General features: G+C 73.3%; 101 protein-coding genes, 1 tRNA gene and 3 pseudogenes (2 of these 105 cut by a window edge). 77 read left to right on the top strand and 28 right to left on the bottom strand.

All coding sequences use genetic code 11. From position 1 onward, the window contains the following. The 5 genes in view from pcaB to BLW47_RS08745 are tightly spaced (at most 39 nt apart) and all read right to left on the bottom strand, a layout consistent with a single transcriptional unit that may run on beyond the window. Positions 1-892, bottom strand: partial view of a 3-carboxy-cis,cis-muconate cycloisomerase gene (pcaB, locus tag BLW47_RS08765; RefSeq protein ID WP_091554111.1) — the 5' portion only. The gene continues 479 nt to the left of window position 1, outside the view; the window shows 892 of its 1,371 coding nt (coding positions 1-892); its start codon is at positions 890-892; the stop codon falls past the left edge of the window. Continuing rightward, positions 885-1,499: a protocatechuate 3,4-dioxygenase subunit alpha gene (pcaG, locus tag BLW47_RS25355; RefSeq protein ID WP_245736542.1), complete on the bottom strand. Its 615-nt coding sequence runs from the start codon at positions 1,497-1,499 to the stop codon at positions 885-887. Before pcaG ends, pcaB begins: the two co-directional genes overlap by 8 nt. Beyond that, positions 1,496-2,248, bottom strand: coding sequence for a protocatechuate 3,4-dioxygenase subunit beta (pcaH, locus tag BLW47_RS25350; protein ID WP_091554108.1), 753 nt, complete (start codon positions 2,246-2,248; stop codon positions 1,496-1,498). The genes pcaG and pcaH overlap by 4 nt, the downstream gene beginning before the upstream one ends. 39 nt (positions 2,249-2,287) lie before the next feature. Beyond that, complete coding sequence (locus tag BLW47_RS08750; protein ID WP_091554103.1) at positions 2,288-3,064, bottom strand: CoA-transferase subunit beta; 777 nt, start codon at positions 3,062-3,064, stop codon at positions 2,288-2,290. Continuing rightward, positions 3,061-3,885 carry a CoA transferase subunit A gene (locus tag BLW47_RS08745; protein WP_091554663.1) on the bottom strand — a complete coding sequence of 275 codons (825 nt, stop codon included), beginning with the start codon at positions 3,883-3,885 and terminating at the stop codon, positions 3,061-3,063. The genes BLW47_RS08750 and BLW47_RS08745 overlap by 4 nt, the downstream gene beginning before the upstream one ends. A gap of 639 nt (positions 3,886-4,524) precedes the next feature. Here BLW47_RS08745 and BLW47_RS08740 point away from each other — a divergent pair. From BLW47_RS08740 to BLW47_RS08705, 8 genes are all read left to right on the top strand, one after another. Then, on the top strand, positions 4,525-5,490 hold the full coding sequence (locus BLW47_RS08740; protein WP_091554099.1) for an ABC transporter substrate-binding protein: 966 nt from the start codon (positions 4,525-4,527) through the stop codon (positions 5,488-5,490). Between the two features lie 2 nt (positions 5,491-5,492). Continuing rightward, a complete protein-coding gene (locus BLW47_RS08735) occupies positions 5,493-6,344 on the top strand; it encodes an ABC transporter permease (RefSeq protein ID WP_091554095.1) in 852 nt (283 codons plus the stop codon). Continuing rightward, entirely contained in the window at positions 6,341-7,117 is a 777-nt protein-coding gene (locus BLW47_RS08730) for an ABC transporter permease (protein WP_091554091.1), read from the top strand. Before BLW47_RS08735 ends, BLW47_RS08730 begins: the two co-directional genes overlap by 4 nt. Positions 7,118-7,129: 12 nt before the next feature. After that, the gene (locus BLW47_RS08725; RefSeq protein WP_091554088.1) at positions 7,130-7,963 is read left to right on the top strand and encodes an ABC transporter ATP-binding protein; all 834 of its coding nucleotides are present in this window, start codon (positions 7,130-7,132) and stop codon (positions 7,961-7,963) included. A 1-nt stretch (position 7,964) separates the two neighbouring features. Then, on the top strand, positions 7,965-9,422 hold the full coding sequence (locus BLW47_RS08720; RefSeq protein WP_091554084.1) for a benzaldehyde dehydrogenase: 1,458 nt from the start codon (positions 7,965-7,967) through the stop codon (positions 9,420-9,422). A 25-nt stretch (positions 9,423-9,447) separates the two neighbouring features. Then, positions 9,448-10,653, top strand: coding sequence for a 3-oxoadipyl-CoA thiolase (gene pcaF, locus BLW47_RS08715; protein WP_091554080.1), 1,206 nt, complete (start codon positions 9,448-9,450; stop codon positions 10,651-10,653). Positions 10,654-10,927: 274 nt separating this feature from the next. Continuing rightward, positions 10,928-13,057 carry a putative bifunctional diguanylate cyclase/phosphodiesterase gene (locus tag BLW47_RS08710; RefSeq protein ID WP_245736541.1) on the top strand — a complete coding sequence of 710 codons (2,130 nt, stop codon included), beginning with the start codon at positions 10,928-10,930 and terminating at the stop codon, positions 13,055-13,057. Between the two features lie 70 nt (positions 13,058-13,127). Continuing rightward, the gene (locus tag BLW47_RS08705; protein WP_091554077.1) at positions 13,128-14,741 is read left to right on the top strand and encodes a methyl-accepting chemotaxis protein; all 1,614 of its coding nucleotides are present in this window, start codon (positions 13,128-13,130) and stop codon (positions 14,739-14,741) included. An 80-nt stretch (positions 14,742-14,821) separates the two neighbouring features. Here the strand turns inward: BLW47_RS08705 and BLW47_RS08700 are convergent. Next, positions 14,822-14,895 (bottom strand) — tRNA-Arg (locus BLW47_RS08700). Between the two features lie 501 nt (positions 14,896-15,396). On the opposite strand from BLW47_RS08700, the gene BLW47_RS08695 reads away from it, so the two are divergent. The 8 genes from BLW47_RS08695 (at position 15,397) to BLW47_RS08660 (ending at position 26,602) form a co-directional block, all read left to right on the top strand. Then, a complete protein-coding gene (locus BLW47_RS08695) occupies positions 15,397-16,968 on the top strand; it encodes an amino acid permease (protein ID WP_245736540.1) in 1,572 nt (523 codons plus the stop codon). A 61-nt stretch (positions 16,969-17,029) separates the two neighbouring features. After that, entirely contained in the window at positions 17,030-17,761 is a 732-nt protein-coding gene (locus tag BLW47_RS08690) for a FadR/GntR family transcriptional regulator (protein ID WP_217634805.1), read from the top strand. 182 nt (positions 17,762-17,943) lie between these two features. Beyond that, positions 17,944-19,311 (top strand): glutamine synthetase family protein, encoded by a 1,368-nt coding sequence (locus BLW47_RS08685; RefSeq protein ID WP_091554069.1) that lies wholly within the window; start codon positions 17,944-17,946, stop codon positions 19,309-19,311. A gap of 16 nt (positions 19,312-19,327) precedes the next feature. After that, a complete protein-coding gene (locus tag BLW47_RS08680) occupies positions 19,328-20,686 on the top strand; it encodes an aldehyde dehydrogenase family protein (RefSeq protein ID WP_091554066.1) in 1,359 nt (452 codons plus the stop codon). A gap of 72 nt (positions 20,687-20,758) precedes the next feature. Beyond that, positions 20,759-21,526, top strand: coding sequence for a 3-oxoacyl-ACP reductase (locus BLW47_RS08675; RefSeq protein ID WP_091554062.1), 768 nt, complete (start codon positions 20,759-20,761; stop codon positions 21,524-21,526). Next, positions 21,523-22,215 carry a gamma-glutamyl-gamma-aminobutyrate hydrolase family protein gene (locus BLW47_RS08670; RefSeq protein ID WP_091554058.1) on the top strand — a complete coding sequence of 231 codons (693 nt, stop codon included), beginning with the start codon at positions 21,523-21,525 and terminating at the stop codon, positions 22,213-22,215. The genes BLW47_RS08675 and BLW47_RS08670 overlap by 4 nt, the downstream gene beginning before the upstream one ends. Before the next feature lie 40 nt (positions 22,216-22,255). Next, positions 22,256-22,834, top strand: a complete 579-nt coding sequence (locus BLW47_RS08665; RefSeq protein ID WP_091554055.1) for a pyridoxamine 5'-phosphate oxidase family protein — start codon at positions 22,256-22,258, stop codon at positions 22,832-22,834. Between the two features lie 141 nt (positions 22,835-22,975). Beyond that, on the top strand, positions 22,976-26,602 hold the full coding sequence (locus BLW47_RS08660) for a SpoIIE family protein phosphatase (protein ID WP_245736539.1): 3,627 nt from the start codon (positions 22,976-22,978) through the stop codon (positions 26,600-26,602). 11 nt (positions 26,603-26,613) lie between these two features. On the opposite strand, the gene BLW47_RS08655 is transcribed toward BLW47_RS08660, so the two are convergent. Further along, on the bottom strand, positions 26,614-26,925 hold the full coding sequence (locus BLW47_RS08655) for an STAS domain-containing protein (RefSeq protein WP_245736538.1): 312 nt from the start codon (positions 26,923-26,925) through the stop codon (positions 26,614-26,616). A gap of 106 nt (positions 26,926-27,031) precedes the next feature. On the opposite strand from BLW47_RS08655, the gene map reads away from it, so the two are divergent. Both map and BLW47_RS08645 read left to right on the top strand, forming a co-directional pair. Continuing rightward, on the top strand, positions 27,032-27,889 hold the full coding sequence (gene map / locus BLW47_RS08650; RefSeq protein WP_091554048.1) for a type I methionyl aminopeptidase: 858 nt from the start codon (positions 27,032-27,034) through the stop codon (positions 27,887-27,889). Continuing rightward, positions 27,886-28,602, top strand: a complete 717-nt coding sequence (locus BLW47_RS08645) for a VIT1/CCC1 transporter family protein (protein WP_091554045.1) — start codon at positions 27,886-27,888, stop codon at positions 28,600-28,602. Before map ends, BLW47_RS08645 begins: the two co-directional genes overlap by 4 nt. A gap of 7 nt (positions 28,603-28,609) precedes the next feature. Here the strand turns inward: BLW47_RS08645 and BLW47_RS08640 are convergent, their stop codons facing one another. The 5 genes from BLW47_RS08640 to BLW47_RS08620 form a co-directional block, all read right to left on the bottom strand. Further along, on the bottom strand, positions 28,610-31,363 hold the full coding sequence (locus BLW47_RS08640) for an ABC transporter permease (protein WP_245736537.1): 2,754 nt from the start codon (positions 31,361-31,363) through the stop codon (positions 28,610-28,612). Beyond that, positions 31,360-32,073, bottom strand: coding sequence for an ABC transporter ATP-binding protein (locus tag BLW47_RS08635; RefSeq protein ID WP_091554041.1), 714 nt, complete (start codon positions 32,071-32,073; stop codon positions 31,360-31,362). Before BLW47_RS08635 ends, BLW47_RS08640 begins: the two co-directional genes overlap by 4 nt. Next, positions 32,070-32,660: a PadR family transcriptional regulator gene (locus BLW47_RS08630; protein ID WP_091554038.1), complete on the bottom strand. Its 591-nt coding sequence runs from the start codon at positions 32,658-32,660 to the stop codon at positions 32,070-32,072. The genes BLW47_RS08635 and BLW47_RS08630 overlap by 4 nt, the downstream gene beginning before the upstream one ends. A 69-nt stretch (positions 32,661-32,729) precedes the next feature. Further along, on the bottom strand, positions 32,730-33,152 hold the full coding sequence (locus BLW47_RS08625; RefSeq protein ID WP_091554035.1) for a ferritin-like domain-containing protein: 423 nt from the start codon (positions 33,150-33,152) through the stop codon (positions 32,730-32,732). Next, positions 33,149-33,691, bottom strand: coding sequence for a hypothetical protein (locus BLW47_RS08620; protein ID WP_245736536.1), 543 nt, complete (start codon positions 33,689-33,691; stop codon positions 33,149-33,151). Before BLW47_RS08620 ends, BLW47_RS08625 begins: the two co-directional genes overlap by 4 nt. 234 nt (positions 33,692-33,925) lie before the next feature. On the opposite strand from BLW47_RS08620, the gene rimP reads away from it, so the two are divergent. The 16 genes and pseudogenes from rimP (at position 33,926) to dapB (ending at position 50,867) form a co-directional block, all read left to right on the top strand. Then, entirely contained in the window at positions 33,926-34,552 is a 627-nt protein-coding gene (rimP, locus tag BLW47_RS08615; RefSeq protein ID WP_091554031.1) for a ribosome maturation factor RimP, read from the top strand. Then, positions 34,549-35,595 carry a transcription termination factor NusA gene (gene nusA / locus BLW47_RS08610; protein ID WP_091554027.1) on the top strand — a complete coding sequence of 349 codons (1,047 nt, stop codon included), beginning with the start codon at positions 34,549-34,551 and terminating at the stop codon, positions 35,593-35,595. Before rimP ends, nusA begins: the two co-directional genes overlap by 4 nt. 9 nt (positions 35,596-35,604) lie before the next feature. Then, positions 35,605-35,936, top strand: a pseudogene (locus BLW47_RS08605) (YlxR family protein). A 93-nt stretch (positions 35,937-36,029) separates the two neighbouring features. After that, positions 36,030-39,002, top strand: a complete 2,973-nt coding sequence (gene infB / locus BLW47_RS08600; protein WP_091554020.1) for a translation initiation factor IF-2 — start codon at positions 36,030-36,032, stop codon at positions 39,000-39,002. Positions 39,003-39,118: 116 nt separating this feature from the next. Then, positions 39,119-39,412, top strand: a complete 294-nt coding sequence (locus BLW47_RS08595; protein ID WP_091554016.1) for a DUF503 domain-containing protein — start codon at positions 39,119-39,121, stop codon at positions 39,410-39,412. A 156-nt stretch (positions 39,413-39,568) separates the two neighbouring features. After that, positions 39,569-40,054, top strand: a complete 486-nt coding sequence (gene rbfA / locus BLW47_RS08590) for a 30S ribosome-binding factor RbfA (RefSeq protein WP_091554013.1) — start codon at positions 39,569-39,571, stop codon at positions 40,052-40,054. Further along, complete coding sequence (locus tag BLW47_RS08585) at positions 40,051-41,163, top strand: DHH family phosphoesterase (RefSeq protein WP_091554010.1); 1,113 nt, start codon at positions 40,051-40,053, stop codon at positions 41,161-41,163. The genes rbfA and BLW47_RS08585 overlap by 4 nt, the downstream gene beginning before the upstream one ends. Positions 41,164-41,214: 51 nt before the next feature. Next, complete coding sequence (locus BLW47_RS08580) at positions 41,215-41,622, top strand: hypothetical protein (protein WP_091554007.1); 408 nt, start codon at positions 41,215-41,217, stop codon at positions 41,620-41,622. Further along, on the top strand, positions 41,619-41,837 hold the full coding sequence (locus BLW47_RS08575) for a DUF6186 family protein (RefSeq protein ID WP_091554003.1): 219 nt from the start codon (positions 41,619-41,621) through the stop codon (positions 41,835-41,837). Before BLW47_RS08580 ends, BLW47_RS08575 begins: the two co-directional genes overlap by 4 nt. 502 nt (positions 41,838-42,339) lie before the next feature. After that, complete coding sequence (locus tag BLW47_RS08570; protein ID WP_091554000.1) at positions 42,340-43,674, top strand: MATE family efflux transporter; 1,335 nt, start codon at positions 42,340-42,342, stop codon at positions 43,672-43,674. Between the two features lie 91 nt (positions 43,675-43,765). After that, entirely contained in the window at positions 43,766-44,650 is an 885-nt protein-coding gene (gene truB / locus BLW47_RS08565) for a tRNA pseudouridine(55) synthase TruB (protein WP_091553997.1), read from the top strand. Between the two features lie 45 nt (positions 44,651-44,695). Then, positions 44,696-45,628 carry a bifunctional riboflavin kinase/FAD synthetase gene (locus BLW47_RS08560; protein WP_091554650.1) on the top strand — a complete coding sequence of 311 codons (933 nt, stop codon included), beginning with the start codon at positions 44,696-44,698 and terminating at the stop codon, positions 45,626-45,628. Positions 45,629-45,787: 159 nt separating this feature from the next. Then, the gene (gene rpsO / locus BLW47_RS08555; RefSeq protein WP_091553995.1) at positions 45,788-46,057 is read left to right on the top strand and encodes a 30S ribosomal protein S15; all 270 of its coding nucleotides are present in this window, start codon (positions 45,788-45,790) and stop codon (positions 46,055-46,057) included. A gap of 234 nt (positions 46,058-46,291) precedes the next feature. After that, entirely contained in the window at positions 46,292-48,682 is a 2,391-nt protein-coding gene (locus BLW47_RS08550) for a polyribonucleotide nucleotidyltransferase (protein WP_091554649.1), read from the top strand. An 8-nt stretch (positions 48,683-48,690) separates the two neighbouring features. After that, positions 48,691-50,055, top strand: coding sequence for a M16 family metallopeptidase (locus BLW47_RS08545; RefSeq protein WP_091553991.1), 1,365 nt, complete (start codon positions 48,691-48,693; stop codon positions 50,053-50,055). A gap of 53 nt (positions 50,056-50,108) precedes the next feature. Further along, complete coding sequence (gene dapB / locus BLW47_RS08540; protein WP_091553988.1) at positions 50,109-50,867, top strand: 4-hydroxy-tetrahydrodipicolinate reductase; 759 nt, start codon at positions 50,109-50,111, stop codon at positions 50,865-50,867. A gap of 35 nt (positions 50,868-50,902) precedes the next feature. Here dapB and BLW47_RS08535 read toward each other — a convergent pair whose 3' ends face one another. Next, entirely contained in the window at positions 50,903-51,466 is a 564-nt protein-coding gene (locus tag BLW47_RS08535) for a GNAT family N-acetyltransferase (protein WP_091553984.1), read from the bottom strand. Positions 51,467-51,515: 49 nt separating this feature from the next. Between BLW47_RS08535 and BLW47_RS08530 the strand changes: the two genes are divergently transcribed. Continuing rightward, positions 51,516-52,835 (top strand): glycosyltransferase family 87 protein, encoded by a 1,320-nt coding sequence (locus tag BLW47_RS08530; RefSeq protein WP_245736556.1) that lies wholly within the window; start codon positions 51,516-51,518, stop codon positions 52,833-52,835. Here BLW47_RS08530 and BLW47_RS08525 read toward each other — a convergent pair. Then, positions 52,728-53,282: a GNAT family N-acetyltransferase gene (locus tag BLW47_RS08525; protein WP_091553977.1), complete on the bottom strand. Its 555-nt coding sequence runs from the start codon at positions 53,280-53,282 to the stop codon at positions 52,728-52,730. The genes BLW47_RS08530 and BLW47_RS08525 overlap by 108 nt on opposite strands. A 73-nt stretch (positions 53,283-53,355) precedes the next feature. Between BLW47_RS08525 and BLW47_RS08520 the strand changes: the two genes are divergently transcribed. From BLW47_RS08520 to BLW47_RS08485, 8 genes are all read left to right on the top strand, one after another. Continuing rightward, positions 53,356-54,633, top strand: a complete 1,278-nt coding sequence (locus BLW47_RS08520) for a winged helix-turn-helix domain-containing protein (protein WP_091553974.1) — start codon at positions 53,356-53,358, stop codon at positions 54,631-54,633. Between the two features lie 5 nt (positions 54,634-54,638). Further along, positions 54,639-55,205, top strand: coding sequence for a DUF2752 domain-containing protein (locus tag BLW47_RS08515; protein ID WP_091554647.1), 567 nt, complete (start codon positions 54,639-54,641; stop codon positions 55,203-55,205). Positions 55,206-55,315: 110 nt separating this feature from the next. After that, positions 55,316-56,059 (top strand): FAD-dependent thymidylate synthase, encoded by a 744-nt coding sequence (gene thyX / locus BLW47_RS08510; RefSeq protein WP_091554644.1) that lies wholly within the window; start codon positions 55,316-55,318, stop codon positions 56,057-56,059. 144 nt (positions 56,060-56,203) lie between these two features. Continuing rightward, positions 56,204-57,130: a 4-hydroxy-tetrahydrodipicolinate synthase gene (dapA, locus tag BLW47_RS08505; protein WP_091553970.1), complete on the top strand. Its 927-nt coding sequence runs from the start codon at positions 56,204-56,206 to the stop codon at positions 57,128-57,130. Then, complete coding sequence (locus BLW47_RS08500; RefSeq protein ID WP_091553967.1) at positions 57,127-58,815, top strand: ribonuclease J; 1,689 nt, start codon at positions 57,127-57,129, stop codon at positions 58,813-58,815. Before dapA ends, BLW47_RS08500 begins: the two co-directional genes overlap by 4 nt. 285 nt (positions 58,816-59,100) lie before the next feature. Further along, the gene (locus BLW47_RS08495; RefSeq protein ID WP_175543550.1) at positions 59,101-60,015 is read left to right on the top strand and encodes a helix-turn-helix domain-containing protein; all 915 of its coding nucleotides are present in this window, start codon (positions 59,101-59,103) and stop codon (positions 60,013-60,015) included. A 117-nt stretch (positions 60,016-60,132) separates the two neighbouring features. Beyond that, the gene (locus tag BLW47_RS08490) at positions 60,133-60,336 is read left to right on the top strand and encodes a DUF397 domain-containing protein (RefSeq protein WP_342709025.1); all 204 of its coding nucleotides are present in this window, start codon (positions 60,133-60,135) and stop codon (positions 60,334-60,336) included. A 139-nt stretch (positions 60,337-60,475) separates the two neighbouring features. Beyond that, positions 60,476-62,038 (top strand): S1 family peptidase, encoded by a 1,563-nt coding sequence (locus tag BLW47_RS08485; protein ID WP_091553961.1) that lies wholly within the window; start codon positions 60,476-60,478, stop codon positions 62,036-62,038. A 169-nt stretch (positions 62,039-62,207) separates the two neighbouring features. Here BLW47_RS08485 and BLW47_RS08480 read toward each other — a convergent pair whose 3' ends face one another. Beyond that, positions 62,208-63,779, bottom strand: a complete 1,572-nt coding sequence (locus BLW47_RS08480) for a type III secretion system chaperone family protein (protein ID WP_091553957.1) — start codon at positions 63,777-63,779, stop codon at positions 62,208-62,210. A gap of 113 nt (positions 63,780-63,892) precedes the next feature. After that, positions 63,893-64,360 carry a type III secretion system chaperone family protein gene (locus BLW47_RS08475; RefSeq protein WP_091553955.1) on the bottom strand — a complete coding sequence of 156 codons (468 nt, stop codon included), beginning with the start codon at positions 64,358-64,360 and terminating at the stop codon, positions 63,893-63,895. Between the two features lie 133 nt (positions 64,361-64,493). On the opposite strand from BLW47_RS08475, the gene BLW47_RS08470 reads away from it, so the two are divergent. From BLW47_RS08470 to pspM, 9 genes and pseudogenes are all read left to right on the top strand, one after another. Continuing rightward, positions 64,494-66,992 (top strand): FtsK/SpoIIIE family DNA translocase, encoded by a 2,499-nt coding sequence (locus tag BLW47_RS08470; protein ID WP_091553952.1) that lies wholly within the window; start codon positions 64,494-64,496, stop codon positions 66,990-66,992. A gap of 81 nt (positions 66,993-67,073) precedes the next feature. Next, entirely contained in the window at positions 67,074-67,997 is a 924-nt protein-coding gene (locus BLW47_RS08465) for an ornithine cyclodeaminase family protein (RefSeq protein WP_091553948.1), read from the top strand. Positions 67,998-68,064: 67 nt separating this feature from the next. Next, positions 68,065-69,543: a 30S ribosomal protein S12 methylthiotransferase RimO gene (rimO, locus tag BLW47_RS08460; RefSeq protein WP_091553945.1), complete on the top strand. Its 1,479-nt coding sequence runs from the start codon at positions 68,065-68,067 to the stop codon at positions 69,541-69,543. Between the two features lie 19 nt (positions 69,544-69,562). Continuing rightward, the gene (pgsA, locus tag BLW47_RS08455) at positions 69,563-70,162 is read left to right on the top strand and encodes a CDP-diacylglycerol--glycerol-3-phosphate 3-phosphatidyltransferase (RefSeq protein WP_091553941.1); all 600 of its coding nucleotides are present in this window, start codon (positions 69,563-69,565) and stop codon (positions 70,160-70,162) included. 9 nt (positions 70,163-70,171) lie between these two features. After that, positions 70,172-70,720, top strand: coding sequence for a CinA family protein (locus BLW47_RS08450; RefSeq protein WP_091553935.1), 549 nt, complete (start codon positions 70,172-70,174; stop codon positions 70,718-70,720). A gap of 94 nt (positions 70,721-70,814) precedes the next feature. Continuing rightward, a pseudogene (locus tag BLW47_RS26030) lies at positions 70,815-71,076 on the top strand (helix-turn-helix domain-containing protein); the annotation flags it as partial. 104 nt (positions 71,077-71,180) lie between these two features. Beyond that, positions 71,181-71,291, top strand: a pseudogene (locus BLW47_RS26025) (helix-turn-helix domain-containing protein); the annotation flags it as partial. A 167-nt stretch (positions 71,292-71,458) separates the two neighbouring features. After that, positions 71,459-72,322, top strand: coding sequence for a PspA/IM30 family protein (locus BLW47_RS08440; protein ID WP_091553930.1), 864 nt, complete (start codon positions 71,459-71,461; stop codon positions 72,320-72,322). Between the two features lie 33 nt (positions 72,323-72,355). Next, positions 72,356-73,129: a phage shock envelope stress response protein PspM gene (gene pspM / locus BLW47_RS08435; RefSeq protein WP_091553925.1), complete on the top strand. Its 774-nt coding sequence runs from the start codon at positions 72,356-72,358 to the stop codon at positions 73,127-73,129. A gap of 49 nt (positions 73,130-73,178) precedes the next feature. On the opposite strand, the gene BLW47_RS08430 is transcribed toward pspM, so the two are convergent. From BLW47_RS08430 to BLW47_RS08420, 3 genes are all read right to left on the bottom strand, one after another. Continuing rightward, a complete protein-coding gene (locus tag BLW47_RS08430) occupies positions 73,179-73,973 on the bottom strand; it encodes a DNA-formamidopyrimidine glycosylase family protein (RefSeq protein WP_091553922.1) in 795 nt (264 codons plus the stop codon). Positions 73,974-74,006: 33 nt separating this feature from the next. Further along, positions 74,007-74,795: an SAM hydrolase/SAM-dependent halogenase family protein gene (locus tag BLW47_RS08425; protein WP_091553918.1), complete on the bottom strand. Its 789-nt coding sequence runs from the start codon at positions 74,793-74,795 to the stop codon at positions 74,007-74,009. A 356-nt stretch (positions 74,796-75,151) separates the two neighbouring features. After that, complete coding sequence (locus BLW47_RS08420) at positions 75,152-79,738, bottom strand: ATP-dependent helicase (protein ID WP_425435372.1); 4,587 nt, start codon at positions 79,736-79,738, stop codon at positions 75,152-75,154. A gap of 193 nt (positions 79,739-79,931) precedes the next feature. On the opposite strand from BLW47_RS08420, the gene BLW47_RS08415 reads away from it, so the two are divergent. Continuing rightward, positions 79,932-80,300 (top strand): hypothetical protein, encoded by a 369-nt coding sequence (locus BLW47_RS08415; protein WP_091553912.1) that lies wholly within the window; start codon positions 79,932-79,934, stop codon positions 80,298-80,300. A 72-nt stretch (positions 80,301-80,372) separates the two neighbouring features. Here BLW47_RS08415 and BLW47_RS08410 read toward each other — a convergent pair whose 3' ends face one another. After that, a complete protein-coding gene (locus tag BLW47_RS08410) occupies positions 80,373-80,894 on the bottom strand; it encodes a GNAT family N-acetyltransferase (protein WP_091553910.1) in 522 nt (173 codons plus the stop codon). A 164-nt stretch (positions 80,895-81,058) separates the two neighbouring features. Here BLW47_RS08410 and BLW47_RS08405 point away from each other — a divergent pair, with 164 nt between their 5' ends. From BLW47_RS08405 to BLW47_RS08355, 11 genes are all read left to right on the top strand, one after another. Continuing rightward, positions 81,059-81,415 carry a hypothetical protein gene (locus tag BLW47_RS08405; RefSeq protein ID WP_091553907.1) on the top strand — a complete coding sequence of 119 codons (357 nt, stop codon included), beginning with the start codon at positions 81,059-81,061 and terminating at the stop codon, positions 81,413-81,415. Positions 81,416-81,660: 245 nt separating this feature from the next. Beyond that, positions 81,661-84,492 (top strand): Na+/H+ antiporter subunit A, encoded by a 2,832-nt coding sequence (locus BLW47_RS08400; RefSeq protein ID WP_091553902.1) that lies wholly within the window; start codon positions 81,661-81,663, stop codon positions 84,490-84,492. After that, positions 84,489-84,953 carry a Na(+)/H(+) antiporter subunit C gene (locus BLW47_RS08395; RefSeq protein WP_091553899.1) on the top strand — a complete coding sequence of 155 codons (465 nt, stop codon included), beginning with the start codon at positions 84,489-84,491 and terminating at the stop codon, positions 84,951-84,953. Before BLW47_RS08400 ends, BLW47_RS08395 begins: the two co-directional genes overlap by 4 nt. Continuing rightward, positions 84,950-86,728: a Na+/H+ antiporter subunit D gene (locus BLW47_RS08390; protein ID WP_091553895.1), complete on the top strand. Its 1,779-nt coding sequence runs from the start codon at positions 84,950-84,952 to the stop codon at positions 86,726-86,728. The genes BLW47_RS08395 and BLW47_RS08390 overlap by 4 nt, the downstream gene beginning before the upstream one ends. After that, entirely contained in the window at positions 86,725-87,282 is a 558-nt protein-coding gene (locus tag BLW47_RS08385) for a Na+/H+ antiporter subunit E (protein ID WP_091553891.1), read from the top strand. The genes BLW47_RS08390 and BLW47_RS08385 overlap by 4 nt, the downstream gene beginning before the upstream one ends. Next, the gene (locus BLW47_RS08380) at positions 87,279-87,590 is read left to right on the top strand and encodes an MrpF/PhaF family protein (RefSeq protein ID WP_091553888.1); all 312 of its coding nucleotides are present in this window, start codon (positions 87,279-87,281) and stop codon (positions 87,588-87,590) included. Before BLW47_RS08385 ends, BLW47_RS08380 begins: the two co-directional genes overlap by 4 nt. Beyond that, on the top strand, positions 87,587-87,952 hold the full coding sequence (gene mnhG, locus BLW47_RS08375; protein ID WP_091553883.1) for a monovalent cation/H(+) antiporter subunit G: 366 nt from the start codon (positions 87,587-87,589) through the stop codon (positions 87,950-87,952). Before BLW47_RS08380 ends, mnhG begins: the two co-directional genes overlap by 4 nt. A gap of 168 nt (positions 87,953-88,120) precedes the next feature. Continuing rightward, the gene (locus tag BLW47_RS08370) at positions 88,121-89,701 is read left to right on the top strand and encodes a M28 family metallopeptidase (protein WP_425435359.1); all 1,581 of its coding nucleotides are present in this window, start codon (positions 88,121-88,123) and stop codon (positions 89,699-89,701) included. A gap of 240 nt (positions 89,702-89,941) precedes the next feature. Continuing rightward, positions 89,942-91,273, top strand: a complete 1,332-nt coding sequence (locus tag BLW47_RS08365) for a hemolysin family protein (protein WP_091553874.1) — start codon at positions 89,942-89,944, stop codon at positions 91,271-91,273. After that, positions 91,270-92,334 (top strand): hemolysin family protein, encoded by a 1,065-nt coding sequence (locus tag BLW47_RS08360; protein WP_091553870.1) that lies wholly within the window; start codon positions 91,270-91,272, stop codon positions 92,332-92,334. The genes BLW47_RS08365 and BLW47_RS08360 overlap by 4 nt, the downstream gene beginning before the upstream one ends. Before the next feature lie 40 nt (positions 92,335-92,374). Continuing rightward, positions 92,375-93,358, top strand: a complete 984-nt coding sequence (locus tag BLW47_RS08355; RefSeq protein WP_175543549.1) for a sporulation protein — start codon at positions 92,375-92,377, stop codon at positions 93,356-93,358. 63 nt (positions 93,359-93,421) lie between these two features. On the opposite strand, the gene leuE is transcribed toward BLW47_RS08355, so the two are convergent. After that, positions 93,422-94,090: a leucine efflux protein LeuE gene (gene leuE / locus BLW47_RS08350; protein ID WP_091553866.1), complete on the bottom strand. Its 669-nt coding sequence runs from the start codon at positions 94,088-94,090 to the stop codon at positions 93,422-93,424. A 2-nt stretch (positions 94,091-94,092) separates the two neighbouring features. Continuing rightward, positions 94,093-95,331, bottom strand: a complete 1,239-nt coding sequence (locus tag BLW47_RS08345; protein WP_091553863.1) for a bifunctional pyridoxamine 5'-phosphate oxidase family protein/GNAT family N-acetyltransferase — start codon at positions 95,329-95,331, stop codon at positions 94,093-94,095. A 39-nt stretch (positions 95,332-95,370) separates the two neighbouring features. Between BLW47_RS08345 and BLW47_RS08340 the strand changes: the two genes are divergently transcribed. The 8 genes from BLW47_RS08340 (at position 95,371) to rny (ending at position 104,573) form a co-directional block, all read left to right on the top strand. Further along, positions 95,371-96,708, top strand: coding sequence for an aminotransferase class I/II-fold pyridoxal phosphate-dependent enzyme (locus BLW47_RS08340; protein ID WP_091553859.1), 1,338 nt, complete (start codon positions 95,371-95,373; stop codon positions 96,706-96,708). A 29-nt stretch (positions 96,709-96,737) separates the two neighbouring features. Next, complete coding sequence (locus BLW47_RS08335; protein WP_091553856.1) at positions 96,738-97,403, top strand: UdgX family uracil-DNA binding protein; 666 nt, start codon at positions 96,738-96,740, stop codon at positions 97,401-97,403. Positions 97,404-97,515: 112 nt separating this feature from the next. Next, positions 97,516-98,658, top strand: coding sequence for an acyl-CoA dehydrogenase family protein (locus BLW47_RS08330; RefSeq protein WP_091554638.1), 1,143 nt, complete (start codon positions 97,516-97,518; stop codon positions 98,656-98,658). A gap of 43 nt (positions 98,659-98,701) precedes the next feature. Further along, the gene (locus tag BLW47_RS08325) at positions 98,702-100,033 is read left to right on the top strand and encodes an MFS transporter (RefSeq protein WP_091553853.1); all 1,332 of its coding nucleotides are present in this window, start codon (positions 98,702-98,704) and stop codon (positions 100,031-100,033) included. Continuing rightward, entirely contained in the window at positions 100,024-100,224 is a 201-nt protein-coding gene (locus BLW47_RS08320; RefSeq protein ID WP_091553850.1) for a DUF3046 domain-containing protein, read from the top strand. The genes BLW47_RS08325 and BLW47_RS08320 overlap by 10 nt, the downstream gene beginning before the upstream one ends. A gap of 203 nt (positions 100,225-100,427) precedes the next feature. Next, positions 100,428-101,474 carry a recombinase RecA gene (gene recA / locus BLW47_RS08315; protein ID WP_091553848.1) on the top strand — a complete coding sequence of 349 codons (1,047 nt, stop codon included), beginning with the start codon at positions 100,428-100,430 and terminating at the stop codon, positions 101,472-101,474. Between the two features lie 19 nt (positions 101,475-101,493). Continuing rightward, on the top strand, positions 101,494-102,180 hold the full coding sequence (locus BLW47_RS08310; protein ID WP_091553844.1) for a regulatory protein RecX: 687 nt from the start codon (positions 101,494-101,496) through the stop codon (positions 102,178-102,180). Positions 102,181-102,791: 611 nt separating this feature from the next. After that, on the top strand, positions 102,792-104,573 hold the full coding sequence (gene rny / locus BLW47_RS08305; RefSeq protein WP_091553841.1) for a ribonuclease Y: 1,782 nt from the start codon (positions 102,792-102,794) through the stop codon (positions 104,571-104,573). A gap of 110 nt (positions 104,574-104,683) precedes the next feature. Here rny and BLW47_RS08300 read toward each other — a convergent pair whose 3' ends face one another. The 4 genes from BLW47_RS08300 to BLW47_RS08285 all read right to left on the bottom strand — a co-directional run bounded on the left by BLW47_RS08300 (position 104,684) and on the right by BLW47_RS08285 (position 108,090). Beyond that, positions 104,684-105,556 (bottom strand): amino acid ABC transporter permease, encoded by an 873-nt coding sequence (locus tag BLW47_RS08300; protein WP_091553838.1) that lies wholly within the window; start codon positions 105,554-105,556, stop codon positions 104,684-104,686. Positions 105,557-105,608: 52 nt separating this feature from the next. After that, positions 105,609-106,265 (bottom strand): amino acid ABC transporter permease, encoded by a 657-nt coding sequence (locus BLW47_RS08295; protein ID WP_091553835.1) that lies wholly within the window; start codon positions 106,263-106,265, stop codon positions 105,609-105,611. Positions 106,266-106,340: 75 nt separating this feature from the next. Then, positions 106,341-107,276, bottom strand: a complete 936-nt coding sequence (locus tag BLW47_RS08290; protein WP_091553833.1) for a glutamate ABC transporter substrate-binding protein — start codon at positions 107,274-107,276, stop codon at positions 106,341-106,343. Positions 107,277-107,337: 61 nt separating this feature from the next. Continuing rightward, positions 107,338-108,090, bottom strand: coding sequence for an amino acid ABC transporter ATP-binding protein (locus tag BLW47_RS08285; RefSeq protein ID WP_091553830.1), 753 nt, complete (start codon positions 108,088-108,090; stop codon positions 107,338-107,340). 147 nt (positions 108,091-108,237) lie between these two features. Here BLW47_RS08285 and BLW47_RS08280 point away from each other — a divergent pair, with 147 nt between their 5' ends. Both BLW47_RS08280 and miaB read left to right on the top strand, forming a co-directional pair. Continuing rightward, positions 108,238-108,738, top strand: coding sequence for a hypothetical protein (locus tag BLW47_RS08280; protein WP_091553827.1), 501 nt, complete (start codon positions 108,238-108,240; stop codon positions 108,736-108,738). A 63-nt stretch (positions 108,739-108,801) separates the two neighbouring features. Further along, positions 108,802-110,301: a tRNA (N6-isopentenyl adenosine(37)-C2)-methylthiotransferase MiaB gene (miaB, locus tag BLW47_RS08275; protein ID WP_091553825.1), complete on the top strand. Its 1,500-nt coding sequence runs from the start codon at positions 108,802-108,804 to the stop codon at positions 110,299-110,301. A 61-nt stretch (positions 110,302-110,362) separates the two neighbouring features. On the opposite strand, the gene BLW47_RS08270 is transcribed toward miaB, so the two are convergent. Beyond that, a complete protein-coding gene (locus tag BLW47_RS08270; RefSeq protein ID WP_091553822.1) occupies positions 110,363-111,571 on the bottom strand; it encodes a DUF349 domain-containing protein in 1,209 nt (402 codons plus the stop codon). 198 nt (positions 111,572-111,769) lie between these two features. Here BLW47_RS08270 and BLW47_RS08265 point away from each other — a divergent pair, with 198 nt between their 5' ends. The 3 genes from BLW47_RS08265 to dapF are packed head-to-tail and all read left to right on the top strand — an operon-like array spanning position 111,770 to position 114,241. After that, complete coding sequence (locus BLW47_RS08265) at positions 111,770-112,492, top strand: class III extradiol dioxygenase subunit B-like domain-containing protein (protein ID WP_175543548.1); 723 nt, start codon at positions 111,770-111,772, stop codon at positions 112,490-112,492. Then, complete coding sequence (gene miaA / locus BLW47_RS08260; RefSeq protein WP_245736555.1) at positions 112,477-113,397, top strand: tRNA (adenosine(37)-N6)-dimethylallyltransferase MiaA; 921 nt, start codon at positions 112,477-112,479, stop codon at positions 113,395-113,397. The genes BLW47_RS08265 and miaA overlap by 16 nt, the downstream gene beginning before the upstream one ends. A gap of 7 nt (positions 113,398-113,404) precedes the next feature. Then, positions 113,405-114,241 carry a diaminopimelate epimerase gene (dapF, locus tag BLW47_RS08255; protein WP_091553817.1) on the top strand — a complete coding sequence of 279 codons (837 nt, stop codon included), beginning with the start codon at positions 113,405-113,407 and terminating at the stop codon, positions 114,239-114,241. A gap of 67 nt (positions 114,242-114,308) precedes the next feature. Here the strand turns inward: dapF and BLW47_RS08250 are convergent, their stop codons facing one another. Further along, positions 114,309-115,343, bottom strand: partial view of an NAD-dependent malic enzyme gene (locus tag BLW47_RS08250; protein ID WP_245736533.1) — the 3' portion only. It continues 477 nt past the right edge of the window; only the last 1,035 of its 1,512 coding nucleotides appear in the window; its start codon lies off the right edge, out of view — the gene reads right to left on this strand; the stop codon is at positions 114,309-114,311.

Genomic DNA, 115,343 nt, shown 5'->3' with positions numbered 1-115,343 from the left:
CCGCCGCGACGGCGGCGACGGCGGCGACCGGGTTGCGCTTGTGCGGCAGCGTCGACGAACCGCCGGGGCGGCCCTCGACGAGCTCGCCGACCTCGGTCTGGGCGAGCAGGGTGACGTCCCGGGCGATCTTGCCGAGCGTCCCCGCGGCGGCGCCGAGCGCGCCGGCCAGCTCCGCGATCCGGCTCCGGTCGGTGTGCCAGGGCAGCGTCGGCTCGGCGAGGCCCAGCTCGGCGGCGAGCAGCCCGACGACGGTCGGGCCGTGCCCGTCGAGCGCGGCCAGCGTGCCGGCCGCGCCGCCGAGCTGCACGGCGAGCCGTTCGTCGCGGATCCGGTCGAGCCGGTCGACCGCATCGTCGAGCGCGGTCAGCCAGCCGGCGGCGACCAGCCCGAAGGTGGTCGGCAGCGCCTGTTGCAGCAGCGTACGGGCGGCCATCGGGGTGTCGCGGTGTGCCGCCGCGAGCCGCGCGGCGGCGTCGGCCGCCGCGACCAGGTCGGGTGTCAGGGCGGCGAGCGCCCTGCGGGCGACCAGCATGGCGGCGGAGTCCATGATGTCCTGGCTGGTGGCCCCGGCGTGCACGTGCCGGGCGGTATCGGGATCGACCGCGGCGCGCAGCGCGCGGACCAGCGGGATCACCGGGTTGCCGCCGGCGGCCGCGTCCGTGCCCAGTCGCGCGACGTCGAAGCGTTCCGCGCGGCACGCGTCGGCGATCGTCGCCGCGGACCCGGCCGGGATCATCCCGGCCGCCGCCTGCGCGCGCGCGAGCGCGGCCTCGACGTCCAGCAGCGCCTGCAGCCACGCCCGGTCGTCGACCGCGGCCCGGACCGGGCCGGCGGCGAGTACGCCGTCGAAGAGGCCGCCGGCTGTCGCAGTGGTCGGCGGCGGTTCAGACATCGAAGAAGACGGTTTCGCCGTCTCCCCGCAACCGGATGTCGAACCGGTAGCCGTCGCCGTCCGGCGTCGCGATCAGCGTCGCCCGCCGCTGCTCGGGTACGTCGTTCAGCACCGGGTCGGCGGCGTTCGCGGCCGCCTCGTCGGCGAAGTAGATCCGGGTGACCACGCGGTGCAGCAGGCCGCGGGCCAGCACCGAGACGTCGACGTGCGGCGCCTGCGGGGCGCCGTCGGGGCCGGGGACCGGGCCGGGCTTGCGGGTCAGGATCGCGTACTCGCCGGCGTCGTCGGTCGGGCAGCGGCCGAAACCGCGGAAGCCGGAGACCGCGCCGCGCGGGTCGTCCGGGTGGTCGAAGCGGCCGTCCGGGTCGGCCTGCCAGGTCTCGACGAGGCCGTCGATCACCGAATCGCCGTTGCCGTCGGTGACCCGGCCGCGCAGCCAGATCGCCCCCGGCGTGCCCTCGGCGACGACGAACGGGCCGTCGGGCCAGGGCAGGCCGACCGCGAGGTACGGCCCGACCGTCTGCGACGGCGTCACGCCGAGCTGCTGGGGCACGACGGCGCCGGCCAGGATTTCGTCACCGGCCAGGATGTCGATTTCCTCGGTCACGATTCCTCCATGGGCGTGGCCTCGCGACCGCGCAGCACGATGTCGAACTCGAAGCCCAGCGCCCACTCCTCGACCGTGTTCTCCAGGTCGAAGCGGGCGATCAGCCGCTGCCGGGCGGCGGCGTCCGGAATGGAGTTGAAGATCGGGTCGTACGGGAACAGCGGATCGTCCGGGAAGTACATCTGGGTGACCAGGCGTTGCGTGAACGCGCGGCCGAAGAGGGAGAAGTGGATGTGCGCGGGGCGCCACGCGTTGAAGTGGTTGCGCCACGGGTACGCGCCGGGCTTGATGGTGACGAACCGGTAGCGCCCGAGCGAATCCGTCATCGTCCGCCCCACGCCGGAGAAGTGCGGGTCGAGCGGGATGTCGTGCTGGTCCCATTTGTGCAGGTAGCGCCCGCCGGCGTTGGCCTGCCAGACCTCGACCAGCGTGTTCGGCACCGGCCGGCCGTCGCTGTCCAGCACCCGGCCGTGCACGACGATGCGCTGCCCCTGCGCCGTGCCGCCCGAGTACTGCGTCAGGTCGGCGTCCGCGGCGGTGACCCGCCCCTCGCCGAGGACCGGACCGGTGATCTCGGTGAGCGTCTGCGGCAGGAGAAGCGGCTGCTGCTGGGGGGCGCGCAGCGCGGTGGAGCCGTACCCCGGCGAGAGCAGCGGCGGGTGGGTGCCGGGCTCGTCGCGGCGGTACCGCGGCAGCACCAGGCCACCGCCGGTGACGTCGCCGGTGGGCGCGTCGGAAGTCTGGGTCATGCTCCGGTCCCTCCTGTCGGCTCAAGCTTGCCGGTTCGGCTATCGCAGGTCACGCAGCGCCGCGAGCTCTTCCGCGGTGGGCGGTGCGGTCGTGGCCAGATCGGGGGCGAACGCCAGGTGCCAGCCGGTCGCGGCGCGCACCTGTTCCGGCTCGACGCCGGGGTGCACCCGGGTGAGGATCAGCTCGTCGGTGTCGGGGTCCGGCTCCAGCACCCCGAGGTCGGTGATGACCCGGACCGGCCCCCGGCCGGTGAGGCCGAGCCGTTCGCGGTCGCCGGCGCCGGAGCCGTAACCGACCGAGGTCACGAAGTCCACCCGGTCCACGAAGGCCCGCCGGCTGTGCTGCACGATCACGATGACCTCGCGGCACGATGCGGCGATCTCCGGAGCGCCGCCGGCCCCGGGGAGCCGGACCTTCGGGTCGGCGTAGTCGTCGCCGATGACCGTCGTGTTGATGTTGCCGTACCGGTCGAGCTGGGCCGCGCCGAGGAAGCCGACGTCGATGCGGCCCGGCTGCAGCCAGTAGTTGAAGATCTCCGGCACCGAGACGACCGCGTCGGCGGTCTCGGCGAGGACGCCGTCGCCGATCGACAGCGGCAGCCGACCCGGCTTGGCGCCGATCGTGCCGGACTCGTAGATCAGCACGAGGTTCGGGGCGTGGGTGCGGCGGGCCAGGTTCGCCGCGGTGCTGGGCCGGCCGATGCCGACGAAGCAGCGGGTGCCGTCGCGCAGCGCGCGGGCCGCCTCGATCGTCATCATCTCGTCGGACGACCAGTCCGCGACGCCGGCCGGCGTCGGCGTGGCCTGTGCGGTCATGACGCCTCCTCGACGCTGCGGCCCAGCACGTGCTCGCCGAGCCAGGCGGTGAACGCCGCCCGGTCCCGGCTGATCGTGTCCCAGGCCTGGTAGTAGTCGTTGTCCCGCTCGCTGTAGCCCATCGCGTACGACGGATGTGCGCCGCCGGGAACCTCCGCGATCCGGGTGACTGTCCAGGAGGGCAGCACGACCGCGCCCGGCCGCGGTTCGAGCTCGTCGACGATCTCCTCGACCGTGACGAGCGAGCGCCGGGACGCGAGCACCGTCTCCTTCTGCACGCCGGTGATGCCCCACAGCTGCACGTTGCCGGCCCGGTCGGCGCGCTGGGCGTGGACGATGCCCACGTCGGGGGTGAGCGCCGGCACGGCGGTGAGCACCTCGCCGGTGAACGGGCAGGTGATCGGCGCGATCGTCGGGGTCTGCGCGACGAGGTCGGTGCCGCGGTAGCCGCGCAGTACGGCGAAGGGGAGCCCGGCCGCGCCGGCCACGTACCGGTTGGCCATTCCGGCGTGGCTGTGCTCCTCGATCTCCAGCGGCGTCGGCCATCCGTGCTGCACGGCGTCGCGGAAGCGGTGCAGGGAGCCGACGCCGGGGTTGCCCGCCCAGGAGAAGATCAGCTTGCGCGCGCAGCCGGCGCCGATGAGCTGGTCGTAGACGATGTCCGGGGTCATCCGGACGAGCGTCAGGTCGCGACGGCCCTGCCGGATGATCTCGTGCCCGGCGGCCACCGGAATCAGGTGCGTGAAGCCTTCCAGAGCGACGGTGTCCCCGTCGTGCACCAGCTCCGCGATCGCGTCCGCGAGTGAGGTGATCACACCCATCTGCCCCATCCCTGGTGCGTCTTGAGAACAAAAGTTCGCCAGCCGAACGTTACGGGCGGGTTGGGAGGCGTGTCAACGTCCGGTGCCGACGCCGGCGGTGGTTCGCGGACTGACCGCCGGGCGGGTCCCGACGACGGGTTCGCCGCCGACTGCCGGGTTGGATCCGTCGATTACGGGAAAGTCCGAGATTGCCGTTTCGTGGACGGCGGTCATCGATATCGGTCCGATAACGATACGAACCGTATTCGGGTTACCTGGCTCGCCGGTTAGGCGGGTTCGACCAGGGCGGATGGTGGCTCGCCCGAGTGTCGGGGGCGGCGCGCGGGGGGAGGGTGGCGCCCACTTCCACCGCCGGCAATGACCGCTTAACCGCGTTCCTTTATGGTGCCCCTCGTGCTGGAACCGGATCGCCGAAACCCCGCCGATCGCCGGGATGCGCGCCCGGAGTCCGCCCCGGGTCGCCACCGTCCTCGCCCGGTCGACGCGGTCGGCCGATCCGTTCGTCGCTGCCGCCCGTAGTTGTTTCAGACGTGTGACGTTGACGTGAGCCAGGCCACGTCGTACGTTCATCATGAGAACCACCGTTCGGTACGCGAACAATTCAGCACGACCACCACCACCACCCACTCAGGAGGTCCCATGCGACGGTCTCTCGTCGCCCTCACCGCGGCAACCGCGCTGCTGCTGACAGCGGCCTGCGGTGGCGGCTCGTCCGACGACGAGGCGAGCAGCGGAGGCGTCACCGCGGTCAAGGTCGGCGTCATCCCGATCGTTGACGTCGCGCCGATCTACCTCGGCAAGGAGAAGGGCTTCTTCGCCACCCGCGGCATCAACCTGACGATGGAGAGCGGCCAGGGCGGCGCGGCGATCGTGCCCGGCGTGGTCAGCGGCCAGTTCCAGTTCGGCTTCAGCAACGTGACCTCGCTGATGGTGGCCCAGAGCAAGGGCGTGCCGATCAAGGCCGTCGCCAACGGCGTCGCCTCCACCGGCAAGACCGGCGCGGACTTCGGCGGCGTCGTGGTCAAGGCGAACAGCCCGATCAAGAACGCGAAGGACCTCGCCGGCAAGAAGGTGGCGGTCAACACCCAGAAGAACATCGGCGACACCACCGTGCGGGAGTCGGTCCGCAAGGCCGGCGGCGACCCGAGCGGCATCACGTTCGTCGAGATGCCGTTCGCGCAGATGCCGGCCGCGGTGGACAAGGGCCAGGTCGACGCGGCCTGGGTCGTCGAGCCCTCGCTCTCGGTGGCCAAGGACGCCGGCGCGCGGGTCGTGGCGTGGAACTACGTCGACGCCGCCCCGGACCTGACCGTCGCGGTCTACTTCACCAGCACGAAGCTGGCCCAGGAGAACCCGGACATGGTCAAGAAGTTCTCCGAGGCGATGGCCGAGTCGCTGTCGTACGCCAACGCCCACCCCGACGAGGTGCGCGCGGTGCTGAAGACCTACACCGACATCGACCAGGTCATCCTCGACCAGATGACGCTGCCGATGTGGCCGACCGACATCAACCGGGCCTCGATCGAGCAGCTGGCCAAGCTGGGCCAGGCTGACGGTGTCTTCACCAAGGCCCCGGACCTCAACCAGCTGCTGCCGCAGTCGTGACCATGACGAACGTGACCCACGCCGGGACCGGTGCCACCGGTCCCGGCGCGGTTCCGCCGGCGGGCGGGACCGCCGCGCGGCGTGGACCGCGCACCGCGCTGCTGGGCCTCGCCGGTCTCGCCGGCCTGCTGCTGGTGATCGAGGTGCTGCCGCACACCGGCCTGGTTTCCGCGCGTTACCTGCCGCCGACCAGCCGCATCATGGTGGCGCTGGTCGAGCAGCTGGGCGAGGCGGAGTTCTGGAGCGCGCTCGGCGACACCCTCGTCGCGTGGGCGATCGGGCTGGCCGTCGCGGTCGTCGCCGGCATCGTGGTCGGCGTGCTCATCGGCGCCGTACCGGTGCTGCGGTCGGTCACGTCGTCCACCATCGAGTTCCTTCGACCGATCCCGTCGGTCGCGCTGATCCCGCTGGCGGTGCTGCTCTACGGCACCGAGATCCAGTCCACCCTGCTGCTGGTCGTGTACGCGTCCTTCTGGCAGGTGCTGGTGCAGGTGCTCTACGGCGTGCAGGACGTCGACCCGGTCGCCGACGAGACCGCGCGCAGCTACGGGCTCGGCACCTGGGCGCGGATCCGGCACGTCATGTGGCCGACCGCCCTGCCGTACGTGATGACCGGCGTGCGGCTCGCCGCCTCGGTCGCGCTCGTCCTGGCCATCACCGCCCAGCTCGTGATCGGCTCGCCCGGACTGGGTGCCCTGATCTCCCGGGCGCTGGCCTCCAACGCCGTGCCCGCGATGTACGCCCTGGTCGTGGTGACCGGGATGCTCGGGGTGGCGATCAACCTGATCGCCCGGGCCACCGAGCGCCGCGTCCTGTCCTGGCACTCCTCCGTGCGCGGTGAGGTGATCGCATGACCGGGGTCGTCAAGCGCGTCGGCTACGCCGTCGGGCTGCCCGCGGTGCTCTTCGCGGCCTGGTGGGTCAGCACCGCGAACAGCGACAACTTCTACGTCCCGCCCCTGCGCACGATCCTGGAGACGTTCGGGCAGCTCTGGACGCTCGAGAAGCTGCAGGCCGACGTCTGGCCGAGCCTGTGGCGGCTCGCGGTCGGCTACGCGATCGCGTGCCTGGTCGGCGTCGCGCTCGGCGTGCTGGTCGGCAGCTCCCGCACGGTGCGCGCGACGCTCGAACCGGTGCTGGAGTTCTTCCGGGCGGTCCCGCCGCCGGTGCTGGTTCCGGTGATCATGCTCTTCGCCGGAATCGACCACACGATGAAGATCGTGGTCATCGCGGTCGGCTCGCTCTGGCCGGTGCTGCTCAACACCGTCGAGGGCGTCCGGGCGGTCGACGAGGTGCTCTCCGACACCTGCCGCTCGTACGGCCTGACCGGCGTCGCCCGGCTGCGGCACCTGGTGCTGCGCGCGGCGAGCCCGCAGATCGTCGCCGGCATGCGCCAGGCGCTGTCCATCGCCATCATCCTCATGGTCATCAGCGAGATGACCGCCGCCAGCAACGGCCTGGGCTACACCATCGTGGAGGCCCAGCGCAGCTTCGCCATTCCGGAGATGTGGAGCGGCATCCTGCTGCTCGGCCTGCTCGGCTTCCTGCTCTCCATGGTCTTCCGCTTCGTGGAGAACCGGGCGCTCGCCTGGTACCACGGCCTTCGCCGCGCCCAGCGCGGCTCCTGAGAGGAAACGGTCATGCTCGACGTCCGGGGCCTGAAAAAGGTGTACGAGGGACGGCAACGCCAGGTGGAGGCGGTGCGCGACCTGACGTTCACCATCGAGTCCGGTGACCTGGTCTGCCTGGTCGGCCCGTCCGGCTGCGGAAAGACCACGCTGCTCAAATGCATGTCGGGGCTGCTCGCCCCGACCGCCGGCGAGGTCCGGCTCGACGGGGTGCCGGTGACCGGCCCGCCGCCGGGGATGGCCGTGGTCTTCCAGGAGTACGGCCGCAGCCTCTTCCCGTGGATGAACGTGCGCGACAACGTGGAGTTGCCGCTCAAGCAGAAGAAGGTCGCCAAGGCGGAGCGCCGGCGGCTGGTGGACGAGGCGCTGGCCGCGGTCGGGCTGGCGGACGCGCACACGGCGTACCCGTGGCAGCTCTCGGGCGGCATGCAGCAGCGGGTGGCGATCGCGCGCGCGGTCGCGTACCAGCCGAAGGTGCTGTTGATGGACGAGCCGTTCGCGGCCGTCGACGCCCAGACCCGCGCGGACCTGGAGGACCTGATCCGCGACCTGTGGCGCAAGCTCGGCGTGACGGTCCTGTTCGTCACGCACGACATCGACGAGGCCGTGTACCTCGGCCAGAAGGTGATCATCCTGTCGTCCTCGCCGACGGTGGTGCGCGAGCAGCTCACCATCGACCTGCCCGACGAGCGCGACCAGCTGCACACCCGGGCGCTGCCGCGCTTCACCGAGCTGCGCGGGCACGTCTACGAGCAGATCCAGGCCGCCAAGCGTGGGGCGGGGACCGTCGACGAGGCGGTGTGCGCCGCGGAGGGCGCCGACGACAAGGCCGTGGTGGGGAGCTGACATGTTGCTCGACGAGTCGACCTGGCAGGGCAGGATCTTCCGTACCGGGTGGGCGACCGGCGGTGGCGGCGAGCGCGCCGTCGTCGAGCCGGCGACCGGCAAGGAGCTCGGCCGGATCGGGATGGCGTCGCCGGCCGACGTGACCGCGGCGGCCGGCGAGGCCGCCCGTGCGCAGCGGGAGTGGGCGGCGCTGCCGCCGACCGAGCGCGCCGCGGTGCTGCGCCGGGCCGGAGACCTGTGGCAGGCGCACGCCGCCGAGGTGCGCGAGTGGATCGTCCGCGAGGCCGGCTCGCTGGCGCCGAAGGCGGACTTCGAGATCGGGGTCGCGGCGCAGGAGTGCTACGAGGCGGCCGCGCTGCCCACCCGCCCGTACGGCGAGCTGTTGCCCAGCCAGGAGCCGCGGCTGAGCTGGGCGCAGCGCGTGCCGGTCGGGGTCGTCGGGGTGATCTCGCCGTTCAACTTCCCGCTGATCCTGTCGATCCGGTCGGTGGCGCCGGCCCTCGCGCTCGGCAACTCCGTGATCCTCAAGCCCGACCCGCGCACCGCCGTCTGCGGCGGCCTCACGCTGGCGCGGATCTTCGAAGAGGCCGGGCTGCCGGCCGGCGTCCTGCAGGTGCTGCCCGGCGGCGCCGACGTCGGCGAGACGCTGATCGCCGACCCGCACGTGCGGGTGGTCTCGTTCACCGGCTCCACCGCCGCCGGCCGCCGGGTCGGCGAGCTCGCGGCGCGGCACCTGACCCGGGTGCACCTCGAGCTCGGCGGCAACTCCGCGCTGATCGTCCTCGACGACGTCGACGTGGAGCGGGCCACCTCGGTCGGCGCGTTCGGCTCCTTCAACCACCAGGGCCAGATCTGCATGACCACCGGCCGGCACCTGGTGCACGAGTCGGTCTACGACGCGTACGTGGCGGCGCTCGCCGAGCGGGCGGAGCGGCTGCCGGTCGGCGACCCGGCGACCGGCCGGGTGGCGCTCGGCCCGATCATCGACGAGCGACAGCGCGACAAGATCCACGAGCTGGTGACCGGGACCGTCGAGGCCGGCGCGCTGCTCGCGGCCGGCGGCACCTACGAGGGGCTGTTCTACCGCCCGACCGTGCTCGCCGACGTCCGGCCGGAGATGCCGGCGTACGCCCAGGAGGTCTTCGGCCCGGTCGCACCGGTGGCGCGCTTCAGCACGCTGGACGAGGCCGCGGCGCTCGCCGCCGACAGCGAGTACGGTCTGTCCCTCGGCATCCTCACCCGCGACGTGCTCAAGGGCCTGGCGCTGGCCGAGCGGATCCCGACCGGCATCGTGCACATCAACGACCAGACGGTCGGGGACGAGGCCAACGTGCCGTTCGGCGGGGTGGCCAGCTCCGGCACCGGGGCCCGGTTCGGCGGCGCGGCCGCCAACGTGGAGGCCTTCACCGAGACCCGGTGGGTGACGGTCCGCGGCGACCTGCCCAGCTACCCGTTCTGACCGCGTTTTCGCGAAAGGTGTGGCCATGACAGCGGCATTCCTCGTCGGCGGCGTCCGTACCCCCTTCGGCCGGTACGGCGGCGCGCTCGCCGGCGTGCGCCCCGACGACCTCGCGGCGCATGTCATCCGGGAGCTGGTGGCCCGGCACGCCTCGGTGGACTGGGCGGCGGTCGACGACGTGGTCTTCGGCTGCGCCAACCAGGCCGGCGAGGACAACCGCAACGTGGCCCGGATGGCGGCGCTGCTGGCCGGCCTGCCGCAGGAGGTCCCCGGCACCACGGTCAACCGGCTCTGCGGCTCCGGGCTGGACGCGCTCGCCATCGCCGCCCGCGCGATCACCGCCGGCGAGGCCGACCTGATGGTCGCCGGCGGGGTGGAGAGCATGAGCCGGGCACCGTTCGTGATGCCAAAGGCCACGTCGGCGTTCTCCCGCTCCGCGGAGATCTATGACACCACCATCGGCTGGCGCTTCGTGAACCCGAAGATGCAGGCCGGTTGGGGGATCGACGCGATGCCGGAGACCGCCGAGAACGTCGCGGCGGAGTACGGCGTCGACCGGGTGGCGCAGGACGAGTTCGCGTTCCGCTCCCAGCAGCGGGCGGCGAAGGCGCAGGCCAACGGTCGGCTGGCCGAGGAGATCGCGCCGATCGAGGTGCCCGACGGTCGGCGCGCGACGAAGCTGGTCGAGCTGGACGAGCACCCGCGGGAGACCTCGCTGGAGAAGCTCGCCAAGCTGCCCACCCCGTTCAAGGAGGGCGGCACGGTGACCGCCGGCAACTCCTCCGGCGTCAACGACGGCGCCGCCGCGCTGCTGGTCGCGAGCGAGGCCGCCGTCGCCCGGTACGGCCTCACGCCGCTGGCCCGGGTCGTCGGCGCGGCGTCGGCCGGCACCGCGCCGCGGGTCATGGGCATCGGGCCGGTGCCGTCGACGCAGAAGCTGCTGGCCCGGCTGAGCCTCACCGTCGGTGACCTCGACGTCGTCGAGCTCAACGAGGCGTTCGCCGCGCAGGCGGTCGCGGTGCTGCGTCAGCTCGGGCTGCCGGCGGACGCCGAGCACGTCAACCCGAACGGCGGCGCGATCGCGCTCGGGCACCCGCTCGGCGCCAGCGGCGCCCGGCTGGCGCTCACCGCGGCGCTCGAACTCGGCCACCGTGATGCCCGGCGGGCGCTGGCCACCATGTGCGTCGGGGTCGGGCAGGGCATCTCGCTGCTGCTGGAGGCGCCGGCCTGACCGGCGGCCCCCACCGCCGTCCTGCGTGCCCCGTCGCGACGGCGCCGGATGCGTATGCTCTCCCCAACATGGGGGCCCGAGTTGACCGGCACGTGGACTGAGGGCATCGGATGGAAGAGCCAGGGGCAGGGGGCGCGATCGGAGCCCGCGGCGGGTGGCCGGGGCGCGGCCACGGTCGGGTCGGGGGCCGGCAGTCCGATGAGCCGGGGCGGTACGCCGCCGGGCTGACGAGGGCGGGGGCGCGTGGGCGCGCCGCCGACGCCCGCCCCTAGCGGTGGCCAGCACGGACAGCCCGGGATTCAGCCGACCGGGCGCGGAGCGCTACGCCCGCGGCTGGGCCGCCGCGGTGCGCCGTGCCGGCCGCGCGCCGATGGCCGACGCCGCGTTGGAGCGGCTGCTGCTGGACCAGACGCTGCGGCTGGCCCGGGCGGTGATCGCGGAGCCGTTCACCGCCGATCCCGGCCGGGAGGTGGGGTCGACGCTCGCCGAGGCGGCGCTCGTCGAGCCCGCCGTGCCGACGTGGTCGGCCCGGGCGCTGCGGGAGCGGTTCCTGCCCGCCGTGCTCCCCGAGCGGCTTGATCCGGTGACCGCGCGGGAGCGGGTGGCCGAGCTGGGGCGCGCGCTGGTCACCGGGCACGCGCGGGCGCTGCGGCAGCGCGGCGGCGAGTCGGCGTCGGCGCCGTGTGAGCCGGGCGCGGGCGACGCGGAGCAGGCGCTGCGGGACAGCGAGGCGCGGTTCCGGGCGGTCTTCACCGGCGCCGCGACCGGGATCGGCATCGCGGATCTCACCGGGCGGTTGATCGAGGTCAACCAGGCCTTCGCCGACATGCTCGGCTACTCGGTGGCCGAGCTGCGGCAGATCAACGTGGCCGCGCTCTTCCACCCCGACGACGCCGCCGATCTGCGTCAGCTCTACCGGGACCTGCTCGTCGGGCGGCACAACCGGGCTCGGGTGGAGAAGCGCTACTACCGCAAGGACGGCAGCGCGCTGTGGACGGACCTGTCGGTCTCGCTGATCCGGCACGACGACGGCCGGCCGCGCTTCACGGTGGCGATGCTGGAGGACATCACCGCCCGGTACGAGCTGCAGGAGCGGCTCCGGTTCCAGGCGCTGCACGATCCGCTGACCGGGCTGCCCAACCGCACCCTGTTCTTCGAGGAGCTCGCGGCGGCGCTGGAGGGCGCGAGCGCGGGGGAGCGGATCGGTCTGTGCTTCCTCGACCTCGACGGGTTCAAGGCGGTCAACGACCGGCTCGGGCACGCGATGGGGGACCGGCTGCTCGGCGTCGTCGCCGCGCGGCTCGCCGACAGCGTCGCCGCCCGTGGGCATCTGGTCGCGCGGATGGGCGGCGACGAGTTCGTGATCCTCGTCCGGGACGCCGCCGGCACCGACGACGTGATCGCGGTCGCCGAGACCGCGCTCGACACCGTCGCCGCGCCGGCGCTGATCGACGAGCACCGGATCGAGGTCTCGGCGAGCATCGGCGTGGTCGAGGGGCCGGCCGACGGCACCAACCCGAGTGACCTGATGAAGGCGGCCGACACGACGCTCTACTGGGCCAAGGCCGAGGGGCGCGGCCGGTTCGCGCTCTTCGACCCGGTCCGCAGCGCCGACCACCTGGCCCGGTCGATGCTCGCCACGGAGCTGCCCGCGGCGGTCGAGCGGGGCGAGTTCGTCCTCGACTACCAGCCGATCGTGTCACTCGCCGACGGCACGCTGCACGCCGTCGAGGCGCTGGTCCGGTGGCGCCACCCCGACCTGGGCCTGCTCGGACCCGACCGCTTCATCGGATTGGCCGAGAAGAGCGGGCTGATCGTGCGGCTCGGCAGCTGGGTGCTGGAGAACGCCTGCCGGCAGGCGAGCCGCTGGTGGAGCGAGTTTCCCGACGCGCGCCTGGTGGTGAGCGTCAACCTCGCCGCCCAGCAGGTCAGTGATCCGGGGATCGTCGCCGAGGTCGCCGACGTGCTGGAGCGCACCGGCCTGCCGCCGGAGCTGCTGCAGCTGGAGCTGACCGAGAGCGCGGTGATGGCGACCGCCGGGGAGCCGCTGCGGTCGCTGCGCCGCCTCGCCGCGCTCGGCGTGCGGCTCGCGATCGACGACTTCGGCACCGGCTACTCCAACCTGGCGTATCTGCGCCGGATGCCGATCCACACGCTGAAGCTCGCGGCGCCGTTCGTGGAGGGGATCCGCGAGCCGGGGCCGGCGAGCGCCGTGGACGAGCAGATCGTCGACGCGCTCGTCCGGCTCGCGCACGCGCTGGGGCTGTCGGTCACGGCCGAGGCGGTCGAAACCCCGGAGCAGGTCGAGCGGTTGCGGGCGTTGGGTTGCGACACCGGGCAGGGGCGCTTCTACGGCGACCCCGGCGGGGCGGACGACATCAGCGCGCGGCTGTCGTTCGCTTAGCGGGCTCAACTCCGGGACAACAGTGCCGATAGAACCCCGTTGAGGTCTTTCGCCACTGTGAGGAGCGGACGTGGGGTTGAACCGTCTGAAACTGGGCGTACGCCTGGGCGTCGCGTTCGCGTTGGTCACCGCGTTGCTGATCGGCACCGCGCTGCTCGCCGCCAACGCGTTGGGACGGCAGGAAGCGGCCGTGCAGCGGGTGGAGAACCTGCGGGTGCTCACCAGCGACCTGGAACAGATCAAGTTCTATGACGGCAGCGTCAGCGCCTGGCAGATGGGCTACCTCGCCGAGGCATACCGCTTCACCCCGCGCGAGGCCATCGCCGACAAGGGCGTCAACCGGGCCGGCTACCTGGCCGAGACCGAGGCGCTGCGTAAGGCGCTGGAGACGGTGCACGCGCAGTACATGACGGCCGGCGAGCTGCAGCAGTTGACCAAGCTGCGGGAGGCGTGGGCGGAGTACTTCCGCATCGACGAGCACATGGTGGGGCTGCTCCAGGCGAACACCAGGGCGGCCGCCGACGCCGCCATCGACTATGTGAACACGGTCCAGTTGGACACGTACATGGCCATCATGGACAGCACGCTGGCGCTGATCAAGTCCACCACCCAGCGCAGCGCCGAGGCGGTCGCCGCGGCGGGAGAACTGGCCAAGACCTCACGGACCCTGATGTACGCCGCCGCCGCACTCGGGGTCCTGCTGGCCTCGCTGCTCGCGTGGCTGGTGACCCGGAGCGTCGTCGGGCCGCTGGGCCGCTGCCTGACCGCGCTGCGCCGGGTCGCCGACGGCGATCTCGACGTACGCGTCGGTGGCGACGGTCGTGACGAGGTCGCCGAGATGGGGCGTGCCCTGGATGAGGCGGTCGGCTCGATCCGCGGCACGGTGCTGGCGGTGGCCGACACGGCCCGTCAACTGTCGGACGCCTCGAAGAACGTGGAAACCAACTCGGTCGCCGCGGCCTCGTCCGCGGCGGAGGCCAGCGCGCAGGCCGGCATGGTGGCCGGCGCGGCGGAGCAGGTGTCGCATCACGTGCACACGGTGGCGACGGGCTCGGCCGAGATGGGCGCCTCGATCCAGGACATCACGCGGAGCGCCAACGAGGCGTCGAGGGTCGTCAGCCAGGCGGTTTCGGTGGCGGCCGACACGAACCACACGGTGGCCAAGCTGGGCGAGTCGTCGGCCGAGATCGGCAACGTGATCAAGGTGATCACGTCGATCGCCGAGCAGACCAACCTGCTCGCTCTCAACGCCACCATCGAGGCCGCCCGCGCGGGGGATGCCGGCAAGGGCTTCGCCGTGGTCGCGAACGAGGTCAAGGAACTCGCGCAGGAGACGGCCCGGGCGACCGAGGACATCGCCGGGCGGGTCGAGGCGATCCAGAGCGACACATCGAGCGCGGTCGCGGCGATCACCCAGATCGGCGAGATCATCTCGAAGATCAACGAGCATCAGTTGACGATTGCCTCCGCGGTGGAGGAGCAGACGGCGACGACCACCGAGATGAACCGCAGCATCGGCGACGCCGCCGGCGGCTCGGCGAACATCGCGACGACCGTCGCCGGCGTGGCGACGGCCACGGAACAGACCACGCAGCGCGTCGCGGAGTTCCAGCGGTCGGCCGCGGAGCTGGCCCGGATGTCCGAGGAGCTGCAGACCCTGGTCCACCGTTTCCGGACCACCTAGCCGCAGGATCCGCGTGATCAGGGATCGACGTCAGTCGACTGGTCGGCGCACCAACGATCGTCACTGTCGGTGCGGCACCGTCCGCTCGGCAGGATTCGAACCTGCAACCGCCGGCTTCGTAGGCCGGAGCCCTGTCCAGTTGGGCCACGAGCGGGTGATGTGCGGCGACGCGGAGCGGGCGTTGGCACGGTGAGGCCGTGCGGTGAGAGAGGTGACCGCGCCCCGCGCCGCCGCGGGTGCCGGGCCGTCCGAGGACCCGGCGCCGGGCCTGAGCCGCCCGGGTGACCGAGGGTCTGATGAGGACCCTGGAACCGGGCGAACCGCCCGGGAAGTCTGCGGGCCCGCCGGGGCCCGGTCGCGCTCAGCGGCGCGTACGAACTCCCGGCAGGACGGCGGACCCGTCGCGTCGGCATCGCTGCCGTCGCCCCCCGTCGTACTCCTGCCTTGTCATGCCCATGAGCATGCGCGCGCCGCCGTTCCGCCGCAACGCATTTCCCTGATCACGGTGACCAGGGAGTGGCGGCGGGGACGCGCGGGGACACGCGCGAGCGGATCCCTGATCGCGCGGATCATGCGGGTCCATTGACCGCACGTCGAGGCGGCGCGATCATCTCCTCACGCAGTGGCGTAGGTCACACGGCTCAAGGAGATACCGATGAGCGCAACCACGCAGGACGGGGCCACCGCGGCGGCCCCGATGACCGATGAGGAGCGCCTCGCGCAACTGGGCTACAAACAGGAGTTGCGCCGTAAGCTCTCCGGCTTTTCCAACTTCGCGGTCTCGTTTTCGATCATTTCGATCCTCGCCGGCGCGATCACCTCGTACGGCATCGCCATGACCGCCGGTGGCCCGGCGGCGATCACCCTCGGCTGGCTCTTCGTCGGCGGCATGGTGCTCTTCGTCGCGCTGGCGATGGCGGAGATCTGCTCGGTCTACCCGACCGCCGGCGCGCTCTACTGGTGGGCGGCGGCGCTCGCGAAACGCAACAAGGCGGCCTGGGCGTGGTTCGTCGGCTGGTTCAACTTCCTCGGCGAGGTCGCGGTCACCGCGGCGATCGACTTCGGCGCAGCGATCACCACGTCGGCCTTCCTCAGCCTCGCCTTCGACCTCGAGGTGACCCCGGGCCGGACGTTCCTGGTCTTTCTCGCGATCATCGTGGCGCACGGGCTGCTCAACACGTTCGGCGTCAACCTGGTGCGGGTGCTCTCGGACGTGAGCGCCTGGTGGCACATCGTCGGCGTGGTGGTGATCGTCGGGGTGCTCGTCGTCGTGCCGGACCAGCACAAACCGATCTCGGAGGTCTTCTTCGAGGTCCGCAACGCCACCGGCTTCACCTTCACCGGCGCCGGTTTCTACGCGGTGCTCATCGGTCTGCTGATGGCGCAGTACACCTACACGGGTTACGACGCGAGCGCGCATGTCGCCGAGGAGACGCACGACGCGGCCCGCTCGGCTCCGCGCGGCATCGTGATGTCCGTGCTCGTGTCGGTGATCGCCGGCTTCGTGCTGCTGGTCGCCATCACGTGGTCCATTCAGGACTACGAGGCGCAGCGGGGCACGGAGCTGGGGCTGCCGCCCGCGCAGATCTTCATCGACGCGGCCGGTCAGAGCCTCGGCACCGTTCTGCTCTTCATCTGCGTGGTCGCGCAGTTCTTCTGCGGGATGGCCTCGGTGACCGCCAACTCGCGGATGGCGTACGCGTTCAGCCGGGACGGCGCGCTGCCCGGTTCGCGGCTCTGGAAGCGGGTCAACCCGCGCACCGGCACCCCCACCAACTCGATCTGGCTCTGCGTCGCCTGCTCGACGTTGCTGGTCCTGCCGTCGCTGTGGAACACCACCGCCTATCTCGCGGCCACCTCGATCGCGGTGATCGGTCTCTATATCGCGTACGTGGCGCCGGTGTTCCTGCGTCGCCGCCGTGACGACTTCGTGCCGGGGCCGTGGAACCTGGGGCGGTGGAGCGCGCCGGTGGGCTGGCTGGCGGTCGTCTGGGTGGGGGTGATCTGCGTGCTCTTCGTGTTGCCGACCGGCAGCCCGATCACCGCGCAGACCTTCAATTACACGATCGTGGCGGTCGCGGTGGTCGTCGGTGGTGCGTGGCTGTGGTGGGTCGTCAGCGCGCGCCACTGGTTCACGGGCCCGCGACAGAACCTGGCCGGGGAAGATCCGGCCGGGGAGGAGTTGGCCGGGGAAGAGCCGGCGGGCAGGCAGCCGGTCGGCGATTAGCGTCGAGATTCCGCCGGGTGTGCCACGGCGCACCCGGCGGAGCCCAGGGAGGTACGAGCCGGTGAACGCGGACCGCCCGCGCACCGCGGTCCCGACGTGGCGTCCGGTCCGCGGTGGCAACGCGTTCGAGATCACGGTCGCGCGCCTCGTGCAGGCGATCAAGCTGGGCCTGGTCGAGGTCGGTGAGCGACTCCCGGCGGAACGGGAGTTGGCCGAGCGCCTCCAGGTGAGCCGGGTGACGCTGCGCGAGGCGATCGGGGCGTTGCGCGAGGCGGGCTACCTGCGGTCGCGGCGGGGGCGGGGCGGCGGGACGTTCGTGATCTCCGCCGTCGCGGCCGGACGGGTCGCGGCCGACGCGGGGGAGTTGGCCCGGCAGATGGGGGCGGAGTTGCACGACGCGTTGGACTTCCGGCGGGTACTGGAGCCGGGGGCGGCCGGACTCGCGGCGAGCCGGCCGCTCGCCGCCGGCGACCGGCAGCGCCTGGTCGCCTGCCTGGCGGCGTCGCGCGACCGCGACCCGGCCACCCGGCGGGTCGCCGACTCCCGGATGCACCTCGCCATCGCCGCGGCGAGCGGCAGCCCGTCGCTGGCGGCCGCCGTGGCCGATGTGCAACTCACGTTGGACCAGTTGCTCGGCGCGATCCCGGTCATCGCGCGCAACCTCGATCACTCCGACGCGCAGCACACCCGGGTCGTCGACGCGATCCTCGCCGGTGACGCCGCGTCCGCCCGGGCGGTGATGGAGGAGCACTGCGACGGTACGGCCGAACTGCTGCGTGGCCTGCTCGGGTGACGCCGGTGAGCGCGAAGAGCGCAGCGGAGCGGAGCCCCGCAGTCGCGAACGAAGAGATGGCCGGTGAGCGCGAGGAGTGCAGCGGAGCGGAGCCCCGCAGTCGCGAACGAAGAGATGGCCAGCGTCCGGCCCATTGACGATGAATTGGATTACTAGTAGACCTTTGACATGGAGGTCCACCGATGACCACCCCCGCCCCCGTCCTCACCCTCGAAGAGCTCCGCCTGGCGGTCGACGCCGGCGAGATAGACACCGTCGTGCTCGCCCTCGTCGACATGCAGGGGCGGCTGCAGGGCAAGCGGTTCCACGCCCCGTTCTTCCTCAACGAGGTGGTGGCGCACGGCAGCGAGGGCTGCAACTACCTGCTCGCCGTGGATGTCGACATGAACACCGTGGATGGTTACGCGATGTCGAGCTGGACGCGCGGCTACGGTGACTTCGCCATGGTGCCCGACCTGGCGACGCTGCGCCGCGTGCCGTGGCAGCCCGGCACCGCCATGCTCCTCGCCGATCTCGCCTGGCTCGACGGCGCGGGCGAGGTGCCCGCCTCGCCCCGGCAGATCCTGCGCCGGCAGCTCGACCGGCTCGCGGCGCACGGACTGACCGCGTACGCCGGCACCGAGCTGGAGTTCGTCGTCTACCGCGACTCGTACGAGGAGGCGTGGCGGCGCGGTTACCGCGAGCTCACCCCGGCGAACCTCTACAACGTCGACTACTCGCTGCTCGGCACCGCCCGGGTCGAGCCGCTGCTGCGCCGCATCCGCAACGAGATGGCCGGCGCCGGCCTGGTGCCGGAGAGCGCCAAGGGCGAGTGCAACCTCGGCCAGCACGAGATCGCGTTCCGCTACGCCGATGCGATCACCTGCGCCGACAACCACGTGATCTACAAGAACGGGGCCAAGGAGATCGCCGCGTTGGAGGGCATGGCGCTGACCTTCATGGCCAAGCCGAACGAGCGCGAGGGCAACTCCTGCCACATCCATTTCTCGCTCCGCTCCGCCGATGGATCGTCCGCCATGCCCGGCGGCGACGGGCGCCTCTCCGTCACCGGACAGCGGGTGGTTGCCGGGCTGCTCGCCACGATGCGGGAGTTCAGCCTCCTGTTCGCCCCCAACATCAACTCGTACAAGCGCTATCAGCCGGGATCCTTCGCCCCGACGGCGGTGCGCTGGGGCACGGACAACCGCACCTGCGCGCTGCGCGTCGTCGGGCACGGCGAGGGCATGCGGGTGGAGAACCGGGTGCCCGGCGCGGACGTCAACCCGTACCTCGCGATCGCCGCGCTCGTCGCCGGCGCGCTGCACGGGCTGGAGAACGAGCTCGAGCTGGAAGAGGAGGTCGCCGGCAACGCGTACGACGACGGGGACGCGCCGCGCGTCCCGCCGACGTTGCGCGACGCGCTCGGGTTGTGGGAGGAGTCGACGCTCGCCCGCGCGGCCTTCGGCGACGAGGTGCTGGCGCACTACGCCAACAACGCGCGGGTCGAGCTGGCCGCCTTCGACGCCGCGGTGACCGACTGGGAGCTGTTCCGTGGCTTCGAACGCTTGTGACGACAGGGGAGCGGCGTTGACTCAGGTGATCAACCCGGCCACCGGGGTGTCGGTGGCGACGGTGCACTCCGCGTCGGTGGAGGAGACGGATGCCGCGATCGACCGGGCGCGGCGGGCGTACGAGTCGTGGCGTCACGTGTCGCCCGGAGACCGGGCGAGGCTGTTGCGGCGTTTCGCCGCGGTCGTCGACGCGCACCGCGAGGAGTTGGCGCAGCTCGAGGTCCGCAACGCCGGACACACGATCGGCAACGCCCGCTGGGAGGCGGGCAACGTGCGCGACGTGCTCGACTACTACGCCGGCGCGCCGGAACGGCTGACCGGCCGGCAGATCCCGGTGGCCGGCGGGCTCGACGTGACGTTCCACGAGCCGCTCGGCGTGGTCGGCGTGATCGTGCCGTGGAATTTCCCGATGCCGATCGCCGGCTGGGGCTTCGCGCCCGCGATCGCGGCCGGCAACACGGTGGTGCTCAAGCCCGCCGAGCTCACCCCGCTGACCGCCATCCGCCTCGCCGAGTTGGCCCTCGAAGCCGGGCTTCCCGACGGTGTCCTCACCGTCGTGCCCGGTAAGGGCAGCGTGGTGGGGGAGCGCTTCGTCACCCACCCGGCGGTCCGCAAACTCTGCTTCACCGGCTCGACGGAGGTCGGGAAGCGGATCATGGCGGGCTGCGCCGACCAGGTGAAGCGGGTGACGCTGGAGCTGGGTGGCAAGAGCGCGAACATCGTGTTCGCCGACGCCGACCTGGAGAAGGCGGCGGCCACGGCGCCGTACTCCGTCTTCGACAACGCCGGGCAGGACTGCTGCGCCCGGTCGCGGATCCTGGTCCAGCGGTCGGTCCACGACCGCTTCCTCGAGCTGCTCGAACCGGCGGTGCGGGACTTCCGGGTGGAGGATCCGGCGCTGGAGACCGCGGAGATGGGCCCGCTCATCTCGGCGGGACAGCGCGCCGCCGTCGCTTCCTATGTGGACGGCGCACGGGTGGCGTTCACCGGGAGAGCACCCGAGGGGGCCGGCTACTGGTACGCGCCGACCGTGCTCCTCGCCGATTCCGCCGCCGACCGGCACTGGCGCGAGGAGATCTTCGGGCCCGTGGTGTCGGTGCTCCCGTTCGACGACGAGGCCGACGCGGTCGCGCTCGCCAACGACACCGACTACGGGCTCTCCGGCTCGATCTGGACCCGCGACGTGGGGCGGGCGATCCGCGTCGCCCGGGGCGTCGAGTCCGGCAACCTCAGCGTGAACTCGCACGCGTCGGTGCGCTACTGGACCCCGTTCGGCGGGATGAAGCAGTCCGGCCTCGGCCGCGAGCTGGGCCCCGAAGCCCTGCACTCCTTCACCGACGTCAAAAACGTCTTCATCGCCACCGAGCCCGGTTGATCAAGGGATCAGCAGCGGGAATCGACGCCGGCGGTGCTGCCGGCGCCTTGATCAACCAGTAGAGGAGGGGTCGTGCAGGGGCGGTTGCAGGATCGGGTCGCGGTGGTCACCGGGGCCGGGAGCGGGATCGGGCTGGCGACCGCCCGGCGGTTCGCGGACGAGGGGGCGCGGGTGGTCTGCGTCGACGTCGACGAGAAGGCCGGCAAGGCGGCAGCCGAGGAGGTCGGCGGCGACTTCGTCGCCTGCGACGTCGCCGACGAGGAGCAGGTGCGGGAGCTCTTCGACGGCGTGGCCGCGCGGCACGGCCGGGTCGACATCGCCTTCAACAACGCCGGCATCTCGCCGCCGGACGACGACTCGATCCTCACCACCGGTCTCGACGCGTGGGAGCGGGTGCTGCGGGTCAACACCACGAGCGTCTACCTCTGCTGCAAGTACGCCATCCCGCACATGCAGCGGCAGGGGAAGGGCTCGATCATCAACACCGCCTCGTTCGTGGCGTTGATGGGCGCGGCGACCTCGCAGATCGCCTACACCGCCAGCAAGGGTGGGGTGCTGGCGATGACCCGCGAGCTGGGGGTGCAGTTCGCCCGCGAGGGGATCCGGGTGAACGCGCTCTGCCCGGGGCCGATCGCCACCCCGCTGCTGCTGGAGCTCTTCGCCAAGGACCCGGAGCGGGCGGCGCGCCGGCTCGTGCACGTGCCGATGGGGCGCTTCGGCCGGCCCGAGGAGATCGCCGCCGCGGTGGCCTTCCTCGCCAGCGACGACGCGTCGTTCATGACCGCGTCGCAGTTCGTCGTCGACGGCGGCATCACCGGCGCGTACGTGACCCCGCTGTGAGCCGCCCGATCGTCGGGATCACGTCCTACGTCGAGCCGGCCTCCTGGGCGGTCTGGCGGGACGTCCCGGCCGCGCTCGTCCCGTACGACTACGTGCGCGCCGTGACCGCGGCCGGCGGCCGGGCCGTGGTGCTGCCCCCCGACGACGCCGACGCCGGGGTGCTGCGCGGGCTCGACGCGCTGGTGCTCGCCGGCGGCGCGGACGTGGAGCCGGCGCGGTACGGGGCGGCGTCCGCTCCGCACACCGAGCCGCGCCCCGACCGCGACGCCGGCGAGCTCACGCTGCTGCGCGGCGCGCTCGCCGCGGACCTGCCGGTGCTCGGCGTGTGCCGGGGCATGCAGCTGCTGGCGGTCGCCTACGGCGGCCGGCTGCACCAGCACCTGCCGGACGTGGTCGGGCACGAGCGGCACCGGCCGGCGCCCGGGCGGTACGGCACGCACCCGGTCCGGTTCGCCCCCGGCAGCCGCGTCGCCGCGGTGATGGGCGCCGACCGCGAGGTGAACACCTACCACCATCAGGGGGTGGCCGACCCGGGCGGGCTCACCGCGACCGGCTGGGCCGACGACGGCGTGATCGAGGCGGTCGAGGATCCCGCGCGGCGCTTCGTGCTCGGCGTGCAGTGGCATCCGGAGGCGGCCGGCGACGTCCGGCCGTTCGCCGCGCTGGTGCGCGCGATCACCGATCGATAACCCGTTCCGTTCCGGAACGTCCCGTGCCAGGATCACGATCATGGGAAAGGTGTACGACGGGATCGACGGCCGGCTCCGCGAGTTCATCGACGCTCAACCCGTCTTCTTCGTGGCGACCGCTCCGTCCGGCGCCGACGGGCACGTCAACGTCTCACCGAAGGGCATGACCGGCACGTTCGCCGTGCTCGACGAGCATCGGGTCGCCTACCTCGACTACCACGGCAGCGGCGCGGAGACGATCGCGCACCTGCGTGACAACGGGCGCGTCACGCTGATGTTCTGCGCGTTCGCCGGCCCTCCGAAGATCGTCCGGCTGCACGGGCACGGCGTCGCCGTGCCGGTCGACGACCCCCGCTTCGCCGAGCTGCTCGCCGCGTTCCCCGCCGCGCCGGACCGGCACGGCGTCCGGGCGGTGATCACCGTCGCGGTGAGCCGGGTCAGCGACTCCTGCGGCTTCGCGGTCCCGCTCATGACGTACGAGGGCGACCGGGAGCTGCTGATCACGTCCCACTCCCGGCGCAGCGCCGCGGAGCTCGCGGACTATCGTGCGACCCGGAACGCCGTCAGCATCGACGGGTTGCCCGCGCTGGCGGCCGGGGTTCAACCGGCACCTGAATGAGCGTCGCCGGGCTCACCGGCGTTACGGTCATGGATGGCCGGGGTAGAAGGCGTTGGCGGACACGTCGCAGAACGTTCGATACGCCGGCCGTCGCGGGAGGGTTTGATGGGGTCAACGCCGGAGAGTGACCGTGATCTCCCCATGGGGAAGGTCCTCTCGGCGAGCCTCGCGGCGGCCTTCGAGGCGGGCGGCGAGATGGGCGCCCGGCTGCGCGACCTGGACTGGTCGACCACCCCGCTCGGCCCGCCGCAGACCTGGCCCCCGAGCCTCGCCCACGCGGTCAGCACGATGCTCGCCTCCCAGTCCCAGATCGTCATGTTCTGGGGGCCGGAGCAGCTCGCCTTCTACAACGACGCGTACCTGCCGACGATCGGGCACAAGCATCCCGCCGCCCTCGCCCGCCCCGCGCGGGAACACTGGACCGAACTCTGGCCGGTGCTCGCGCCGCTCTTCGCCGGCGTGACCAGCACCGGTCGGGCGTACCAGAGCCGGGACCATCCGTTCCTGCTGGAGCGGCACGGCTATCTCGAGGAGACGTACTTCGACATCTCGTACGACCCGTTGCGGGTCGAGGACGGGTCGATCGGCGGCATCTTCTGCATCGTCAGCGAGACCACCGGGCGGGTGCTGGGGGAGCGGCGGCTGCGCGCCCTCGCCGAGCTGGGCGCCCGCCTCTCCGACCTGGAGACCCGCGGCCGGTTGGGGCAGGAGGCGGCGCGGGTGCTCGACCGGCACCGCGCGGACGTCCCGTTCGCGCTGCTCTACCTGGGCGCCGGCGGCGACGCCGAGCTGGCCGCCTGGAGCGGGGTGCCGGAGCAGGCCGTGGCCGCGCCGCGCAGCGGACGGGACCGGTCGACCCCGGCCGCGCTCGCCGCCGTGCTGGCCGGCGGGCCGGCGGGCCTGGCCGACGCGTCGGACTTCGTCACCCAGCTCCCGGAGACGGCCTCGCCCCGGGCGCTGGTGCTGCCCATCGCCGCCGCCGACGAGCGGGCCGGCGCGCTGGTGGTGGGGACGAGCCGGCACCTGGCGCTCTTCGGCGAGTACCGCACCTTCTTCGACCTGCTGGCGGCGCAGATCTCCAGCGCGGTGACCACCCAGCGCGCGTACGAGCAGGCGCGGGACCGGGCCGCGCAGCTCGCCGCCCTCGACCGTGCCAAGAGCACGTTCTTCGCCAACGTCAGCCACGAGTTCCGCACCCCGCTGACGCTGATTCTCGGCCCGACCGAGGATCTCCTGGCCGACCCGGAGCTGCCCGAGCGCTACCGGGAGCCGCTCGGCCTCGTGCGGCGCAACGCACGGCGGCTGCTCAAGCTCGTCAACACCGTGCTCGACTTCTCCCGGGTCGAGTCGGGGCGGCACACCGCCGTCTACGAGCCGACCGACCTCGCCGACTTCACGGCCCGACTCGCCAGCACGTTCCGGTCGGCCGCGCAGCGGGTCGGGCTGCGGCTGGAAGTGGACTGTCCACCGCTGCCCGCCCCCGTCTTCGTCGACCGGGAGATGTGGGAGAAGGTCGTCTTCAACCTCCTCGCCAACGCGCTCAAGTTCACCTTCGAGGGCAGCATCACCGTCCGGCTCTCCGCGGCCGGCTCGACCGCGCGGTTGCACGTCACCGACACCGGCGTGGGTATCCCGGCCGAGGAGCTGCCGCGGCTGTTCGACCGCTTCCACCGGGTCGCCGGCACACCGTCGCGCGGCGGCGACGGCACCGGCATCGGGCTCGCGCTGGTCCGGCGCCTCACCGAGCTGCACGGCGGCTCCGTGTCCGCCCGGAGCCGACCGGGCGAGGGCAGCACGTTCACGGTCTCGGTCCCGTTCGGGCACGCCCATCTCCCCGCCGAGCAGGTCCGCACGCCCGGCACGCCGCTGCCGGACACGACCGGCACCGAGCTGTACGTCGAGGACGGGCCGTGGCCGGCGGCGCCGACGCCCGCGCCGGCGGCCCCGGGAGCCGGGGACGGTCCGCGGGGCCGGATCCTGCTCGCCGACGACAACGCCGATCTCCGGGATCACGTCACCCGGCTGCTTTCGCCGTACTGGCAGGTTGTCGCCGTGCCCGACGGCGAGGCCGCGCTGCGGGTCGCGGGCAGCGCCGCGTTCGACCTCGTCCTCGCCGACGTGATGATGCCCCGGCTGGACGGGTTCGGGCTGGTCGCCGCGTTACGGCGCGACCCCCGCACCCGGCACCTGCCGATCGTCCTGCTCTCCGCGCGCGCGGGCGAGGAGGCCGCGGTGGAGGGGCTCGCCGCGGGGGCCGACGACTACCTGACCAAGCCGTTCTCCGGTCAGGAGCTCGTCGCCCGGGTGCGGTCCAGCCTGGAGCTGGCCCAGCTGCGCGGGCAGACCGTCCGCCGGCTGCGTGGCCTCGCCGACGCGGCCATCGCGGTGAACACCGCGCGCTCCACCGCCGAGGTCATCCGGGTGGCCGCCCAGCACGCCCGGCGGATGGTCGGCGCCGACCGCGCGGTGGCCGCCGCGGCCGGCGTCCGGTACGTCGACGGCGGCGCCGAGCCGGAGGCCCCGCCGTGCACGGTGGTGCCGCTGGTCGGGGTGACCGGCGAGCCGCTCGGCGAGCTGCGGGTCTGGTCGGGCGCGGAGACCGCGCCGGACGCGGAGGAGTTGCTGCTGGCCCAGCTCGGCCGGCTGGTGGGGGTGCGGCTGGAGAACGCCCGGCTCTACGAGGCGGAACAGCGGATCGCGACCACCCTGCAGCACAGCCTGCTGCCCGATTCGTTGCCCGAGGTCGCCGGCGCCATCCTCGCCACCCGCTACCTGCCCGGCCACATCGAGGCCGAGGTGGGCGGCGACTGGTACGACGTGATCGCCGCCGACGGCGGCGAGCTGGTGCTGGTCATCGGGGACGTGGTCGGCAAGGGGGTCCAGGCCGCCGCGACGATGGGGCAGCTGCGCAACGCGCTGCGCGCGTACGTCCTGGAGGGTTTCGACCCCGGCGCCGTGCTCACCCGGCTCAACCGGCTGGTCCGCACGACCGAGGGGCATTCCCTGGCGACCGTGGTCTGCCTGCGCTTCGACCCGCCCACCGGGCGGCTCCGGTACGCCAGCGCGGGCCATCCGTCGCCGGTCGTCATCCGCCCCGGCGAACCGGTCGGGTTCCTCCACGACCGGGCGCTCGGCCCGCCGGTCGGGGCGATCGCGGACACCGCGTACGTGACGCGGGAGGCGGAGCTGGAACCGGGTGCGCGGCTGCTGGTCTACACCGACGGGCTGATCGAGGACCGCGACGAGGGGATAGACGCGGGGCTGGCGCGGCTGATCGACGACGCGGCGGGCCGCTTCGACCACGTCGAGGAGCTGGTGGATCGGATGGTGTCAGGGATCGCCGACCAGCGGCGCCGGGACGACGTGGCGGTGTTGGCGCTGGAGGCGACCCACCTCGACCGGTTCACGCTGCGGTTGCCGGCCGATCCGACGAAGCTCGCGGTGCTGCGCCGGCGGCTGGAGGACTTCCTGGTCGCCCACAAGGCCGACGAGGCGGCGCTGTTCGATCTGACGGTCGCGGTCTCGGAGGCGGTCGCCAACGCCATCGAACACCCGGTGGACCCCACCGAGCCGATGATCTCCATCGAGGTCGGGATCTCCGACGGCGCCGTGGTCGTCCGGGTCCGCGACACCGGACAGTGGCGGGCCGCGTCGGAGGGGGGCTTCCGGGGCCGGGGGCTCGCGCTGATCGGGGCGCTCGCCGAACTGACCGTCGACCGGACCGCGCACGGCACGGAGGTGACGCTGCGGCGGCCGCTGAGCGGGTGAGGCCGGTCGGCTCAGGTGGTGGCCAGCCAGGGCTGCTCGCCCAGCCCCGAGATGTCGAGCACCCGGCGGACCTGCCGGGACGGGAGCACGGTCAGCTCCGGGCAGTGGTCGGCGAGGCGGATCAGCGCCTGGATCGCGGCGGAGTCGAAGAACATCACCTCGCGCAGGTCCAGCGTCACCCGGGGCGCGTCCGCCCGGGTCGCCGCCTGGAACATGGTGTCCGCCGTCGACAGGTCGACCTCGCCCCGGACACGGACGGTGGCGTGGTCGCCGTCGAGTTCGGTGGTCGCGGAGAAGACAGACTCCCGGCCTTCTTGATCCACCGGGCCACGATGCCACATTAGTTCCGCCTCGGCAACGATCGGCGGGTCCGCGGCAGCGGTGGGGCGAAGCGTGGGGGCCGCAGGGCGCCGGCGATAGGCTGCAACCATGACCGTCCGTGCACCGCTCACCCCAGGCACGCTCTCCCCGTGGCGGCAGGTGCCGTCCCACATCGCCCGCCCGGAGTACGTCGGGAAGAAGCGCCCGAAGGAATACCGCGGCTCGCACGTGCAGAGCGAAGAGACGATCGAGAAGATGCGGATCGCCGGGCGGATCGCGGCGCGGGCCACCCAGCTCGCGGGCGAGCACTGCAAGCCGGGCGTCACCACGGACGAGATCGACCGCGTGGTGCACGAGTTCCTCTGCGACCACGACGCCTACCCGTCGACGCTCGGCTACCGCGGCTTCCCCAAGTCGTGCTGCACCAGCCTCAACGAGGTGATCTGCCACGGCATCCCGGACTCCACGGTGCTGGAGGACGGCGACATCATCAACGTCGACGTCACGGCGTACATCGGCGGCGTGCACGGGGACACCGACGCGACGTTCTGCGTCGGCGAGGTCTCCGAGGAGGCGCGGCTGCTCGTCGAGCGCACCCACGAGGCGATGATGCGGGGGATCCGGGCCGTCGCCCCCGGCCGGCAGATCAACGTCGTCGGCCGGGTGATCGAGTCGTACGCCCGCCGCTTCGGCTACGGCGTCGTCCGCGACTTCACCGGCCACGGCATCGGCGAGGCCTTCCACAGCGGCCTCTACGTGCCGCACTACGACAGCCCGCGCCCCACCGACGTGATGGAGCCCGGGATGACCTTCACGATCGAGCCCATGATCACGCTCGGCACGCACGAGTACGAGCTGTGGAACGACGGCTGGACGGTGGTCACCAAGGACCGGCGCTGGACGGCGCAGTTCGAGCACACGATCGTCGTGACCGAGGACGGGTACGAGATCCTCACGCTCCCGTGACGGACGCCCCCGCCGCGTTCGACGAGCACCACCACGCCGACGTGTCCGGTGGTTGGCTGCGTCCGGCTGTCTTCGGGGCCATGGACGGGCTGGTCACCAACATCGCGCTGATCGCCGGCGTCGGCGGGGGCGGCGTCCCGCCGCGCGACATCGTGCTCACCGGGGTCGCCGGCCTGGTCGCCGGGGCCATCTCGATGGGGCTCGGCGAATACACCAGCGTGCAGACCCAGAACGAGCAGATCGCCGCGGAGATCGCCAAGGAGCGGCGCGAGCTGGAGCGGCACCCGGAGGCGGAGGCGCGGGAGCTCGCCGAGGCGTGGGTGCGGCGCGGCCTCCCGGCCGACCTGGCCCAGCAGGTCGCCGACGCGATCCGGGACAACCCCGAGGAGGCGCTGCGGCTGCACGCCCGCGAGGAGTTGGGAGTCGAACCGGGCGAGCAGCCCAGCCCCTGGACGGCGGCCTTCTCCTCGTTCCTCTGCTTCTCGGTGGGGGCGCTGATCCCGCTGTTGACGTACCTGCTCGGCTTCGACCAGCTCTGGCCGGCGCTGGCCGTCGGTGGCGTCGGCCTCTTCGCCGCGGGCGCGATCGTCGCCCGGTTCACGAGGCGGCGCTGGTGGAACAACGGGCTGCGCCAACTGCTGCTCGGCGCCGCGGCCGCCGCCGCGACGTACCTGATCGGGCGGTTGATCGGCGTTGCCGGCGGCCTCGGCTGAGCGGGCGTCAGTCGCGGCGGCGTTCGATCGGGAGCCGGGACCGGGTCAGCAGCCCGGCGCCCAGCATCGCCACCAACGGCACCGCCACCAGCACGGCGAGCGTGCTCCACGGCACCACCAACGGGTACGGCTGCGGCGCCGGCCACACGCCGCGGTGCCCCTGGTTGAGCGCGGCGATGATGGTGAGCCCGGCGACGAGGCCGGCCACGATCCCGAGCACCGTACCCAGGCCGGCGATCACTCCCGACTGACTGAGCGACAGCAGCCGCCGCACCCCCGGGCTGGCCCCGATCGCGGCCAGGGTCGACAGTTCCGTCCGGCTCTCGGCGGCGGCGAGCCCGGTGGCGATGGCGGCGGCGCCGAGCGTGACCAGGCCGGCGGCGATCGCCAGCACGATCAGCATCGGGGCGTTCGACGCGCCCCGCCCACGCTCCACGTGCAGCTGCAGCCCCGGCTTCAACTCCCGCAGCGTCGACCGGAGGCGCTCCTCCTGCGCGACCGTCGGCGTCGCGCCGGTCGCCAGTGTGAAGCCGGACTGCCGGGTCGCCAGGCCGGCCCTCGCCACGGCCGTGGCCGAGTAGACCACGATCGGCGCGTTGAGCCCGGTGCGCAGCGCGTACCCGGGAACCGTCACCGACCGGGCGGGCGGTTTCGGTTCGCCCCCCTCGCCGTCCACCGTCGTGACCACGTCGAGCGTGACGGTCCCGTCGACGACGTAGCGGTCGTCGCTGACCACGACGCCGCCGGCCCGCAGCGTCCGCACCGCCCGGTCGGCGTCCTCGCCGTGCGCCCCGGTCACGATCGGCAGCCCGGCGCCGTCGTCGATCGCGAACCCCATGTAGCCCGGGTACAGGGTGCGGGCCGTCTCCCGGCAGCGGGGGTCGGCGGCGGCCGCGCGGGCATCCGCGCCCGTCGGGAGCTGCATCTGCAGGTACCGGCAACCGGCCTCGGGCGGCACCCGCAGATGCAGCTCGCACCACTGCTCCGGTGCGGGGTCGTCCCGGCACATCGGCCGGCGCAGCTCGACGAGCCCGGTCAGCGCGATGTCGGCGGACGCGACCGCCCGCACCCGGTCCGGCGGTAGCGCCGGCCCGGTATCCGACTCGAGCACCTGCACGTAGCCCGGAGGGGTGGACGGCTGGTACATGGCGGCCCCGCGCAGGTCGTCGCTGGCCAGGAAGATGCCCAGCGAGACGCTGCCGGCGACGGCCGCCATGACCGCGGAGATCGCGGGCGCCGCGGCAGCCCGGTTGCGGGCGGTGTCGCGCAGCGCGATGCGGGGCGCCAGCGGCAGCGTGCGTCCGGCGCGGGCGACGAGTCCGACCAGCGCCGGGGTGCAGAGCACCAGACCGAGCTCGGCCAGCACCACCCCGCTGAGAATGACGTTGCTGTTGGTGTGCGACGCGCCGAACGCGGCGAGCGCGCCGCCGGCGACGGTGAGCGCCACCCCCAGCGCCAGCCAGCGGGGCCGCGACCGCACGATGCCGCGCCGGCCGGCGAGCGTGGCCACCACGTCCTGCCGCGCAGCCGTGTACGCCGGCACCAGCGCGGCGAGCAGCCCGGTGAGCACCGCCAGCGCGGCGATGCCGACGAGCGCGAGCGGGAAGAACCGGTAGCCGCCGACGCGCGCGTGGGCGAGGTGCTGCTCGATCAGCGGATGCGCGGCGACGGCGGTGGCCACCCCTCCGGCGATGCCCACGACCGCGCCGGCCACGCCGAGCACGACGCCGTCGGCGAGCACGATCCGGCGCAGATGTGCCGGCGCGCCGCCGCTGGCGGCCACCAGCGCGAGGTCATGCTGGCGGCGGCGCGCGCCGACCGCGAACGCCGGACCGGCCAGCAGCACCACCTCGAGCAGTCCGAGCCCGCCGACGAGCACGACGCCGCCGACCGTCTCCGCGTCCGCGCCGGGGGCGAGGTACTCCTCGGCGGTCGGCGGCGGGTCGAGCACCACGGCGCGGGACCTGATCAGCAGGCCGTGCCGGTTGAGCTGACCGACCTGCTCCCAGGTCACCGGCGCGGGCGTGTCCACCAGCCAGGCCGGTGACTCCGACGGCAGCGCCTCCGGCGCCACCACGAGCAGCTCCCGCAGCGCGTCGGTCCACTCCACGACGCCGACCACCGTGTACGTCCGGGCGCCGCCCCCGCTGGTCACCCGGTCCCCGACGCCCACCCCCAGCCGGCGGCCGGCCGACTCGCTCACCGCGATCTCGGCGTCGCCGACGGGGGCGCGTCCGGCACGCAGCCGGACCATTCCGCGGGTGAGCGGGTCGGCGACGTCGATCCCGCGTACCTCCAGCTCGGCGATGCCGGCGGCGGTGCGGACGTCCAGCAGCCCCACCGTGCTCGGGATGGCCCGGCTGCCCGCGGGCAGCACGTCGAGCAACCGGTCGATGGTCGCGGTGCCGGGCGTCGAGGTGCTCGACGAAGACCAGCCCCGGCCCTCCGGGTCCTGCTCCAGCCCGACCTCGCTGACCCACTGCACGCGCGCGTCGGCGGCGCCGAGCTCACGGTTGAGCTGCTCGGCCGGCCGCAGGTGGAACATGTCGTAGGTGACCGCGGCGAAGGTCAGCGCGAGCACCGGCAGGGCGATCATGGCCAGGATCAGCGCGTTGCGCCCCTTCGCCCGGCGCGCCTCGCGCACGGCGATCCGCAGCGCCGCCCGCCACGCCCCGAGCCCGCCGCGCCACCGCGCCCGCGCGCCGATCCCGACGCGGTCGCGGCCCCGGCCGGCGGATGCGTCCCGTCCGGCCGCGGTCACACCGTCCCCAGCAGCTGTTCCGGGCTCGGCAGCGGCCCACTCGTGTCGACCATCACGCCGTCGCGGAGGAAGACCACGCGGTCGGCCCAGGCCGCGTGCCGGGGGTCGTGGGTGACCAGCAGACCGGCGGCACCGGCGTCGATCCGGGCCCGCAGCAGCCGCAGCACCGCCTCCCCGGTCTGCGAGTCCAGCGCGCCGGTCGGCTCGTCGGCCAGGACCAACCGCCGTTCGCCCACCAGGGCCCGGGCGATCGCGACCCGTTGCTGCTGCCCGCCGGAGAGCTCGTCCGGGAACCGGGCCGCCAGCTCCGCGACCCCGACCGCGTCCAGCGCGACCGTGGCGAGCTTGCGCGCCGGGCGTACGCCCACCCCGTCGAGCTCCAGCGGCAGCGCGACGTTCTCGACGGCGGTGAGGCTGGCGATCAGGTTGAGGTCCTGGAAGACGTAGCCGACGCTGCGCCGGCGCAGCTGGGCGAGCTGCGCGCGGGTCAGCGCGCCGAGGTGCCGGCCCTCCACGTGCACCTCGCCCTCGGTCGGACTGTCCAGCCCGCCCGCCAGGTTGAGCAGGCTCGACTTGCCCGACCCGGAGGGCCCCATCACCGCGACGAGTTCGCCCGCCGCCACCGTAAGGTCCACCCCGCGCAGCGCGTGCACCGCGGCCGCGCCGGTGCCGTGCGTCCGGTGCACACCGCACAGTCGCAGCACCGTCACCGCCCGGCCTCCTCGCGTTCCGGCAGGTCGGCGGGGAGCGGAGCGGCGGCGGGGTGCGGCGGGGACGCGGTCGGCCGGTGGCGCGCCAGGCTCGCCTCGCAGTGGTCGAGCCAGCGCACCTCCGCCTCGGCCTGGAACACCATGGCGTCCAGCACCAGCCGCCAGGCGAGATCCCCGGGCCGGTCCTCGCGGGCCTTCAGCCGGGTCAGCTCCTGCAGGGTCCGCATCGTGGCGGTGCGCTGGTTCTGCACCACGGCCCGGACGTCGATGCCGGGCGTGGTCAGGGCGAGCGCCAACTTGATCGCGAGTTCGTCGCGCGGCCGGTCGGCGCGACTGACCGGCGTCGCGAACCACAGCGCCAGGTCCGCCCGCCCGGTGTCGGTGATCTCGTACGGCCGCTGCCCCCCGTCGTGCTCCGGCAGCGGTTGTACCAGCCCGTCGCGTTCGAGCCGCGACAACGTCGTGTAGACCTGCCCTATGTTCAACGGCCAGGTCGCCCCCGTGGTCTCCTCGAACGCCGCGCGCAGCTGGTAGCCGTACATGGGACCGCGTTCGAGCAGGGCGAGGAGACCGTGGCGGATGGACACCGACCGAGTATGCATACCCGGTATGGCGGGGGCAATCGTCGCGCTCGTGATCTCGCTGACAGCCGGCCGTTAGCCGGCGCGTCCGGGGAACGGCACGGTCGCCGGGGCGGTCCCGGCGAGCCGGCGCCAACGGGTGGCGCGGACGGCGCAGTCGGTGAGCGCGTCCAGCGACTGGGCGCGCTCGGCGCCGGTGGTCGCGGGCAGCGCCGCGCGCCAGACCGCCGCCGTCCGTTCCTCGATGGCCGTCGCCAGCCGCAACGCGGTCGCGCGGTCCGTCACCGGGAACGGCAGCGCGTAGCCGGGCTCGGCCGGGGCCGGCGTCGCACCCTCGCCGGCGAGGAGCACGACCAGCGTGTCCCGCCGGGCGCGGTGCGCCGCCTCGGCCGCCCGCGCCTGTTTCTGCGCGGCGTCGTCGAGCTGCACCCCGATCGGCCCGTACGCGAAGATCGCCGCGTGTTCGGCGGCCAGGGCCGCGGCGAGCGCCTCGGTCACGTCAGCACCTCCAGATGCGTGGCGCGCGCGGCGGCGATCGAGCCGAGCAGCGCGGCGCGGGCGGCCGGGGCGGCGCGGCACGCCTGGACGGCCGCCGCCTGCCCGGCCCGCTCGGCGGCGCGCAGATCGGCCAGCATCCCCCGGACGTCGTCGGCGCCGCCGGGACCCGCCGACGTCGGGCCGGCGGTCGCGGTCGGGGTCGCCGCCGCCGCGCCGATGACCCGGGCCAGTTCGGCGGCGTGCGCGCGGTGCGCCTGCGCGATCGGGGCGAGCCGGTCGGCGAGTTCCGGGCGCGCGGCCGCGGCGGCCTCGTGCCGGGCGGCGAGATCCAGCGCGCCGGCGAGCAGCGGCGCCAGCGGATCGGGCGCCGGGGGCGTGTCGGGGTCGCGGTCGAACAGGCCGCAGCCGGTCAGTGCCGCGGCCGGGACGGTCACCGTCGCGCCGGCGGTGATCCGCAGCAGCCCGCGCCGGGACAGCCGCCGGACGTCACCGTCGGGGGCGCTGTTCGTTGTCGGGGCCGGTTCGTTCCTGCTTGGCACCGGTTCGTTCCTGCTTGGCACCGGTTCGTTCCTGCTTGGCACCGGGCTAGTCAACACCATTCCGGGCCGCCGTGGGCGTCGCCCGTGTGGCCCCGCCGACGGCTATCGGTGCGCCGGCCGGTCCCCGTCTCGGCGCGCGGGTTAGGCTCTCCGCAGCCGCTGGGCATGTCGGCCCGGCGGCAGACCGGCATGGTTCCTCTCGCCAGGCCGCCGAGTACCGAAGGGGTGCGCCAGATGACGCAGCGTGGCCGCGCCGCCGGCAGGCCACCGGCCGGCACGCGCCCGACCTCCCGCCCGGCGGGCGAGCGAGCACGCGGGGACCTCGCCGCGCGGCGGGTCCAGTTGCGGGCGGTGATCGAGCCCGTGGTTACGGATCAGGGCTACCACCTGGAGGATGTCTCCGTCTCCCGGGCCGGCCGCCGGCACGTGGTGCGGGTCATCGTCGACGCCGAGCAGGGGATCAACCTCGACGCCGTGGCGGACGTCTCCCGCGCGGTCTCCGCCGCGCTCGACGCGGCCGAGGAGCGCGGCGGTGAGTTGCTGGCGGGCGAATACCAGCTGGAGGTCAGCTCGCCGGGGGTCGACCGGCCGTTGACGCTGCCGCGGCACTGGCGGCGCAACATCGGCCGGCTGGTGCGGGTGACGGCGGGGGACCGCCAGGTCACCGGCCGGGTGACCGCGGCCGACGATGAGCGTGTGACGCTGGACGTGGACGGCACGGTACGGGAGTTTGCGTACGACGGCCTCGGGCCGGGGCGGGTGCAGGTGGAGTTCACGCGCCTCGAGGAGTTGTCCGACGAGGACCTCCAGGAGATCGAGGGCGCAGCCGACGACGAGGAAGTGGAGGACGAGGAGAGGTGAACATCGACCTCGCGGCGCTGCGCGCCCTGGAGCGCGAGCGGGAGATCCCGTTCGACACGATCCTCGCAGCGATCGAGACCGCGTTGCTGACCGCCTACCGGCACACGGACGGGGCGGAGCAGTTCGCCCGCGTGGAGATCGACCGACGCTCCGGCGCGGCCCTCGTCTACGCGCAGGAGCTCGACGAGCAGGGCGGGGTCGTCCGGGAATGGGACGACACCCCGCATGATTTCGGCCGGATCGCCGCGATGACCGCGAAACAGGTCATCCTGCAGCGGCTGCGCGAGGCCACCGACGAGGTGCACTTCGGCGAGTATGTCGGGCGCGACGGCGACCTGGTCACCGGTGTGATCCAGGCGCACGAGGCGCGCGCCGAGAAGGGGATCGTCAGCGTCGACCTCGGCAAGCTGGAGGCGGTGCTGCCCCAGGCCGAGCAGGTGCCGGGCGAGCTCTACGAGCACGGGCAGCGGATCCGGTGCGTGGTGGTGCACGTCGCGAAGGGCTTCCGTGGCCCGCAGATCACCCTGTCGCGCTCCCACCCGAACCTGGTGAAGAAGCTCTTCGCGCTCGAGGTGCCCGAGATCGCCGACGGCACGGTCGAGATCTCGGCGATCGCGCGTGAGGCAGGTCACCGTACGAAGATCGCGGTGCGCTCGACCACGCCCGGGGTGAACGCCAAGGGCGCCTGCATCGGCCCGATGGGCCAGCGGGTGCGCGCGGTGATGAGTGAGCTGCACGGCGAGAAAATCGACATCATCGACTGGTCGGACGACCCGGCGGCCTTCGTTGGCAACGCCCTGTCGCCGGCCAAGGCGCTGCGGGTGGAGGTCGTCGACGCGGTGAGCCGGGCCGCCCGGGTGACGGTGCCGGACTTCCAGCTGTCGTTGGCGATCGGCCGGGAGGGGCAGAATGCCCGGCTCGCGGCACGGTTGACCGGTTGGCGCATCGACATCCGCTCCGATACGGAGCAGGCGGCGGCGATGCCGCGCGGCGCTGATCACGCGACGGAGGCGGGCGACGCGGTCTCGGGCGCGGCGGGGTAGACTTTCGTAGTGGTAGGACGTGCGTGGCCGGAGCGCACCTGTGTGGGTTGCCGGCGGCGTGCGCCGACCTCCGAGTTGCTGCGGGTCGTCGCGGTCGGGAACGGGGCTGGCTACAGTCTCCGCCCTGATCCGACCCGAAGGCTGCCGGGTCGGGGAGCGCATGTGCATCCCGATCCGGCTTGTCTCGCGCTGGCGCAGCGGCGTCGTGCCTTCGGGCGCGCGCTGCGACTGACCGGGGTCCCCGACACCGGTGAGCTGGCCGGACACATCAGTGCGTTAACCACTACGTCCGACCATCCGGGCGGACGAGGGTCGCAAGCAAGGTAGGACGACCGACATGAGCACACGATGAAGTCCCAGAAATGATCAGGCTTCAAGTGCACGAGTGAGGTTGTTGCGGGTGCTGCCCGCACGACCTCGGAGTGAGGAGTGCAGTGGCAGGAAAGGCCCGCGTACACGAGCTGGCAAAAGAGCTCGGGGTCGAGAGCAAGACCGTACTCGCCAAGCTGAAAGAGATGGGCGAGTTCGTCAAGTCGGCGTCGAGCACGGTGGAAGCGCCGGTCGCCCGGCGGCTTCGTGGTGCGTTCGCGGCTGCGGCGTCGGCCCCGGCGCCGGCGGCCGCCCCGGCTTCCGTCCCGCCGGCGAACACCGGCGAGTCCAAGGTTTCCGCGAAGCCGATGCCGCCGCGGCGGCCGGCGGCTCCGGCGGCCAAGCCCAGGGGCCCGGTCCCGGGTCCGCCGCAGCCGGCCGCGCCGGTGGCCAAGCCGGCGAGCGCGCACGACATCGAGGTGGCGGCCGCCGAGGCGCGCGCCGCGGCCCTCAAGGCCGAGCAGGAGGCGTCCGTCAAGGCCGCCCAGCAGGCCGCGAGGCAGCGTGAAACGGTCCGGCGCGAGCCGCCGGCCGATGGCACCCCCCGTCCGAAGCCGGGTCCGGGTGCGGTTCCGCCGCGCCCCGGCACGCCCGCGGCCGGTCGGCCCGCGGCCCCCGGCGCACCGGCACCGGCCCCGGGTCGTCCGGGCGCCCGTCCGCCGGCGCGTAGCGGCGGCAACAACCCGTTCGGCATCACGCCGGGCGGCGCCGCTCCGCGCCCCGGTCCGGCGGCCGGTGGCGGCCCCCGTCCGAACCCGGCCGGCATGCCTCCGCGGCCGAGCCCAGCGTCGATGCCCCCGCGGCCGAGCCCGGCGTCCATGCCGGCGCAGCGTCCGGGTCGCCCCGGCGGTCCCGGCGGTGCCGGTCGTCCCGGTGGCGGCGCGGGTCGTCCCGGTGGTGGCGGCGGCTTCCGCGGCGGTCCCGGTGGTGGCGGCGGTGGCGGCTTCCGCGGCGGTCCCGGTGGTGGCGGCGGCGGTGGATACCGCGGCGGCCCCGGTGGGGGTCCCGGTGGGGGTCCCGGCGGTGGCGGCGGCGGTTACCGTGGCGGCGGCGCTCCGGCGGCCGGCGGCGCGGGCCGTCCGGGTGGTGGCGGTCGTGGTCGCGGCGGCGGCGCCGCGGGTGCCTTCGGGCGTCCGGGCGGTAAGCCGGCCCGCGGTCGCAAGTCGAAGAAGCAGCGCAGACAAGAGTTCGACAACCTGTCCGCCCCGACCATGAGCTCGGGCGCGCCCCGGGGTCAGGGTCAGGTCGTCCGGCTGTCGCGCGGCGCCTCGCTCTCCGACTTCGCCGACAAGATCAACGCCAACCCCGGCTCGCTCGTCCAGGAGATGTTCAACCTGGGTGAGATGGTCACGGCGACGCAGTCGTGCTCGGACGAGACCCTGCTGCTGCTGGGTGAGCACCTCGGGTTCGACGTGCAGATCGTCAGCCCCGAGGACGAGGACCGCGAGCTGCTCGCGCAGTTCAACATCGACCTCGACGCCGAGGTGGACGCCGAGCGCCTGGTCAGCCGGCCGCCGGTCGTGACCGTCATGGGTCACGTCGACCACGGTAAGACCAAGCTGCTCGACGCGATCCGCAAGGCGAACGTGGTGGCCGGCGAGGCGGGTGGCATCACCCAGCACATCGGCGCCTACCAGGTGCGCGTGCCGCACGACGGCGAGGACCGGGCGATCACCTTCATCGACACCCCGGGTCACGAGGCGTTCACCGCCATGCGTGCCCGTGGTGCCCAGGTGACCGACATCGTGATCCTGGTCGTCGCGGCGGACGACGGCGTGATGCCGCAGACCATCGAGGCGCTCAACCACGCCAAGGCGGCCGACGTGCCGATCGTGGTCGCGGTCAACAAGGTCGACAAGCCGGAGGCGAACCCGGACAAGGTCCGCCAGCAGCTGACCGAGTACGGGCTGGTCGCCGAGGAGTACGGCGGCGACACGATGTTCGTCAACGTCGCGGCGAAGCCGGGCATCGGCATCGAGGACCTGCTCGAGGCCGTGCTGCTGACGGCGGACGCGTCGCTGGAGCTGACCGCTCCGATCGACGGGCCGGCGCAGGGTGTCGCGATCGAGGCGCACCTCGACAAGGGGCGCGGCGCGGTGGCGACGGTCCTGGTCCAGAAGGGCACGCTGCGGGCGGGCGACTCGATCGTCGCCGGTGGCGCGCACGGCCGGGTCCGGGCGATGCTCGACGAGAACGGCAAGCCGCTCAGCGAGGCGGGTCCGGCGCGTCCGGTCATGGTCCTCGGTCTGACCGCGGTTCCGGGCGCCGGCGACACGTTCCTGGCGGCCGAGGACGACCGCACGGTGCGGCAGATCGCCGAGCAGCGGCAGGCGCGGCGGCGGGCGGCGAGCTTCGCCAACTCCCGCGGCCGGGCGACCCTCGAGACGCTCATGGAGCAGCTCAAGGAGGGCGAGAAGACCTCGCTCAACCTGGTGCTCAAGGGCGACGTCTCCGGTTCGGTGGAGGCGCTCGAGGACGCGCTGTTCAAGCTGGACATCCCGGAGGAGGTCCAGCTGCGGATCATCCACCGGGGCGTCGGCGCGATCACCGAGAGCGACGTCATGCTGGCGAGCGCGTCCTCGGAGGCTGTGACGATCATCGGCTTCAACGTGCGGGCCTCGAACAAGGTTCGCGAGATGGCCGACCGCGAGGGTGTGGAGATCCGGTACTACACCGTGATCTACCAGGCGCTCGAGGAGATCGACGCGGCGCTCAAGGGCCTGCTCAAGCCGGAGTACGAGGAGGTCGAGCTGGGCACCGCGGAGATCCGCGACGTGTTCCGCTCGTCCAAGATCGGCAACATCGCGGGTTGTATCGTGCGGTCGGGTGTCATCCGACGCAACGCCAAGGCGCGGCTGCTGCGCGACGGCACGGTCGTGGCGGACAACCTCACGATCAGCTCGCTCAAGCGGTTCAAGGATGACGCCACCGAGGTCCGCGACGGCTTCGAGTGTGGTCTGACTGTGAGCAACTACAACAACATCCAGGTCGGCGACGTGATCGAGACCTTCGAGATGCGGGAGAAGCCGCGCGCCTGACGGTGACGGTTTCACGGCGGGCCCGGTGCGACGCACCGGGCCCGCCGCCGTTTCCGCCCCCGCCGTTGATCAAATTGGGGCGCGGGCCGGCGGCGGGATGGCTATCCTGACCGGCGATGTATACCGGAACAGCGATCTTCGACCTGTTGTTGCCGAGCGATTCCCGGTCGCTCAAGGCGAAACGATCATATGTACGGCCGATCCTCGCGGCGCTGCGTCGGTTCGAGGTCTCCGCCGCCGAGGTCGGCGCGCTCGACCTGCACGGCCGGGCCGAGCTGGGGGTAGCGGTGGTGGCCGCCGAGCCGGGGCACGTCGGCGAGGTGCTGGACGCCTGCGAGCGGCTCGTCGCGGCCCGTCCGGAGATCGAACTGCTGTCGGTGCGGCGGCGGTTGCACGGTGCCGATGACTGACAGCGACGGCATGGTGCGGCCGGGTGAGGGAGGCCCGCCCGCAGGCGTGCCAGGGCGGACCGCAGGTAGTGTCGACACGTTGGCCGGGTCGGCCACGGCGGTCCCGCACGGAGCGTCACGCCGGACCCGGGGGCGGCGAGTGGCGGAGGTGACGAGATGACGGACCCGGCCCGGGTGCGCCGGCACGCGGAACGTGTGCGGGAGCTGGTGGCTTCGGTGGTGCGCACGCAGATCAAGGACCCCCGCCTGGGCATGATCACGATCACCGACGCCCGGATCACCGCCGACCTGCGGGACGCGACGGTCTTCTACACCGTCCTCGGTGACGCGGCCGCGCAGTCCGGCACGGCCGCGGCGCTGGACAGCGCCAACGGCATGCTGCGCAGCACGGTCGGCAAGGCGCTCGGCCTGCGCCACTCGCCCACGCTGACCTTTGTCCTCGACGACGTGCAGGACCAGGTCAAGCACATCGATGACCTGCTCGCCGCCGCGCGGCACGCCGACGCGGAGGTGCAGCGACTCGCCGCGAACGCCCAGTACGCGGGGGAGGCGCAGCCGTACCGGGTCGAGGACGAGGACGAGGACGAGGAGACCGAGGGCGCCGAGCGGGAAACGGCGGACCGCGCCGAGGAACGCCGATGATCGACGCTCCGGGCGCCTCCGCGGTCGCGGAGGCGCCCGCGTCGCCGTCCCCGTCGGGCCCGACCGAGGCCGAGTGGGCGGCGGCGGTGGCGGCGCTGCGCGACCTGTCGGCCGACGCGCGGGTGCTGCTGATCTGCCACGTGAACCCGGACGGCGACGCGTTGGGCAGCATGCTCGGCTTCGCGCTGGGCCTGCACCGGCTCGGCGTACGCCGCCTGCAGGCCACCTTCCCCGGCCCGCCCGAGGTGCCGCTGCCGTTCCAGGGGCTGCCCGGGCTCGACCTGCTCGTCCCCGCTGACGCGGCGTGGACCGACCCGGACCTCGTTCTCTGCTTCGACGCCGCGAGCGCCTCCCGGCTCGGCCCGCTGGCCGACCGGCTGCTCACCGCGCGCTCCGTGGTGCTGGACCACCACGCCTCCAACACCCGGTTCGGCGCGATCCACCTGGTCGACCCGATGGCCGCGGCCACCTCGGTCGTCGCCGAGCAACTGCTGGACCGGCTCGGGGTTCCGCTCGACCGGCAGATCGCGGAGTGCTTCTACGTCGCGGTCGCGACGGACACCGGCTCGTTCCGGTTCGACGCGACCACCCCGGCGGTGCACGAGATGGCCGCGCGGCTGATCGCCACGGGTCTGCGTCCGGGTGACATCGCGCGGCGGGTCTTCGACAGCCGTCCGTTCGGCGCGGTCCGGCTCTACGGCGACGTGCTGCAACGCGCCGAGCTGGAGCCGGGCGCCGCGGGCGGGCGCGGCCTGGTGTGGACGTACGCGACCCTGGACGACCTGGCGCGCCACGACCAGCCGGCGTACGTGCTGGAGGCGCTGATCGACTCGGTCCGGTGCGCGATCGAGGCCGACGTCAGCTGCGTTCTCAAGCAGGTCGCCGCGGGGGAGTGGGCGGTGTCGTTGCGCAGCAAGGGCGCGGTGGACGTCAGTCGGGTGGCCGTGGCGCTCGGCGGCGGCGGTCACCGGCTGGCCGCCGGTTTCACCGGGTACGGCTCCGCGGCGCAGGTGGTCGAGGCGATCCGCGCCGAGCTCACGGGCGGCGACGTGCTGACCGGCGGCAGTACCCCGGCCGACGGCGGCGTCTTCCCGGAAGATCAGGGATAACCGGGGGAATTTGCGCTTTCCGCCGGGATCGACGGCGGTGACAATCGAAGGATGGAACAGCCGTCGGAGCTCACCGCGGCAGCGCCGCGGCCCTGGGACCGTCCGGCCGTCTCGGTGCCGGTGCTCGTCCTCATGTCGGTGGTCGGTGGACAGCTGCCGTCCTTCTCCGCCCAGGCGAACCTCTACGCCGTCGGCACCGGCGGTGCGCTGATCTGGCTGGGCCTGACCAACCGCGTGCCGCGCCGGCCGCCGCCCGGGCGGCTCGGCTCGGGTGCGGTCTGGTGGGTGGTGCCGGTGGTGGTCTTCGGCGTGTTTGAGGGCTCGACGTTCGTGCTCGGCTCCACCGACGACTTCCCGACTTTCTCCCGGCTCGCCGATCCGCTGCTGGAGGACGGTCTCGTCCGCTCGGTGGTCTATTTCGGCTGGTTGAGCGCGTTCTGGGGGCTGGTGCGCCGATGAGTGCGACGCGGCTGTTGGTGATCGTCGGCTTCCTGGCGGCGATCGGGCTCGTGGCGGTGCTGGAGTTCGCGAGCCGGCGCGAGCGTTCCCGGATCCCCTCCCTCGGCGACGTCTGCGCCTTCGTCATGCAGTACGAGGTCGGCCGGGTGCCGGTGGGCCGGATCGGGCTGTTCGGGTTCTGGTGGTGGGTCGGCTGGCACTTTTTCGCCCGCTGATTGATTTTCGCCGACCTTAACGTCTCGTAATGCGGGAACCGTGCGCAGGATGTGGACCTGAACGATAACTTGGTTTTCTGGATGCACGCCGCGCTGATCCGACAACGATCGGTGACAGCGCCCGACGGCAGCCGCACGCCTCCGGGGTCCACCGACCCGGGCTCGCGCCGCCCCGGCCATCCCTCCGGCGACCCCGGACGGCCGCGGCCCGCGCACCGACCCGTTCCCGCCGCCCCGCGCGCCGTGATGGCGCCGGGCGTGCCCTGGAAGGACGACTCCGATGCCGAGCAAGCCGAAGACCGAAACCGTCGACGAGGCACGCGAGCAGGCGCGACGCGCGCTGCAGACCTCGATGGACACCCGCCAGTGACCGGTGCCCGGTCCGGTCGCAGTCGGGGATGACCCGGTCGGCCGTGACCGGGTCGAGGCCGTGGCGGCTACGCAAGTGTAAGCAGCCAACCGGTTTGCATCACTTACTTCGCGCGTGACACGATGCGGGGCGATGAGCCCCGCCGCCGACACCGCGCCCACATCCGCCGCCTCGCCGCGCCGGATCGCCGGTCTGGCGCTGCCCGCCCTCGTCGTCCTCGCCGCCGAGCCGCTCTACGTGCTCGTCGACACCGCGGTCGTCGGCCACCTCGGGCGGGTCCCGTTGGCCGCCGTCGCGATCGGCGGCACCGTCATGTCGGTCGCCGCCTGGCTCGGCACCGTGATGGCGTACGGCACGACCGGCCGCGCCGCCCGGCGTTTCGGCGCCGGCCACCGGGCCGCCGCCGTCGCCGAGGGGGTCCAGGCCTCCTGGCTCGCCGTCGCCGTGGGACTCGCGCTCGCGGTCGGTCTCCAGTTTCTCGCCGCGCCGCTGGCCCGTACCCTCGCCGGGGGCGGATCCGACGTCGCCGACGCCGCCGCGCAGTGGCTGCGGATCGCGGCGCTGGGCGCGCCCGGCCTGCTGCTCGCCGCCGCGGGCAACGGCTGGCTGCGCGGGGTGCAGGACACGCGCCGGCCGCTGCGCTACGTGCTCGGCGCGAACGTCCTCTCCGCGGTGCTCTGCCCGCTCCTGGTCTACCCGCTCGGCCTCGGGCTGATCGGCTCGGCGGTCGCCAACGTCGTCGCGCAGACGGTCTCCGGCGTCCTCTTCGTCGGCGCGCTGGTCGCCGAGCGGGTGTCGCTGCGCCCGCATCCGGCCGTCATCGTCCGGCAGTTGGTGCTCGGCCGCGACCTGCTCGTGCGGGGCGCGGCGTTCCAGGCCAGCTTCCTGTCCGCGACGACCGTGGCGGCCCGGTTCGGCACGGCGGTGGTCGCCGCGCACCAGATCGCCGTCCAGCTGTTCTTCTTCACGGCGCTGGTCCTGGACGCCGTCGCGATCGCCGCCCAGTCCCTGGTCGGCGCGGCGCTCGGCCGCGGGGACGCCGCCGGGGCACGCCGGCTCGCCCGTCGGATCACACTGATCGGCGGGGTCTGCGGGGTCGCCTTCGCGCTGGTGATCGCGGCCGGCGCCGGCGTCGTGCCGAGCTGGTTCAGCGACGACCCGCAGGTGCACGGGCAGGCCATGATCGCGTGGCCGTGGTTCGTGGCGATGCAGCCGATCGCCGGCGTGGTCTTCGCCCTCGACGGCGTGCTGATCGGCGCGGGGGACGTCCGGTACCTGCGAAACCTGACGATCGTCGCGGCGCTCGGGGCGTTCCTGCCGGCGATCTGGGCGGCCTACGCGCTCGACCTCGGGCTCGGCGGGATCTGGGCCGGGCTCACCGTCTTCATCGTGGTCCGGCTCGTGGGGTTGCTGCTGCGGCTGCGTTCCGGCAGGTGGGCCGTGGTCGGCGCCGTCCGCCCCACCTGAGCAGGGGCGTATCGGACGGGGGCCTTCGACGACCGCCGACCGGGTGTCTGGCACGCTTGGACGCCATGAGCGGGCGACGTGGGGCGGGCGTGTGAGCGCGGACGGTCTGATCGTGGTGGACAAGCCGGGCGGGATGACCTCGCACGACGTGGTGTCCCGGATCCGGCGGCTGGCGCGCACCCGCCGCGTCGGGCACGGCGGCACGCTCGACCCGATGGCGACCGGCGTGCTCGTGATCGGAGTCAACCGGGCCACCCGGCTGCTCACGTACGTGATCGGCTCCGCGAAGTCCTACACCGCCACGATCCGGCTCGGCCAGTCCACCGTCACCGACGACGCCGAGGGCGAGGTCGTGGCCGCGACGCCGGCCGGGCACGTGACCGACGAGCAGATCCGCGCCGGCCTGACGCCGCTGACCGGTGAGATCGACCAGGTGCCGAGCGCGGTGAGCGCGATCAAGGTGGACGGGCAGCGGGCGTACAAGCGGGTGCGTGAGGGCGAGGAGGTGACCCTGGCCGCGCGCCGCGTCACCGTCTCCCGCCTCGACGTGCTCGCCATCCGGCGCCCCGGCCCGGACGTGGTCGACGTGGACGTCGACGTCGACTGCTCGTCCGGCACGTACATCCGGGCGCTCGCCCGGGATCTCGGCGCCGCGCTCGGGGTCGGCGGTCACCTCACCGCGCTGCGCCGCACCGCGGTCGGCGGGTTCACGCTGGCCGAGGCGGCGACCCTGCCGCAGTTGGAGGAGCGGGCGCCGGACGTGGTGAACCTGCCGCTGGCCGCGGCGGCGGACCGGTTCTTCCCGCGCCGGGACGCGACCGCGGACGAGGCTAAGGTGCTCTCGCACGGGGGGCCGATCGCACAGCTCGGCATCGCGGGCCCGTACGCCGTCTTCGCCCCCGACGGCAGCCTGCTGGCGGTGGTCAGCGAGCGGGACGGCCGGGCGCGGGCGGAGATCGTCCTCGCGCCCGCGTGACCGGTGCCGCGCCGAGCACGGGCGTACGGCCAGGAGGAGGAACGGATGCAGCGGTGGCGGGGCTTCGAGGCGGTGCCCGCGGGCTGGGGGCGCTCGGTGGTGACCATCGGCGTCTTCGACGGCGTCCACCGGGGCCACCAGGCGACGATCGGGCACGCGGTCGCGCGCGCGAAGGAGCTGGGGGTGCGTTCGGTCGTGGTCACCTTCGACCCGCACCCCGCCGAGGTGGTCCGGCCGGGCTCGCACCCGGCGGTGCTCACCGAGCCGGCCCGCAAGGCGGAGCTGATCGAGGCGCTCGGCGTCGACGTGCTCTGCGTGGTGCCGTTCACCCCGGAGTTCTCCCGGCTGCCGGCCGAGCAGTTCGTGCACGACATGCTCGTCGAGCACCTGCACGCGGCGCTCGTCGTGGTGGGGGAGAACTTCCGGTTCGGGCACAAAGCGGCCGGCACGGTGGCGCTGCTGGGACAGCTGGGGCGCACGTTCGGCTTCGGGGTGGAGGACGCTCCGCTGGTCGCCGTCGACGACACGGTCTTCTCGTCCACGTACATCCGGGCCTGCGTCGCCGCCGGCGACGTGACCGCGGCGGCCGCGGCGCTCGGCCGCCCACACCGCCTGGAGGGGGTGGTGGTCCGCGGCGACCAGCGCGGCCGCGAGCTGGGCTTTCCCACCGCCAACCTGCTCACGCACCGGCACGCCGCGGTGCCCGCCGACGGGGTGTACGCCGCCCGGCTGGTGCGGGGGGCGGGGCGCGGTCCGGCGCTGCCGGCGGCGGTGTCGATCGGCACCAACCCCACCTTCTCCGGGCGGGAGCGCCGGGTGGAGGCGTACGTGCTCGATTTCGAGGGCGACCTCTACGGCGAGCGGCTCTGCCTGGACTTCGTCGCGCAGCTGCGGGAGATGCGCCGGTACGAGGGGGTCGACGCGCTGGTGGCGCAGATCACCGAGGACGTCGCCCGTACGCGTGAGGTGCTGGGCTAGCCGCGCCGCCGCCGGGCCCCACGGGGGCGGCCTGACGGGTGGTCGCGCCGGTGGGCTGGTAGCCTGGGCGGGACGTCGGATTTGCCGACGATGGGCCTCGCGTGCCTGCACGACGCCGCGGGTGCGAGGTTTGTGACGAACCCACAGAACAGGGAGAAGATGGCGCTCGACCAGGAAGCCAAGGCCAAGATCCGCCAGGAGTACGCCACCGTCGAGGGTGACACGGGTTCCCCCGAGGTGCAGGTGGCGGTCCTCACCAAGCGCATCGCCGACCTCACCGAGCACCTGAAGGTGCACAAGCACGACCACCACAGCCGTCGTGGTCTGCTGCTGCTGGTCGGTCGCCGCCGGCGACTGCTGAACTACATGCAGAAGAAGGACATCAACCGCTACCGTTCGCTCATCGAGCGACTCGGCCTGCGGCGGTGACGTGAGCGGGGAGCGATCGCGCGGCGGTCGCTCCCCGCTGGCGTCTCACCACCCGAATACCGGGGCGAGCTCGACCACCCCGTGGGGAGCCGGTCAGCGCACCGGTCCTCGGTAGTGGCCCCCGGGCCGGCCGGCGCGAAGCCGGCTCCCCCGGGCGCTTCAATCGATGACCGGCCGTCTGAGCAGCTCCCCGAGGTCGTGGGCCCCAACGACACAAAGGAGTGCAACGCACTGATGGCAGACCAGAACTCGCTGGGCAACCAGCACAGCAAGGCCGTGATCGACAACGGGTCCTTCGGGACGCGTGAGATCACCTTCTCCACCGGCCGCCTCGCCCGCCAGGCCGCCGGCTCCGTCATCGCCCAGCTCGGCGAGACGGTGGTCCTCTCCGCGACGACCGCGAGCAAGCAGCCGAAGGAGCACTTCGACTTCTTCCCGCTGACCGTCGACGTCGAGGAGCGGATGTACGCCGCGGGTCGCATCCCCGGCTCGTTCTTCCGCCGCGAGGGACGGCCGAGCGAGGACGCGATCCTCACCTGCCGGCTGATCGACCGGCCGCTGCGCCCCAGCTTCGTCAAGGGGCTGCGCAACGAGGTCCAGGTCGTCGAGACCGTTCTCGCGCTCGACCCGCAGCACCCGTACGACGTCGTGGCGATCAACGCGGCCTCCATGTCGACCAAGCTCTCCGGCCTGCCGTTCTCCGGCCCGATCGGGGCGACCCGGATGGCGTGCGTGGACGGGCAGTGGGTCGCGTTCCCGACCTACGAGGAGCTGGAGCGGGCCACCTTCGACATGGTGGTCGCCGGCCGCACGCTGCCCGACGGTGACGTCGCGATCATGATGGTCGAGGCCGAGGCCACCGAGCACACCGCCAAGCTGATCGCCGGTGGCGCCACGGCGCCCACCGAGGAGGTCGTGGCCAGCGGCCTGGAGGCCGCCAAGCCGGCCATCCGGGAGCTGTGCCGGGCGCAGAGCGAGCTGGCCGACGTCGCGGCCAAGCCGGTCGTCGAGTTCCCGATCTTCCTCGACTACAGCGACGACGTCTACGAGGCGGTCGCCGGCGCGGTCCGCTCCGAGGTCGCCGAGGCGCTGCGGATCGCCGGCAAGGCGGACCGCGAGGAGGCCCTGGACCGCGTCAAGGAAAAGGCGTACGAGCAGCTCTCCGCCCAGTTCGAGGGGCGTGAGAAGGAGATCGGCGCGGCCTTCCGGTCGCTGACCAAGTCGGAGATGCGCAGCCGCGTGCTGCGCGACCAGGTCCGGATCGACGGCCGCGGCCCGCGCGACATCCGCGACCTGACCGCCCAGGTCGGCGTGCTGCCGCGGGTGCACGGCAGCGCCCTGTTCGAGCGCGGCGAGACGCAGATCCTCGGCGTCACCACGCTGAACATGCTCCGCATGGAGCAGGCGCTGGACACGCTCTCGCCGGAGAAGTCCAAGCGCTACATGCACAACTACAACTTCCCGCCGTACTCCGTCGGTGAGACCGGCCGGGTCGGCGCGCCGAAGCGGCGCGAGATCGGGCACGGCGCGCTCGCCGAGCGGGCCCTGATCCCGGTGCTGCCGGCGCGCGAGGAGTTCCCGTACGCCATCCGCCAGGTCTCCGAGGCGCTCGGGTCCAACGGCTCCACCAGCATGGGTTCGGTCTGCGCGTCGACCCTGGCGCTGCTGTCGGCCGGTGTGCCGCTGAAGGCGCCGGTCGCCGGCATCGCGATGGGCCTGATCTCCGACGAGGTCGACGGCAAGACCGAGTACGTGACGCTGACCGACATCCTCGGCGCCGAGGACGCGTTCGGCGACATGGACTTCAAGGTCGCCGGCACCCCGGAGTACGTCACCGCGCTGCAGCTCGACACCAAGCTCAACGGCATCCCGTCGGACGTGCTGGCGGCCGCGCTCCAGCAGGCCCGCGAGGCCCGGCAGACCATCCTCGGGGTGATGGCGGCCGCGATCGACGCGCCGGCGACGATGTCCGACTACGCGCCGCGGGTGACCACGGTGAAGATCCCGGTCGACAAGATCGGCATGGTGATCGGCCCGAAGGGTCAGACCATCAACGCGATCCAGGACGAGACCGGCGCCGAGATCTCCATCGAGGACGACGGCACCATCTACGTCGGCGCGACCAACGGCCCCTCCGCCGAGGCGGCGGTCGAGCGGATCAACGCGATCGCGAACCCCACGCTGCCCAAGGTCGGCGACCGGTTCCTCGGCACCGTGGTGAAGACCGCCGCGTTCGGCGCCTTCATCTCGCTGCTGCCCGGCCGCGACGGCCTGCTGCACATCTCGAAGGTGGGCGACGGCAAGCGGGTCGAGAAGGTCGAGGACTTCCTCAACGTCGGCGACAAGGTCGAGGTGCAGATCGCGGACATCGACGCCCGCGGCAAGATCTACCTGGACAAGGTGCGCCCGGAGGGCGAGGAGGCGCCGGCCGCGGCCGGCGGCGAGCGTCCCGCCGGTGGCGAGCGCCCGGCCGGGCGCGAGCGCGGCGACCGGGCTCCGCGGGACCGCGGCGACCGTGAGCGTGGCGAGCGCGGCCCGGGCCGTGGCCGTGACGAGAGCGGCGAGGGCGGCGAAGGCGGTGGCGAGGGCGGCGGCGAGCGTCGCCGTCGCACCCGGCACAGCTGACGCGTGCGATGAATCGCGCGTCGCGCACAACACGATCGACCAGTTCCCGGGCCGGCGCGCAAGCGCCGGCCCGGGCGGTCACCCGCACCGTGTCGGCCGACCCCCTGGGCGGCACCGTCCGGCGGACGGTGCTCCCCAGCGGGCTGCGGATCCTCACCGAGGCGATCCCGACGACGCGCAGCGTGTCGTTCGGGGTCTGGGTGGCGGTCGGGTCCCGCGACGAGACGCCGGCCCAGTCCGGCGTCTCGCACTTCCTGGAGCACCTGCTCTTCAAGGGCACCCGCAAGCGCAGCGCACTGCAGATCTCCTCGGAGATCGAGGCGGTCGGGGGCGAGACCAACGCCTTCACCACCAAGGAGTACACCTGCTACTACGCGCGGGTGCTCGACGAGGACCTGCCGCTCGCGGTCGACGTGGTCTGTGACCTGGTCGCGGACTCGGTGCTCGCCGCCGCGGACGTGGAGACCGAGCGGGCCGTCATCCTCGAAGAGATCGCCATGCACGACGACGAGCCCGGCGACGAGGTGCACGACCTGTTCACCGAGGCGATCTACGGCACGCACCCGCTGGGCCGGCTGATCTCCGGCACCGAGCAGACCGTCTCCGCGATGACCCGCCGACAGATCCAGGGCTTCTACCGGCGCCGCTACGCCGCCCCCGCCATCGTCATCGCCGCGGCCGGCAACCTCGACCACGCCGAGGTGGTGCGGCAGGTGCGGCAGGCGCTGCGCGGCACGCCGTTGGAGGTCGCGCCGGCCGAGCCCGCCGGTCACCGCCCGGCCGCGCCGGCCGTGCGGACCGGCACCCGCACCGTGGTGCGCGCCAAGGAGACCGAGCAGGCGCACGTGGTGCTGGGCTGCGAGGGCATCGGGCGGCTCGACGAGCGGCGGTTCGCGCTCGGCGTGCTCAACAACGTGCTCGGCGGCGGCATGTCCAGCCGGCTCTTCCAGGAGATCCGCGAACGCCGCGGGCTCGCGTACTCCGTCTACTCCTACTCCAGCCAGTACGCCGACAGCGGCGTCTTCGCGGTCTACGCCGGCTGCGCGCCGGGCAAGGTCGACGAGGTGCTGGAGCTGACCCGTACCGAGTTGGCGAAGGTGGCCGCGGACGGGATCACCGACGCCGAGCTGGCCCGAGGAAAGGGCATGGCGAAGGGCTCGTACGTGCTCGGCCTGGAGGACACCGGATCACGGATGAGCCGGCTGGCCAAGGGTGAGCTGCTCTTCGGCGACCTGCTCTCCGTCGACGAGCTGCTGGCCCGGGTCGACGCGGTGACCGCCGACGAGGTCAACCGCCTCGCGGCCGAGCTGCTGAGCCGGCCGATGGCGCTGGCCGTGGTCGGTCCGTTCGACGAGGGCGACTTCGCGCGGTAGTCGCCCGGACGTGCGCTGTTTCGTGACGTCCGCCGTGGGATAGGTTGTGCCCCGTGACTGACGAGCGTGACGCGATCCGGGTCGGCGTGCTGGGCGCGCGCGGCCGGATGGGGACCGAGGTGTGCCGGGCCGTCGATGCCGCCGAGGATCTCGAGCTGGTGGCGATGATCGACCAGGGCGACTGGTTGTTCAACGCCTCCGACGCGGGTGCCGAGGTCGTCGTGGACTTCACCAACCCCGACGTGGTGATGGACAACCTGCACTGGTGCATCGACCAGGGGATCAGCGTCGTGGTCGGCACGAGCGGCTTCAGCGAGCAGCGCCTGGAGCGGGTGCGTAGCTGGCTGGCGCGCAAGCCGGGCGTCGGCGTGGTGATCGCGCCCAACTTCGGGATCGGCGCCGTGCTGATGATGCAGTTCGCCGCCCGCGCGGCCCGGTACTTCGAGTCGGTGGAGATCATCGAGCAGCACCACCCGAAGAAGCTGGACGCGCCGAGCGGGACCGCCGCGCACACCGCCCGGGTGATCGCCGAGGCGCGCGCCGCGGCGAACCTGGGCGCGATGCCGGACGCCACCAAGGACGAGCGTCCGGGCGCGCGCGGCGCGGAGGTCGACGGCGTACGCGTGCACTCGGTGCGCGCCGCGGGTCTGGTCGCGCACCAGGAGGTGCTCTTCGGCACGACCGGCGAGACGCTGACGATCCGCCACGACTCGTACGACCGGGCCTCCTTCATGCCCGGCGTCCTCCTGGCGGTCCGCGCCGTACGCCACCGCCCCGGCCTCACGGTCGGCCTCGACGCCCTGATCGACTGACGCTCCGCCTGCAGGATCGCGACGCGGGGGAGCCGTTACTCGGCCAGGGAGACGTGCAGGCGGAGCTGGGGGACCAGCATGTCGTCGACGTCGAGGGCGCGTGCCGCGCCGTCGGGCTCCCATCCGGTGGAGGTGAGGAACTTCCGGGTCGCCTCGTCGCCCTCGTAGGCCCAGGCCACCGCGGTCGCGAAGCCGTCCTCCCGCCACAGGTCGACGCTGGCCGACAGCAGCCGGCTGCCGTGCCCGCGCCGCCCCCAGCGCGGCTCCACGAGCAGATCGGTGACCGCCACCGCGCCGGGCCCGAGCGCCTCGGCCGGCTCCTCCGGGGCGAGCGCCTGCTCGTCCACGGGCCCGGAGGCCGCGAAACCCACCAAGTACGATTGGTCGGCCTGCTCGACGGCGACCAGCACACGGTGCCGTTCCGACGGCGGGGCCTCGATCGCGGCGCGCCACTGGCGGGTCAGCCACGCCTCGTCCAGCCGGTCGAGCACGTGCTTCGGCAGCAACCGCCGATACGCGACCCGCCAGGTCGCCAACTGGACCCGCGCGACCTCGCCGGCGTCCTCGGGGCGGGCTGGGCGGACATATCCGAGCGACATGAGTGGTCAGCGTACGGACTTCAGGGAGGACGCAGTGTCGCAGGGGGCGATCGGAGCCGCGCGCGCCCGCACCGGGCGTCAGGTCGCCACGGTGGCCGTGCTCGCGCTCGTGGCCGCCGGCCTGCTGGTGGTGCTCGCCCGGCGTAACCACTTCTTCGATCTGCGCGTCTACTACGGCGCGCTGAGCCACTGGGTCCGCGACGGCGGCGAGATCTACGACTACCTCAAGGCGTACACCCCGTACGGCTTCACCTATCCGCCGTTCGCGGCGCTGCTGATGCTGCCGATGGCGCTGATCCCGCTCGGGGGAGCGCAGGTGATCAGCGTGACGCTGACCGTGGTCACCACCGGGCTGGTGCTGTGGTGGCTGGTCGCCCCGATCGCGCGGCGGCAGGGCTGGACCCCCTGGTTCGCCGTCGCGGTCGCCGCCTGTCTGGCCGCGGTCTTCGAGCCGCTGCGCGAGACCGTCAGCTTCGGTCAGGTCAACACGCTGCTGCTCTTCCTGGTCGCCGCCGACCTGCTCCGGCTCGTCGCCCGGGGGAGCCGCTGGGCCGGGGTCGGCGTCGGGCTGGCCACCGCGATCAAACTGACCCCCGGCATCTTCCTCATCTACCTGCTGGTGACCCGCCGCTGGCGCGCCGCCGTCACCGCGACCGCGACCGCGGCCGCCGCCACGCTGCTCGCCGCGGCGGTCGCCCCGGACGCGACCCGCGAATTCTGGTTCTCGGCGCTGCCGAACACCGACCGGGTCGGGGTGCTGGCGTTCATCTCCAACCAGTCGCTGCAGGGCATGCTGGAGCGGCTCGGCGCGCCCGCGCTCACGGAGCCGCTCTGGCCGTTGCTGGTGTGCGTCGTGCTCGCGATCTGGTTGTGGCGGCTCCGGGCGGTGCCCCCGGCGCTGGTCGCCGCCGTCACCCGGCGCCGCCGCGCGCCGCGCCGACCGGTGGACGCCGCGACCGGCCTGGCCCTCACCGGCATCGTCGGCGGCCTGGTCAGCCCGGTCACCTGGGTGCACCACCTGGTGTGGTTGCTGCCGGCGCTGCTGCTGACCGCCGACCGGGCGTTCGCCGCCCCCGCCGGCAGCCCGGAGCGCCGTCGCCGGCTGGCGTCGCTGGCCGTCGCGTACGCGGTGTTGTCCAGCGGGATCGTCTGGATCTGGGAGCACAACTCCAAGGGCCCGGTCGGCTTCGTGGGCAGCAGTGCCTACGTCTGGGTGTCGCTGGCGCTGCTGGTGGCGATGCCGGTGCGGGAGCGGGACCCGTCAGGTGGGGCCGAGGGGGCGGGCGTAGCGGAGCTCGGTGAGCGGCAGCGGCGGCTGTCGGGGGCCGAGGGGCAGGTCGTAGACGCAACTCTCCCCGTCGGGCGCTAGCCCGGCCCGCTCGAAGAAGCGCCGCCCCCGGGTGTTCCCGGCCAGTACCCACAGCCGCAGCTGGCGCCAGGCGCGGTCGGAGGTCTCCGCGAGCACCGCCGCCATCAGCGCCCGCCCGACGCCCTCCCCCCAGCGGAGCGGGTCCACGTACATGCTCAGGAGCTCCCCGTGCGCGCCGTCGAGGTCGTCCGGGTCCTGGTTGTTGCGGTACGGGCCGACGGTCGCGAACCCGAGCACCGCGTCGGCCTCGGCGGCGACGAGCGTGACGAACGGGTGGTCGGGGTCGGCGGTGCCGACGTCGCGGCGGCGTTGCGCCCAGGCGGCCGGGTTGAGCCGGCCCAGCACCTCCGGCGGCATGAGACCGGCGTACGCGGTCTGCCAGGTGCGCACGTGGACGTCCGCGACGGCCGCGGCGTCCTCGGGCCGTTCGCGGCGGATGATGAGCATCTGACCGTTCTAGCCGGGCGGGGCCGGCCGGTCCAGCGCGACGCGTCGTACCCCTGGGTTAACGTGCTCGGCCATGACGGTTGCCGAGTCGTTGTCGCTGGCGCAGGCCCGCCGCGTCGCGCTGGCCGCGCAGGGCTTCACCGATCCGCGGCCCGGCGGCGTGCCCGACCTGCGGCACCTGCGCCGGGTGCTGGGCCGGGTCGGCCTGCTCCAGATGGACTCGGTCAACGTCCTGCGGCGCGCGCACTACCTGCCGCTCTACAGCCGGCTCGGGCCGTACCCGACCGGGCTGCTGGACCGCGCGGCCTACCGCCGGCCGCGCGAGCTGTTCGAGTACTGGGGGCACGAGGCGTCGCTGGTGCCGGTCGCGCTGCAGCCGGCGCTGCGGTGGCGTATGGCGGCGGCGCGCACCCAGGCGTGGGGTGGGATGCGACGCATCGCGGCGGAGCAGCCGGAGCTGGTGGCGTGGGTCCTCGACGAGGTGCGCGCCAAGGGGCCACTGACGGCGGCGGAGATCGAGCACGACGCGCCGCGCGAGACGGGCAACTGGGGCTGGAACTGGTCGGCGGTGAAGCGGGCGCTGGAGTTCCTGTTCTGGGCCGGCGAGGTGACCGCCGCCGCCCGCACCACGGCGTTCGCGCGCGTCTACGACCTGCCGGAGCGGGTGCTGCCGGCCGCGGTGCTGGACGCGCCGACGCCCGCCCCGGCGGACGCGTACCGGGAGCTCGTCGGGGTGGCCGCGCGGGCGCTCGGGGTCGCCGCCGAGCCGGAGCTGCGCGACTACTTCCGGCTGCCGGTGTCGGCGGCGCGCGCCGCGATCGGCGAGCTGGTCGAGGCGGGCGTGCTGACGCCGGTGACGGTGCAGGGCTGGCGGCATCAGGCGTACCTGCACGCCGAGGCGAGGCTGCCGCGGTGGGTGCGGGCCAACACTCTGGTCAGTCCGTTCGACCCGTTGATCTGGGAACGGGGGCGCACCGAGCGGCTCTTCGGGTTCAGCTACCGGATCGAGATCTACGTGCCGGCGCCGCAGCGCGTGCACGGCTACTACGTGCTGCCGTTCCTGGAGGGGGACCGGTTCACGGCGCGGGTGGATCTCAAGGCCGACCGGAAGGCGGGCGTGCTGCGGGTGCCGGCGGCCTGGGGCGAGCCGTCGGCGGACGCGGGTGAGACCGCCGCCGCGCTCGCGGCGGAGCTGCGCCGGCTCGCCGGCTGGCTCGGCCTGGCCGAGGTCGCGTCCCCGGACGCCGGCGACCTCGCCGTCCCGCTGGCCGCCGCGCTGCGCGCGCCGGGTGGCGGTGCCGCGCCGGTGTACGGTGAGACGAGTGCCACGGACGAGGTGGAGTCGCGATGACGAGCGTGGTTGATCCGACCGGTGTTGACCGGCCCGGCGGCGCCGCGTCGGTGGCCGCCGACGCGGAGGTCGGCGCGCCGGCGCCCGCGTGGGCCGCGGCGGGCCACCCGCCCTCGGTCCACCAGCCGGACCGGCTGACCCGCTTCGTGTACCGATGGTCCGCCCGCGCGCCCCGCTGGCTCGCCCCGGTCACGGCGCTGGGCTGCATCGCCGGCGCGGTCGGCTACACGGTGATCTCGGATCCGACGGACAGCGCGGCGGACGCGATCCCGAGCTGCCTGCTGAAGCTGACCACGGGGCTGGACTGCCCGGGCTGCGGCGGCACCCGCGCGGCGTGGTACCTGCTGCACGGCGATCTGCCGGCGGCCGCCCGCCATCACCTGCTCTTCGTGTTCGCGGTGCCGTTTCTGATCTACCTGTACGTGGCGTGGGCCGGGCGCACCTGGTTCGGGTGGCGGCTGCCGCAGCTGCGGATGACGCCCGCCGCGGTCGGGCTGTTCCTCGGGGCCTGGTTGGCCTTCTCGGTGCTGCGCAATCTGCCGTGGGCGCCGTTCAGCTGGCTCTACGTCTGACCCGTCCGCCGTGCGGTGAGCGGCGTCACGGGGGGTGACGGTCTCGACACGCCCCCACGCCCGCGTTCACTGCGCGGGTCGCGCCGACTACAGTCCGGGGAATGCCGGACATGGTGGCCCCCCAGGTAAAGATCATCGCGTGGACGCACTTCGAGCCCCCCGCCGACGTGCCGTGGTCGACGGACGCCGATGGCGGGCAGGGGCTGGCGGAGTTCGCCGGCCGCGCCTGCTACCAGTCGTGGAGCAAGCCGAACCCGGCGACCGCGACCAACGCCGGCTACCTCGCGCACATTCTCGAGGTGGGGCACCTGTCGGTGCTGGAGCACGGCAGCGTGACGTTCTACTTCACCGGCGTCTCGCGCTCGTTCACGCACGAGCTGATCCGGCACCGGCACTTCTCGTACTCCCAGCTGTCCCAGCGCTACGTCCCGGAGCGGGACGCGGCGATGGTGGAGCCGTCGGTGATCGCCGAGGACGCGGAGCTGCACAAGAAGTTCGTCGAGGCGACCGAGGCGAGCGTGCGCGCCTACAACGAGCTGCTCGAGGGGCTGGAGCAGAAGTTCGCGGACGTGGCGAACCCGACGCTGCGCCGCAAGCAGGCCCGGCAGGCCGCGCGCGCGGTGCTCCCGAACGCCACCGAGACCCGGATCGTGGTCACCGGCAACTACCGCGCCTGGCGCCACTTCCTCGCGATGCGCGCGACGGAGCACGCGGACGTCGAGATCCGCGAGCTGGCCATCGAATGCCTCCGCCAGCTCCAGCGGGTCGCCCCCAACGTCTTCGCCGATTTCCAGATCTCCACCCTCCCCGACGGCACCGAGGTCGCCGCCTCCCCCCACACCGAGCACGCCTAACAAGATCCGCGTGATCAGGGAGTACGTCCGGCGTGTTGTCGGCGCGCCGTGTGGTGGGCCCCCTGATCACGCGGATCTGCCCCGGTGGAGGGGCGGGGTGAGGAGCGTGGGAAACCCGATGGGGGCGTCGGATAGGTTGTCTGCATGACGCACGACCACCTTGCCCCTGCCGGCCCCGGAGCCGGCGGACGGCCCTTCGGGCGCCTCATCACCGCCATGATCACTCCGTTCGCCGCCGACGGCTCGCTCGACGTCGACGGGGCCGCCCGGCTCGCCACCTACCTGGTCGACGAGCAGCGCCACGACGGCCTGGTGGTCAACGGCACCACCGGGGAGTCGCCCACGACCAGCGACGCGGAGAAGGACACCGTGCTGCGAGCGGTCCTGGAGGCGGTCGGTGACCGGGCCTCGGTGATCGCGGGCGTCGGCAGCTACGACACCCACCACACCATCGAGCTGGCGCAGGCCGCGGCGAAGGCCGGGGCGCACGGGCTGCTGGTCGTCACGCCGTACTACAACAAGCCCCCGCAGGCCGGGCTGCTGCGGCACTTCACCATGGTCGCCGACGCCGCCGACGTGCCCGTGATGCTCTACGACATCCCCGGCCGCACCGGCACGGCGCTCGCCAGCGACACCATCTGCCGGCTCGCGGAGCACGAGCGGATCGTCGCGGTCAAGGACGCCAAGGGCGACCTGGCCGCGACCGCGCAGGTGATCGCCCGCACCGATCTCGCCTACTACTCCGGGGACGACCTGCTCACGCTGCCGCTGCTCGCGGTCGGGGCCGTCGGGGTGGTCGGGGTGCCGACCCACCTGTTCGGCGCCCCCACCAAGGAGATGATCGAGGCGTACGAGCGCGGCGATGTCGCCGGCGCGCTCGCGCTGCACCAGCAGCTGCTCCCGGCGTACGAGGGCTTCTTCCGGACCCAGGGCGTCATCATGACCAAGGCCGCGCTGCGGCTGGCCGGGCTGCCGGCCGGCCCGGTGCGCCCGCCGCTCGTCGACGCGACCGACGAGCAGATCGCGCAGCTGCGGACGGACTGCGCCGCCTCGGGACGGGAGCTCGCATGAGTCAGGCCCACGTCGAACTCGACGTCCCACCGCCGCTGCCCGAGGGCGGCCTGCGGATCATCCCGCTCGGCGGCCTCGGCGCCATCGGGCGCAACATGACCGTCTTCGAGTACGACGGCAAGCTGCTGATCGTCGACTGCGGGGTGCTCTTCCCGGACGTGGAGCAGCCCGGCGTCGACCTGATCCTGCCGGACTTCACGGCGATCGTGGACCGGCTCGCGGACGTGCAGGCGATCGTGCTGACCCACGGGCACGAGGACCACATCGGCGCGGTGCCGTACCTGCTGGCGCACAAGCCCGACATCCCGCTGGTCGGGTCGCAGTTCACCCTCGCGCTCGTCGAGGCGAAGCTCGCGGAGCGGCGGATCGAGCCCTACACGCTGACCGTGCGGGAGGGACAGCGCGAGCGGCTCGGGCCGTTCGAGTGCGAGTTCTTCGCGGTGAACCACTCCATCCCGGACGCGATGGCGGTCGCCATCCGCACCCCCGCCGGACTGGTCCTGCACACCGGCGACTTCAAGATGGACCAGGTGCCGCTCGACGGCCGGATCACCGACCTGGCCGGCTTCGCCCGGCTCGGCGCCGAGGGCGTCGACCTCCTCCTCTCCGACTCGACCAACGCCGAGATCCCCGGCTTCGTGACGCCCGAACGGGAAATCGGCCCGGTCCTCGACTCGATCTTCGCCAAGGCGCGTGGCCGGATCATCGTGGCCTCGTTCGCCTCGCACGTGCACCGCGTGCAGCAGGTGCTCGACTCGGCGTACGAGCACGGCCGCAAGGTCGCGCTGATCGGTCGCTCGATGGTCCGCAACATGGGCATCGCCCGCGACCTGGGGCTGCTGCGCATCCGGCCCGGCCTGGTGGTCGGGCTCGAGGAGGCGACCACGCTGCCGCCGGACCAGATCGTGCTGATGTCCACCGGTTCGCAGGGCGAGCCGATGAGCGCGCTCGGCCGGATGGCGACCGGCGACCACCGGCACATCACGATCGAGCCCGGCGACACGGTCGTGCTGGCGAGCTCGCTGGTGCCGGGGAACGAGACCTCCGTCTACCGCGTGATCAACCAGCTCTCCCGCGCCGGCGCGACGGTGATCCACAAGGACGTCGCCCGGGTGCACGTCTCCGGGCACGCGCCCGCCGGTGAGCTGCTCTACCTGCTCAACGTCGTGCGGCCGAGCAACCTGATGCCGGTGCACGGCGAGTGGCGGCACCTGCGCGCCCACGCGCGGCTCGGCATCGATTCCGGCGTCGAGCCGGACCGGGTGGTGATCTGCGAGGACGGCGACGTCGTCGATCTGGTCGAGGGGCGCGCCCGGCTCGTCGGCCACGTGAAGAGCCGGTACGTCTACGTCGACGGTCTGGCCGTCGGCGACGTGGGGGAGTCGCTGCTGACCGAGCGGCGGATGCTGGGCGACGGCGGCTTCATCGCCGCCACCGTGGTGATCGACTCGGTGACCGGCAAGGTCGTCGGCGGGCCCACCGTCTCGGCGAAGGGCTTCTCGGAGGACCCGGAGGCGTTCAACGCGGTCATCCCGCTGATCACGGAGGCGCTGGGCCGGGCGGCCGGGGACGGCATCACCGACCCGCACCAGCTGCAGCAGGTGGTCCGCCGCGTCGTGGGCCGCTGGGTCAACGACGCCTACCGCCGCCGCCCCATGATCGTCCCCACCGTCGTCGAGGTGTAGCCCGCCGTCGATCAAGGACTTGTCCGATCGTCGATGGCGCGGACGAGTCCTTGATCGACGTACGGGCGCGGGCCGCGGACGGACGCTGTGTGCGACCTACGGTCACGAGGTGTGGCCCCGCGATCCGGCCGCGCGCATACTGGAACGACGTGACCGCACGTGCTCGTGGCGCACCTGCCGCCTTCCGGCCGACCCGGCGAGCACAGAGCCGCATCGATTCCATCGTGGCTCACCAACCGCTCCGCCGACGCAGACGGCGGCATAGTTTCCCGCGGTGAGGCGCCAGTGGGATTCGAGCATGGTTTCGGTGAACTGCCGGCGGTGGCCCGCCGCCGCGTCCGGCTCGCGCTCCGCGACGCCCGGGAGGCCCGCGGTCTCACCCGCGGGCAGGTGGCCGAGGCGCTCGACTGGTCCGTCTCGAAGATCACCCGGATCGAGAAGGGTGACGTCACCGTCTCGACCACCGACCTCCGGGCGCTGCTGGAGCTCTGCGGCGTCACCGACGGCGACCGGGTCCGCCGACTGCTCGCCGATGCCCGCGCCTCGCGGCGCCGGGGCTGGTGGGACGAGCCCGGCTACCGGGAGCACCTGACGCCGGCGTTGCGGCAGATGCTGCAGTTCGAGAGCGAGGCGTCGCTCATCCGCCACTTCCACCCGACGTTGATCGCCGGGCCGCTGCAGACCCGGGCGTACGCGGAGTTCATCATGAACTTCTGGAGCAGCGAGATGCCGGCGGCGGACCGCGCCGCGCGGCTGGAGGCCCGGCTGCGCCGCGGGGTGGAGGTCTTCGACCAGACCGATCCGCCGCGCTACCTGTACGTCTTCGACGAGTCGGTGCTGTGGCGCGTGGTGGGCGGCCCGCGGGTGATGGCCGAGCAACTGCGTCACCTGCTCGACCTCACGGCGCGGCCTGACATCGTGGTCCGGGTGGTGCCGCTCGCCGACGCGGCGATCACCGGGATGCTCGGCCCGTTCACGATCTTCGACCTCGGCGACGAGGAGAACGCGGTGCTCTACCGTGAGTCGCTGTTTCTCGACGAGATCCTGCACAGTGGAGCGGCGATCGAGCGGCATCGCGGCTACTTCGACCAGATGTGGCAGGCGGCGCTCGGCGAGGAGGCGTCGGCGCGGCTGATCGGGGCCAGGCTCGCCGCGCTGATGGCTGATTCGGGCATGGTGTCCGGGGCCGACGCGCCGTAGCGGCGGGAGTGTCGTGACCGACGTGCCGCGCCGTGGCCAATCTGGCACGCGGCCTGCGCGTCGCCGATCGTCGGTCCCCGTTATGGCAGTCGGAACACCGAAGGGAAACCGAAAGGAATGACTGCCATGTCCCGGTTGTCGATTGAATGGCGCAGAAGTCGCCGGTGCGACTCGAACACGTGCGTGGAGGTGGCCTCCGTCGGCGGGGCGATCGCGATGCGGGACGGGAAGGAACCCGAGGGCAACATCCTCATCTTCTCCCGCGCCGACTGGACCGCCTTCGTGACCGGGGTGCGCGCGGGTGAATTCGACGCCCGTTGAGCATCCACGCACGGAATTCGTGATCGGTTCACGATCGGGCCTGTGAAATTGACCATTGCCGCTGCCTCATCCATCGACGCCGTTCATCCGTACCCCGCGACGGCGTCAACCGGCGTCGGACCGGCGGAGGGAGATACGCATGCAGCGACGACGAGCCATCGCGGGCGCGGTGATGCTGGCGACGGTGGGAGCCGCCGCGGCGGTCACGATCCCGGCGGTCGCCGACGACGGCCCCGGCCGTGACCGGCGGCCGGCCGCGGCGCCCGCCGGGGGCGCCGCGCCGGAAATGGTGGACGCGCTCCGTCGCGACCTGCGCCTCACCGCCGACCAGGCGCGGTCGCGGCTGGCCAAGGAGGAGTGGGCGCGGCGGACCGCGGGGCAGCTCCGCGCCGACCTGGGCGGCGGCTTCGGCGGCAGCTGGCTGACCGCCGACGGCCGCCAGCTGATGGTCGCGGTGACCGATCCGGCGGCGGCCGAGCGGGTACGCGCCACCGGCGCGGAGCCGAAGCTCGTCGCCCGCAGCGAACGCCAGCTCGACACCGTGAAGCGGTCACTGGACCGCAACGCCGGCAACGCGACCCCCGACATGTCCGGCTGGTACGTGGACGTCGCCGACAACTCCGTCGTGGTGCTCGCCCAGCCGGGCGCCGAGCCGGCGGCCCGGCGCTTCGCCACCGCGAGCGGGGTGCCGGCCGGCTCCGTCCGGGTCGAGACCTCGACCGCGGTGCCGGTGCCGCTCTTCGACGTCATCGGCGGTGACCCCTACTTCATCGACGGCCGGGCCCGCTGCTCCATCGGCTTCTCGGTGGTCGGCGGTTTCGTCACCGCCGGCCACTGTGGAGCGGTCGGCGCCACCACCACCGGCTTCAACCAGGCCCCGCAGGGCACCGTCCGGGCCTCCTCGTTCCCGGGCGACGACTGGGGCGTGGTGGAGGTGAACGGCGACTGGACGCCGCGTCCGGTGGTCAAGAACTTCAACGGCGGCGAGGTCGCGGTCGCCGGGGCGCAGGAGGCGCCGATCGGCGCGTCGATCTGCCGCTCCGGATCCACCACCGGCACCCGGTGCGGCGTCATCCAGGCCAAGAACGTGACCGTGAACTACCCGGAGGGCGCGGTCGGCGGCCTGACCCAGACCAACGTCTGCGCCGAGGGCGGCGACTCGGGCGGCTCGTGGATCTCCGGCGACCAGGCGCAGGGCGTCACCTCCGGCGGCTCCGGCAACTGCACCGTCGGTGGGACGACGTTCTTCCAGCCGCTCGCCGAGATCCTGCAGCGCAACAACCTGACCCTGGTGACGACCGGCTCCGCCGGCGAGCAGCCGCCGGCCGCCGCGCCGACGCCGTCGGTCCCGAGCGAGCCCGCCCCGACCGACCCGCCGTCGGAGGCGCCGGAGACCCCGGCCGGCTGCGACAACCCGGACGCGGTCCGCAGCGGCAACCTCGCCCGCGCCGGCAGCGCCCAGATCCAGCCGAACGGCCGCTACTTCCGGGCCCGCGCCGGCGACCACACCGCCTGCCTCGACGCCCCGCAGGGCGCGGACTTCGACCTGGTGCTGCAACGCTGGAACGGCAGCGCCTGGCGTACGGTCGCCGCGTCGAGCGGCGAGCGGCTCACGCACTCCGGTGACGCCGGTTTCTACCGCTACCGCGTCCAGTCCCAGAGCGGCGCGGGGCGCTACACACTCGCGTTCTCGGTCGACTGAGAACGCACACGGGCCGGCCCACCGCTCTCGACTCCTCCGTCGGGCGGTGGGCCGCGCCATTCCCCCGAGTAGTCAACGCCGATCTTGCAGTTGTGGCCGTGGACAAAGCGGTCTCAACGAGCGGCAATCGGGCGCCGCAACTGCAAGATCGACGCAGGAGAAGCGCACGTCAGGGGAGGGCGGCGACGGCCGCCGCGTACGCGGTGGCGGTGGCTACGGTGGCGTGGATCAGAACGGCGAGTTGCGCGCCGGTCACTCCGTGCTCCAGGTCGGTGGTGACGTCGCCGGCCAGGATCAGCTGCCCCTCGCCGGTGTCGTGCACGTACGCCTTCGGGAAGACCTTGTCGTGGTTCCAGGCGTTGCAGAACTCCAGCGCGTCGGCGAGCCGGTCGGCGGGCAGTTGCCGCGCCGCCAGGATCCGCGTGTGCAGGATCTCCTGCCGCTCGCCGAGGCGATCGAAGTGGAGGTACGCGTCCGCCCATCGCCCCCGGATCACGTCGTCGGCGTCCACCGCGTACCGGTCGCCACGCGCGTCGAGCACCGCGGCGATGGATTCGACGGTGAGCGGGGCGAGCACGTCGCGCCATTGTTCGGGCGGCGACCCCACCGTCAGCTCCGCGCCGTCCGGCTCGTCCGGCGGCAGTTCGAGCTCGGTGGTCAGCGGCGCCGCCGCCAGCCACGACTCCATCCGCTGCGACTGATGGTCGGTGCCGTTGCGGTCGTCGAAGCGGCGCGCCAGGTTGCGGGCGGTGGCCGCGAGGTCGGCGCCGAGCCGTGCCAGCGGGACCTCTGCGGCGCGCCGCTCCCCGTGTTCCGGGCGGTGCAGCAGCCGTGCGCCCAGGCCGTTGGCGTGCGCGACCCGGCAGACCAGCGCCCCGGCGGCGGCGAACTCCATCGCCGACGCCTCGTCGTAGGGCCGGTCCAGCCAGCCGAGATGCTCCTCCAGGATGTCCAGGCCGCGTGCGTGGTGCCCGGTCAGCGCGCAGAACCGCAGGTGCTCGGCGAGGTAGCCGACCGAGTCGCGCTCGAAGCGGTGCCGGCGGTACGCGCGGACGTGCGCCGCCGCCGCCTCGGCGTACCGGCCGAGGTGCAGGTGCGGCAGCATGATCGCGACCAGCGCCTTCTCCGGCTGTTCCGTGCAGCCGACCATCCCGGAGAGCACCGGCTCGACGGTCGCCACCGCCTCGGCCCACTCGCCCCAGCCGGCGAGCAGCTCGGCCTGACGGGACGGGTCGCAGCCGGCGCAGTCGCTGTTCTCGTCGGGCGGGGTGGCGCGCCACTTCGCGAGCCACTCCCGGGCCGCGGCCTCGTCGCCCAGATGGTCGGCGATCCCGCACCGGAGGTTGTAGATAATCTGCGGGCTCTGTCCGCTCTCCCGGAACCGCCGCTCCATGTCGTCGAGCGCCGCGAGGGTCTCGTCGAGGTCGACCCGCGGCGTGCTGCGCAGCGTGGCGACCGCCCACTTGTGGTACCAGCGCAGCATCTCCGCGTGCCGGTCGGTGAAGAGCGACGGGTCGCGGTCGTGGGCGGCGAGGCACCAGTCGAAGGCGGGCAGCAGCCGCCAGCGTTCGGTGTGGTCGTGGTACGCCTCGATCAACTCGAACCGGATGTCCATGCCCAACCGGAGGTCGCCGGCGGCGTCGGCGTGCGCCAGCAGCCGCTCCAGCGCGGCGATCTTTTCGTCCCCGTCGGGCAGGTCCCGCGCGTCCTCCAGCGCCTCGCGCATCTCGTCCCTGGTCATGGCGCCTCCCCGGCGGTGGCGTCGACCGTCCGGAGGGGATGGCGGGCGGACAGCAGCGCCTGGCCGTCGCGCGCCTCGACCGCGTGCCGGTGCTCCATCTCGGACTCCGCCCGCTACGGCCGCAGCTCGGCGGCGGCCGCGGCGAGTTGGCAGCCGGTGACGATGCCGCAACCGATCAACTGGTCGAGCTGCCCCAACGTGACCCCGCGTTCCAGATCGGCGGCCACTTCGCCGCAGACCCGCGCCGTGCCGTCGTCCTCGACGTGCACGAACGCCTTCGGCCACAGCCGGTCGTGGTTCCAGGCGTTGCAGAACGCGTAGAGCCGGGGCACGTCGTCGATCTCGAAGCGGGTGGCGGCCATCGTGCGGACCTGGAAGAGATCGCGGTTCTCGCCGAGCCGGAAGAAGTAGATCAGGTTTCCCTCCCACTGCCCGTAGAGGTCGCCGTCGTCGTCGGTGGCGAAGTGGTGGTCGCGGCGCCGCAGCGCCGCCGCGATCAGCTCGTTGCTCAGCGGCTGGAGGACCGCCGGGGCGTCGCCCGGGGCCGGACCGGACGTGTCCCCGATACCCGACGGTGGCATGCGTCGTCCCCTCCCGCGTGGGCCGTCCGAGCGCCCGTCATGGTAGGCCGATCGACAGTCGACGGATACCCGTGACCGGACACGAGCCGCAAAAGCGAGGATTCGTCGGGCCGCACGGTTACCGTGTGACTCTATGGCGGGCCGTACCTCTCAGACGAGCCGGCGCCGGAGCACCTCCTCGGCGCGCGGTGCCGCCGCCACGCGCGCCCGCACGGCCGCCAAGTCGCGTACCACCGCCAAGTCCCGGGCCGCGGCGGCCCGGCGCCGTCCCGCGGGCCCCGGCCCCGCCGTCTACCTTCTGCGCGGCCTCGCCGCGGTCTGGATGGGGCTGGCCCACGCCCTGGGATGGGCGGTGCGGGCGGTCGGACGACAGGCGGCCACCGCCAAGGAGCTCGACCCCGGTCACCGCCGCGACGGCGGCGGGCTGTTGATGTTCGGCCTGGCCATCCTGACCGCGATGGCGGTCTGGTTCTCCGCCGCCGGTCCGGTCGGCGAGCGGCTCGCCGACACCATCCGGTTGTTCTTCGGCGCCGTCGCGGTCGCGCTGCCGCTGCTGCTGCTCTTCGGCGCGATCCGGCTCATGCGCGAGCCGGCCGAGCCGGAGCACCGCGGCCGCGGCGTGGTCGGCTGGAGCGCCCTGATCGTCTCGACCGACGGCCTGCTGCACCTCGCCCAGGACCCGATCGACCCCACCCAGCGCGACTACGCCGGCGGCCTGATCGGGACGGGCATCGGCTCGCTGCTGGAGGCCGCGGTCAGCGCGTGGGTGGCGGTCCCGCTGCTCGCTTTGCTGCTGCTGTTCGGCCTGCTGGTGGTCACCGCGACGCCGATCAACAAGGTCCCGGAGCGGCTCGGGCTCTTCGTCGGCGCGGTCCTCGGGCGTGAGCCGGAGCCCTCCACCGAGGACGGTGAGGAGGCGGAGGACGAGGCGAAGACGCCGGGGCGCCGCCGCCCGTCGCGCCGCCGGCAGGCCAGCATGCTCACCGGGGACGAGTCCGCCGGCGAGGACGACGCCGAGGCGGTCGGGCACGAGACGGTCGCGCTGCCGCGCACGCCGCCGTCGAAGGTGCCGGCCACCCGCAAGACGCCCGAGCCGCCCGAGCACACCGAGCCGCCCGCCCACGCCGAGCAGCTGTCGATCAACGGGATCTCCGGCGACTACACGCTGCCGCCGACGAACCTGCTGCGTCCGGGAAGCCCGGCCAAGACCCGCAGCAAGGCCAACGACGAGGTGATCGCGGCGCTGCAGGGCGTCTTCGAGCAGTTCGACGTGGACGCGGCGGTCACCGGGTTCACCCGCGGCCCGACGGTCACCCGCTACGAGGTCGAGCTCGGCCTCGGCGTGAAGGTCGAGCGGATCACCCAGCTCTCCCGCAACATCGCGTACGCGGTGAAGTCGCCCGACGTCCGCATCCTCAGCCCGATCCCGGGCAAGAGCGCGGTCGGCGTGGAGATCCCCAACGTCGACCGCGAGGACGTGGCGCTCGGCGACGTGCTCCGCTCCCGCGCGGCGACCGCCGACCACCACCCGATGGTGGTCGCGCTCGGCAAGGACATCGAGGGCGGCTACGTGGTGGCCAACCTCGCGAAGATGCCGCACATCCTGATCGCCGGTGCCACCGGCGCGGGCAAGTCCTCCTGCCTGAACTCCCTGCTGGTGTCGATCCTGGCCCGCGCCACCCCCGATCAGGTACGGCTGCTGCTGATCGACCCCAAGCGCGTCGAGATGACCAGCTACGAGGGCATTCCGCACCTGGTCACGCCGATCGTCACGAACGCGAAGAAGGCGGCGGACTCGCTGGAATGGGTCGTGCGCGAGATGGACATGCGCTACGACGACCTCGCGGCCAACGGGGTGCGGCACATCGACGACTTCAATCGCAAGGTGCGGTCCGGGGAGATCAAGGCGCCGCCCGGCAGCGAGCGGGAGATGCGCCCGTACCCGTACCTGCTGGTGATCGTCGACGAGTTGGCCGACCTCATGATGGTCGCGCCGCGGGACGTCGAAGACTCGGTGGTGCGTATCACGCAGCTGGCCCGCGCCGCCGGCATCCACCTCGTGCTGGCCACCCAGCGCCCGTCGGTCGACGTGGTGACCGGTCTGATCAAGGCCAACGTCCCGTCCCGGCTGGCGTTCGCCACCTCCTCGCTCGCCGACTCGCGGGTCATCCTCGACCAGCCGGGCGCGGAGAAGCTGATCGGCCGCGGTGACGGGCTCTTCCTGCCGATGGGGGCGTCGAAGCCCGTGCGCATCCAGGGCGCCTGGGTGAGCGAGTCCGAGATCAACGACATCGTCAAGTTCTGCAAGCAGCAGCGGGAGCCGGAGTTCCGGCCCGACGTACTCGCCCCGGCCAAGGACAACAAGAAGAAGGTCGACGAGGAGATCGGCGACGACCTGGATCTCCTCGTGCAGGCGATCGAGCTCGTCGTGACCTCGCAGTTCGGCTCGACCTCGATGTTGCAGCGCAAGCTGCGGGTCGGGTTCGCCAAGGCCGGCCGGCTGATGGACCTGATGGAGACGCGCGGGATCGTCGGCCCCTCGGAGGGGTCGAAGGCGCGCGAGGTGCTGGTGAAGCCGGAGGAGCTGGAGGCGGCCTTCGCCGCGCTGCGCGGCGACGACCCGGAGGAGTGACGCGGGCCGCCGCGCGGGTACAGGTGGGATGGGTCACCGCACGTTGACCTCAACCTGACTTCACCTTGAAGGATGCATCCCATGCCGATGCTCTTCACCGATGACGAGGTCGCCGCACGCCTCGACGCGACGACCTCGGTCGCCGCGATGCGGGCCGCGATCGTCGACGCGTACGAGGGCCGGCTCGTCGCGCCGCCCCGCACCGCCGCCCCGCTGACCGGCGGACGGTTGGTGATGACCGCCGGGCAGCTGACCGACCGGTGGTACGGCTACCGGTCGTACGACACGTTCGGGCACCGGCAGGGCGAGCAGCTCGTGGTGCTGCACGACGCGGCCACCGGGCGGGTGCGCGCGATGGCCGTCGGCGAGGAGATCGGATCCCGCCGTACCGGAGCGATCGGCGGCGTCGCCACCGCCGCGCTGGCGCGCGAGGAGTCCCGGACGATCGGGGTGATCGGCGCGGGCGGGCAGGCATGGACGCAGCTCTGGGCGGCCGCGGCGGTGCGCCCGCTGCGCGAGGTGACCGTGTTCAGCCGCACGCCGGCGTCGCGGGAGGCTTTCGCGGCGCGGGTGCGGGCCGAGCTGGGGCTGCGGGCGCGCGCGGTGGATACCGCGGCCGCCGCGGTCGCGGGACGCGACATCGTGGTGCTCGCCACCACGAGCCGGACCCCGGTGATCAGCGCGACGGACCTCGCTCCCGGCACCCACGTCAACGCGGTCGGGTTCAAGCAGCACGGGCGCTCGGAGTTCGGGCTCGACCTGGTCGACCGGGCCCACGTGCTCGCCACCGACTCACCGGTGCAGGCCGTCGCGTACGACCCGCCGATGATCGTCGTCGGGACCACGGCCGAGCCGCGGCTGCGCCACCTGGGGGCGATCCTGGCCGGCGCGCTGCCCGGCCGCACGACGGCAGACGAGATCACCCTGTTCTGCTCGGTGGGGCTCGCCGGCACCGAGGCGTACCTGCTCGACCGGCTGGCGAGCAGCGTCGCCGTCCCGGTGTGAGCCGCGCCGCCGCGCCACGCCCGGTGGCACGGCCGATCGGCGCGTCGGGTCCGCCCGGTACCCTCGGGTGGTGTCTGCTGCTTCCCCCTCATCGCCGGACGGCCGCCGCGTCGCGCTGCTGACCCTGGGCTGCGCCCGTAACGAGGTCGACTCGGAGGAGCTGGCCGCGCGCCTGCACGCCGACGGCTGGCAGGTGACGACCGACGGCGAGGGCGCCGACGTGGTGCTCGTGAACACCTGCGGCTTCGTGGAGAAGGCCAAGCAGGACTCGATCCAGACGCTGCTCGCCGCGGCCGACACCGGCGCCAAGGTGGTCGCGGCCGGCTGCATGGCCGAGCGGTACGGTCGGGAGCTCGCCGACAGCCTCCCCGAGGCGCAGGCGGTGCTCGGTTTCGACGACTATCCGGAGATCTCCGACCGCCTGCGGGCGGTGGTCGCCGGCGAACAGGTCGCCGCGCACACCCCGCGCGACCGCCGCGAGCTGCTGCCGCTGACCCCGGTGTCGCGCCGGTCCAGCCCCGTGGTCGTGCCCGGACACGGAGGCGTCGACGAGCACACCCCGGCGCATCTGCGCACCGTGCTGCGGCGCCGGCTCGATTCCGGCCCGGTCGCGTCGCTCAAGCTCGCCAGCGGGTGCGACCGCCGGTGCGCGTTCTGCGCGATCCCGGCGTTCCGCGGCGCGTTCGTCTCGCGTACCCCGGACGAGCTGCTCGCCGAGGCCGAGTGGCTGGCCAAGACCGGCGTACGGGAGCTCGTGCTGGTCAGCGAGAACTCGACCTCGTACGGCAAGGATCTCGGCGACCCGCGGCTGCTGGAGAAGCTGCTGCCGCAGCTCGCCGCGATCGACGGCATCGTCCGGGTACGGGCGAGCTACCTGCAGCCGGCCGAGACCCGTCCCGGCCTGGTCGAGGCGATCGCCACCACGCCGGGCGTGGCGCCCTACTTCGACCTGTCGTTCCAGCACTCCAGCGAGCCCGTGTTGCGCCGGATGCGCCGTTTCGGGTCCACCCCCCGCTTCCTGGAGCTGCTCGGCGCGGCGCGGGCGCTGGCTCCGGAGGCCGGCGCGCGCAGCAACTTCATCGTCGGGTTCCCGGGCGAGACGCGGGCCGACGTCGACGAGCTGGTGCGGTTCCTGACCGACGCCCGGCTCGACGCGATCGGCGTCTTCGACTACAGCGACGAGGACGGCACCGAGGCGGCGTCGCTGCCGGGGAAGGTCCCGGCGGCGACCATCAAGCGCCGTTATGACAAGATCAGCGCGCTCGCGGACGAGCTGTGCTCGCAGCGCGCCGAGGAACGGCTCGGCACGACGGTTGAAGTGCTGGTCGACTCGGTCGACGATGGAATCGTCGAGGGGCGTGCCGCGCACCAGGCGCCCGAGGTCGACGGGTCGACGACGTTGGTCGCGCCCCCGACCGGCGGCGTGGACCTGGCGGCGCTGCGCCCCGGGGACCTGGTCCGCGCCACGGTGACCGGCACCGAGGGGGTCGACCTGCTGGCGGTGCCGGAGGAGATGCTGTCGGCCGCACCGACCGTGCGGCGATGACCAGGGCGGGGTGAGGGCTGTGACCGAGACTACGAAGCCGGTCTCCGCTCCCGCCGCCGTCGTCGGTCCCGTGCCGGTGGTCAACGCCGCGAACGGGCTCACCGCGCTGCGGCTGCTGCTGATCCCGGTGTTCGTGGTCTTCGGTGTCCAGTCGGCGATGACCCACGACGGGTGGCGGGTCGCCGCCTGTGCGGCGTTCGCGGTGGCGTCGCTGACCGACTTCGTCGACGGCTGGATAGCCCGGCGCTACGCCCTGGTCACGGCGTTCGGCAAGGTCGCCGATCCGATCGCGGACAAGGCCCTGACCGGCACGGCGCTGCTGCTGCTCTCCTGGTACGCCCAGTTGCCGTGGTGGGTGACCGCGGTGATCCTGGCCCGCGAGTTCGGCGTGACCGCGATCCGCTTCTGGGTGATCCGGCACGGCGTGATCGCCGCCAGCCGCGGCGGGAAGGCGAAGACGGCGCTGCAGATCCTCGCCATCGTCTGGTACCTGTGGCCCTTCCCGGCGGCGCTCGCCGCGGTCGGACCGTGGATCATGTCGGCGGCGGTGGTGGTCACCGTGCTCACCGGCCTCGACTACGTGCTGCGTGCACTGCGGCTGCGCCGCGGGGCGCGATAAGGTCGGGCGATGAGCACCAATTCGGGCGAAGTGTCGGTGCCGTTCGGCACCGAGGCCGCCGCGGTCGTGCACGCGCTCGTGGAGCGCGATCAGACCCTCGCGGTCGTGGAGTCCCTGACCGGCGGCCTGCTCGCCGCCGCGATCGTCGAGATCGCGGGGGTGAGCGCGGTCTTCCGGGGCGGGCTGGTGGTCTACGCCACCGAGCTCAAGGAGTCGCTCGCCGGCGTGCCGGGCGATCTGCTCGCCGAGCGGGGGCCGGTCGACCCGGACGTGGCGGTGGCGCTCGCCGAGGGCGGCCGGCGACGCTGCGGCGCCGACTGGGGGCTGGCGACGACCGGCGTGGCCGGCCCGGAGCCGCAGGGCGGCAAGCCGGTGGGCCTGGTCTACGTCGCGGTGGCCGGCCCGGAGGGCACGGACGTGCGGGAGCTGGTGTTCGGCCCCGGGCGCCACGCGGTGCGCTCGGGAGCGGTCCGCGGCGCCCTGCACCTGATCGCCGACCAGCTCCGCGGTGATCCGGCCGGCGCGGTGCGCGGCGGGGACGGAGCCCATGCCCGATGACCGGTGAGGCGGGGTGTCGATCCGCGCCACAGCGGATATGGTTGCGGGAAGCCTCCGGCAGCCGCCGGCTGGTCCCGTGTCAGGGGGAGGTGCGATGGTCCTGCTACGCCGTGTGATCGGCGACGCACTGCGTGCGCGCCGGCAGGGTCAGCGCCGCACCCTGCGCGAGGTTTCCACCGCGGCCAACGTCAGCCTCGGCTACCTCTCCGAGATCGAGCGGGGTCAGAAGGAGGCCTCCAGCGAGCTGCTGGCCTCGATCTGTGACGCCCTCGGCGCGCGCCTGTCCGAGTTGCTCCGCGAGGTGAGCGACACCGTCGCCCTTGGCGAGCAGGTGCAGGGTGTGCTGGTCGCCGTCCCCGAGGGGTCCGCGCCGACCGCGACCGAGCCCCGTCCGACGCCGGTCGACGCCGGCATGCGATCGGTGGCGATGGACGTCCCCGTGCACCACGTCACCACCGAGGGCAACGTGACGGTGTCGGTCCGGCAGGACTCCCCACTCAAGGCGACGCTGCGCACCACCCGCCGGGTGCGCGGGGCCGGGCGCGACCGCGACGTCGTCTGCGCCGCCTGAACGCTCCGCGCGCCGCCGACGCGGCATATTCTTGATCAACCCCGGCGGAGTCGGGCGTGACGACGTGGCGCCGGCCTGGGACGATGGAGGGCGTGCACCGCTGCTCGGGGCCGGGCCGCGGCGACGTCGACCACGAGCGCTGACATGTGTGAGGGGATACCGCGGAGATGGCGAACCCGTTCGTCAAGGGCTGGCGCTACCTGATGGCGCTCTTCGGCGCGCAGATCGAGGAGCACGCCGACCCCAAGGTGCAGATCCAGCAGGCCATCGAGGAGGCGCAGCGCCAGCACCAGGCGCTGGTCCAGCAGGCCGCGGCGGTGATCGGCAACCAGCGCCAGCTGGAGATGAAGCTGTCGCGCCAGATGTCCGAGGTCGAGAAGCTGCAGTCCATGGCGCGGCAGGCGCTGGTGCTCGCGGACCGGTCGCGCGCCGCCGGCGATGAGGCCGAGGCCACCAAGTACGAGCAGACCGCGCAGACGCTCGCCACCCAGCTGGTCGCCGCCGAGCAGTCGATGGAGGACCTCAAGACCCTGCACGACCAGGCGCTGTCGGCGGCGGGGCAGGCGCGTCGCGCCGTCGAGAACAACGCGACGATCCTGCAGCAGAAGCTCGCGGAGCGCACCAAGCTGCTCACCCAGCTCGAGCAGGCCAAGATGCAGGAGTCGGTCGCGCGCTCGCTGGAGTCGATGTCGTCGCTCGCCGCTCCCGGCAACGTCCCGTCGCTGGACGAGGTGCGCGACAAGATCGAGCGGCGCTACGCGACCGCGATGGGCCGCGCCGAGCTGGCGAGCAACTCCGTCGAGGGGCGGATGTTGGAGCTGCAGAAGTCGTCGCTGGACATGGCCGGCTCGTCCCGGCTGGAGCAGATCCGGGCCAGCATGGCGGGGGAGAAGCTCAGCGGGGCGGCGCAACAGCCCGCGGTGGAGCAGGCCCCGTCGGCGGATCCGGCGAGCGTGGCGCGCCTCGACGAGCTGCGGGCGAGCATGGCCAAGGAGCAGAAGAACACCGGAGACGCCCAGACCGCCAGCTGACGGCAGTCGGGCGGCGCGGGGAGGGAGCACGACGTGGCAGACCCACGGGCCCGCTACTTCCGTCAGCTGCGTCGACTGCGGCGCGGCGCTCGTCGGTGGAGCGTGCTCGCCGGCGGCTTCGCCGGCGCGACCGCGATCCTGACCCCGTACGCCGGGCTCGGGCTGCCGGACGCCGGCTGGGCGGCGGCCGCGGGCGGGTCGCTCGCGCTGGCGCTGTGGCGCTGGTCGGATCTGCGCGCGCTCTCGGCGCAGGCGCCGCCACCGGCGCTCGCCGCCGGCCAGGGGAACCCCCTGCTGGTCGCCGCGGTGCAGCGGGTGCCCGCCGCGCGGGCCGCCGTTAACGAGCTACGCCGGCAGCGGGCGCGGTTCAGCCTGCGCGGCTCGGCCGCCGCCGGCCCGTGGACGCGGCTCGACCGCGCGTCGCTGACGCTGGCCGGGCTCGCCGGCCGGCTCTCCGGGCCCGGCGAGCCGGCCGTGCTGGAGGCTGCGGTGGCCGAGCGGTCGCTGCGGGACCTGGCGGGCCGGGTGGCGAGCGTGGAGAAGGCGCTGCGGGTGACGCCCGCGGACGCCCGTCCGGAGTTGGAGCGGGCGCACCGGACGCTCGCCGATCAGCTCGACGCCGGCGTGGACGCCTACGAGCGGCTGGTCGCCGCGGCGGCGAGCTACGTCGCCGAGGACGGGCGCTCGGCGACCGAACATCCGGCCGTTGGCCGGCTGACCGAGGCCAGCGATCTGCTCCGCGGCGTCGCGGCCGGTCTCGCCGAGCTGCGCGGCGCCCGCACCGAGCCGCTGCACACCCCGAACTGACCCCACACCACTCCACGTCGTCCACGACTGACGCGCCGCCGGCGGCCGATCATCGGCGGCGGGGCTGGCAGGTCGGGCACCAGAACGTGATCCGTTCGCCCTGATCGGCCTTCTCGATCGCGGTGCCGCACCGCCGGCAGGGGTGGGCGCGACGGCCGTACACGTAGGTCGTCTCGCCCTTGCGCAGCGAGCCGGTGGTGGTCTGGGTCCAGCGGCCGCGGTTCGACGCGACCAGGCGCTGCGCCAACGCGACCATCGCCGGCAGGTCGGTGACCTCCGCGACCGGCGTCCACGGCCACACCCCGCGCAGGAACAGCGTCTCCGCCTTGTACAGGTTGCCCACCCCGGCCAGGTTGCGCTGGTCGAGCAGCGCCTCCGCGATCGTCTCCCGCGGACGCGCCGCCAGCCGCCGCGTCGCCTCCGCCGGGTCCCAGTCCGGTCCCAGCAGGTCCGGGCCGAGATGCCCGACCAGCGTCTTCTCCTCCGGGGTCGGCACCAGCGCCAGCTCGTGCAGGTGGTAGCCGACCGCCACCGCCTCGGCGGTCCGCAGCACCGCCCGGATGTGGTGCGCCGGGCGCGCCGCCCACCGCTCACCCGGCGCGTACGTCCGCCAGGCGCCCTCCATCCGCAGGTGTGAATGGAGTGTCCAGCCCCGCTCGCCCTCCGGCTCGCGCAGCCGCAGCAGCAGGTGCTTGCCCCGGCTCGCGGCCTCCCGCACGGTCCAGCCGGTGAGATCGGTCGCGGCCAGCTGCGGCACCCGGAAATCCGACGCGGTGAGCCGGCCGCCGGCGAGCGCGCGGTGCAGCACGCGGGCGGTGTTCCAGACGGTGTCCCCCTCAGGCACGCGTCCATCCTGCCTCGACGCCCGGCCGTCGGCTCATTCCGCGGTCGCCACCCGGACGAGGTCGCCGGGGCGCACGCCGAGCACGACCGCGGCGCGCCCGCTGTTGACCGCGACCGCGACCCGCCCGGCCGAGTCGACGAAGACCACGAGTCCGCCGACCGGGGTGGCGCCGAAGGTCGCGCCGCGCACCGCGCGTACGCCGCCGACGTCGAGAAGCGGACCGAGCGCGTCGAGCAGCTCCCCGGGCGCGGCGAGCTGCACGTTGCCGAAACGGTCCACGGTCAGCACCTCGGCCTCCAGCCAGCCGTCGCCGACGGTGACCACCGGGTCGGGGAGGCGCACCAGGGTCGAGGGGGCGACGGCGGGGCCCGCGTCGGCGAGTTCCGCGCCGGCCGCGAGCCGGGCCGCGACGGGCGCGAAGATGTCGCGGCCGTGGAAGGTGCGGGACACCTCGGGCGCGAACCACCGCGGGTTCGTCAGCTCGACCGCGGCCGCGACGCCGCCGAGCGACTCCGCCGCCCAGATCAGGAGCCCGTTGTCCGGGCCGACCAGCAGGCCGTTCGGGGTACGGAGCGCGATGCCGCGCCGCGCGGTGCCGACCCCGGGGTCGACGACCGCGAGGTGCACGGCGGGCGGCAGGTGCGGCGCGGTCTGCGCCAGCACGGCCGCCCCGCGGGCCACGTCGCCGGGCCGCACCGCGTGGGTGACGTCGATGACCCGCACGGTGGGGGCGGTCCGGGCGATCGCCCCGTGACAGGCGGCCACGAAGCCGTCGGAGAGCCCGTAGTCGGTCGTGAAGCTGATCCATTCGTAGCGGGCCATGCCCGGAACGCTAGCGTGATCGCTCCACCCGTGCCCCGCCGACGCCGTGGCGTTGTCCTCCTTGCCGCGTCCCGGCCCGGGCCGTGGCGCACCCCGTCGACGCCGGCCGCCCGCCCGCGCCCGGACCGACCATGGGGGCCCCACGCTTTGCTCTGCTTACCCGTGGGAAGCGGCGGGTGTCCGGTTATCGGACGCCGGGTGTATCGCATGGGTAAGCAGAGCAAAGGTGGGCGGAGCGACACCTTCGCCGGGAGGGACGCAGCGCAGCGCCACGATTTTCGCCCGCTGCTCGAGCCGGCCCGACGGTGGACCGACGCCGACCGTTCGCGACGCCGACGCGTGTCCGGGGGGCGTGCTCAGCCGCGCAGGCGGAGCCCGCGCGGCGTGGCGCGGAAGCCGGCGGCGGTCAGCGCGTCGCGCAGCGGCGAGGTGTGGACGCCCTCGCCGTCGGCGCGCTCCACCGAGATCGCCCCCAGGGCGCCCGAATGCACCGCGTCGGCCAGGGCCTTCGCCGCCAGCGCCAGCGCGTCGTCGTCATCCACGAAGGACAACAGCGTGCGCCCGCCGCGCTCCACGTAGAGCGTCAGCTCGCCGGAGACGAGCACGACCAGGGCGCCGGCCTTGCGGCCCGCCCGGTGCCCCGTCGCCGCGCTCGTTCGGCCGTCGCCCGAGTCGACCACCCGCTCCGGCCACGGCAGCGCCGCGCCGTACGGATTGGCCGGGTCGGTGGCGGCGAGCACCAGCGCCGATCCGCCGGCGTGCCGGCCCGCGTCTACGGGCTCGCTCAGGGCGCGCAGCCGGTCGACCGCGCCGGGCACCGCGAACTGCGCCGCCCCCAGCCCCTCGACGAAGTAGCCGCGTCGCGCCGCGCCCCGTTCCTCCAACGCGGCGAGCACCGGGTAGACCGCGGCGAAGCCGCCGCCGACGCCCTCGGCGACGACGGCGCCCCGGGTGACCACGCCGTGCCGTTCGAGCAGGGCGTCGGCGAGCGCGGCGGCCCGCCGGGTGGGGTCGGCGTCCCGGCCGGGCAGCCGCGACCAGCGCCCGGCGACGGTCGGTGGGCCGGTCCGGGACGGCAGCGCGACCCGGCCCGGGCGACGGAACCGCGTCCGCGGCGCCGCGCCCGTCTTCGCGCGGTGGGCGCCGCCACCGCCGAGCACCGCGCGCAGCGGGGCGAGCGTGTCGTTGGTCAGCCAGCCCGCCCAGACCAGATCCCAGATCGCGGCGGCCAGCGCGGCGTCGTCGGTGGCGCCGACCCGGTCGGACAGCGACCGGAAGAACATCGCCTGGCCGCCGTCGAGCGCGTCGAGGACCGCCTCGTGCAACGGCGTCAGCGCGAGGGCATCGTCGGGGACGGGCAGCAGCAGCGGCGCGGCGTCGGCCCACGCCAGCGTGACCCAGCCGTCGCCGCCGGAGATCGAACCGGAGCCGGCCCAGACCAGCTCTCCGCTCGCGCAGAGCTCGTCGAGGTAGGCGGGAGAGTAGTCGGCGACCCGGTTCGGCAACACCAGCCGCTCCAGCGCCGACGCCGGGACCGCCGCGCCCTGCAACTGATCAACAACCGCCGCGACGGCCTCGACGCCCCGGCTCGACGAACCGAGCTGCTGCCAGCGGGCGAGAAACCGGGCCAGCACCCGGGGCGGCACCGGCTCGATCTCGCGGCGCAGCGCCGCCAGCGACCGGCGGCGCAGCATCCGGAGCACCTCGGCGTCGCACCACTCGGTGCCGGCGCCGCCGGGCGAGAACTCCCCGGAGACCACGCGGCCGGTCGCGGAGAGCCGGCGCAGCGCCTGCTCGACGACGAAGACCCCGAGCCCCAGCCGGGCGGCGCAGGTGGCCGCCGCGAACGGGCCGTGCGTGCGGGCATAGCGGGCGACCAGGTCGCCGAGCGGATCGGCGACCGGTTCGACGTACGCCCGGGCGAGTCCGACCGGGAGCGCGACGCCGAGCGCGTCGCGGACCCGGCCCGCGTCCTCGACGCCGATCCACCGCTCCTCGCCGGCGATGCGCACCCGTACCGCGCGTCGCGCCGTCTCCAGCTCGGTCAGCCAGGCGGCGTCCGCGCCGCGTTCGGCCAGCTCCGCGGTCGACAGGTCGCCGAGCAGGCGCAGCAGCTCGACCACGTCCTCGGCGTCACGCGGTCGACGTTGCTCGGTCAGCCACTGCAACTGTCGCTCGGTCTCGGTGACCACGGCGGGGTCGAGCAGCTCGCGCAGGTCGACGCGGCCGAGCAGCTCGCCGAGGAGCGCGGAGTCCAGGGCGAGGGCGGCGGCGCGGCGCTCGGCGAGCGGCGCGTCGCCCTCGTAGAGGAAGGCGCCGACGTAGCCGAAGAGCAGCGACCGGGCGAACGGCGACGGCCGCGGGGTCTCGACCTCGACCAGGCGCACCTTGCGGGCGGCCAGGTCACGCATCAGCGCGGCGAGACCGGGCAGGTCGAAGACGTCCTGCAGACACTCCCGGGCGGCCTCGAGGGTGACCGGGAAGTCGGCGTACTCGCGGGCGACGTCGAGTAGCTGCGCGGCGCGCTGTCGCTGCTGCCAGAGCGGCTGCCGGCGGCGCGGGTCGCGGCGCGGCAACAGCAGCGCCCGGGCCGCGCACTCGCGGAAACGCGACGCGAACAGCGCGGAGGTCCCGACCGACTCCTCGACGATCTGGGCGATCTCGTCCGGGTCGAACGCCACCACGTCGGCGCCGGGCGGCTCCTCGGCCGTGTCGGGCAGCCGCACCACGATGCCGTCGTCGGCCGGCATCACCTGGGCGTCCACGCCGTAGCGCTCGGCCAGCCGGCGCCCGATCGCGAGCGCCCACGGGCCGTTGATCCGGGCCCCGAGAACACAGTGGACGGCCAGCCGCCAGTCGCCGAGCTCGTCGCGGAAGCGTTCCACCACGACGGTGCGGTCGTCGGGCAGGGACCGGGTCGCCTCCCGCTGCTCCCGGACGTACGCCACCAGGTTGCCGGCGGCCCAGTCGTCCAGACCGCCCGCGCGCAGCGTGGCCGTCGCCGCCTCGTCGTCCTGGCGGGCGATGGCCCGCAGCCGCGCCCCGATCGCGCGACCGAGCTCGACCGGGCGGCCCAGCTGGTCGCCCTTCCAGAACGGCATCCGGGCCGCCTGCCCCGGCGCCGGGGAGACCAGCACGCGGTCGGGGGTGATGTCCTCGATCCGCCACGACGTGGAGCCGAGCAGGAAGACGTCGCCGACCCGGGACTCGTAGACCATCTCCTCATCGAGCTCGCCGACCCGGGCCGCGCGCTCCGCCCCGGCCAGGAAGACCCCGAACATGCCGCGGTCGGGGATGGTCCCGCCGCTGGTGACGGCGAGGCGTTGCGCGCCGGGCCGGCCGGTCAGCAGGTCGGCGGCGCGGTCCCAGACCAGTCGGGGACGCAGCTCGGCGAAGGCGGTGGACGGGTAGCGCCCGGAGAGCATGTCGAGGACCGCGTGCAGCGCCGAGTCGGGCAGCTCGGCGAAGGGCGCCGCCCGGCGGACCAGCACGGCCAGTTCGGCGACGCGCCACTCGTCGAGCGAGACCATCGCGACGATCTGCTGGGCGAGGACGTCCAGCGGGTTGCGCGGGTAACGCAGCTCCTCGATCGCGCCGTCGGTCATCCGCCCCGCGACGACCGCGCAGGAGAGCAGGTCGCCCCGGTGCTTCGGGAAGACCACGCCCCGGGAGACCGCGCCGACCTGGTGGCCGGCGCGGCCGACGCGCTGCAGCCCGGCGGCGACGCTCGGCGGCGCCTCGACCTGCACGACCAGGTCGACGGCGCCCATGTCGATGCCGAGCTCCAGGCTGGAGGTGGCGACCACGGCCGGCAGCTGACCGGACTTGAGCGCCTCCTCGATGTGCTTGCGCTCCTCCCGCGACACGCTGCCGTGATGCGCCCGGGCGATCACCGGCGCGGCGCCGGCGGCCGCGTCGGCCTGCGCCATGATCTCGGCGGGCATCCCGCCGGGCGCCGTGGAGCGCGAACCGGTCGGTGGCGCGCCGCGGGGGCCCGGGCCGGGCGGCGCCGGGGCGTCGGGCGCGGCGCGCTCGACGGCCAGTTCGTTGAGGCGGGCGCAGAGCCGCTCCGCGCTGCGGCGGGAGTTGGTGAACACGATCGTGGACCGGTGGGCGTGGATCAGGTCGTAGACCCGCTCCTCGACCGCGGGCCAGATCGACGGGCGGCGCGGCCCGCCGAGGTCGTCGTCGCTCGGACCGTCCCGCTCGTCGAGGCGCGTCATGTCCTCGACCGGGACCTCGACGGTGACCTCGATCGTCTTGGCGGCGGGGGGCTGCACGATCTCCACCGGGTGCGCGCCGCCCAGGAAGCGGGCCGTCTCGTCGATCGGCCGGACCGTGGCGGAGAGCCCGATGCGCTGCGCCGGCCGGGGCAGCAACGCGTCGAGGCGCTCCAGGGAGAGCGCCAGGTGGGCGCCGCGCTTGGTGGCGGCGACCGCGTGGACCTCGTCGACGATCACCGTCTCGACCCCGCGCAGCGACTCCCGGGCCGCCGAGGTGAGCAGCAGGAACAGCGACTCCGGCGTGGTGATCAGGATGTCGGGCGGGGTCCGGGTGAACGCTCGCCGCTCGTCGGCGGGGGTGTCGCCGGTCCGCATGCCGACGGTGATCTCCGGCTCGGGGATGCCCAGCCGGGTGGCGGCGTGCCGGATGCCGGCGAGGGGCGCGCGCAGGTTGCGCTCGACGTCGACGGCGAGCGCCTTGAGCGGGCTGACGTAGAGCACCCGGCAGCGCTGCCGCGGCTGGGCCGGCGCGGGTTCGCGGGCGAGCCGGTCCAGCGACCAGAGGAAGGCCGCGAGGGTCTTGCCGGAGCCGGTCGGCGCGACGACCAGCGCGTTACGCCCGGCGCCGATCGCCCGCCACGCGCCGGCCTGGGCGTCGGTGGGCGCGGCGAAGGCGGCGCGGAACCACTCCCGCGTCGCCACCCCGAACTGCTCCAGCACGTCGGCCACGCCTTCAATCCTGCCCGCTGGGTACGACAGCGCGCGAAACGCGTGTCGGACATAACGCCGCAGGTTAATTCTTCAGTACGGCGACGCGACGTCGATACGGATCATGACATCTAAGTACTTGCCGGTATTGCGAAGCATGGGCTAGCTTCGCCCTTAACGCCGGGTCTTTACGAAAGGGACCGGAATGGCCGGGGTTGAGCGGGGGTTTCAGCACGACACCGACGTGCTGGTGCGGCTGATCGACAGCCAGCTGGCCATTTTGCGTACCCGCTGTCGCGGGGCGGAGCTCGTGCTCGCCGAGCAGCTGGCCGCCGCGCTGCGCGACCTGGTCGTCGCGACCACCCGGGCCAGCGCCGTCGATCGGGCGCGGGTGCGCGCGGGTGTGCACCGCTTCGTGCTGCGCGAGGGCCGCAACGGCCGGCGCGGCGGTCGGCCGCTCAGCGCGGACCAGCGCATGGTCAACGAGATCGCGCTGCACCTGCACCGCCCTGATCTGGTGGTCACCGACGCGCCCGCCGCCCCCGTCGATCAAGGGCTTCTGCACACGGTGTGACCCGTGAGTTCCGCGACCGGGCCGGGTGTCGGTGTGGACGGGGTCGTGGTGCAGTGGCTCGGCCGCAGGCGATCATGGGGTGGCGTCGGGCAGCCGATAGACCGGTGAGAGCGCGCCCTCGTACTCGATGATCTCCGCGGCGACCAGGCCGGCCCGTTCCGCGACCCGCCGCGACGGCTCGTTGGTCAGGTTGATCAGCGCGACCACCGGTGGGCCGCCGAGCGCGCGTCCGAACGCGACCGCCGCGCGTGCCAGCTCGACTGCGTAGCCCTGACCCCATGCGCGCGGGCTGAACCGGTAGTAGAGGTTCAGCACCGGCTCGCCGTCGAGGTCCTTGTGCCGGACGCCGCCGAAGCCCAGCACCGCGCCATCCTCGGCGCGCCGCACCGTCCAGTAGCCGAAGCCGTGTCGCTCCCAGTGCGCGATCCACTCCGCGAGCAGCCGCCGGCTGCCCTCCAGTGTGGTCGGCCCCGACGGGTTGTGGCGGTTCGTCGCCGGGTCGCCGTGCACCTCGTGCACCGCGTCGAGGTCCGACGGGACGGGGCGGCGCAGGACCAGTCGCGCGGTGCGCGGCTCGGCGATATCGGCGTTCATGACGGGGAAGCGTAACCCGTACGTAACGACTGGAGATGGTTAAGGCGCTTACAATTTCGGGAGTCGATGGCTTCTGACCACCCCAAACCGATAGGGTTACGGCGGAAGCGAGCGGAGGAGGCGGATTGCGCAGCGGGCAGAGTGGTCACCGGCCGAAAGGTCGTTTGCTGGCCGCCGTCCTGCTCGCCATCCTCACGGTCACGTCGATTCACGGCGCCACCTCGGTCGCCGTGCCGGCCGGCGCCATCGCGACCGCCCACGCGTCGATCGGCGCCGCCCTGGTGCCCCCGACCCCCTCGGTCGGGCGCGGCATCGCCGACGAGTCCGACGCCGACGGCGCGGCCAGGCAGCGCGGCGACGAGGAGTTGCCGCGACCGGAGATCCCGCCCGCCGCGACGGCGTCCCGTCCGTCCGTGGTGGAGGTCGACGACGCCGCCGCGACCGCGATCGAGGGCTACGACGAGTCGCGGCGCTCGGCGCCGGCCCGCCGGCACGGCAGCCGCGCCCCGCCGGCCGCCTGAGCGCCCCGCCGAGCGCCCGGAATGAGTGATGCGTGCGACGCCCGCCGTGGCGACTGACTGCCGCCCTCGCCGGGTAACGGTTACCCGCGTCGCGCCGCACCACTGACCCGCGCCACGCCGCACCGCAGATCCGCTCCGGCGGCGCGTGCGCGGCCGTCGCGGCACCGCGCGCGCCGTCCCGATCCCTGTCGATCCCGCAGACCCGCCAACCGGCCGGCCTGCGATGACGCCTATCTGGAGTCCAGGTGCTGGTACTGCTGACCCTCTACATGGTCACGGCGCTCGCCGCGCCGGCGCTGGTCCGGTGGTGGGGTCCGCGCGCCTTCTACCTGTTGGCGGCCGCCCCGGCCGCGGCGGTCGCCTGGGCGGTCGCGCACACGCCGGCGGTACGCGGCGGCGGCGCGGTCGTGGAGACGTACCCGTGGGTGCCGCAGCTGCGCCTGGAACTCGCCCTGCGGATGTCCACGCTCTCCTGGCTGATGCTGCTGCTGGTCGGCGGCGTCGGGGCGCTGGTGCTGGCGTACTGCGCCCGGTACTTCCGGGCCGACGAGCCCGGGCTCGGCCGCTTCGCCGCGGTCTTCGTCGCCTTCGCCGGCGCGATGCACGGGCTCGTGGTCGCCGACGACCTCATCCTGCTCTACATCTTCTGGGAGCTGACCACCGTCTTCTCGTACCTGCTGATCGGGCAGAACACGGAGAAGCGGGCGAGCCGGCGGGCCGCCGCTCAGGCGCTCATCGTGACCACCCTGGGCGGCCTCGCGATGCTGGTCGGCTTCATCATGCTCGGCGAGCACGCCGGCACCTACCGCTGGTCCGAGATCATCGCCGGGGAGCTGCCCGGCGGCGCGTACCTCGGCGTCGCGCTCGTGCTGATCCTGCTCGGCGCGCTCGCCAAGTCGGCGATCTTCCCGTTCAGCTTCTGGCTCCCCGCCGCGATGGCCGCGCCCACCCCGGTCAGCGCCTACCTGCACGCCGCCGCGATGGTCAAGGCCGGGGTCTACCTGGTCGCGCTGCTGGCGCCGGCGTTCGGCGGCCAGCCGACGTGGTCGCTGCTGGCGATGGTCGCCGGCGCCGTCACCATGCTGTTCGGCGGGTGGGCCGCGCTGCGGCAGAGCGACCTCAAGCTGCTGCTGGCGTACGGCACGGTGAGCCAGCTCGGGCTGCTGGTGCTGGTGACCGGCGCCGGCACCCGCGACGCCGCGCTCGCCGGGGCCGCGATGCTGCTGGCACACGCCCTGTTCAAGGCGGCGCTCTTCCTGATCGTCGGGATCATCGACCGCCGCGCCGGCACCCGCGACCTGCACGAACTGAGCGGCCTGCGGCGCCGCATGCCCGGCGTGGCGGTCACCGCGGCGCTCGCCGCCGCCTCGATGGCCGGCGTGCCGCCGCTGTTCGGGTTCGTCGGCAAGGAGGCGATCCTGCAGGCGTTCGCCGACGACCCCGCGGTGCTGGCCGCGATCGTGCTGGGGGCCGTGCTCACCACCGCCTACAGCCTGCGCTTCCTGTGGGGCGCGTTCGCCGACAAGCCGGGCGTCGAGCCGACCGCGACCCGGCCGGTCGGCGTCGCGTTCCTCGCCCCGCCCGCGCTGCTGGCCGGACTCGGACTGCTGCTCGGGCCGCTGGCCGGCGTCGTCGACCGGCTGCTTGCGCCGTACCCGGCGCTGTTCGGCGCGACCGGCGCGCACCTGGCGCTCTGGCACGGCCCCACCCCGGCGCTCGGCCTGTCGCTGCTCGCGCTCGCCGGCGGCGCGTTGCTGTTCGCGCTGCGCGAGCGGCTGCGCCCCGCGCAGGAGCGGCTGCGCGCGCCGGTCAACGGCGCCACCGTGTACGGCCGCCTCACCCACGCGCTCGACCGGCTCTCCGTGGAGGTCACCGGCGCCACCCAGCGCGGCTCGCTGCCGCAGTACCTCGGCATCATCCTGCTCGTCCTGGTGGTGCTCCCCGGTGGCGCGCTGCTGATCGGAGCGCCGTGGCCCGAGCGGGTGCAGTGGTGGGACACCCCGGCGCAGCTGCTGGTCGGGGTCGTGCTGGCCGCCGCGGCGGTGGCCGCGGTGCGGACCCAGCGCCGGCTCGCCGCCACCGTGCTCGCCGGGGTGACCGGGTACGGCACCGCGCTGATGTTCGTGCTGCACGGCGCGCCGGACCTGGCGCTGACGCAGTTCCTCGTCGAGACGCTCACCATCGCCGTTTTCGTCCTGGTGCTGCGCCGGCTGCCGGCGAAGTTCTCCGCCCGGCCGCTGCGCTCCAGCCGGTGGCTGCGGGTCTCGATCGGAATCGCGGTGGGGCTGGTCATGTCGGGGCTCGCGCTCGCCGCCGCCGGCGGCCGGCAGGCGGTGCCGATCTCGGTCGACTTCCCCGAGCAGGCCGTGTCGTACGGCGGCGGGCGCAACGTGGTCAACGTGACCCTGGTGGACATCCGGGCCTGGGACACCATGGGGGAGATCGCGGTGCTGGTGGTCGCCGCCACCGGGGTCGCCAGCCTGATCTTCCTGCGACCCCGGACCGGGCCGGGACCGCGTCGCGGGGAGCCGCCGGTCCGGCCACCCCGCCCGCAACCGGAGTGGCTGCGCGGCGGCCCCGCGCTCGACACGCGCCGTCGCTCGATCATCTTCGAGGTGGTGACGCGGCTGCTGTTCCACACGATGCTGGTCTTCTCGATCTACCTGATGTTCTCCGGGCACAACGCCCCCGGCGGCGGCTTCGCCGGCGGCCTCGTCGCCGGCCTGGCGCTCGCGGTGCGCTACCTCGCCGGCGGGCGGCACGAACTCGACGAGGCCGCCCCGGTCGACGCCGGGCTGGTGCTCGGCGCCGGGCTGTTCCTCTCGGTCGGCACCGGCGTGACCGCGATGCTCTTCGGCGGCGAGGTGCTGCAGAGCGCGATCGTCGACCTCTATCTCCCGTTGATCGGCAAGGTGCACGTGGTCACCTCGCTCTTCTTCGACGTCGGGGTCTACCTGGTCGTCGTCGGTCTCGCGCTGGACGTCCTGCGCAGCCTGGGCGCCGAGGTGGACCGGCACATCGAGGCCGACGAGCAACGACCAACCGCCGACGATGTCCGGCAGGAGGAACTGGTGTGAGTCCGAACCTGGTGTTGGTGGTCGTTATCGGGGTGCTCTCGGCGGCCGGCGTGACGCTGCTGCTCGAACGGAGCCTGACCCGCGTGGTGCTCGGCGTGATCCTGCTGGGCAACGCGGCCAACCTGCTCATCCTCGTCGCCGGGCGGGCCGGCGGGGCGCCGATCGTGGGCGTCACGCCGGAAGGGGAGATGAGCGACCCGCTGCCGCAGGCGATGGTCCTCACCGCGATCGTGATCACGCTGGGCATGACCGCCTTCCTGCTCGCCATGGCGTACCGGAGCTGGCTGCTGCTGGGGCACGACGAGGTGCAGGACGACCTTGAGGACCGGCGGATCGTCGAGCGGGCGCTCGCCGACGAGGCGCAGAACGCGGCGGACCGTGGCGACGACGCGGGCGACGGCGACCCGGACGACGCGGTCGCGTCGGCGGCGGCCTTCGGAACAGTCGGGAGGAACGCGTGACGTATCTGGTGCCGCTCCCCGTCGTGCTGCCCCTGCTCGGCGCGGCGCTGACCCTGATGCTGGCCCGCCGGCCCCGTGCGCAGCGCGCGATCAGCGTCGCGGTGCTCGCGGTGACCTTCGCGGTGGCGTTGGCGCTGCTGGTCGCCGCGCACCGGCACGGCCCGCAGGTCGTCGCCGTCGGCGGCTGGCCGGCGCCGCTGGGCATCGTGCTCGTCGCCGACCAGCTCGCCGCGCTGATGCTGGTCGTCTCCACCGCCGTCACGCTCTGCGTGCTGCTCTACTCCATCGGGGAGGGCCGGGCGGACGGCGACGAGGGGACACCGATCGCGATCTACCACCCGAGCTACCTGATCCTCACGGCGGGCGTGACGAACGCGTTCCTCTCCGGCGACCTGTTCAACCTCTACGTGGGGTTCGAGATCCTGCTCGCCGCGAGCTTCGTGCTCCTCACGCTCGGCGGCACCGAGGTGCGCATCCGGGCCGGTACGACGTACGTCGTGGTCAGCCTGCTGTCGTCGGTGATCTTCCTGGTCGCGATCGGCCTGGTGTACGCGGCGACCGGCACGCTCAACCTCGCCCAGCTCGCCGGCCGGCTCGACGCGCTCCCCGACGACCTGCGGCTGGTGCTGCAGCTGATGCTGCTGCTCGCCTTCGGCATCAAGGCGGCGGTCTTCCCGCTCTCGGCGTGGCTGCCGGACAGCTATCCGACCGCGCCGGCGCCGGTGACCGCGGTCTTCGCCGGGCTGCTCACCAAGGTCGGTGTCTACGCGATCATCCGGACCGAGACGCTGCTCTTCCCGGGCGGCCGGGTCGCCGACGGGCTGATGGTGGTGGCGCTGCTGACCATGGTGGTCGGCATCCTGGGCGCGGTCGCGCAGTCCGACATCAAGCGGATGCTGTCGTTCACGCTGATCAGCCACATCGGTTATCTGATCTTCGGGGTGGCGTTGACCACGGTCGCGGGGCTGGCCAGCGCGATCTACTACGTGGTCCACCACATCACCATCCAGACCACGCTCTTCCTGGCGACCGGGCTCGTCGAGCGCCGCGGCGGCAGCACCAACCTGGAGCGGCTCGGCGGGCTGGCCCGGATCGCGCCGGTCCTCGCCGTGCTCTTCTTCCTGCCGGCGCTGAACCTCGCCGGGATCCCACCGTTCTCCGGGTTCCTCGGCAAGCTCGGCCTGCTGCAGGCCGGCGTCGCCGTCGGCGGCTGGCTGGCCTGGGCCGTGGTCGCCGGCGGCACGCTGACCAGCCTGCTCACCCTCTACGCCGTCATGCGGGTATGGAACCTGGCCTTCTGGCGCAAGCCGCCGCCGGACTTCCCCGACGCCCCGCCCGCCCCCACCGACCCGGGGGCGGCCCCCGCCGACCCCGCCCTCGCGCCCGGCGCGGTCGCCGGACCGTCGTCCGCGCCCGTCGACCCGGCGCCCCCGCGGTCGGCGCCCGGCCCCGCGGCCGTGCCCGCGCGGTCCACCGCGGCCGTGGCCGCGGCAGCGCCGTCGCCCCGGTCCGCGCCCGCCGACGAGCCGTCGCGCCGGTCCGCGCCGGGCGTCCCGCCCGCCGACGCCGCGTCCACGGAGCGGTCCGCCGGGCCGGTGGCCGCCGAGCCGACCCCGCCGCTGATGGTGGGGGCGACGTTGGCGCTGGTCGTGCTGGGCCTGGCGCTGACCCTGGTCGCCGGTCCACTCTTCGACGTCAGCACCGGGGCCGCCCACGACCTCACCGACCGCGTCCCGTACATCGACGCGATCCTGTCGCCGGAGGGGGTCCGATGAGCAGCCGTGCGCCGTGGCGTGGGCAACTGGGGGCCGTCGTCTGGCTGGTGCTGATCTGGAACCTGCTGTTCGGTGAGTTCACCGTCGGCAACGTGCTCGGCGGGCTCGCCGTGGCGGCGCTCGTCCTCGTCGTCTTCCCGCTGCCGGCGGTGGCGTTCTCGGGCCGGCTCCGCCCACTGCCGCTGCTGCGCTTCGCGGCGCGGTTCGTGGTGGACCTGGTCTCGGCCAGCGCGCAGGTGGCGTGGTCGGCGCTGCGTTTCGGGCGTGAGCCGCGCAGCGCGGTGATCGCGGTGCCGCTCCGGGTGCCCACCGATCTCAACCTCACGCTGACCGCGGAGGCGTTGTCGCTCGTCCCGGGCAGTCTGATCGTCGAGGTCGACCGGGAGGCCGGCACCCTCTACGTGCACGTGCTCGACGTGCGCGCCCGGGCGGACGTCGAACGGGCCAGGGCGCAGGTGCTGGCCCTGGAGGCGCGAATCGTGCGCGCCACGGGATCCGCCGAGGAAGTGCGGCTGGTGCAGGCCGCGTCCACCGATCGAGGAGTCGCCCGATGACCGTCGTCGTCGTGACCGTCGCCGCGCTGCTGCTGGCCGCCGCGCTGCTCACCCTGGTCCGCATCGTGCGCGGACCGTCCCTGCTGGACCGGGTGGTCGCCACCGATGTCCTGCTCGCGGTGATCGTGGCCGCGCTCGGCGCCGAGGCGGCGCTCAATCGGCACGCCACCACGCTGCCGATCCTGGTGGTGCTCGCCATCCTCGGCTTCGTCGGCTCGGTGAGCGTGGTCCGCTTCGCCGTACGCCCGCCGGACGGGCCGGACACCGACGCGCGGGGAGGCCGCGAGACGGTGGGGGAGCGGCCGTGACCGGGGTCGCCGACGTCCTCTCGGCGGTCTGCCTGATCACCGGGGCGCTGCTGAGCCTGATCGCCGCGATCGGACTGGTGCGCTTCCCCGATGTGCTCTCCCGGATGCACGCGGCGACCAAGCCCCAGGTGCTGGGCCTGCTGCTGATCCTCGCCGGGATCGGCTTCCGGCTGCGCACCGGCGCCGACATCACCACGCTGCTGCTGATCGCCGTGTTCCAGCTCGCCACCGCGCCGGTGGCCGCCCACATGGTCGGCCGGGCGGCGTACCGCTCGGAGCTGGTCCGCCGGGATCTGCTGCTGCTGGACGAGGCGGCGGAAGCGGCCGACGGGGGACGCGACCCGGCGGCGCGGCTCGGGTGACCGCGGCCCGCAAATTCGCCATGATCTGACGAATTCGACGTCTGTCCATTGCCCGTCCACTCCGGACCCAGCACCCTGCGGGGAGCGTCCGCCGCGTCCGCGGCGGACGCTCCGGTCCGCGCCCACCGGCGCCGCCGGATCAGCCCCCAAACCCCCAGGGGAGGACATGTGACATCCCGTCTATCCGCGGCCGTCTGGGCCACGCTCCTGGCCGCCGCGATGCCGGCGGCCGCCGTGACGCCGGCCGCCGCGGCCGCGCCGGCGGCGCCGATCGGAGTCGCCGCGCCGGTCGCGCACGGCGTGGCGGCCCTCGCCGCCCCGCCGGACATCGCGCTGGCCAACGTCAGGGCGCACCTGAGCCAGTTCCAGTCGATTGCCACCGCGAACGGCGGCAACCGGGCGCACGGCCGCCCCGGCTACCTGGCCTCGGTGAACTACGTGAAGGCGCAGCTCGACGCGGTGGGCTACACGACAACCGTCCAGTCGTTCAGCTACAACGGCGCCACCGGCTACAACCTCATCGCGGACTGGCCGGGCGGCGATCCGAACAACGTGCTGATGACCGGCGCGCACCTGGACAGCGTCACCGCCGGGCCCGGCATCAACGACAACGGCTCGGGCTCCGCGGCGATCCTCGAGGTGGCGCTCGCGGTGGCGCGCACCGGCTACCAGCCCGGCCGCCACCTGCGGTTCGGCTGGTGGGGTGCGGAGGAGCTGGGGCTTCGCGGGTCGACGCACTACGTCAACACCCTGCCGGCCGCGGAGCGCACGAAGATCAAGGGATATCTGAACTTCGACATGGTCGGCTCGCCGAACGCCGGCTACTTCGTGTACGACGGCGACAACTCCGACGGGACGGGAGCGGGTCCGGGGCCGGCCGGTTCGGCGCAGATCGAGCAGACGCTGCAGGCGTACTTCACCTCGATCGGCGTGCCCACCCGCGGCACCGACTTCGACGGCCGCAGCGACTACGGCCCGTTCATCGGGGTGGGCATCCCGGCCGGTGGCACCTTCACCGGCGCCGAGGGGACCAAGTCGAGCAGTCAGGCCTCGCTCTGGGGCGGCACGGCGGGGGCCGCCTTCGACTCCTGCTACCACCGGTCCTGCGACACGACGGCGAACATCAACGACACCGCGCTGAACCGTAACGCGGACGCGATCGCGTACGCGGTCTGGAACCTCTCCGGTGCGCCCCCGTCGGGCAGCACCGTCTACAGCGACACCTTCGAGACCGCGACCGGCTGGACCGCCAACCCCTCCGGCACGGACACCGCGACCCTCGGCCGGTGGGAGCGCGGCGACCCCGCGGCGACCAGTTCGGGGATCGCGACCCAGCTCGGCACGACGGTGAGCGGCAGCTACGACCTGGTGACCGGGGCGGCGGCCGGGGCCAGCGCCGGCGAGAACGACCTGGACGGCGGGGTCAGCAGCATCCGGTCCCCGGCGATCACCCTGCCCGCCGGCGGCGTCCTGACGCTCTCGTTCTCCTGGTACCTGGCCCACCTCAACAACGCGACCAGCGCCGACTACCTGCGGGTGCGCGTGGTGGGCACGACCACGACGACGGTGCTCAACCAGTTGGGCGCCGCGTCGGACCGGGCCGCGGCGTGGCAGTCGGCCAGCGCGGACATCTCGGGGCACGCCGGGCAGACCGTCCGGATCGTCGTCGACGCCGCCGACGCCGCCGACGCCGGGACGGCCAGCCTCGTCGAGGCGGCCGTGGACGATATCAAGATCACACAATCCTGAGGTGTACGGTGGACCGGTCCGCTCCGCATCCCGGCGCAGCCGCGCGGGCCGGATCGGTCGCCGGGCCGCCCACATGGACGCGGCGCGATGCTGTCGTACCGTCTTTCAGGAATTTTACAGCGTCGGCGGATAGAATCCCGCCATGATTTCCACTCCTGCCCGGGAGGGCAGCAGTAGTCGGCCGGGTAAGACCCGGCCCCGTCCGCACCGAGCCCCGATCCGCGGAGCGCTGAATCGCCCGTGTTGATCCTGTTCGGTCTCTCCATGATCATCCTGCTCACGGTGGCGACCGGCTACTTCGTCGCTCAGGAGTTCGGCTACGTCGCGGTCGACCGCGGCAAGCTGCGCAAGCTCGCCGACGAGGGGGACGTCGCCGCGGAACGCGCGCTCGCCGTCACCGGCCGGCTGTCGTTCATGCTCTCCGGCGCGCAGCTCGGCATCACCGTCACCGCCCTGCTCGTCGGCTACGTGGCGGAGCCGTTCCTCGGCGCCGGCCTCGCCGACCTGTTCGGCCTGGCCGGGGTCTCCGACGCGGTGAGCCTGCCGCTGTCGGTCGTGCTCGCGCTGGTGATCTCGACGGTCGTGCAGATGGTGCTCGGCGAGCTCGCGCCGAAGAACCTCGCCATCGCCCGGCCCGAGCCGCTGGCCCGGGCGCTGAGCCGCACCACCCTCATCTACCTGACGGTCGCCGGCCCGGTGATCCGGATGTTCGACCGGGCCGCCACCCGGCTGCTGCGCCGCGTCGGCATCGAGCCGATCGAGGAGCTGCCGAGCGGCGCCACCGCCGAGGACCTGGGGCAGATCATCGCCGAGTCGCGCGAGGAGGGGCATCTCGACACCGAGATGTCCGACCTGCTCGACCGGGGCCTGGACTTCCGCGAGCTCAGCGCCGACGAGGTGATGGTGCCGCGGGTCGACGTGCACACCGTGCGCGCCGACGAGCCGCTGACCCGGCTGGTCGAGCTGCTCGACACCGGGCACTCCCGCTTCCCCGTGATCGGCACCGACGGCGTGGACGACGTGGTCGGCGTGGCCGGCATCGCCGACGTGCTCGGCGTACCCCCGGCCGAGCGCGGCACCACCCTGGTGGGCTCGGTGATGACGACGCCGTTGCTGGTGCCCACCACCCTGGCGCTGCCGGCGGTCCTCGACCGGCTGCGCAAGGGCCACCGCCAGCTCGCCTGCGTGGTCGACGAGTACGGCGGGTTCGCCGGCGTGATCACGCTGGAGGACATCGCCGAGGAGCTGGTCGGCCCGATCCGCGACGAGGACGACCCGCCGGAGCCGGCGCCGGCCCGTCAGGAGGACGGGTCGTGGCTGGTCCCGGCGCGCTGGCGCATCGACGAGGTGGCCGACACGACCGGCATCGCGCTGCCCGAGGCGCCCGAGTACGACACGCTCTCCGGGTTGGTCATGCGCGAGCTCGGCCGGGTGCCGCAGGTCGGCGACCGGATCTCGGTGGAGATCGGCGACGGCCAGCTCGACGGGGACGCCGTGCCGCGCGCGCTGATCCAGGTGCTCTCGGTCGACCGGCACGTCGCCGGCTCGGTCCGGGTGGAGGTGGTCGCGTGAGCAGCGGCACCGCACTGCTGGTCTCCGTCGTGCTCCTCGCGCTCAACGGCTTCTTCGTGGCGGCGGAGTTCGCGCTGGTGGCGAGCAAGCGCTACCGGCTGGAACAGGCGGCAACCTCGGGCAGCCGTGCCGCGCGCGCCGCGCTCGAGGGCTCCCGTGAGCTGTCGCTCATGCTCGCCGGCGCACAGCTCGGCATCACGGTCTGCACCCTGGGGCTCGGCGCGCTCGCCGAGCCGGCGATCGAGCACCTGCTCGGCCCGCTGTTGACCGGGGTGGGCCTGCCCAGCGCCGCCAGCCACGTGATCGCGTTCGTGTTCGCGCTGGTCGTGGTGGTCTTCCTGCACCTGGTGGTCGGGGAGATGGCCCCGAAGTCGTGGGCGATCACCGACCCCGAGCGCTCCGCGCTGCTGCTCGCCCTGCCGTTCCGAGCCTTCGCCCGGGTGGCGCGACCCATGCTCTTCGCGCTCAACGCCCTGGCCAACGCCACCCTGCGGCTGTTCAAGGTGCAGCCGCAGGAGCAACTGGCACAGGTGCACGGCCCCGAGGAGCTGCGGATGCTGCTGGAGGCGTCGCACGAGCACGGTCTGCTCCCCGCCGACCAGCACGAGATGCTGGCCAGCATGCTGCAGCTGCAGCGCACCACGGTTGGCGACATCATGGAGCCGATCGACCGGCTGGTCTCGGTCCGGACGACCGACGGCGCGGGGCGGATCGAGGCGCTGTCGCGCGACAGCGGGCGTTCCCGGCTCGGCGTCGTCGACGACGCCGGCACGCTGGTCGGCGTGGTGCACGTGCGGGAGGCGGTGCGGGCCGCGACGCTGGGCCGTCCGCTGACGGCCGGCGAGTTGATGAGCGGGGCGTTCACGATCCCGGTGACCGCGACGGTGACCGAGGGCGTCGCCGCGATGCGGGCCGACCGGGCCCAGCTCGCCCTGGTGTCCAACGGCGCCGGCGTCGGCCGGCCCGTGGGCTTCGTGGCGCTCGAGGACCTGCTCGAAGAGGTCATCGGCGAGTTCGACGACGAGACCGACCCCGTTCCGCGCGGTCGGCGGTTGCGGTGACCGATCACCATCGGCAGAGCGACCACCAGACGACAGGAGGATGACCAGCGTGGTGTTCAAGAAGATGATGCGGGCGTTCGGCGTGGGCGGGCCGTCCGTCGACACCGTCCTGACCAACCCCAACACCCGGCCCGGGCTGGCGCTCGACGGCCAGGTGAACATCGTCGGCGGCGACCACGACGTGGTCATCGAGCACGTCGCGCTCGGCCTGGTCACCCGGGTCGAGACGGAGAGCGGCGACAGCGAGTACAACAGCACGGTCGAGTTCCACCGGGTGCCGGTGGCCGGCTCGTTCGCGCTCGCGGCGGGGGAGCGGCGGCAGATCCCGTTCAGCTTCCCGATCCCGTGGGAGACGCCGATCACCGACGTCTACGGCCAGCGGCTGCACGGCATGACCATGGGGCTGCGTACCGAGCTCGCGGTGGCGAAGGCGGTCGACAAGGGTGACCTTGACCCGATCGCCGTGCACCCGCTGCCGGCCCAGGAGCGCATCCTCGACGCCTTCAACCGGCTCGGCTTCCGGTTCAAGAACGCCGACCTGGAGCGCGGCCGGATCCACGGCGTACACCAGACGTTGCCGTTCTACCAGGAGATCGAGTTCTGGCCGGCGCCGCAGTACGCCAACGGGATCAACGAGGTCGAGGTGACCTTCGTGACCGACCCGCACGGCGTCGACGTGATCCTGGAGTTCGACAAGCGCGGTGGGTTCTTCGTGCCGGGCCAGGACAGCTACGGCCGGTTCCGGGTCGACCACGCGTCCGTGGACTCCACCGACTGGACCGCCGTGGTGGACGGCTGGGTGCGCCAGGCCAGCGACCGCTACGCCAGCTTCCGGACCAGCCACGGGTACGGCCCCGGCATGCCGGGTGTGCACCCGGGCATGCACCGTGGCCGGGGCATGGGCGCCGGCGGGGTGGTGGCCGGCGCGGCCGGCGGTCTGCTCGGCGGCATGATGCTCGGCGCCGCGATGGACGACATGTTCGACGGTGGCGACGGTGGGGACTTCGGCGACTTCGGCGAGTAACGCATACGGCGTTGGACAGGGCCCCTCGTCACGCGAAGAGCGATGACGAGGGGCCCCTGCCTTTCAACTGATGCTGGCGGTGGCGAGCTTGAGGCTGAAGCCGAGGAAGAGGGCGCCGATCCCGGTCGTGGCGGCGGCGGCCAGCCGCCGGCGTCGGCGGAACTGCATCGCCAGGTAGGTGCCGGAGAAGATCAGCACCGACAGGTAGATCGCGCTGAACAGCTGCACGACCGCGCCGAGCACCAGGAACGACAGCGCGGGATACGCGTAGTCCGGGTCGACGAACTGGATGAAGAAGGAGATGAAGAAGAGAATCGCCTTCGGGTTGAGCAGGCTGATCACGGCGGCGCGCCGGAACGGGTTGCGCAGCGCCGCCGGCTCCGCGGCGTCGATCAGGCGCGGGCTGGCGGGGTCGTTGCGGTCGCGCCAGCGCCGCCAGGCGCCCCGCAGCATGCCGAACCCCACATAGCCCAGGTACGCCGCGCCCGCGTACTTGATCACCATGAAGAGCGGCGGGTACGCCTTGAGTAGCGACGCCACTCCGGCCGCGGAGAACACCATCAGCACGGCGTCGCCGACGAACACCCCGGCGGCCGCCTGGTAGCCGGCCCGCACGCCGCGGCGCGCGGCGGTCGAGAGCACGAGCAGCGAGTTCGGCCCGGGCAGCAGAATGATCGCGGCGGTGCCCACCACGTAGGTCCAGAAGTCGGTGATCCCCAGCACAGGAGACATCGTTACGCCACCGCGCCGTCGGCGTGAAGCCTTTTTCGCAGTCTGAGCTGTGCCGTCGGCCACTCGTCGGCGAGCATGGCGTACTGCACCGTGTCCCGCCACGACCCGTCCGGCCGTTGCCGGTGCATCCGCAGCACCCCCTCGCGGGACGCGCCGAGCCGCTCGATCGCCCGCTGCGAGCGCTCGTTGCGCAGGTCGGTGTGCCAGACCACCCGCACCGCCCCCAGCTGCTCGAAGGCCCGGCCGAGCAGCAGCAGCTTGGCCTCGGTGTTCACCCCGGTGCGCCACCACGGCCGGCCGAGGAAGGTGTGCCCGACCGCCACCGTCCGGTTCGCCTCGCTGACCTCGTAGTACGACGTCGTGCCGATCACCTCGCCGGTCGCCGCGCACCGCTGCACCCACGGCACCCGCTCGTCGCGGTGCGCCGCCCGCAGCGCCCCGGCCACCACCGCCGCCATGTCGTCGCGGTCGCGGGGCTGCGGAGCCGTGAGGTGCCGCCAGACCTCCGGGTCGCGCGTCGCGGCGTACAGGCCGTCGACGTGTGACATATCCAGCGGCTCCAGCACCACGTGCTCGCCGGCGAGCGGGGCCGCGGTCAGCCACGGCGACCGGGCGGGGCGCAGGTAGTCGGGGAGCGGGGCGGTGACGCCGGCGTCCGGCTCGGGGACGCCGGGCACCAGGCGCAGCGGTACGACCCCGGCCCAGTGCGGCAGCGTGTAATCCCTGGGCTCGTCGATCACTCCGCCGACGCGCGCCCTGACCGAGACCTCGTGCAGCGGCAGCGCCAGAACGGCGGTCTGCGCGTACTCCCTCGGGGTCGGCGGGCGGCTGTCGGCGGCCCGGCCGTGCCCCACCTTCTCGACCAGCGCGGTGAGCGCGGCCCGTTTCTCGGCCTCGTCGGTGACCAGCCGGGCGGTGCCGTGCGCGATGACCGACCGGTAGTTGGCGCTGTGGTGGAACTGCGAGCGGCCGTAGACGAGGCCGTCCAGCAGTGTGACGGTGACACAGACCGGCAGGGGCTGCCGGGCGGCGAGCAAGGGGCGGCTGCCGGTGGAGCCGTGCAGGTAGAGCGTCTCGCCGACCCGGACGTGCAGCGTGGGCAGCACCCGCGGCTCCCCGTCGACGGTGAATCCGAACGCGCAGTGGTACGCCTCGTCGAGGATCGCGTGCGCGGTCGCCCGCTCGTAGTCGATCCGCCCCCGGTCGCGCAGGGCCGTGGTCCGCTCGGTCTTCGCGTACATCTCGACACCCGACCTTTGTCCTAGTATAATTTCTAAACTGTGGCAGCACATTATCAGATCGTCGGAACGACGGCGCTGGAGATTTCGGCCAGCATCGAGGCGGGGGTGCGCACGGACGCGTTCCCGGCGGGCGCCCCGCTCCCCGCCGTCCGGGCGCTCGCCGAGCAGCTGGGGGTCAGCCCCGCGACCGTCGCGAAGGCATACCAGGCGCTACGGCAGCGCGGCGTGGTGGAGACCGCCGGCCGCAACGGCACCCGGGTCCGGCACCGCCCGCCCGTCGCCGCGCTCCGCTCCGCGCTGCGCCCGGCCGCCCCCGCCGGGGGTCTCGACCTCTCCGGCGGCAGCCCCGACGAGCGGCTGCTGCCCCCGGTCGGGCCGCACCTGGCCGCGATCGCCGGTGCGGCCGCCCCGGTCGGCTACGACCACGACGGCGTGCTGCCCGAGCTGGCCGCGCTGGCCCGACAGCGGCTCGCCGCCGACGGCGTGCCCGCCGACGCGATCACCCTCACGGCCGGCGCGCTCGACGGCATCGAACGGTTGCTCGCCGCCGCGCTGCGCTCCGGCGACAAGGTCGCGGTCGAGGACCCCGGCTGGGCCAACCTGCTCGACCTGGTCGCCGCGCTCGGGCTGGAACCGGTGCCGGTGCCGGTCGACGACGAGGGCCCGCGCGTCGAGGGGCTGCTCGCGGCGCTCGCGGCCGGGGCCCGCGCCCTCGTGGTGACCAGCCGGGCGCACAACCCGACCGGGGCGGCCGTGACCGCCGCCCGCGCCGGCGCGCTGCGATCGGCGCTCGCCGCGCACCCCGAGCTGCTGCTGATCGAGGACGACCACGCCGCCGAGCTGTCCTCCGTACCCCTGCACTGTCTGGCCGGCGCGACCGCCAGCTGGGCGTTCCTCCGCTCGGCCAGCAAGCCCTACGGCCCCGACCTGCGCCTGGCAGTCCTCGCCGGCGACGACGCCACGGTGGCGCGGGTCGCCGGGCGGATGCGGGTCGGCACCGGCTGGGTCTCCACGCTGCTGCAACGCCTCGTGCTGGCGCTCTGGCGGGACCCGGCGACCGGCGCGGCGGTGGCCGCGGCGCGGGAGAGCTACGACCGGCGGCGCGCCGCGCTGCGCGCGGCGCTGGCCGCGCGCGGGGTGCCCAGCCACGGCCGCACCGGGATCAACGTCTGGGTGCCGGTTCGCGACGAGACGCAGGCCGTGACGGCCCTGCGGGACGCCCGGTACGCGGTCGCGCCCGGCGCGCTGTACCGGCTCGGCTCCGCCCCCGGCATCCGGATCACGGTGAGCCCGCTCGCCGACGAACAGGTCGAGCCGCTGGCCGAGGCGGTCGCCGCGGCCGTCCGGGGCGCCGCACCGGGGGCCTTCAGCGCGTGAACCCCGCGGTAGGGGGTAGAACTTCTTCCATGGCCGAGACCGAAACCCCGCCGGGGGCGCAGCGGTTCATCCCGTCCGACACCGCGCGCCTCGACGACCTGCGCGCCGCCGCACCCGGCTGCCGCGGTTGCGAGCTGCACGAGGACGCCACGCAGGTCGTCTTCGGCCGGGGCGACGTCAACGCGCGGGTGGTGATGGTCGGCGAACAGCCGGGCGACGTGGAGGACCAGCAGGGGTTGCCGTTCGTCGGGCCGGCCGGGCGGCTGCTGCGCCGGGCCGTCGACGACGCCGGGATCGACCCCGGGCAGATCTACCTCACCAATGCGGTCAAGCACTTCCGTTTCGAGCTGCGCGGCAAGCGCCGGATCCACCAGACCCCGGACCGGGTGCACATCGTGGCCTGCCGGCCGTGGCTGGTCGCCGAGTTCGCGCTGCTGCGCCCGGAGGTGATCGTGGTGCTGGGCGCGACCGCGGCCAAGGCGCTGCTCGGCCCGTCGTTCCGGGTGACGCAGTCGCGCGGCGTGCTGATGCCCTGGCCCGACTCGGCGCAGCGCGCCCGGGACTTCCCGATCGGGCCGGCGCAGGCGCTCGCCACCATCCACCCGTCCGCGGTGCTGCGCGCCGACGACCGCGAGGCCGCCTACAACGGGCTGGTCGCGGATCTCACCGTGGCCGCGCGGCTGCTCGCCGGCTGAGGCGCCGCGGGGATCGCCGCGACCGGACCGGTGGCGACCGTCGCGGGTGGACGGCCGGCTGATCGGCGCGCGCGCTTGGGGTCGCGGCGGCGATCGGGGCAGACTGACGGCCATGCAGCAGCACCTCTACGAGCCCGTACACGAGGAGTTCCGAGCCCTGTGCCGGGAGTTCCTGGCCCGCGAGGCCGCGCCGCACCACGAGCGCTGGGAGGCCGAGGGGATCGTCGACCGCGAGGTGTGGCGCAGGGCCGGCGCGGCTGGGCTGCTCGGCATGGACGTGGCCGAGGAGTACGGCGGCGGCGGCCAGCGCGACTTCCGGTTCCACGCGGTGCTGGCCGAGGAGGTCGTCGCGGCCGGCTGCTCCGGGCTCGGCTTCGGGCTGCACAACGACGTCGTCGCCCCGTACTTGACGGAGTTGACGACCGAGGACCAGCGCAAGCGGTGGCTGCCCGGTTTCTGCTCCGGCGACCTGGTGACCGCGATCGCGATGAGCGAGCCCGGCGCCGGCTCCGACCTCGCCGGGGTGCGTACGACGGCGGTCCGGGACGGCGACTCGTACGTCCTCAACGGACAGAAGACGTTCATCACGAACGGCGAGATGGCCGACCTGGTGATCGTGGTGGCGAAGACCGCGCCGGACCAGGGGGCGCACGGCGTCAGCCTGATCGCCGTCGAACGGGACACCCCCGGGTTTACCCGCGGGCGCCGGTTGCAGAAGGTGGGGCTGAAGGCCAACGACACCGCCGAGCTCTTCTTCGACGACTGCCGGGTCCCCGCCGAGAACCTGCTCGGCGCCGAGAACCACGGCTTCTACCACCTGATGGCGAACCTGCCCCGCGAGCGGCTCAGCATCGCCGTCGCCGCGGTGGCGGTCGCCGAACGGCTGCTGGCGATCACGCTCGACCACGCCCGGTCGCGGGAGGCGTTCGGCCGGCCGATCGGCGCGTTCCAGCACAACCGCTTCCTGCTCGCCGAGCTCGACACCGAGATCACCATCGCCCGCACCTTCGTCAACCACTGCGTCCGCGAGTTCGACGCGGGGCGGCTGTCCGTGGTCGACGCGGCGAAGGCGAAGTGGTGGACGACCGAGCTGCAGAACAAGGTCGCCGACCGCTGCGTGCAGCTGCACGGCGGCTACGGCTACATGCTCGAATACCCGGTGGCGAAGGCGTGGCTGGACAGCCGCGTCCAGACCATCTACGGCGGCACCACCGAGATCATGAAAGAGATCATCGGCCGCAGCCTCGGCGTATGACCCGCCGCCGCACGCCCGGCGCGCCGATCAAGGACCATTCCACATGACCTCGTACCTCACGGCGCCCGGCCCCGACAGCGTCACCGCCGAGCGTGCCCGCGTGCAGCGGCGTACGCTCCCGCTGCTCTTCGGCACCCAGATCGTCGGCGGGATCGGCACCACCATCGCGGTCTCGGTCGGCGCGCTGCTCACCTCCCGGCTCGTCGGCACCGGGCTGTCCGGGCTGGCCCAGAGCGCCGCCGTGGTCGGTGCCGCGCTGCTCGCCGTCCCGGTCACCGCGGTGATGAACCGCCGGGGCCGCCGGCCCGGACTCGCCCTGGCGTACCTCGTCGGGGCCGCGGGCGCCGCGCTGGTGGTCGCCGCCACCGTCACCCGGTGGGTGCCGCTGCTCTTCCTCGGGATGCTGCTGCTCGGCGGCGGCACGACCGCCAACCTGCAGGCCCGGTACGCGGCCGTCGACCTGGCCGAACCCGCCCGCCGCGGTCGACAGCTGTCGCTGATCGTCTGGGCGACCACCCTCGGCGCGGTCGCCGCGCCGCCGCTCGCCCCGCTCGCCGACACCGCCCTGCACCGATTCGGCCTGCCGCCGTTGGCCGGGCCGTTCGCGTTCAGCGCCGTCGCGTTCGTCGTCGCCGCCGGCGCACTGCAGCTCTTCCTTCGCCCGGACCCGCTGCTCACCGCGCGTCGCGCCGCGGCGTTGACCGCGCCGGTCGCCGCCGCGCCCCACGGCCTGACAGCGGCGGTACGGGCCGTGGCCGGCCGCCCCGCCGCCCGGCTCGGCGTCGCCGCCGTGGCCGTCGGCCACCTCGTGATGGTCGGGGTGATGGCGATGACACCGGTCCACCTCGATCAGCGGCACGGCGGCGACGTGCTGCGCGTCGTCGGGATCGTGCTGAGCCTGCACATCGCCGGGATGTACGCGCTGGCGCCGCTGGTCGGCTGGCTCACCGACCGGCTGGGTCGCCGTGCGGTCATCCTCGGTGGGGTGGGCCTGCTGCTCGCCGCGTGCGGTGTCGCCGGCACTGCCGGCCACGACGTGACGCGGATCTCGGTGGGGCTCGTACTGCTCGGCCTGGGCTGGTCCGCCACGATGGTCGCGGGGTCGACGCTGCTGTCGGAGTCGGTCCCGGTCGGGCTGCGCCCCGCCGTGCAGGGCCTGTCCGACCTGACGATGGGGCTCGCCGGCGCGGCGGCCGGGGCGCTCAGTGGGTTTATCGTCCTATGGGCCGGATATTCCGTGCTCAACCTGCTCGCGGCGATCGCCACCGTGCCGCTGCTGGCGCTAGCGTTGCCGCCGTTGTCGGTTACGTCGCGGCCGCCGGCCGCAAAGCCGCCGACGACGGCAGGGGACCGAGGGGTGGAAAAGTGCGGCTGACGGACTTCTGGACGCGGCTGGAGCAGGCGTTCGGACGCGGGTACGCCGAGAGCATCGCCGCCGACCAGGTGCTGCCGCAGCTCGGCGGCCGCACGATCCAGCAGGCGCTCGACGCCGGCGAGGAGACCGTGGTCGTCTGGCGCGCGGTGGTCGCCGCGTACCCGGACCGGGTGCCGTCCCGGCTGCGCTGAGGCGCCCCCGACATTCGTACGCTTGTTCTGGCGTGTTGGCTTGCCGCGTCGTACACCTGTTCGGCTATTGTCCACACGGTGGTGCTTGTCCACAGCTCACGGCCCGTCGGCTGTTTTCTGTCGGACCCAGCGCCTAGCGTGTCCGCGTGACGAGAAGTTCAGCGAAGACGCCCGCGAAGTCGGCGAATGTAGGGGTGGCAGCAATGGCGGCAGGGCCTGACCGGGAGAAGGCGCTCGACCTCGCTCTCGCGCAGATCGACAAGCAGTTCGGCAAGGGCTCCGTGATGCGGCTGGGGGAGCGGCCGGTCGTGCAGACCGCCGTCATCCCGACCGGCTCCATCGCGCTCGACGTGGCGCTCGGCGTGGGCGGCCTGCCCCGCGGCCGTGTGATCGAGGTCTACGGCCCGGAGTCCAGCGGTAAGACCACGGTCGCGTTGCACGCGGTCGCCAACGCGCAGCGCGCCGGCGGCATCGCGGCGTTCATCGACGCCGAGCACGCGCTCGACCCGGAGTACGCCAAGGCGCTCGGCGTCGACACCGACTCGATGCTGGTCTCGCAGCCCGACACCGGTGAGCAGGCGCTGGAGATCGCGGACATGCTGATCCGCTCCGGCGCGCTGGACATCATCGTCATCGACTCGGTCGCCGCGCTGGTGCCGCGCGCCGAGATCGAGGGCGAGATGGGTGACAGCCACGTGGGTCTGCAGGCGCGGCTGATGAGCCAGGCGCTGCGGAAGATCACGGGTGTGCTCAACAACACCGGGACGACCGCGATCTTCATCAACCAGCTTCGCGAGAAGATCGGCGTCATGTTCGGCAGCCCCGAGACCACGACCGGTGGTCGGGCGCTGAAGTTCTACGCCTCGGTCCGGCTCGACGTGCGTCGCATCGAGGCGCTGAAGGACGGCACCGACGTGGTCGGTAACCGCACCCGCGTCAAGGTCGTGAAGAACAAGGTCGCGGCGCCGTTCAAGCAGGCCGAGTTCGACATCATGTACGGCAAGGGCATCTCGCGGGAGGGCTCGCTGATCGACGTCGGCGTCGAGCAGAGCATCATCCGCAAGTCCGGCGCCTGGTACACGTACGACGGCGACCAGCTCGGCCAGGGCAAGGAGAAGGCCCGGGAGTTCCTGAAGGAGAACCCGGACGTGGCCGCCGAGATCGAGAAGAAGATCCTCGAGAAGCTCGGTGTCGGCTCGGGCGCCAGCGACGCGGCCGGTGGGCCCGAGCTGCCGCCGGTGGACTTCTGAGGCGACCGCGGCCTGATCGATGGCGGGACGGCGCGGAGCGCGTTCGGGGCGGGGCTGGGACGCGGCCCCGTCCCGTGATGCCGGCGTGGCACGGCGCGGGCGGGGACGGCGTCCGTCGGAGGCCGGAGAGGACCCCGGCGGTTCGGCGGGGCGTGAGCCGGAGAAGCCGCGCGACGAAGCGGAGCTGGCGCGGGAGATCTGCCTGCGCCAGCTCGCCGTGCGTCCGCGCACGCGGGCGGAGTTGGCGGGCGCGCTGAGCCGGCGGGGGATCTCCGAGGAGACGGCCCTGGCGGTGCTCGACCGCTACGACGAAGTCGGCATGATCGACGACGCGGCGTTCGCCCGCGCGTGGATCGTGAGCCGGCACCACGGCCGTGGCCTGGCGCGGCGGGCGCTCGCGAACGAGCTGCGGCAGCGCGGCGTCGACGCGGACACCGCCGGTGCGGCGTTGGAGGAGCTGGACGAGACGACCGAGGCGGCGACCGCGCGCGCCCTGGTGGATCGGAAGCTACGCACGACCACCGGCGCCCCAGACGCCGTGTTCCGGCGGCTCGTCGGGATGCTGGCCCGCAAGGGCTATTCGCCGGGGGTGGCGATCCGGGCGGTCAAGGACGCGCTGGCCGCGCAGAGCGCCGAGGCGGCCGAGTTCGCCGACCAGATCGACGAGGACACGCTCGCGGAGGCCGCCGACGACGGCCGCGCCTGAGGCGTGTCGATCTTCGCGGGACGGCGGGGTCGGGACCGGTAACGTCGCGGTGTGGAGGCGGCGCGCGGAGCATGATCCATTGGGGACCACGGGATCGGACTTCGGGCGTCCGGCGGCCCGCGATATGTCGACCATGGGAGGTCCATCACGACCTCGGAGCGGCCGTACCGGCTGTGACCTGGGAGTGTGTTTTCCCGTGCCGATCGTCCCGACTGCTGCCGGATCATGAGTCCTTGACCGAACGGCCCCCCGCAACCTAGCCTCGCGTACAACGAGAATGTCCGACCACCGCAGGCTAAGCGCACAACATAGATCGCGTAACAGTACAGCAACACTTTGGCGCAGCTCACCGGCCACATTGGTCGTTACCGGACAGGCCGGCCCCGGTGGCGACAGCGATACCGCCGACCGCCGTCGGTCTGCTCGTACGCCGACGACGCCGGCGGCGCGTTCGGTGACGCGTACCGTCAGCCGCCCCGGTCGGGCGTCTCAACAGCCGCAGGGTGGGTAGCAGGAGGGCAGAACTCTCCGGCGTTGGACGGTGGAGGGGAGACGGCCATGACCGAGCGTCGAGAGTTCATCACCGTGCTCCGCCGCTGTGGGGCACCGGCATGACCGGACTGGAGTGGGCGCTGATCGCCGCGGTCGTCGGGCTCGCGGTCCTCGTGCTCGTGGCCCTGGCCCTCGGCGCGCGGATGCTGCGCCGGATCGGTGTGGTCCGCACCGCCGCCGATGTGGTCGAGGAGGATCCCGCGTTCGTCGCGGCCAAGGACCGGCAGGAGCAGTCCCTCGCGGCGCTGCGCACCGCCGCGGACGAGGCGTCCTCGGCCGTGGAGCAGGCCAAGGCGGCCGCCGCGGCGGCCCGCACCGACGCCGCCGCGGCCAAGGCGGAGGCGAGCGCGGCGCGGGCGGAGGCGCGCCGGGTGCTCGACGCGGCCCGGGCCGAGGCCGACACCGTGCTGGAGCGGGCGCACCGACAGGCCGAGGCGGATGCCGAGCAGGTCCGGACGGCGGCGCGGCGCAGCGGCGAGCGGGAGATCGCGCTGCTGTCGACGACCGTCAAGGAGCAGGCCGCCGAGATCGAGCGGCGCGCCCAGCGGATGGACGAGCGGGAGCGGCAGCACAGCGAGGAGGTGGAGCGGCTCGCCGCCCGCGAGCGGCGGCTGAGCGCCGCCGCCGCGACGCTGACGGAGCGGGAGAACGCCCTTGCCGCGCGGGAGACGGCGCTCGTCGAGGCCGAGGAGCAGCACCGGCGGGAGCTGGAGCGGATCGCCGGGTTGACCGCCGACGCGGCCCGGGCGGAGCTGGTCGAGTCGATCGAGGGCCAGGCGAAGCGGGAGGCGGCGTTGCTGGTCCGCGACATCGAGGCGGACGCGCGCGGCACGGCCGAGCAGCGGGCCCGGAACATCGTCGTGGACGCCATCCAACGGGTGGCGAGCGAGCAGACCGCGGAGAGCGTGGTCAGCGTGTTGCATCTGCCGGGCGACGAGATGAAGGGGCGGATCATCGGCCGGGAGGGGCGCAACATCCGCGCCTTCGAGTCCGTGACCGGGGTCAACCTGATCATCGACGACACCCCGGAAGCCGTCCTGCTCTCCTGCTTCGACCCCGTGCGGCGGGAGATCGGCCGGCTCACCCTGGAGAAGCTGGTGCTCGACGGGCGGATCCACCCGCACCGGATCGAGGAGGTCTTCGAGACCGCCAAGCACGAGGTCGAGCGGTTGTGCCACCGGGCGGCGGAGGACGCGCTCGTCGACGTCGGGATCACCGAGATCCACCCCGAGCTGGTCACCCTGCTGGGCCGGTTGCGCTACCGCACGTCGTACGGGCAGAACGTCCTCAAGCATCTCGTCGAGACCGCGCACATCGCCGGGGTGATGGCGGCCGAGCTGCGGCTGGACATTCCGACGATCAAGCGTTGCGCGTTCCTGCACGACATCGGCAAGGCGCTGACCCACGAGGTGGAGGGGAGCCACGCGCTGATCGGCGCGGACCTGGCCCGCAAGTACGGCGAGTCCGAGGACGTCGTGCACGCCATCGAAGCGCATCACAACGAGGTTGCGCCGCAAACCATCGAGGCGGTGCTGACGCAGGCGTCGGACGCCTGTTCCGGTGGTCGGCCGGGCGCGCGCCGGGAGAGCCTGGAGGCGTACGTCAAGCGGCTCGAGCGGATCGAGGAGATCGCCGGCGGCAAGTCGGGCGTCGAGAAGGTCTTCGCGATGCAGGCCGGCCGCGAGATCCGGGTGATGGTGAAACCGGAGGACGTCGACGACATCGGCGCCGCGGTGCTGGCCCGCGACGTGGCCAAGCAGATCGAGGAGGAGCTGACCTATCCGGGTCAGATCCGGGTGACGGTGGTCCGCGAATCCCGCGTCACCGAGATCGCCCGCTGACCGCGCCCGCGACACCCGTCAAACGGTCAAGGGATCCGCGGCACGGACACGGACGTGTCGTGCTGCGGATCCCTTGATCACGCTGGTGCCGCTGGCTGGGCGGCGCGGGGTCAGATCGCGGTGCGGCCGGCGTCGCCGAAGTCCTTCGTCGGCAGCACCGCGGCCGAGGTCTTGCGCGCCCGACCCATCCGCTTCTGCAGCCACCAGGCGAGCACCGAGAGCAGGCCGCAGGTCGCGATGTAGATGACGGCGACGATCAGGTACGTCGGCACGTACGGCAGCCCGAACGCGAGGCGGCCGCCGATCTGCTTGCCGACGAAGAGCAGCTCCGGATAGGTGATGATGAAGCCGAGCGCGGTGTCCTTGAGCAGTACCACCAGTTGGCTCACGATCGCCGGCAGCATCGCGCGCACCGCCTGGGGCAGCAGGATCAGCCGGATCACCTGGTTCTTCCGCATGCCGATCGCGTACGCGCCCTCGGACTGGCCGCGCGGCACCGCGTTGATGCCGGCCCGGAAGATCTCGGCCAGCACCGACCCGTTGTAGAGGGTGAGACCGATGACCAGCGCCCAGAGCTTGTCGATCGACCAGCCGTACTGCAGCGGCACGTAGTAGCCGAAGAAGATCAGGATCAGCAGCGGGATGGCCCGGAAGAGCTCGACCACGAAGGTGGCCGGGGCCCGCAGGATCCACCGGTCGCTGAGCCGGGCCGCGGCGAAGAGCGCGCCGAAGAGCAGCGCGAGCACCGTCGCGATGCCGGCCGCCTTCAGCGTGGCCAGGTAGCCGGCGAGCAGCTCACGCTGCACCGCCGCGTACTGGAACTGCTCCCACTTGCGCGCCTCGAACTGGCCGGTCTGCCAGAACCGGTAGACCGCCCACCCGATGAGCCCGACGATCGCGGCGATCGAGACGACCCCGATGATCGCGTTGCGCCGGCGCGCCCGGGGGCCGGGCAGGTCGTAGAGGACCGTCGCCTGAGTCACTGCGTTGCCTTCCGTTCGCGACTGCGGGACTCGCTGCGCTCACTCCTCGCGCTCACCGTGCCACCGCCAACTTGCGCTCCAGGAACCGCTGCAGAACGACCAGCGGAAGAATCAGGATGAGGAAGCCGATCGTGATCCAGAGCAGCACCGCGAACTGCGGCTCGCCCCGTTCGGACATGTACGCCGGGATGGCGCCCGCCTCCAGCACGGAGAAGCCGGCAGCGATCGTGGTGTTCTTCAGCATCGCGATGAACACGCTCATCATCGGCGGGACCATCGAGCGCAGCGCCTGGGGCAGCACGATCGAGCCGAGCACCTGCAGGAATGTCATGCCCAGCGCGCGGGCCGCCTCGGCCTGGCCGGTCGCGACGGTGTTGATGCCGGACCGGACCACCTCGCAGACGAACGCCGAGGTGTAGAGGGTCAACGCGAGGAACGCGGCCGGGAGGTAGTCGATATTGACATCGAGCTTCGGGACCGCGAAGACGAGGAAGGCGAAGACCAACGTGAGCGGGGTGTTGCGCAGCACGTTGACGTAGGTCGCGCCGAAGGCGCGCAACGCCGGCACCGGGGAGACCCGCATCGCCCCGAGCAGCGTGCCGAGAACGAGGCTGCCGACGGCGGCGACCAGGAAGAGCTTGACGGTGTTGGTGAACCCCTGGGAATAGAGGCTCCAGTTATCCGTCAGTACTCGAAGAAACTCGGCCATTCCTCGCTCTCATTTCTCGCCACGGGCGCCGGGCGGGTGTTCCCGCCCGGCGCCCGTGATCAGGTCACCGCTCGATCAGTACCGCTCGAGCGCCGGCGGCGAGGCCGGCGAGCCCGACTTGCCCAGCGTGCCGTCGTAGATCTTCTGCCAGGTGCCGTCGGCGAACGACGCGGCGAGCTGCGCGTTGACGTAGTCACGCAGCGCCTTGTCGGTCTTCGGCAGGCCGATGCCGTACTTCTCGGTGCTGAACGGCTTGCCGACGACCTTCAGGTCGGTGCTGTTCTGCGCGGCGTAGCCCTTGAGGATCGCGTCGTCGGTCGTGACGGCGTCGACCTTCTTGTCGAGCAGCTGCGACACGCACTCCGAGTAGGTGGCGAACTCGACGATGTTGTTCGCCTCGGTCAGGCCCTCGTCGCGCACCCGCTGGATCGGCGTGGAGCCCTTCGCGGAGCAGACCTTCTTGCCCTTGAGGGTCTCCTTGCCGGTGATCGCCGACTCGTCCTTGCGGACCAGCAGGTCCTGGCCGGCGATGAAGTACGGGCCGGCGAAGGCGATGTCGTTCTTACGCTTGTCGGTGATCGAGTAGGTGCCGACGTAGTAGTCGATCTCGCCGCCCTTGATCGCCGTCTCGCGGTTGGCGGACGGGATCTCCTTGTACTCGATCTTCGCCGGGTCGACGCCGAGCTTGCTGGCGATGAGCTGCGCGACCTCGATGTCGAAGCCGCACCGCTTGCCCTGGGCGTCCTTGTAGCCCAGGTTCGGCTGGTCGAACTTCACGCCGATGACGACCTTGCCGGCGCTCTTGATCTTGTCGTAGGTCGGGCTGCCGGTCAGGTCGACGCTGCTCGCCGGCGTGAACGTGGCACCCGAACTCTGGCAGGTGTCGCCGTTCGCCGCGCCGGAGCCGTTGCCGGCGCCGCTCGGGGCCGGCGTGCCCTCCTTGCCGCAGGCGGCGGCGGTCAGGGCGAGCGTCGCCATCAGGGTGGCGGCGGCCACGCGTGTGATCCGCATGTGTATCTCCTTCATCGATGGAGGCGCCGCGGCGGCGGCGCGCTCCGGGGAACGCCCGGTGCTAGTGCGTCAGGATCTTCGACAGGAAGTCCTTGGCCCGGTCGCTGCGCGGGTTTTCGAAGAACTCCGTCGGGGGAGCATCTTCGACCAGTTGGCCGTCAGCCATGAAGATCACGCGGTTTGCGGCGTGTCGGGCGAAGCCCATCTCATGCGTGACCACGACCATCGTCATGCCCTCGCGGGCCAGCGACGTCATCACGTCGAGCACCTCGCCGACCATCTCCGGGTCGAGCGCGCTGGTCGGCTCGTCGAAGAGCATCGCCTTCGGCTGCATGGCCAGGGCCCGCGCGATCGCGGCGCGCTGCTGCTGGCCGCCGGAGAGCTGCGCGGGGTACTTCTCCGCCTGGCTGGCGATCCCGACCCGGTCGAGCAGCTGCATCGCCCGCTCCCGGACCACCGCCGGCTTCTCCTTGCGGACCTTGACGGGCCCGATCGTCACGTTCTCGAGGATCGTCTTGTGCGCGAAGAGGTTGAAGGACTGGAAGACCATCCCCACCTCGCTGCGCAGCTGCGCGAGCGCCCGGCCCTCCGCCGGCAGCGGCCGGCCGTCGAAGACGATGGTCCCCGAGTTGATCGGCTCCAGGCGGTTGATCGCCCGGCAGAGCGTGGACTTGCCGGACCCGGAGGGGCCGATCACCACCACGACCTCGCCCCGCTCGATGGAGAGATTCACATCCTTGAGCACGTGGAGCGGACCGAACCACTTGTTGACCCCGTCGAGCACGATGAGCGGGCCACCCGTCGTCACCGTCATCCACCGTCCTGTCGTGCGTGCCTGGTCGAGCTCGACTCACATCTGCCCCGCCACTTTAGGCGGGGCTTGATGCCAGAGTGCAACTCTGATGGTCACGGAGAGGTAACACACGCCCACAGAGGCCGCCGAGCCGGTCACCATGGGCATATGCCGACATCCACCGCCCCCACCGCCCTGTGGAACTGGTCCGTCGAGGCGCCCGTCGCCGCCCCGGACGTCTACCGGGCACTGGCGGCGGTGCTCGATCGTCCCGTGCTGCCGCTCGCCGGCGCGGACCCGGAACTCCTCCTCGACGACGTCGTGCTCTGCGACGTGTGGCGGCGGCCGGGGCTCTTCGGAATGTCCGTCGACTGCTACCGCGCCCCCGCCGACGTGGGGGAGACCGGTGTGGTGGCCGGCTTCGCCCGGCTGATCGGCGAGCGGTGCCTGCTCCCCGACGACACCGCCGACCCCGGGCGGTTCCTGCTGATCACGCCGGAGGGTGTGGTGCGGCCGGTGCACCTGGACGTCGCGGACACCGACGACGGGGAGGTGCTGAGCAACCTCCGGTTCTGCACCGCCTCGGACCCGTGGTGCCGCGAATGGGCGCGCTGCGACCAGTCGCGCCGCGCGCCCGATTCCGTGCTGCCGCCCTACGTCGTGGCCTGACCCCGCCGCACGGCACCGCTGCTGGAAGCCGCGGCGTCACCGGCGGATACTCTGGTGCCAATCATGACTACCGCAGCCGAGAGCAGCCTGTCCCGCACCTACCAGGTGCGCACGTACGGCTGCCAGATGAACGTGCACGACTCCGAGCGGATCTCCGGCCTGCTGGAGCAGGCGGGCTACGTGCGGGCGGGCGAATCCGACGACCCGGACGTGGTGGTCTTCAACACCTGCGCCGTACGGGAGAACGCCGACAACCGCCTCTACGGGAACCTCGGTCACCTGCGGCCCGTGAAGAACAAGCGGCCCGGGATGCAGATCGCGGTCGGCGGCTGCCTGGCCCAGAAGGACCGCGGCGAGATCGTCCGGCGCGCGCCCTGGGTCGACGTCGTGTTCGGCACCCACAACATCGGGTCGCTGCCGGCGCTGCTCGAGCGGGCCCGGCACAACGCCGCCGCCGAGGTGGAGATCCTCGAGTCGCTGGAGGTCTTCCCCTCGACGCTGCCGACCCGGCGCGAGTCGACGTACGCGGGCTGGGTCTCGATCTCCGTCGGCTGCAACAACACCTGCACCTTCTGCATCGTGCCGTCGCTGCGCGGCAAGGAGAAGGACCGCCGGCCGGGCGACATCCTCGCCGAGGTGCGGGCCCTGGTCGCCGAGGGCGTGCTGGAGGTGACGCTGCTCGGCCAGAACGTCAACTCGTACGGCGTCGAGTTCGGCGACCGGCTCGCGTTCGGCAAGCTGCTGCGGGCCTGCGGCGACGTGGAGGGGCTGGAGCGGGTCCGCTTCACCAGCCCGCACCCGAAGGACTTCACCGACGACGTGATCGCGGCGATGGCCGAGACGCCCAACGTCTGCCACTCGCTGCACATGCCGTTGCAGTCCGGCTCCGACGACGTGCTGCGGGCGATGCGCCGCTCGTACCGCGCGGAGCGCTATCTCGGCATCATCGAGAAGGTCCGGGCGGCGATGCCGGACGCGGCGATCACCACGGACATCATCGTCGGCTTCCCCGGCGAGACCGACGCCGACTTCGAGCGCACCCTCGACGTCGTGCGCGAGGCGCGGTTCTCGTCCGCCTTCACCTTCCAGTACTCCAAGCGCCCCGGCACCCCGGCCGCGACCATGGACGGCCAGCTGCCCAAGCAGGTGGTGCAGGAGCGCTACGAGCGGCTGATCGCGGCCGTCGAGGAGATCACCTGGGCGGAGAACAGGAAGCTCGTCGGCGAGACCGTCGAGGTGCTCGTCGCGGTCGGCGAGGGGCGCAAGGACGAGCGCACCGGTCGGCTGTCCGGGCGCGCCCGCGACGGTCGCCTGGTGCACTTCGACGCGGGCTCGTACGAGGGCGAGATCCGGCCGGGTGACATCGTGCACACCACCGTGACGTACGCCGCCCCGCACCACCTGAACGCCGACGACGAGCCGATCTCGCACCGGCACACCCGGGCCGGCGACGCGTACGAGGCGGGCATCGCCCCGCGTACCCCCGGGGTGCTGCTCGGGCTGCCGACGATCGGCGCGCCGCCCCCCGCGGCCACGCCGGCGACCGCCTGCGGCTGCGACTGACGTCCCCAACGACATCGGGCCCCTGCTCCAGTTGGAGCAGGGGCCCGATGCGTGTCGCCGGCTAGCTGGCCTGCTCGGCCAGCTGCAGGAACTGCCGCTTCGAGGCGAGCGCCTGCTCGGCCTCGCGGATCCGCTTGGCGTCGCCGGCCGCCTGGGCGCGCGCGAGCCGCTGCTCCGCCTCCGCGACCTGCTCGCGCATCTGTGCCAGCAGCGGGTTGGCCGACGGCTCGGTACGCCGCCAGGCCGCGTCCATCGCCTGCCGCACCTTGTCGTCCAGGGCGCGCAGCCGTCGGTCGAGCCCGGCCGCGGCCTCGCGCGGCACCCGCCCCGCCTCGTGCCACTGACCCTGGATCTCGCGGAGCTTCGCCTGCGCGCCGCGCGGGTCCGCGTCGACGTCCAGCGCCTCCGCCTCGGCCAGCAGCGCCTGCTTGCGCTCGAGGTTGCCCTTCAGCTCCGCGTCACGGGCGGAGAAGACCTCACTGCGGCGGGAGAAGAAGGCGTCCTGCGCGGCCCGGAACCGTTCCCAGAGCTTCTGCTCGGCCTCCTTGGAGGCGCGCGGCGCGGTCTTCCACTCGGCCATCAGCTCCTTCAGCCGGTTGGCCGTGGGCCCCCAGTCGTCCGAGGCGGCCAGCGCCTCGGCCTGCGCGACCAGCTCCTCCTTCGCGCCCTGCGCCTGCTTGCGCTGCGCGTCGAGGGTGGCGAAGTGGGCGCCGCGGCGGCGGGTGAACGCGTCGCGGGCCGCGGCGAACCGCTTCCACAGCTCGCCGTCGGTCTTCTTGTCGACCCCGCGGATCGACTTCCACTCGTCGAGGATCTCCTTGAGGCGGTCGCCGGCGGTCTTCCAGCCGGTCGACTCCGCGGCCAGCTGCTCGGCCTCCTCCACCAGGGCGGTCTTGCGGGCGAGCGCCTCGGTGCGGGCCGCCTCCTTGGCGGCCTTCGCCTCGCCCACCTTCGCCTCGGCCGTGCCGATGAGCTTGTCCAGCCGCGCCGCGAGCATGTCGATGTCGCCGACGACGTGGGCCTCGGCCAGCGATGTCCGCAGCCGTCGCAGCGTCGACAGCGAGTGCGCCGCGTCGGCCGCCCCCGAGTTGAGGCGCGCCTCGGTCAAGTCGACCTCGGTGACGAGGTCCGCGAAACGGCGCGCGAAGTGTGCCAGGCCCTCTTCCGGCGCCCCTGCCTGCCAGGAACCGACCACGCGCTCGCCCTCGGCCGTCTTGACGTAGACCGTGCCGTCCGCGTCGACCCGCCCGAAGGCCGTCCAGTCGCTCATGTGCCCATCCTCGTTCTCCCGGCGCCACCGGACGGGGGTCCCCCGGCGGTCGCCGCCACGGCGCAGAAGTGTCTCCCCGGCATTGTCACAGGTGCCACCCCATCCGCGTCGAGCGCCTATCGCCGACCGTGACCATACGGTGTCTTTCGAAGCAGCGACCTCAGGTCGCGGCGGGAGTAGAGTGCCCTGCCCGCTACCGTGGTCGGCGTGCCTCTGGTCGCCGCCGCCGTCTGCCCGCAGCCACCCGTGATCGTTCCGGAGATCGCCGGGGGTGCGGCCGCCGAGTTGGACGAGCTCCGGGCCGCCTGCGACGCCGCGATCGGGCGGCTGCTCGCGGCCGAGCCGGACGCGGTGATCGTGCTCGGCGGGTCGGACCGGACGCGCCGGCTCGCCCCCGGATACCGCGGGACGTTCCGGCCGTGGGGCTCCCCGGTCGGCTTCGAGCTGAGCGGCGGCGCCGGCGAGCCGGTGACCACGCCGAGCCTGCTCGTCGGCGGGTGGCTGCTGGCCCGGCATGACCTCGCCGGCCGGACGGTGATGTTCGACGAGATCGACGCCACGGCCACCGCCGCGGAGTGCGCGTCGCTCGGCGCCGCGTTGGCCGGGCGGCGGCCGCGGGTCGCGCTGCTCGCGATCGGCGACGGGTCCGCCTGCCGGGGGGAGAAGTCCCCGGGGTACGACGACCCGCGCGCCCAGCCGTACGACGAGGGGGTCGCCGCGGCCCTGGGCGGCGCGGACACCGATGCCCTGCTCGACCTGGACCCCGTGCTGTCCGGGCGGCTGATGGTGGCCGGCCGGGCGCCGTGGCAGGCGCTGGCCGGTGCGGCGCGGGCCGCCGGCCGTGGCTGGCGCGGCGACCTCTCCTACTACGCCGCGCCGTACGGCGTGGCCTACTTCGTCGCCACCTGGACCCCGGCGTGACCCGGGTCGTCGCGGTCGTCGGGCCGACCGCCGCCGGCAAGTCGGCGCTGAGCATCGCGCTCGCGCACGCGCTCGGCGGCGAGGTGGTCAACGTCGACTCGATGCAGCTCTACGCGGGAATGGACATCGGCACCGCCAAGCTCACCCCCGCCGAGCGCGAGGGGGTACCGCACCACCTCCTGGACATCTGGCCGGTCACCGAGCCGGCGAGCGTCGCGGAGTACCAGCGGCTGGCCCGCGCCACCGTCGACGACATCCTGGCGCGGGGCCGGGTGCCGCTGCTGGTTGGCGGCTCCGGGCTCTACGTCCGGGCGGTGCTGGAGGAGTTCGAGTTCCCCGGCACGGACCCGGCGGTGCGGGCGCGGCTGGAGGCCGAGCTGGCCGCGGTCGGGCCCGCGCCGCTGCACGCCCGGCTGGCGGCGGCCGACCCCGCGGCGGCGGCCAGCATCCTGCCCGGCAACGGCCGGCGCATCGTCCGCGCGCTCGAGGTGATCGAGCTGACCGGGGCGCCGTTCACCGCGTCGCTGCCGGAGCCGCGGCCGTACTACGACGCGGTGCAGCTCGGCGTCGATCTGGACACGGAGCTGCTCGACGAGCGGATCGCGACGCGGGTCGACCGGATGTGGGCGGCCGGACTGGTCGACGAGGTGCGGGACCTGGTCGGGCGCGGGCTGCGCGAGGGGCGGACCGCCAGTCGCGCGCTCGGCTACCAGCAGGTGTTGCGTTTCCTGGACGGCGACTGGTCGCAGGAGCAGGCGCGGGACGAGACCGTACGGGCGACCCGGCGCTTCGTCCGCCGGCAGCGTTCCTGGTTCCGTCGCGATCCCCGGGTGGTGTGGCTCGACTCCGCCGGCCCCGACCCGATCGGGGCCGCGCTGCGGGCCGTGCGGGCGGCTCGGGAATGATGGTCGGGTGCAGTTCATCAAGGGCCATGGCACCGCCAACGACTTCGTGATCCTGCCCGACCCGGCCGGAGCGCTCCCGCTGACGCCGGCGCTGGTCGCGGCGCTCTGCGACCGGCGCCGGGGGATCGGCGCGGACGGCGTGCTCCGGGTGGTGCGCGCCGCCAACCATCCCGACGCGGTCCGGCACGCGGAGCGGGCCGAGTGGTTCATGGACTACTGGAACGCCGACGGGACGTACGCGGAGATGTGCGGCAACGGGGTGCGGGTCTTCGCCCGCTACCTCGACTCGATGGGGGTCACCGGGGACGCCGACGGGCTCGCGGTGGCGACCCGCGCCGGCGTGGTGCGCGCGGTGGTCGGGCCGGACGCGATCGCGGTCGACATGGGCCGGCCGCGGATCTACGACACCAGCACGGCGACGGTCGGCGGGCTGACCGTGCCGGGCGTCGCGGTGGACTGCGGAAATCCGCACCTGGTGTGCGCGCTGCCCGGCGCCCTCGACCTCGGCGGCCTGGACCTGACCCGTTCGCCCGGTTTCGACCCGGCGGTCTTCCCGGCCGGGGTGAACGTCGAGTTCGTCGCGCCGGCGGAGCCGGTGAACGGCGCCGACCTGCACGTGGCGATGCGCGTCTACGAGCGCGGCTCCGCCGAGACCCTCTCCTGCGGCTCCGGGGCCTGCGCGGTCGCGACGGTGGCGCTGCGCGACGCGGGCCGGGACGCCGGGGTCGTCGCGGTGGACGTGCTCGGCGGACGGCTCACCATCACCCTCGACGGGGACAGCTGCTGGCTCGCGGGCCCCGCCGTGCTGGTCGCGCACGGCGAGGTCGACCCCGGAACCCTGTAGCTGCCCCCGCCGATCAAGGACCCGTCCTTGACGGACCGGCAGGTTCTTGATCGGCGGAGGCGGGCCGTCAGGGGTGGGTCGGCAGCGTGCCCGGCTCGTCCCCGACCGGGTCCGTCGCGGGCGCGCCCGCGCCCGATGGGGCGCCGGCCGACGCGGGCGAGGTGGCGCCGGAGGTGGCCGAGGCGGCGGCGGCCTGGGCGGCGGCGCGCACCGCCGCGGCCACCGCCGGCGCGACGCGCGGGTCGAAGACGCTCGGCACGATGACGGTCGGGTTGATCTTTTCCTCCCCGACCACGTCCGCGATCGCCCGCGCGGCCGCGAGCGCCATCTCCTCGGTGAACTCCTCCGCGTGCGCGTCGAGCATGCCGCGGAACACGCCGGGGAAGGCGAGCACGTTGTTGATCTGGTTCGGCTGGTCGGAGCGGCCGGTCGCGACCACCGCGGCGTGCTTGCGCGCCTCCCGCGGGTCGACCTCCGGGTCGGGGTTCGCCAGCGCGAACACGATCGAGTTCTCCGCCATGGTGGCGATGTCGTCGCCGGTGAGGAGGTTGGGCGCGCTCACCCCGATGAACACGTCCGCGCCCCGGATCGCCCCGCGCAGGTCGCCGGCGTAGTTCTCCTTGTTGGTGTGGTCGACGAGCCACTGCCAGTCGGAGTTCAGCCCCTCCATGCCGCGGTGCAGCGCGCCCGGCCGGTCGTACGCGATGATGTCGCCGACGCCCTGCCGCAGCAGCAACTTCATGATCGCGGTGCCGGCGGCGCCCGCGCCGGAGACCACCACCCGGACGTCGGCCAGCCGCTTGCCGACCACGCGCAGCGCGTTGGTCAGCGCGGCGAGCACGCAGATCGCGGTGCCGTGCTGGTCGTCGTGGAAGACCGGGATGTTCAGCGCCTCGCGCAGCCGAGCCTCGATCTCGAAGCAGCGCGGCGCCGCGATGTCCTCCAGGTTGATCCCGCCGTACGCGGGCGCGATCGCCTTGACGATCGACACGATCTCGTCCGGGTCCTGGGTGTCGAGCACGACCGGCCAGGCGTCCACCCCGCCGAAGCGCTTGAAGAGCGCGGCCTTGCCCTCCATGACCGGCAGGGCCGCGGCCGGACC

Origin of the sequence: Micromonospora pattaloongensis, from assembly GCF_900107255.1 — a bacterium.
GTDB classification, from domain to species: domain Bacteria; phylum Actinomycetota; class Actinomycetes; order Mycobacteriales; family Micromonosporaceae; genus Micromonospora_I; species Micromonospora_I pattaloongensis.
The sequence above is the reverse complement of the archived record's forward strand: the minus strand, read 5'-3'. Positions and strand labels throughout refer to the sequence as shown.

Coding starts and splice junctions, on each gene's coding strand:
- BLW47_RS08560 (WP_091554650.1), top strand. CDS start 44,696: ATGCAGCGGTGGCGGGGCTTCGAGGCGGTGCCCGCGGGCTGGGGGCGC.
- BLW47_RS08485 (WP_091553961.1), top strand. CDS start 60,476: ATGCAGCGACGACGAGCCATCGCGGGCGCGGTGATGCTGGCGACGGTG.
- BLW47_RS08465 (WP_091553948.1), top strand. CDS start 67,074: ATGCCGATGCTCTTCACCGATGACGAGGTCGCCGCACGCCTCGACGCG.
- BLW47_RS08270 (WP_091553822.1), bottom strand. CDS start 111,571: ATGAGCGACTGGACGGCCTTCGGGCGGGTCGACGCGGACGGCACGGTC.
- BLW47_RS08665 (WP_091554055.1), top strand. CDS start 22,256: ATGGGAAAGGTGTACGACGGGATCGACGGCCGGCTCCGCGAGTTCATC.
- BLW47_RS08545 (WP_091553991.1), top strand. CDS start 48,691: ATGAATCGCGCGTCGCGCACAACACGATCGACCAGTTCCCGGGCCGGC.
- BLW47_RS08355 (WP_175543549.1), top strand. CDS start 92,375: ATGACCAGCGTGGTGTTCAAGAAGATGATGCGGGCGTTCGGCGTGGGC.
- BLW47_RS08410 (WP_091553910.1), bottom strand. CDS start 80,894: ATGAACGCCGATATCGCCGAGCCGCGCACCGCGCGACTGGTCCTGCGC.
- BLW47_RS08695 (WP_245736540.1), top strand. CDS start 15,397: ATGAGCGCAACCACGCAGGACGGGGCCACCGCGGCGGCCCCGATGACC.
- pcaH (WP_091554108.1), bottom strand. CDS start 2,248: ATGACCCAGACTTCCGACGCGCCCACCGGCGACGTCACCGGCGGTGGC.
- BLW47_RS08290 (WP_091553833.1), bottom strand. CDS start 107,276: ATGCGGATCACACGCGTGGCCGCCGCCACCCTGATGGCGACGCTCGCC.
- BLW47_RS08525 (WP_091553977.1), bottom strand. CDS start 53,282: ATGCTCATCATCCGCCGCGAACGGCCCGAGGACGCCGCGGCCGTCGCG.
- BLW47_RS08490 (WP_342709025.1), top strand. CDS start 60,133: ATGACTGCCATGTCCCGGTTGTCGATTGAATGGCGCAGAAGTCGCCGG.
- BLW47_RS08575 (WP_091554003.1), top strand. CDS start 41,619: ATGAGTGCGACGCGGCTGTTGGTGATCGTCGGCTTCCTGGCGGCGATC.
- BLW47_RS08750 (WP_091554103.1), bottom strand. CDS start 3,064: ATGACCGCACAGGCCACGCCGACGCCGGCCGGCGTCGCGGACTGGTCG.
- BLW47_RS08735 (WP_091554095.1), top strand. CDS start 5,493: ATGACGAACGTGACCCACGCCGGGACCGGTGCCACCGGTCCCGGCGCG.
- BLW47_RS08310 (WP_091553844.1), top strand. CDS start 101,494: ATGGCGGGACGGCGCGGAGCGCGTTCGGGGCGGGGCTGGGACGCGGCC.
- recA (WP_091553848.1), top strand. CDS start 100,428: ATGGCGGCAGGGCCTGACCGGGAGAAGGCGCTCGACCTCGCTCTCGCG.
- pcaF (WP_091554080.1), top strand. CDS start 9,448: ATGACAGCGGCATTCCTCGTCGGCGGCGTCCGTACCCCCTTCGGCCGG.
- BLW47_RS08330 (WP_091554638.1), top strand. CDS start 97,516: ATGCAGCAGCACCTCTACGAGCCCGTACACGAGGAGTTCCGAGCCCTG.
- BLW47_RS08285 (WP_091553830.1), bottom strand. CDS start 108,090: ATGACGGTGACGACGGGTGGCCCGCTCATCGTGCTCGACGGGGTCAAC.
- BLW47_RS08295 (WP_091553835.1), bottom strand. CDS start 106,265: ATGGCCGAGTTTCTTCGAGTACTGACGGATAACTGGAGCCTCTATTCC.
- BLW47_RS08585 (WP_091554010.1), top strand. CDS start 40,051: ATGATCGACGCTCCGGGCGCCTCCGCGGTCGCGGAGGCGCCCGCGTCG.
- BLW47_RS08500 (WP_091553967.1), top strand. CDS start 57,127: ATGAGTCAGGCCCACGTCGAACTCGACGTCCCACCGCCGCTGCCCGAG.
- BLW47_RS08580 (WP_091554007.1), top strand. CDS start 41,215: ATGGAACAGCCGTCGGAGCTCACCGCGGCAGCGCCGCGGCCCTGGGAC.
- map (WP_091554048.1), top strand. CDS start 27,032: ATGACCGTCCGTGCACCGCTCACCCCAGGCACGCTCTCCCCGTGGCGG.
- BLW47_RS08550 (WP_091554649.1), top strand. CDS start 46,292: ATGGCAGACCAGAACTCGCTGGGCAACCAGCACAGCAAGGCCGTGATC.
- BLW47_RS08535 (WP_091553984.1), bottom strand. CDS start 51,466: ATGTCGCTCGGATATGTCCGCCCAGCCCGCCCCGAGGACGCCGGCGAG.
- miaB (WP_091553825.1), top strand. CDS start 108,802: ATGACTACCGCAGCCGAGAGCAGCCTGTCCCGCACCTACCAGGTGCGC.
- BLW47_RS08520 (WP_091553974.1), top strand. CDS start 53,356: ATGACGGTTGCCGAGTCGTTGTCGCTGGCGCAGGCCCGCCGCGTCGCG.
- rny (WP_091553841.1), top strand. CDS start 102,792: ATGACCGGACTGGAGTGGGCGCTGATCGCCGCGGTCGTCGGGCTCGCG.
- BLW47_RS08570 (WP_091554000.1), top strand. CDS start 42,340: ATGAGCCCCGCCGCCGACACCGCGCCCACATCCGCCGCCTCGCCGCGC.
- dapA (WP_091553970.1), top strand. CDS start 56,204: ATGACGCACGACCACCTTGCCCCTGCCGGCCCCGGAGCCGGCGGACGG.
- thyX (WP_091554644.1), top strand. CDS start 55,316: ATGGTGGCCCCCCAGGTAAAGATCATCGCGTGGACGCACTTCGAGCCC.
- BLW47_RS08480 (WP_091553957.1), bottom strand. CDS start 63,779: ATGACCAGGGACGAGATGCGCGAGGCGCTGGAGGACGCGCGGGACCTG.
- BLW47_RS08720 (WP_091554084.1), top strand. CDS start 7,965: ATGTTGCTCGACGAGTCGACCTGGCAGGGCAGGATCTTCCGTACCGGG.
- BLW47_RS08325 (WP_091553853.1), top strand. CDS start 98,702: ATGACCTCGTACCTCACGGCGCCCGGCCCCGACAGCGTCACCGCCGAG.
- BLW47_RS08335 (WP_091553856.1), top strand. CDS start 96,738: ATGGCCGAGACCGAAACCCCGCCGGGGGCGCAGCGGTTCATCCCGTCC.
- BLW47_RS08440 (WP_091553930.1), top strand. CDS start 71,459: ATGGCGAACCCGTTCGTCAAGGGCTGGCGCTACCTGATGGCGCTCTTC.
- BLW47_RS08380 (WP_091553888.1), top strand. CDS start 87,279: ATGACCGTCGTCGTCGTGACCGTCGCCGCGCTGCTGCTGGCCGCCGCG.
- rpsO (WP_091553995.1), top strand. CDS start 45,788: ATGGCGCTCGACCAGGAAGCCAAGGCCAAGATCCGCCAGGAGTACGCC.
- BLW47_RS08415 (WP_091553912.1), top strand. CDS start 79,932: ATGGCCGGGGTTGAGCGGGGGTTTCAGCACGACACCGACGTGCTGGTG.
- BLW47_RS08740 (WP_091554099.1), top strand. CDS start 4,525: ATGCGACGGTCTCTCGTCGCCCTCACCGCGGCAACCGCGCTGCTGCTG.
- BLW47_RS08730 (WP_091554091.1), top strand. CDS start 6,341: ATGACCGGGGTCGTCAAGCGCGTCGGCTACGCCGTCGGGCTGCCCGCG.
- rimP (WP_091554031.1), top strand. CDS start 33,926: ATGACGCAGCGTGGCCGCGCCGCCGGCAGGCCACCGGCCGGCACGCGC.
- rbfA (WP_091554013.1), top strand. CDS start 39,569: ATGACGGACCCGGCCCGGGTGCGCCGGCACGCGGAACGTGTGCGGGAG.
- BLW47_RS08345 (WP_091553863.1), bottom strand. CDS start 95,331: ATGTACGCGAAGACCGAGCGGACCACGGCCCTGCGCGACCGGGGGCGG.
- BLW47_RS08450 (WP_091553935.1), top strand. CDS start 70,172: ATGAGCACCAATTCGGGCGAAGTGTCGGTGCCGTTCGGCACCGAGGCC.
- BLW47_RS08475 (WP_091553955.1), bottom strand. CDS start 64,360: ATGCCACCGTCGGGTATCGGGGACACGTCCGGTCCGGCCCCGGGCGAC.
- BLW47_RS08660 (WP_245736539.1), top strand. CDS start 22,976: ATGGGGAAGGTCCTCTCGGCGAGCCTCGCGGCGGCCTTCGAGGCGGGC.
- BLW47_RS08725 (WP_091554088.1), top strand. CDS start 7,130: ATGCTCGACGTCCGGGGCCTGAAAAAGGTGTACGAGGGACGGCAACGC.
- BLW47_RS08685 (WP_091554069.1), top strand. CDS start 17,944: ATGACCACCCCCGCCCCCGTCCTCACCCTCGAAGAGCTCCGCCTGGCG.
- BLW47_RS08425 (WP_091553918.1), bottom strand. CDS start 74,795: ATGGCCCGCTACGAATGGATCAGCTTCACGACCGACTACGGGCTCTCC.
- BLW47_RS08385 (WP_091553891.1), top strand. CDS start 86,725: ATGAGCAGCCGTGCGCCGTGGCGTGGGCAACTGGGGGCCGTCGTCTGG.
- BLW47_RS08595 (WP_091554016.1), top strand. CDS start 39,119: ATGTATACCGGAACAGCGATCTTCGACCTGTTGTTGCCGAGCGATTCC.
- BLW47_RS08745 (WP_091554663.1), bottom strand. CDS start 3,885: ATGGGTGTGATCACCTCACTCGCGGACGCGATCGCGGAGCTGGTGCAC.
- BLW47_RS08470 (WP_091553952.1), top strand. CDS start 64,494: ATGGCGGGCCGTACCTCTCAGACGAGCCGGCGCCGGAGCACCTCCTCG.
- BLW47_RS08280 (WP_091553827.1), top strand. CDS start 108,238: ATGCCGACATCCACCGCCCCCACCGCCCTGTGGAACTGGTCCGTCGAG.
- leuE (WP_091553866.1), bottom strand. CDS start 94,090: ATGTCTCCTGTGCTGGGGATCACCGACTTCTGGACCTACGTGGTGGGC.